Source organism: Nocardiopsis ganjiahuensis DSM 45031, from assembly GCF_000341085.1.
Classification (GTDB): Bacteria; Actinomycetota; Actinomycetes; order Streptosporangiales; family Streptosporangiaceae; genus Nocardiopsis; species Nocardiopsis ganjiahuensis.
This window is the reverse complement of the sequence record NZ_ANBA01000015.1, coordinates 1-114,265: the sequence shown is the minus strand read 5'-3', so window position 1 is coordinate 114,265 and position 114,265 is coordinate 1. Positions and strand designations below refer to the sequence as shown.

Annotated in this window: 101 protein-coding genes, 1 tRNA gene and 1 pseudogene; 57 read left to right on the top strand and 46 right to left on the bottom strand. The window is 71.6% G+C overall.

All coding sequences use genetic code 11. The annotated features are described in order from the left end of the window. The first annotated feature begins 442 nt into the window (after positions 1-442). A tRNA-Val gene (locus D458_RS0122015) sits at positions 443-516 on the top strand. 138 nt (positions 517-654) lie between these two features. Here D458_RS0122015 and D458_RS33985 read toward each other — a convergent pair. Beyond that, positions 655-990, bottom strand: a complete 336-nt coding sequence (locus D458_RS33985; RefSeq protein ID WP_017588904.1) for a PGPGW domain-containing protein — start codon at positions 988-990, stop codon at positions 655-657. A 350-nt stretch (positions 991-1,340) separates the two neighbouring features. Here D458_RS33985 and thrS point away from each other — a divergent pair, with 350 nt between their 5' ends. Next, the gene (thrS, locus tag D458_RS0122005; protein WP_017588903.1) at positions 1,341-3,317 is read left to right on the top strand and encodes a threonine--tRNA ligase; all 1,977 of its coding nucleotides are present in this window, start codon (positions 1,341-1,343) and stop codon (positions 3,315-3,317) included. Positions 3,318-3,410: 93 nt separating this feature from the next. On the opposite strand, the gene D458_RS37055 is transcribed toward thrS, so the two are convergent. From D458_RS37055 to D458_RS0121990, 3 genes are all read right to left on the bottom strand, one after another. Further along, positions 3,411-3,569, bottom strand: coding sequence for a hypothetical protein (locus tag D458_RS37055; protein ID WP_017588902.1), 159 nt, complete (start codon positions 3,567-3,569; stop codon positions 3,411-3,413). Between the two features lie 83 nt (positions 3,570-3,652). Continuing rightward, complete coding sequence (locus tag D458_RS0121995; protein ID WP_017588901.1) at positions 3,653-4,342, bottom strand: hypothetical protein; 690 nt, start codon at positions 4,340-4,342, stop codon at positions 3,653-3,655. Positions 4,343-4,885: 543 nt separating this feature from the next. Further along, positions 4,886-5,710: an AfsR/SARP family transcriptional regulator gene (locus D458_RS0121990; RefSeq protein WP_083936392.1), complete on the bottom strand. Its 825-nt coding sequence runs from the start codon at positions 5,708-5,710 to the stop codon at positions 4,886-4,888. 620 nt (positions 5,711-6,330) lie between these two features. Here D458_RS0121990 and D458_RS0121980 point away from each other — a divergent pair. The 4 genes from D458_RS0121980 to D458_RS0121965 are packed head-to-tail and all read left to right on the top strand — an operon-like array spanning position 6,331 to position 9,718. Then, the gene (locus D458_RS0121980; RefSeq protein WP_017588898.1) at positions 6,331-6,876 is read left to right on the top strand and encodes a TlpA family protein disulfide reductase; all 546 of its coding nucleotides are present in this window, start codon (positions 6,331-6,333) and stop codon (positions 6,874-6,876) included. A gap of 3 nt (positions 6,877-6,879) precedes the next feature. After that, positions 6,880-8,718: an ABC transporter ATP-binding protein gene (locus D458_RS37995; RefSeq protein ID WP_017588897.1), complete on the top strand. Its 1,839-nt coding sequence runs from the start codon at positions 6,880-6,882 to the stop codon at positions 8,716-8,718. Then, complete coding sequence (locus D458_RS0121970; protein ID WP_017588896.1) at positions 8,712-9,179, top strand: S26 family signal peptidase; 468 nt, start codon at positions 8,712-8,714, stop codon at positions 9,177-9,179. Before D458_RS37995 ends, D458_RS0121970 begins: the two co-directional genes overlap by 7 nt. Then, positions 9,176-9,718 carry a MauE/DoxX family redox-associated membrane protein gene (locus tag D458_RS0121965; protein WP_152521208.1) on the top strand — a complete coding sequence of 181 codons (543 nt, stop codon included), beginning with the start codon at positions 9,176-9,178 and terminating at the stop codon, positions 9,716-9,718. The genes D458_RS0121970 and D458_RS0121965 overlap by 4 nt, the downstream gene beginning before the upstream one ends. Before the next feature lie 62 nt (positions 9,719-9,780). Here D458_RS0121965 and D458_RS33980 read toward each other — a convergent pair whose 3' ends face one another. Together D458_RS33980 and D458_RS37675 are read right to left on the bottom strand one after the other, a co-directional pair. After that, positions 9,781-10,740: a serine/threonine-protein kinase gene (locus D458_RS33980; RefSeq protein WP_394296595.1), complete on the bottom strand. Its 960-nt coding sequence runs from the start codon at positions 10,738-10,740 to the stop codon at positions 9,781-9,783. 43 nt (positions 10,741-10,783) lie between these two features. Continuing rightward, positions 10,784-10,975, bottom strand: a complete 192-nt coding sequence (locus D458_RS37675; RefSeq protein WP_017588893.1) for a hypothetical protein — start codon at positions 10,973-10,975, stop codon at positions 10,784-10,786. Between the two features lie 243 nt (positions 10,976-11,218). Between D458_RS37675 and D458_RS0121950 the strand changes: the two genes are divergently transcribed. Then, a complete protein-coding gene (locus D458_RS0121950) occupies positions 11,219-14,080 on the top strand; it encodes a tetratricopeptide repeat protein (RefSeq protein WP_026119566.1) in 2,862 nt (953 codons plus the stop codon). A 77-nt stretch (positions 14,081-14,157) separates the two neighbouring features. Here D458_RS0121950 and D458_RS0121945 read toward each other — a convergent pair whose 3' ends face one another. Genes D458_RS0121945 through D458_RS0121935 form a run of 3 tightly spaced genes read right to left on the bottom strand, consistent with a single transcriptional unit; the run spans position 14,158 to position 19,099 of the window. After that, on the bottom strand, positions 14,158-15,315 hold the full coding sequence (locus D458_RS0121945) for an acyl-CoA dehydrogenase family protein (protein ID WP_017588892.1): 1,158 nt from the start codon (positions 15,313-15,315) through the stop codon (positions 14,158-14,160). After that, positions 15,312-17,480: an acetyl/propionyl/methylcrotonyl-CoA carboxylase subunit alpha gene (locus D458_RS0121940; RefSeq protein WP_026119565.1), complete on the bottom strand. Its 2,169-nt coding sequence runs from the start codon at positions 17,478-17,480 to the stop codon at positions 15,312-15,314. The genes D458_RS0121945 and D458_RS0121940 overlap by 4 nt, the downstream gene beginning before the upstream one ends. A gap of 8 nt (positions 17,481-17,488) precedes the next feature. Then, entirely contained in the window at positions 17,489-19,099 is a 1,611-nt protein-coding gene (locus D458_RS0121935) for a carboxyl transferase domain-containing protein (RefSeq protein ID WP_017588890.1), read from the bottom strand. 148 nt (positions 19,100-19,247) lie between these two features. Between D458_RS0121935 and D458_RS33975 the strand changes: the two genes are divergently transcribed. After that, positions 19,248-19,874, top strand: coding sequence for an SACE_7040 family transcriptional regulator (locus D458_RS33975; protein ID WP_017588889.1), 627 nt, complete (start codon positions 19,248-19,250; stop codon positions 19,872-19,874). 130 nt (positions 19,875-20,004) lie between these two features. Here D458_RS33975 and D458_RS0121925 read toward each other — a convergent pair whose 3' ends face one another. After that, on the bottom strand, positions 20,005-20,439 hold the full coding sequence (locus tag D458_RS0121925; protein ID WP_017588888.1) for a hypothetical protein: 435 nt from the start codon (positions 20,437-20,439) through the stop codon (positions 20,005-20,007). Positions 20,440-20,743: 304 nt separating this feature from the next. On the opposite strand from D458_RS0121925, the gene D458_RS0121920 reads away from it, so the two are divergent. Then, positions 20,744-22,120, top strand: coding sequence for an NAD(P)/FAD-dependent oxidoreductase (locus D458_RS0121920; RefSeq protein WP_040702668.1), 1,377 nt, complete (start codon positions 20,744-20,746; stop codon positions 22,118-22,120). Here the strand turns inward: D458_RS0121920 and D458_RS0121915 are convergent. After that, positions 22,105-22,773, bottom strand: coding sequence for a hypothetical protein (locus D458_RS0121915; protein WP_017588886.1), 669 nt, complete (start codon positions 22,771-22,773; stop codon positions 22,105-22,107). The genes D458_RS0121920 and D458_RS0121915 overlap by 16 nt on opposite strands. 110 nt (positions 22,774-22,883) lie before the next feature. Beyond that, complete coding sequence (locus D458_RS0121910; protein ID WP_017581550.1) at positions 22,884-23,174, bottom strand: metal-sensitive transcriptional regulator; 291 nt, start codon at positions 23,172-23,174, stop codon at positions 22,884-22,886. A gap of 314 nt (positions 23,175-23,488) precedes the next feature. Here D458_RS0121910 and D458_RS36505 point away from each other — a divergent pair, with 314 nt between their 5' ends. The 5 genes from D458_RS36505 (at position 23,489) to D458_RS0121885 (ending at position 29,135) form a co-directional block, all read left to right on the top strand. Further along, complete coding sequence (locus D458_RS36505) at positions 23,489-24,880, top strand: hypothetical protein (RefSeq protein WP_152521207.1); 1,392 nt, start codon at positions 23,489-23,491, stop codon at positions 24,878-24,880. A 61-nt stretch (positions 24,881-24,941) separates the two neighbouring features. Beyond that, a complete protein-coding gene (locus D458_RS0121900) occupies positions 24,942-25,187 on the top strand; it encodes a DUF2630 family protein (RefSeq protein WP_017588885.1) in 246 nt (81 codons plus the stop codon). Between the two features lie 114 nt (positions 25,188-25,301). Next, a complete protein-coding gene (locus D458_RS0121895; RefSeq protein ID WP_017588884.1) occupies positions 25,302-26,024 on the top strand; it encodes a DUF4126 domain-containing protein in 723 nt (240 codons plus the stop codon). 122 nt (positions 26,025-26,146) lie between these two features. Then, the gene (locus D458_RS0121890) at positions 26,147-26,824 is read left to right on the top strand and encodes an HAD family hydrolase (RefSeq protein ID WP_017588883.1); all 678 of its coding nucleotides are present in this window, start codon (positions 26,147-26,149) and stop codon (positions 26,822-26,824) included. A gap of 208 nt (positions 26,825-27,032) precedes the next feature. Further along, positions 27,033-29,135 carry an acetoacetate--CoA ligase gene (locus tag D458_RS0121885; RefSeq protein ID WP_017588882.1) on the top strand — a complete coding sequence of 701 codons (2,103 nt, stop codon included), beginning with the start codon at positions 27,033-27,035 and terminating at the stop codon, positions 29,133-29,135. A gap of 6 nt (positions 29,136-29,141) precedes the next feature. Here the strand turns inward: D458_RS0121885 and D458_RS33970 are convergent, their stop codons facing one another. The 3 genes from D458_RS33970 to D458_RS0121870 form a co-directional block, all read right to left on the bottom strand. Then, positions 29,142-29,501 (bottom strand): YybH family protein, encoded by a 360-nt coding sequence (locus D458_RS33970; protein ID WP_017588881.1) that lies wholly within the window; start codon positions 29,499-29,501, stop codon positions 29,142-29,144. An 11-nt stretch (positions 29,502-29,512) separates the two neighbouring features. After that, on the bottom strand, positions 29,513-31,174 hold the full coding sequence (locus D458_RS0121875) for an FAD-dependent oxidoreductase (RefSeq protein WP_017588880.1): 1,662 nt from the start codon (positions 31,172-31,174) through the stop codon (positions 29,513-29,515). Between the two features lie 148 nt (positions 31,175-31,322). After that, positions 31,323-32,837 (bottom strand): ATP-binding protein, encoded by a 1,515-nt coding sequence (locus tag D458_RS0121870; protein ID WP_017588879.1) that lies wholly within the window; start codon positions 32,835-32,837, stop codon positions 31,323-31,325. A gap of 175 nt (positions 32,838-33,012) precedes the next feature. Between D458_RS0121870 and D458_RS0121865 the strand changes: the two genes are divergently transcribed. Next, entirely contained in the window at positions 33,013-34,284 is a 1,272-nt protein-coding gene (locus D458_RS0121865; RefSeq protein ID WP_017588878.1) for a heparan-alpha-glucosaminide N-acetyltransferase domain-containing protein, read from the top strand. A gap of 27 nt (positions 34,285-34,311) precedes the next feature. On the opposite strand, the gene D458_RS0121860 is transcribed toward D458_RS0121865, so the two are convergent. After that, complete coding sequence (locus D458_RS0121860; RefSeq protein WP_017588877.1) at positions 34,312-35,034, bottom strand: hypothetical protein; 723 nt, start codon at positions 35,032-35,034, stop codon at positions 34,312-34,314. 349 nt (positions 35,035-35,383) lie between these two features. Between D458_RS0121860 and deoC the strand changes: the two genes are divergently transcribed. The 7 genes from deoC (at position 35,384) to D458_RS0121825 (ending at position 42,842) form a co-directional block, all read left to right on the top strand. After that, a complete protein-coding gene (gene deoC, locus D458_RS0121855; protein WP_017588876.1) occupies positions 35,384-36,331 on the top strand; it encodes a deoxyribose-phosphate aldolase in 948 nt (315 codons plus the stop codon). 3 nt (positions 36,332-36,334) lie between these two features. Then, positions 36,335-37,765, top strand: a complete 1,431-nt coding sequence (locus D458_RS0121850; protein WP_017588875.1) for an aldehyde dehydrogenase family protein — start codon at positions 36,335-36,337, stop codon at positions 37,763-37,765. Further along, complete coding sequence (locus tag D458_RS0121845) at positions 37,758-38,726, top strand: aldehyde dehydrogenase family protein (protein ID WP_017588874.1); 969 nt, start codon at positions 37,758-37,760, stop codon at positions 38,724-38,726. Before D458_RS0121850 ends, D458_RS0121845 begins: the two co-directional genes overlap by 8 nt. Positions 38,727-38,791: 65 nt before the next feature. Beyond that, entirely contained in the window at positions 38,792-39,445 is a 654-nt protein-coding gene (locus D458_RS0121840) for a GNAT family N-acetyltransferase (RefSeq protein WP_017588873.1), read from the top strand. Next, positions 39,442-40,038, top strand: coding sequence for a GNAT family N-acetyltransferase (locus D458_RS0121835; protein WP_017588872.1), 597 nt, complete (start codon positions 39,442-39,444; stop codon positions 40,036-40,038). The genes D458_RS0121840 and D458_RS0121835 overlap by 4 nt, the downstream gene beginning before the upstream one ends. 85 nt (positions 40,039-40,123) lie before the next feature. Further along, the gene (locus D458_RS0121830) at positions 40,124-40,921 is read left to right on the top strand and encodes a purine-nucleoside phosphorylase (protein WP_017588871.1); all 798 of its coding nucleotides are present in this window, start codon (positions 40,124-40,126) and stop codon (positions 40,919-40,921) included. A gap of 247 nt (positions 40,922-41,168) precedes the next feature. Further along, a complete protein-coding gene (locus D458_RS0121825) occupies positions 41,169-42,842 on the top strand; it encodes a phospho-sugar mutase (protein WP_017588870.1) in 1,674 nt (557 codons plus the stop codon). An 18-nt stretch (positions 42,843-42,860) separates the two neighbouring features. On the opposite strand, the gene D458_RS0121820 is transcribed toward D458_RS0121825, so the two are convergent. Next, complete coding sequence (locus D458_RS0121820) at positions 42,861-43,355, bottom strand: Lrp/AsnC family transcriptional regulator (RefSeq protein WP_017588869.1); 495 nt, start codon at positions 43,353-43,355, stop codon at positions 42,861-42,863. A 703-nt stretch (positions 43,356-44,058) separates the two neighbouring features. On the opposite strand from D458_RS0121820, the gene D458_RS0121815 reads away from it, so the two are divergent. The 10 genes from D458_RS0121815 (at position 44,059) to D458_RS0121770 (ending at position 55,439) form a co-directional block, all read left to right on the top strand. Beyond that, positions 44,059-45,096 carry a thiamine pyrophosphate-dependent dehydrogenase E1 component subunit alpha gene (locus D458_RS0121815; RefSeq protein WP_026119562.1) on the top strand — a complete coding sequence of 346 codons (1,038 nt, stop codon included), beginning with the start codon at positions 44,059-44,061 and terminating at the stop codon, positions 45,094-45,096. Beyond that, positions 45,093-46,112, top strand: coding sequence for an alpha-ketoacid dehydrogenase subunit beta (locus tag D458_RS0121810; protein WP_017588867.1), 1,020 nt, complete (start codon positions 45,093-45,095; stop codon positions 46,110-46,112). Before D458_RS0121815 ends, D458_RS0121810 begins: the two co-directional genes overlap by 4 nt. 5 nt (positions 46,113-46,117) lie before the next feature. Beyond that, complete coding sequence (locus D458_RS0121805) at positions 46,118-46,462, top strand: biotin/lipoyl-containing protein (RefSeq protein WP_017588866.1); 345 nt, start codon at positions 46,118-46,120, stop codon at positions 46,460-46,462. 201 nt (positions 46,463-46,663) lie between these two features. Next, entirely contained in the window at positions 46,664-47,365 is a 702-nt protein-coding gene (locus tag D458_RS0121800; RefSeq protein WP_394296594.1) for an alpha/beta fold hydrolase, read from the top strand. Positions 47,366-47,729: 364 nt separating this feature from the next. Further along, positions 47,730-48,791 (top strand): BMP family lipoprotein, encoded by a 1,062-nt coding sequence (locus D458_RS0121795; RefSeq protein WP_017588864.1) that lies wholly within the window; start codon positions 47,730-47,732, stop codon positions 48,789-48,791. Positions 48,792-48,979: 188 nt separating this feature from the next. Further along, positions 48,980-50,590: an ABC transporter ATP-binding protein gene (locus tag D458_RS0121790; RefSeq protein ID WP_017588863.1), complete on the top strand. Its 1,611-nt coding sequence runs from the start codon at positions 48,980-48,982 to the stop codon at positions 50,588-50,590. Next, entirely contained in the window at positions 50,587-52,065 is a 1,479-nt protein-coding gene (locus tag D458_RS0121785) for an ABC transporter permease (protein ID WP_017588862.1), read from the top strand. Before D458_RS0121790 ends, D458_RS0121785 begins: the two co-directional genes overlap by 4 nt. Then, on the top strand, positions 52,062-53,654 hold the full coding sequence (locus tag D458_RS0121780; RefSeq protein WP_017588861.1) for an ABC transporter permease: 1,593 nt from the start codon (positions 52,062-52,064) through the stop codon (positions 53,652-53,654). Before D458_RS0121785 ends, D458_RS0121780 begins: the two co-directional genes overlap by 4 nt. Next, positions 53,633-54,064, top strand: coding sequence for a cytidine deaminase (locus D458_RS0121775; RefSeq protein WP_017588860.1), 432 nt, complete (start codon positions 53,633-53,635; stop codon positions 54,062-54,064). The genes D458_RS0121780 and D458_RS0121775 overlap by 22 nt, the downstream gene beginning before the upstream one ends. 85 nt (positions 54,065-54,149) lie before the next feature. Beyond that, on the top strand, positions 54,150-55,439 hold the full coding sequence (locus D458_RS0121770; RefSeq protein ID WP_017588859.1) for a thymidine phosphorylase: 1,290 nt from the start codon (positions 54,150-54,152) through the stop codon (positions 55,437-55,439). Positions 55,440-55,570: 131 nt separating this feature from the next. On the opposite strand, the gene D458_RS0121765 is transcribed toward D458_RS0121770, so the two are convergent. The 7 genes from D458_RS0121765 to D458_RS0121735 form a co-directional block, all read right to left on the bottom strand. Continuing rightward, positions 55,571-56,146: a hypothetical protein gene (locus D458_RS0121765; RefSeq protein WP_017588858.1), complete on the bottom strand. Its 576-nt coding sequence runs from the start codon at positions 56,144-56,146 to the stop codon at positions 55,571-55,573. A 79-nt stretch (positions 56,147-56,225) separates the two neighbouring features. Then, positions 56,226-57,332 (bottom strand): hypothetical protein, encoded by a 1,107-nt coding sequence (locus D458_RS0121760; protein ID WP_026119560.1) that lies wholly within the window; start codon positions 57,330-57,332, stop codon positions 56,226-56,228. 130 nt (positions 57,333-57,462) lie between these two features. Next, positions 57,463-58,998 (bottom strand): tripartite tricarboxylate transporter permease, encoded by a 1,536-nt coding sequence (locus D458_RS0121755; RefSeq protein ID WP_017588856.1) that lies wholly within the window; start codon positions 58,996-58,998, stop codon positions 57,463-57,465. Beyond that, positions 58,998-59,534, bottom strand: a complete 537-nt coding sequence (locus D458_RS0121750; protein ID WP_017588855.1) for a tripartite tricarboxylate transporter TctB family protein — start codon at positions 59,532-59,534, stop codon at positions 58,998-59,000. The genes D458_RS0121755 and D458_RS0121750 overlap by 1 nt, the downstream gene beginning before the upstream one ends. After that, complete coding sequence (locus tag D458_RS0121745; RefSeq protein WP_017588854.1) at positions 59,531-60,508, bottom strand: tripartite tricarboxylate transporter substrate binding protein; 978 nt, start codon at positions 60,506-60,508, stop codon at positions 59,531-59,533. The genes D458_RS0121750 and D458_RS0121745 overlap by 4 nt, the downstream gene beginning before the upstream one ends. Positions 60,509-60,587: 79 nt before the next feature. Beyond that, positions 60,588-62,117, bottom strand: coding sequence for a long-chain-fatty-acid--CoA ligase (locus tag D458_RS0121740; protein WP_017588853.1), 1,530 nt, complete (start codon positions 62,115-62,117; stop codon positions 60,588-60,590). 323 nt (positions 62,118-62,440) lie between these two features. After that, on the bottom strand, positions 62,441-62,914 hold the full coding sequence (locus D458_RS0121735) for a hypothetical protein (RefSeq protein ID WP_017588852.1): 474 nt from the start codon (positions 62,912-62,914) through the stop codon (positions 62,441-62,443). A gap of 152 nt (positions 62,915-63,066) precedes the next feature. Between D458_RS0121735 and D458_RS0121730 the strand changes: the two genes are divergently transcribed. The 6 genes from D458_RS0121730 to D458_RS0121705 all read left to right on the top strand — a co-directional run bounded on the left by D458_RS0121730 (position 63,067) and on the right by D458_RS0121705 (position 71,105). After that, positions 63,067-64,830 (top strand): acyclic terpene utilization AtuA family protein, encoded by a 1,764-nt coding sequence (locus D458_RS0121730; protein ID WP_017588851.1) that lies wholly within the window; start codon positions 63,067-63,069, stop codon positions 64,828-64,830. Then, positions 64,827-66,425 (top strand): acyl-CoA carboxylase subunit beta, encoded by a 1,599-nt coding sequence (locus D458_RS0121725; RefSeq protein WP_017588850.1) that lies wholly within the window; start codon positions 64,827-64,829, stop codon positions 66,423-66,425. The genes D458_RS0121730 and D458_RS0121725 overlap by 4 nt, the downstream gene beginning before the upstream one ends. Before the next feature lie 13 nt (positions 66,426-66,438). Then, positions 66,439-68,532 carry an acetyl/propionyl/methylcrotonyl-CoA carboxylase subunit alpha gene (locus tag D458_RS0121720; RefSeq protein ID WP_017588849.1) on the top strand — a complete coding sequence of 698 codons (2,094 nt, stop codon included), beginning with the start codon at positions 66,439-66,441 and terminating at the stop codon, positions 68,530-68,532. Positions 68,533-68,540: 8 nt separating this feature from the next. Then, positions 68,541-69,701: an acyl-CoA dehydrogenase family protein gene (locus tag D458_RS0121715; protein WP_017588848.1), complete on the top strand. Its 1,161-nt coding sequence runs from the start codon at positions 68,541-68,543 to the stop codon at positions 69,699-69,701. A 34-nt stretch (positions 69,702-69,735) separates the two neighbouring features. Beyond that, positions 69,736-70,344, top strand: coding sequence for a TetR/AcrR family transcriptional regulator (locus D458_RS0121710; RefSeq protein ID WP_017588847.1), 609 nt, complete (start codon positions 69,736-69,738; stop codon positions 70,342-70,344). Between the two features lie 185 nt (positions 70,345-70,529). Further along, on the top strand, positions 70,530-71,105 hold the full coding sequence (locus D458_RS0121705; protein WP_026119557.1) for a hypothetical protein: 576 nt from the start codon (positions 70,530-70,532) through the stop codon (positions 71,103-71,105). A 34-nt stretch (positions 71,106-71,139) separates the two neighbouring features. Here the strand turns inward: D458_RS0121705 and D458_RS0121700 are convergent, their stop codons facing one another. Further along, the gene (locus D458_RS0121700) at positions 71,140-71,544 is read right to left on the bottom strand and encodes a hypothetical protein (protein WP_017588845.1); all 405 of its coding nucleotides are present in this window, start codon (positions 71,542-71,544) and stop codon (positions 71,140-71,142) included. Between the two features lie 66 nt (positions 71,545-71,610). Next, positions 71,611-72,237 (bottom strand): NADPH-dependent F420 reductase, encoded by a 627-nt coding sequence (locus tag D458_RS37990; protein ID WP_017588844.1) that lies wholly within the window; start codon positions 72,235-72,237, stop codon positions 71,611-71,613. Between the two features lie 93 nt (positions 72,238-72,330). Between D458_RS37990 and D458_RS0121690 the strand changes: the two genes are divergently transcribed. Then, positions 72,331-72,696, top strand: coding sequence for a winged helix-turn-helix transcriptional regulator (locus tag D458_RS0121690; protein ID WP_239648034.1), 366 nt, complete (start codon positions 72,331-72,333; stop codon positions 72,694-72,696). Here D458_RS0121690 and D458_RS0121685 read toward each other — a convergent pair. Then, positions 72,680-73,960: an MFS transporter gene (locus D458_RS0121685; RefSeq protein ID WP_017588842.1), complete on the bottom strand. Its 1,281-nt coding sequence runs from the start codon at positions 73,958-73,960 to the stop codon at positions 72,680-72,682. The two genes, D458_RS0121690 and D458_RS0121685, sit on opposite strands and share 17 nt — an antisense overlap. A gap of 124 nt (positions 73,961-74,084) precedes the next feature. Here D458_RS0121685 and D458_RS0121680 point away from each other — a divergent pair, with 124 nt between their 5' ends. The 3 genes from D458_RS0121680 to D458_RS0121670 all read left to right on the top strand — a co-directional run bounded on the left by D458_RS0121680 (position 74,085) and on the right by D458_RS0121670 (position 76,762). Next, entirely contained in the window at positions 74,085-74,828 is a 744-nt protein-coding gene (locus tag D458_RS0121680) for a VOC family protein (RefSeq protein WP_017588841.1), read from the top strand. A gap of 81 nt (positions 74,829-74,909) precedes the next feature. Beyond that, entirely contained in the window at positions 74,910-75,878 is a 969-nt protein-coding gene (locus tag D458_RS0121675) for a daunorubicin resistance protein DrrA family ABC transporter ATP-binding protein (RefSeq protein WP_017588840.1), read from the top strand. Further along, a complete protein-coding gene (locus D458_RS0121670) occupies positions 75,875-76,762 on the top strand; it encodes an ABC transporter permease (protein ID WP_017588839.1) in 888 nt (295 codons plus the stop codon). The genes D458_RS0121675 and D458_RS0121670 overlap by 4 nt, the downstream gene beginning before the upstream one ends. A 26-nt stretch (positions 76,763-76,788) precedes the next feature. On the opposite strand, the gene D458_RS0121665 is transcribed toward D458_RS0121670, so the two are convergent. From D458_RS0121665 to D458_RS0121655, 3 genes are all read right to left on the bottom strand, one after another. Then, the gene (locus D458_RS0121665; protein ID WP_017588838.1) at positions 76,789-77,406 is read right to left on the bottom strand and encodes a PadR family transcriptional regulator; all 618 of its coding nucleotides are present in this window, start codon (positions 77,404-77,406) and stop codon (positions 76,789-76,791) included. A 70-nt stretch (positions 77,407-77,476) separates the two neighbouring features. Then, positions 77,477-79,471: an acyl-CoA dehydrogenase family protein gene (locus D458_RS0121660; RefSeq protein WP_017588837.1), complete on the bottom strand. Its 1,995-nt coding sequence runs from the start codon at positions 79,469-79,471 to the stop codon at positions 77,477-77,479. Between the two features lie 199 nt (positions 79,472-79,670). Beyond that, on the bottom strand, positions 79,671-79,982 hold the full coding sequence (locus D458_RS0121655; RefSeq protein ID WP_017588836.1) for a helix-turn-helix domain-containing protein: 312 nt from the start codon (positions 79,980-79,982) through the stop codon (positions 79,671-79,673). A gap of 159 nt (positions 79,983-80,141) precedes the next feature. On the opposite strand from D458_RS0121655, the gene map (D458_RS0121650) reads away from it, so the two are divergent. Beyond that, the gene (gene map / locus D458_RS0121650; protein WP_017588835.1) at positions 80,142-80,909 is read left to right on the top strand and encodes a type I methionyl aminopeptidase; all 768 of its coding nucleotides are present in this window, start codon (positions 80,142-80,144) and stop codon (positions 80,907-80,909) included. A 284-nt stretch (positions 80,910-81,193) separates the two neighbouring features. Further along, positions 81,194-82,255 (top strand): potassium channel family protein, encoded by a 1,062-nt coding sequence (locus D458_RS0121645; RefSeq protein ID WP_017588834.1) that lies wholly within the window; start codon positions 81,194-81,196, stop codon positions 82,253-82,255. A 37-nt stretch (positions 82,256-82,292) separates the two neighbouring features. On the opposite strand, the gene D458_RS0121640 is transcribed toward D458_RS0121645, so the two are convergent. The 4 genes from D458_RS0121640 to D458_RS33965 form a co-directional block, all read right to left on the bottom strand. Next, entirely contained in the window at positions 82,293-83,336 is a 1,044-nt protein-coding gene (locus tag D458_RS0121640) for a S66 peptidase family protein (RefSeq protein ID WP_017588833.1), read from the bottom strand. 51 nt (positions 83,337-83,387) lie between these two features. Continuing rightward, positions 83,388-84,779, bottom strand: a complete 1,392-nt coding sequence (locus tag D458_RS0121635) for a M20/M25/M40 family metallo-hydrolase (RefSeq protein ID WP_017588832.1) — start codon at positions 84,777-84,779, stop codon at positions 83,388-83,390. A 331-nt stretch (positions 84,780-85,110) separates the two neighbouring features. Next, positions 85,111-85,944 carry a M55 family metallopeptidase gene (locus tag D458_RS0121630; RefSeq protein ID WP_017588831.1) on the bottom strand — a complete coding sequence of 278 codons (834 nt, stop codon included), beginning with the start codon at positions 85,942-85,944 and terminating at the stop codon, positions 85,111-85,113. A gap of 154 nt (positions 85,945-86,098) precedes the next feature. Further along, positions 86,099-86,542 carry a MarR family winged helix-turn-helix transcriptional regulator gene (locus D458_RS33965; protein WP_017588830.1) on the bottom strand — a complete coding sequence of 148 codons (444 nt, stop codon included), beginning with the start codon at positions 86,540-86,542 and terminating at the stop codon, positions 86,099-86,101. 94 nt (positions 86,543-86,636) lie between these two features. On the opposite strand from D458_RS33965, the gene D458_RS0121620 reads away from it, so the two are divergent. Continuing rightward, positions 86,637-87,005, top strand: coding sequence for a hypothetical protein (locus D458_RS0121620; protein WP_017588829.1), 369 nt, complete (start codon positions 86,637-86,639; stop codon positions 87,003-87,005). Positions 87,006-87,125: 120 nt separating this feature from the next. Here the strand turns inward: D458_RS0121620 and D458_RS33960 are convergent, their stop codons facing one another. Then, a complete protein-coding gene (locus D458_RS33960) occupies positions 87,126-87,941 on the bottom strand; it encodes a HEAT repeat domain-containing protein (RefSeq protein WP_017588828.1) in 816 nt (271 codons plus the stop codon). Positions 87,942-88,305: 364 nt separating this feature from the next. Continuing rightward, on the bottom strand, positions 88,306-89,157 hold the full coding sequence (gene map / locus D458_RS0121610) for a type I methionyl aminopeptidase (protein ID WP_239648033.1): 852 nt from the start codon (positions 89,155-89,157) through the stop codon (positions 88,306-88,308). Between the two features lie 128 nt (positions 89,158-89,285). Here map (D458_RS0121610) and D458_RS0121605 point away from each other — a divergent pair, with 128 nt between their 5' ends. After that, positions 89,286-89,477: a hypothetical protein gene (locus tag D458_RS0121605; RefSeq protein WP_017588826.1), complete on the top strand. Its 192-nt coding sequence runs from the start codon at positions 89,286-89,288 to the stop codon at positions 89,475-89,477. Between the two features lie 94 nt (positions 89,478-89,571). Further along, a complete protein-coding gene (npdG, locus tag D458_RS0121600) occupies positions 89,572-90,267 on the top strand; it encodes an NADPH-dependent F420 reductase (protein ID WP_017588825.1) in 696 nt (231 codons plus the stop codon). A 135-nt stretch (positions 90,268-90,402) separates the two neighbouring features. Here the strand turns inward: npdG and D458_RS0121595 are convergent, their stop codons facing one another. From D458_RS0121595 to D458_RS0121580, 4 genes are all read right to left on the bottom strand, one after another. Further along, entirely contained in the window at positions 90,403-91,044 is a 642-nt protein-coding gene (locus D458_RS0121595) for a hypothetical protein (protein ID WP_051049736.1), read from the bottom strand. Continuing rightward, positions 91,035-91,652 (bottom strand): hypothetical protein, encoded by a 618-nt coding sequence (locus D458_RS0121590; protein WP_017588823.1) that lies wholly within the window; start codon positions 91,650-91,652, stop codon positions 91,035-91,037. Before D458_RS0121590 ends, D458_RS0121595 begins: the two co-directional genes overlap by 10 nt. Positions 91,653-91,691: 39 nt before the next feature. Next, entirely contained in the window at positions 91,692-92,261 is a 570-nt protein-coding gene (locus D458_RS0121585) for a hypothetical protein (protein ID WP_026119554.1), read from the bottom strand. 192 nt (positions 92,262-92,453) lie between these two features. Beyond that, a complete protein-coding gene (locus tag D458_RS0121580) occupies positions 92,454-93,494 on the bottom strand; it encodes an LLM class F420-dependent oxidoreductase (RefSeq protein ID WP_017588821.1) in 1,041 nt (346 codons plus the stop codon). Positions 93,495-93,676: 182 nt separating this feature from the next. Here D458_RS0121580 and D458_RS0121575 point away from each other — a divergent pair, with 182 nt between their 5' ends. Continuing rightward, entirely contained in the window at positions 93,677-94,309 is a 633-nt protein-coding gene (locus tag D458_RS0121575) for a winged helix-turn-helix domain-containing protein (protein ID WP_017588820.1), read from the top strand. After that, positions 94,306-95,580, top strand: a complete 1,275-nt coding sequence (locus tag D458_RS0121570; protein ID WP_017588819.1) for an MFS transporter — start codon at positions 94,306-94,308, stop codon at positions 95,578-95,580. Before D458_RS0121575 ends, D458_RS0121570 begins: the two co-directional genes overlap by 4 nt. 53 nt (positions 95,581-95,633) lie before the next feature. Here D458_RS0121570 and D458_RS0121565 read toward each other — a convergent pair whose 3' ends face one another. Both D458_RS0121565 and panB read right to left on the bottom strand, forming a co-directional pair. Continuing rightward, entirely contained in the window at positions 95,634-96,515 is an 882-nt protein-coding gene (locus D458_RS0121565) for a sulfurtransferase (RefSeq protein WP_017588818.1), read from the bottom strand. Positions 96,516-96,659: 144 nt separating this feature from the next. Further along, on the bottom strand, positions 96,660-97,514 hold the full coding sequence (panB, locus tag D458_RS0121560) for a 3-methyl-2-oxobutanoate hydroxymethyltransferase (protein WP_017588817.1): 855 nt from the start codon (positions 97,512-97,514) through the stop codon (positions 96,660-96,662). A 568-nt stretch (positions 97,515-98,082) separates the two neighbouring features. Between panB and D458_RS0121555 the strand changes: the two genes are divergently transcribed. The 5 genes from D458_RS0121555 to D458_RS0121535 all read left to right on the top strand — a co-directional run bounded on the left by D458_RS0121555 (position 98,083) and on the right by D458_RS0121535 (position 107,380). After that, positions 98,083-99,678, top strand: coding sequence for an MFS transporter (locus D458_RS0121555; RefSeq protein WP_051049735.1), 1,596 nt, complete (start codon positions 98,083-98,085; stop codon positions 99,676-99,678). 9 nt (positions 99,679-99,687) lie between these two features. Next, positions 99,688-100,134 (top strand): RrF2 family transcriptional regulator, encoded by a 447-nt coding sequence (locus D458_RS0121550; protein ID WP_017588815.1) that lies wholly within the window; start codon positions 99,688-99,690, stop codon positions 100,132-100,134. A gap of 165 nt (positions 100,135-100,299) precedes the next feature. After that, a complete protein-coding gene (locus D458_RS0121545; protein ID WP_017588814.1) occupies positions 100,300-101,496 on the top strand; it encodes a globin domain-containing protein in 1,197 nt (398 codons plus the stop codon). A 73-nt stretch (positions 101,497-101,569) separates the two neighbouring features. Further along, complete coding sequence (locus D458_RS0121540; RefSeq protein WP_017588813.1) at positions 101,570-104,491, top strand: helix-turn-helix transcriptional regulator; 2,922 nt, start codon at positions 101,570-101,572, stop codon at positions 104,489-104,491. Between the two features lie 18 nt (positions 104,492-104,509). Then, positions 104,510-107,380 carry a helix-turn-helix transcriptional regulator gene (locus D458_RS0121535; protein WP_017588812.1) on the top strand — a complete coding sequence of 957 codons (2,871 nt, stop codon included), beginning with the start codon at positions 104,510-104,512 and terminating at the stop codon, positions 107,378-107,380. Between the two features lie 24 nt (positions 107,381-107,404). Here the strand turns inward: D458_RS0121535 and D458_RS0121530 are convergent, their stop codons facing one another. From D458_RS0121530 to glnA, 3 genes are all read right to left on the bottom strand, one after another. Beyond that, positions 107,405-107,983 (bottom strand): rhodanese-like domain-containing protein, encoded by a 579-nt coding sequence (locus D458_RS0121530; protein WP_017588811.1) that lies wholly within the window; start codon positions 107,981-107,983, stop codon positions 107,405-107,407. A gap of 269 nt (positions 107,984-108,252) precedes the next feature. After that, positions 108,253-108,894, bottom strand: coding sequence for a gamma carbonic anhydrase family protein (locus tag D458_RS0121525; RefSeq protein ID WP_017588810.1), 642 nt, complete (start codon positions 108,892-108,894; stop codon positions 108,253-108,255). A 110-nt stretch (positions 108,895-109,004) separates the two neighbouring features. Further along, positions 109,005-110,366 (bottom strand): type I glutamate--ammonia ligase, encoded by a 1,362-nt coding sequence (glnA, locus tag D458_RS0121520; RefSeq protein ID WP_026119552.1) that lies wholly within the window; start codon positions 110,364-110,366, stop codon positions 109,005-109,007. A gap of 279 nt (positions 110,367-110,645) precedes the next feature. Between glnA and D458_RS0121515 the strand changes: the two genes are divergently transcribed. Beyond that, entirely contained in the window at positions 110,646-112,424 is a 1,779-nt protein-coding gene (locus tag D458_RS0121515; RefSeq protein ID WP_017588808.1) for an NAD+ synthase, read from the top strand. A gap of 22 nt (positions 112,425-112,446) precedes the next feature. Here the strand turns inward: D458_RS0121515 and D458_RS0121510 are convergent, their stop codons facing one another. Continuing rightward, complete coding sequence (locus D458_RS0121510; protein ID WP_017588807.1) at positions 112,447-113,055, bottom strand: dihydrofolate reductase family protein; 609 nt, start codon at positions 113,053-113,055, stop codon at positions 112,447-112,449. Positions 113,056-113,183: 128 nt separating this feature from the next. Between D458_RS0121510 and D458_RS0121505 the strand changes: the two genes are divergently transcribed. Together D458_RS0121505 and D458_RS36500 are read left to right on the top strand one after the other, a co-directional pair. Beyond that, entirely contained in the window at positions 113,184-113,762 is a 579-nt protein-coding gene (locus D458_RS0121505) for a TetR/AcrR family transcriptional regulator (protein WP_017588806.1), read from the top strand. Positions 113,763-113,938: 176 nt separating this feature from the next. Continuing rightward, positions 113,939-114,265 (top strand): annotated as a pseudogene (locus D458_RS36500) (hypothetical protein); the annotation flags it as partial.

The window sequence follows — 114,265 nt, the reverse complement described above, 5'->3', positions numbered from 1 at the left end:
GGGTCGCGGGCCGGTTGCCGTCTCACTCGCTCCAACGCGGCTGTCCGCGGACTATGACGTGAGTACGGAGACTTTCTTGGTCGGTGGGACCGGAGGTCTCGCTGCCCGCCCAGCGGGTCCAGCGCGCCGCAGGGCGGCACCACGATCCTTCGTCACTGTAATGACCAGGGGAAACCAAAGATTTCCCCATGATGAGTGGCCCGTGTCACGCGGAGGTCAATCCGCGGTCGCGTCGGGAGGGTCCACAGAAGCGGGAACTCCTACTCATTGCGGGGATCGCGGTCGGTAAAGGAATCCTGTGGGAACCCGCCGATCGCCATGTGTGACCTCGATCACATGCCCGCGGCCCCGCTGGGCGGGTTCGGGTGCGTCGATCACTCCCGAACATGCGCTAGAGTTTTTCTTGTCAGGCCGACGAGGCCGGACAGGGCAGCAGCCCAGGGGGCGATTAGCTCAGTTGGCTAGAGCGCATCGTTCACACCGATGAGGTCACTGGTTCGAGTCCAGTATCGCCCACCGACAAGAGGGACCCACTCCGTATCGCACGGACTGGGTCCCTCTTTTTTTGTTTTGGTCCGGCCAAGCCCGGGCAACGTGCGCGTATGCGACCGGAGGCGGGTTTCGGAAGCGTCCGGGGCCGGGAAAGGTCCCCGCCTATTCGCCAGGTGCGTCCGGGGGAGAGGGAGGCGAGGGGGGAGCGGTGCCGTCACGGCGCGCGGCCTTGGCGGACCTGCGCCCGCGGTACCGCTCCAACAGGTCGTTCTTGGTGCGGATCGCCCATTTCTCACCCCTGCGCGCCCACACGCGCGCGGGACGCAGCAGACGGTGGGCCCAGCGGAACTCGGTGCTCAGCACGAGCAGCCCGAGGAGAATCGAGGTGATCCCGGGGCCGGGCACGATGAGCATGGCGATTCCGGCCAGGATGACGACGGTGCCCACCGTGCCGACCAGAACGCGCCAGGGAAGGTGCAGGGCGGGGTGCGTGTGCATGCGTCTGCGGAACAGGCGGAGCCGTGCGCGCAGGCGCCTCCACCGTCGTAGACGGGCATGACGACTGGGGGATGTCTCCGGGGCCGGAGGCCCGCTCGGTGGACTCGGTGACATGCGCTCACAGTATTCGGTCAATGCGACGAGTGCTTTCGGACCAGGCTCCAAGGGAGTGATCGGATGTCTGCTGATTCTCACCGATCTCGCGGGTGTGATCAATGGTTCCTCCCGGACCTGTGGAGAATCCCCGGACACCACGAAGCCGATAGCATCGTGGGAGCGAAACGCCTGGCCTCCGCACCGCCGTCGGCCGGCTCGCATCCACGACATCGACGTAATCCCTAGGAGTCACCGTGTCCGCCGCGTCTGAGCTGCACATCACCCTCGCCGGAACCCCGCGTGCGGTGGCGGCCACGACTACCGCGGGGCAGGCTCTGGAGGCGGACGGCAGGACCGTGATCGCCGCCCTGGTCAACGGCGAGCCCCGCGACCTGGCCTGGGAGCTCTCCGACGGCGACGCCGTCGAACCGATCGCGATCGACTCCGACGAGGGGCGGGCGATCCTGCGCCACTCCACCGCGCACGTCCTCGCCCAGGCCGTCCAGGAGCTCTTCCCCGAGGCCAAGCTGGGTATCGGCCCGCCCGTCGAGAACGGTTTCTACTACGACTTCGACGTCGCCGAGCCCTTCACCCCCGCCGATCTCAAGAGCATCGAGAAGAAGATGCAGCAGATCATCAAGCAGGGGCAGCGCTTCGACCGCCGGGTCGTCTCCGACGACGACGCCCGCGCCGAGCTCGCCACCGAGCCCTACAAGCTGGAGCTGATCGGCCTCAAGGGCGGTGCCGCGGAGGCCGCCGAGGGCGCCTCCGCCGAGGTCGGCGCCGGTGAGCTCACCATCTACGACAACATCCACTCCCGCACCGGCGAGCTGTGCTGGAAGGACCTGTGCCGCGGTCCGCACATCCCCACCACCAAGGCGATCCCGGCCTTCAAGCTGATGCGCACCGCCGCCGCCTACTGGCGCGGCAAGGAGACCAACCCGCAGCTCCAGCGCGTCTACGGCACCGCCTGGGAGAACAAGGACGCGCTCAAGGAGTACCTGGCCTTCCTGGAGGAGGCCGAGAAGCGGGACCACCGCAAGCTCGGCTCCGAGCTCGACCTGTTCTCCATCCCGGACGAGATCGGCTCCGGCCTGGCCGTCTTCCACCCCAGGGGCGGTGTCATCCGCCGGGTGATGGAGGACTACTCGCGCAAGCGCCACGAGGAGAGCGGCTACGAGTTCGTCTACTCGCCGCACGCCACCAAGAGCGCCCTGTTCGAGAAGTCGGGGCACCTGGACTGGTACGCGGACGGCATGTACCCCCCCATGCAGCTCGACGGCGGTCAGGACTACTACCTGAAGCCGATGAACTGCCCGATGCACAACCTGATCTTCGACGCGCGCGGGCGCTCCTACCGTGAGCTGCCGCTGCGCATGTTCGAGTTCGGCACCGTGTACCGGTACGAGAAGTCCGGTGTGGTGCACGGCCTGACCCGCGCCCGCGGCTTCACCCAGGACGACGCGCACATCTACTGCACCCGCGAGCAGATGGCCGACGAGCTGGACTCGCTGCTCACCTTCGTGCTGGAGCTGCTGCGCGACTACGGCCTGGAGGACTTCTACCTGGAGCTGTCCACCAAGGACCCGGAGAAGTACGTCGGTGACGACGCCAGCTGGGACGAGGCCACCGACACCCTGCGCCGGGCCGCCGAGAAGCAGGGCCTGGAGCTGGTCCTGGACCCGGGCGGCGCCGCCTTCTACGGCCCGAAGATCTCCGTGCAGGCCAAGGACGCCATCGGCCGTACCTGGCAGATGTCCACCATCCAGCTGGACTTCAACCTGCCCGAGCGCTTCGACCTGGAGTACACCGCCGCCGACGGCACCCGTCAGCGCCCGGTGATGATCCACCGCGCCCTGTTCGGCTCCATCGAGCGGTTCTTCGCCGTGCTGCTGGAGCACTACGCCGGCGCCTTCCCGGCCTGGCTGGCCCCGGTCCAGGCGGTGGGCATCCCCATCGCCGACGAGCACGTCCCGTACCTGCAGGAGGTCGCCGCCAAGCTGCGCGCGGAGGGGATCCGCGTCGAGGTCGACGCCAGCGACGACCGGATGCAGAAGAAGATCCGCAACGCCCAGAAGCAGAAGGTGCCCTTCATGCTGCTGGCCGGTGACGAGGACATCAGCAAGAACGCGGTGTCCTTCCGCTACCGCGACGGTTCGCAGAACAACGGTGTTCCCGTGGACGAGGCGGTGGCCGAGATCGTCGCCGCCGTCCGCGAGCGCCGCCCGTAGGGACCTGCTGTCCGGGCCCGCGGCCCGTGAGAGACAGCGGAGCGCCCGTCCCCTGCCGGGGGCGGGCGCTCCGCTGTATCGGGACGGGGCGGGTCAGCCGCGCTCACTCGGGCTCTTGCCGTCCTTCTCGTCCTTGAAGAGGTCCTCGCGGGAGATCTTCGCGGTGGCGTTGGGGTCCGGCGCGGTCTCCTCCTCGTCGTCGCGGAACAGGTCCGCGCGCGAGATGCGGTGTGTGGCGTTGGGGTCGCTCATGAGGTACTCCTTGTGCGTTGGGGCAAGCCGGATTTTATCGGCCTCTCCCGCAAGGGCCGCACGTTCGGGGGCGGTGATGCTGTTCAGGAGCCCGTGGTGTTGCGTTCCCAGGCCTGGTCGGGGACCCGGATCACCAGTTCGATCAGGTAGTCCGCCGCGGTCAGGGCGCGGTCGGGGTCCAGTCGCATGGCCGCCCAGGTCATGACGTGGCCGCCGGTGAAGCGCACCGGGAGGGAACGCGACCGGCAGTCCGACAGCAGCCAGGAGACCGTGTCGTGGTCCAGGACGGTGCGGGTGAAGCGGTCGTCGGAGCCGACGGTGTGGAAGGCCTCGGCGAAGGACCGGTCGACCTCCTCCGGGCCGCCTCTGCCGTCAAGGGACACGGTACGCGCCAGGTCGCGCCGGCGGATCTCCAGGTCCGCCCCGACGCCCGGTGTGTGCACCGCCACGACGCGGTGGGTGTGCCTGGCCCGACCCGTGCCGCGCCGTGCGGCCGTGGAGGAGCTGTGTGTGAGCTCGAACATGGTGACCAGGTGTGCCCCGCGCCGCCCGGTGAGCACGTGCTGCACACGCGGGTCCTTGCCGCGCAGGGCCAGAGGCAGGACCGCCTCCTCCAGCGGGCGCGGATGGTGCTCGGTGTAGTGCCAGCCGTGTTCGCCGGCCCACCCCTTCAGCTCGCTGACCCGTTCCTTGCGAAAGTGCGCGGCGACCGTGATCGCTCCGGCCGACACCACCACGGCGACCAGGGCGATCAGGGACAGGGCGCCTTCCATCCGGTGTCTCCTCCGGTGGGGAAATGTGAGAGGCCAGGGACCCGCTGTGCCTCCACCGAGGCGGATCGGATCTCCGCGAGCCCGGTCATCAGGGGGCCCGCACCGGCCGTACAGGTCCATTCTGTGCCGATCGGTGGTGCTTGTCACCCCTTGTTGCCCTCCTCCGATGACGCTGGGGAGGCGTACGCCCCACACCCGTGCCCGGTTCCCGCTCCGGCCGCGGGTCCCTCGGGTGGTGGCGGAGCTGGTGTGCGGGGCCGCTGCCTGCGGGGATGCCGGCGTCCACGCTCACGCTCGGTGATCGCTCCGACACCTCGCTGGTTGCCGCCGGGCCGGTTCCGTGCGAACGGTACCCACGGGTGAGCGGAGGGCGGGGGTGTCCGGAAGTGGCCATCCTCGGACACCCGGGAACTTCGGATGCGGGATCGCTCGCGGTTCGGGGCGGGGTTCGTACCGCCGTGCCCCGGTCTCAGGGGGAGTCCCTGCGTTGCCCGGGGCCGGTGGCTCCAGGGTCGGTGGCTCCGGGGGTGTGTCCGCCGCGGCCTAGGTGTACTGACCTGACAGATGGGTCAGCGGTATCCGTGACGGGAGGCCCGGGCTCTCCTGCGGCACGGGGAGCCGGACAGAGGGACCGGACAGCTTCGGGTCGTGGGCCAGGATCCGCAGGTGCAGTTGCTGCAGTTCCGGGCTGGGATCCACACCCAGCTCCCCGGCCAGGCGTGCGCGCATGTCCTCGTAGGAGACGAGTGCCTCGGCGCAGCGACCGTCGCGGTACAGGGCCATCATCTGCAGTCCGCACAGCTGTTCGTGCAGCAGGTGGGAGCCCATCACCGGGCGCAGGCGGGCGAGGACCTCCGAGTGCCGGCCCTGGGCCAGCCGTACGTCCATCAGGTGTTTGAAACAGGTGAAGCGCTGCTCGTCCAGGTGCGTGTGGGCGAGCGCCAGGTCGTTGTACAGGGACGTGCCCTGGAGGACGTCACCGCGCCACAGGTCGAGTGCCTCCTCGAGGATCTGTGCCGCCTCGGTCAGGTGCCCCTCCGTGAACTGTCGCAGGCCCCGTCGCAGCAAGGCGTCGAAGACACAGGAGTCCAGTTCGTGCTCCCCGACCCGGATGCGGTAGCCGTCGCCTCCGGTCTCGATCCGGTCGATCCGCTGACGCAGCTGGGAGACGTACGTCTTGACGTTCCCGCGTGCCGAGCGCGGGGGGACGTCGCCCCAGATGTTGTCAACCATCCGGCCGAAGGGCACCACGCTGTTCGCCCGTACCAGGAGGGTGGCCAGGAGTTGGCGGTGTTTTTTGCGGTTGACGGGAACAGGCTCCCCTGAGTCGTCCGTGACTTCGAGTGGTCCGAGCATTCTGAAGTCCATGAATATCTCTGTCCGCCCTTATTTCAGATGACTGCTGATCATGAGGACTTTCGATGGGTGTTTCTATTCTTCTCGTACATCCGATGGAAAGGCGATGATCAAATTCATCGTCCGGTGAGCGTATCCTAACCTGCGCGCGAGATATGGAACCGTGATTGGCCGGTCCCGGCCGCCTTGGTATCGAGTTTCGATGGCGTGTTGGCTGTTCGGGAGGCTGGTGGAAGTTTTTCGGTCTGATGAATCAGCTGTGAACCCTCCGTGTACCGGACGGTGGTTGTCTGCTGATCGCCGAACACGGCACACGTCGAGAAGGGACCCGTCATGATCAGTCTGATCACGTCGCTGAGCGACCGAATGATCCAGTCCGTTGTCCCGCAGGTGCGGGTCGAAGCCGCTTCCTGCACCGGGTGGAAAAACTCGCACTGCAACAGGTGCGGACTCTTCTGGACCAACAAGGTCCAGTACCAGTCGCGGAACTGCAGCAGCGGAACTCAGATCCGCGAACTGTCCTGCGGCACCTGCTAGTCAGAGCACCTGATCCGAGGTGAGGACGTGGGGGCGGAGCACGTGCTCCGCCCCCACCGAATTCGTTGTGGAACGAGAGGTACGTCGTGTTTTTCATGGTCGTCGCGATAGTCCTGACAGGAGCACTCGGCCTGCTGAACCTCCTGTTGGCGGTGGGGGTGGTCCGCAGGCTGCGGCAGCACACCGAGCTCCTGGCGAACAGGCCGAAGGCGGTCGGCGACGACGTCTCCGCCCCCGCGGTGTCCGTCGGCACCAGGGTCGGGGCGTTCCGGGCCCGGTCCACCCGGGGCGTGGAACTGTCGTTCGAGGAGACCGCGGAGCCCCTCCTGATGGCGGTCCTCTCCCCGGACTGCTCACCGTGCCGGGAACGCCTCCCCCTCCTGCTCGACCACACGGCACGGCATCCGGACGCGCGTGTGCTCGCCGTGGTGATCGAGGAGGGCGGGGCGGAGGCGGAGATGGTCGAACTCCTGGAGCCGGCGGTGCCGGTGGTGGTCGAGCCCTGGGGCGGTGAGATCCCCCGGCTCCTCGACATCCAGGGGACCCCGGCCTTCGTCACGCTCGTGAACGGCGTCGCGACGGCGACCAGCGTCTTCGTGCCCGAGACCGGTGGAGCCGAGCTCGGTACGGCGGTCCGCTGAGCCATGGACACGACGGAAAACACCCCCCGACTCGGCGGTCGCCACGTCGTCGCCGGCCTGCTTCCCGCGGTCCGGCTCGTGTGGCAGGCGGGCCGCTGGTGGGCGCTCGGGCTGGCCCTCCTGGCCGTCACCGCGGGTGCGGTACCGGTCGCCACCGCCTGGCTCATGCGCACGGTCCTCAACGACCTGGCCGTCGACGCCGTGATGGCGACAGTGCTGGTGGTAGCCGTCCTGCTGGCCACCCTCGGACTCCTGACCGCCGTGACCACCGCGGTGCAGACGTACGCGGAGGACGAGTTGGCCCGCAGGGTCGGCCTGCACGCGGACGACCACCTGTTCACGTCGGTCAACCGGCTCTCCGGGCTCGGCCGGTTCGAGAACCCGGCCTTCCTCGACCGCCTGCGGTTGGCGGCCGACAGCGGCGGCCAGACCCCGGCCCAGGTCCTCCAGGCCGTTCTCGGTCTGCTGGGCGGACTCGTGACGGTCCTCGGCTTCGTGACCTCCCTCGTGGTGATCCACCCGCTGCTGGCCGTGGTCGTCCTGCTCGGAACCCTGCCACCGCTGTGGGGACAGCTGGAGCTGTCGCGCCGACGGGCGGCCATGGTCTGGCAGCTCGGCCCGGTCGAGCGCAGGGAGCTCTTCTACCGCGACCTGATGTCGAGCGCGGAGGCGGCGAAGGAGATCCGCCTCTTCGGCCTCGGCGACATGCTCCGCCGACGCATGCTGGCCGAGCGCCGCACGGCCAACACGGAGACCCGACTCATGGACCGGCGCGACATGCTCGTCCAGGTCGCCGCCGGGCTGCTGGCCGCACTGATCTCCGGCGGGGGGCTCGTGTGGGTGATCTTCCAGGCGGGCCAGGGCCGGGGGGCCGTCGGCGACGTCGCCCTGTACATCGCCGCGGTCGGCGCGGTGCAGCAGGGGATGGCCGGGATGATCTCACTCCTGGCCCAGGCCCACCAGCGACTGCTGCTGTTCACGCACTACCGCTCCATCGTCGCGATCGAACCGGACCTGCCCACCGGAACGGCACGGGTCGCCCCGCTGACCGGCCGTATCGAGCTGCGCGACGTGTGGTTCCGCTACACCCCCGACCACCCCTGGGTCCTGAAGGGGGTCGACCTGGACATCCCCGCGGGGACGGCGCTGGGCCTGGTCGGGCTCAACGGGTCGGGCAAGAGCACCCTGGCCAAGCTGCTGTGCCGGTTCTACGACCCCGATCACGGCACCATCACCTGGGACGGGACCGATATCCGCCAGGTGGCCCCCGAAGCCCTGCGCGAGCGGATCGGCGCGGTGTTCCAGGACTTCATGACCTATGACATGACCGCCGCCGAGAACATCGGGCTGGGCGACCTGAGCCGTTTCGAGGACCGCGCGGCCATCGAGACCGCCGCTCACCGCGCGGGTGTCCACGATGCGATCGCCGCGCTCCCAAGCGGCTACGACACGCTCATCACCCGGATCTTCTTCCAGGGGGAGGAGAACGCACAGGGCGTCGACCTCTCCGGCGGCCAGCAGCAGCGGGTCGCGATCGCCCGCGCCCTGCTCCGGGAGGAACGTGACCTGCTCATCCTCGACGAGCCCAGCGCCGGGCTGGACGCGGAGGCGGAGCACGAGTTGCACACACGGCTCAGGGAACGGCGCCGGGGCCGCACCAGCCTGCTGGTCTCCCACCGGCTCGGTGCTCTGCGCGACGCGGACCGGATCGTGGTGCTCGACGAGGGGACGGTCACCGAGTCGGGAACGCACGGGGAGCTGATGGCCGCGGACGGGGTGTACGCCCGGCTGTTCTCCATCCAGGCGCAGGGGTACCGCCAGGACGAGGGGGCACCGTGCTGACCGCGCTCGTCGTACTGGGATCGTCGGCCGCCGTGGCGGTGACCGCGGTCCTGGCCGTGCTCCTGTGGGTCCGGCGCAGGGTCTTCGTCACGGAGGTCTCCGGTGTGAGCATGCTGCCCGCGCTGCGCCAGGGGGACCGGATGCTCGCCGAACGGGCCAACCGGCGCACGGTGATCGTCCCCCGCCAACTCGTGGTCCTGCGCGATCCGGAGACCCCCGTGCTCCGTGACGAACGCGACCGGCGCCGCCCCAACTACCTCGTCAAGCGAGTGGCCGCGGTGGCCGGTGACCCGGTGCCCGAGGGCGTCCCCGGTGGCCGGGGGAGCGGGCCCAGGACCGTACCGGATGGGTTCGTGGCGGTCCTGGGCGACAACTCCGACCACAGCACCGACTCGCGCAGGTTCGGTCTGGTACCGGTCGGCCGGGTCGTCGGAACCGTGCTGCGCCGCCTGGAGGGATGACAACGATGCTGTGGGACTACCTGGTGCCGGGGGCTGCGGCCCTGCTCGCGACGGTCTTCGCCGTCTCCGCGTTCGGCAAGGTCCGTGACCACCGCGGCTTCGCAGCCTCCCTGGAACCCCTGGGGCTGGTGCCGACCCGGCTGCTGAGCGCAGCGGCGTGGGCGGCCGCCGCGGGGGAGGCCGCCGTGGTCGCGGCCTTCGCGGGTTATGCCCTGGGGATCGGACCGGCGGGGTGGATCGCCTTCGGCGGATCGTTCGCCCTGCTGGCCGTGTTCACGGCGGTGATCCTCGCTTCCCTGCGGCGCGGGTCGTCGGCGCGCTGCCACTGTTTCGGACGTTCCGGGGCGGTGTACTCCTCGCGCCACGTGGTACGCAACGCCGCACTGGGTGTGGTCGCCGTGGCCGGTGGACTGGCCGCGCTGCCTGCGGGGGCTCCGGGGCCCGCCGAACTGGCGGGTGTGCTTCTCACCGTGGTGACGGGGCTGGTCGCAGGTGTCCTCGTCGTCGTCATGGACGACCTCGTGGAGCTGTTCGCCTGAGTCCTCGGGCACACCCCTCGCGAGGGCCTGCACGGGCCGGGCCGGGGCGGTGCGGCGTGCTCCTACCACTCGTCGTGCACGATCCGGCTGGCCACCCCGCGGGTGTCCGACATCCTCCGGCCCCTCCCCAGCACACGGAGGATCTGAGCCGGGCCGGGCCGGTGCTCGGGCGGTTCGGTCAGCGCGGCGCGGACCGGGGTGAGCAGCTCCTCGGGGAGCCCTGCCAGGTTGGCCTCACCGCGCAGCACCCGCTGGTTGACCGCCTCGGAGTTCCCGCGGCCGAAGGGGTTGCGGCCGGTGGCGGCGTAGGCGGTCAGCTGTCCCCAGCTGAAGACGTCCGAGGCGGTGGTCGCCGGGGCGCCGTGGAGGCGTTCGGGGGCGATCCAGCCGGGGGTGCCCATCACCTCGCCCGCCCCGGTGCGGGAGGCGCTGCCCGACGTGCGGACGCCGCCGTTCGGGGTCCGTGCGGTGGCGTCGGCCGTGCGGGCGATGCCGAAGTCCAGGATCCGGGGGCCTTCCGGCGAGAGGATGACGTTGCTCGGCTTGAGGTCGCGGTGCACGACCCCGGCGTCGTGGATGTCGGCCAGAGCCGAGGCCACCCCCGCGGCCAACCCGGTCAGGGTGCCGCCGAGCAGCGGACCGGCGCTCTCGACCCGCTCCCGCAGGGTCGGACCGGGCACGAAACCGGTGGCCAGCCAAGGGGACCGTGCCCGGGGATCGGCTCCGACGAAGCGCGGCACGAAGGGGCTGCGGACCCGCCGCAGCGCCCCCACCTCACGTGCGAAGCGGGCCCGGAACTCCGGTTCGTCGGCCAGTTCCGGGTGCACGGCCTTGACCGCGACCAGCCGCCCGAACCTGGAGCGGCCCAGGTAGACGGTGCCCATCCCCCCGGATCCCAGCCGCCCGAGTAACCGGTGCGGCCCCAGCCGGACAGGGTCGTGCGCCCCCAGGGGCGTGACGGTCGCGCCCCCGGTCCGGTCGCCGCCGGGTGTGGAACGGGGAGAGGGGGTGGTGGGAGGCACTGCGATGGGACCTCGTGTGGCTAGAGGGGGTGCTGGGGTGAGGTCATCCTTGCAGTGAAGGAGTCGTCGCGCACCCCCGCCGTCGGCTCTCCTCGACCGGCCGGGAACGCAGCAGATCCCGGGCCTCCTCGGCCTTCCGGGAGTCCCGGGCGTCCCGGGGCGTGATCCGGAGTCCGCGCAGGAGGAGCGGGGCCGAGGGTCCGTGTTCGGTGACGATCTGGGCGAGCGTGTCCATGGGGTGGGACCTCCGGGGATCTCCGCCGATTCGGCGGAACCGCACCGTCTGTGCGGTGATCCCATGGATACGGAGGGCGCCGGTTGTCCGGAAGCGGCCACGAACAAGGCGCGAACAACCCGCCGTGAGCCGGTTGTTCGCTGAACAATGCGAGTAGTTCGGCAGCGCGGTGCGCCCCGGCCGCCCCGGTCGCCGCAGCCCTCGAACCCCCGCAGGCCCCCGCGGCAGGAAGGCAGGACCGGTATGGCACGCCCCCAGGACCCCGTCGACCCGGACGCTCCCGAGGAGGTCCGCCGCCTGGCCGAGCGCCTCCGCGAAGCGGTGGACGGGGCGGACCACACGGGTGTGCGCGAACAGGCGGAACGGGCCTGGAGGCGAAAGGACGCGGACGCGGGTGAGGGTACGGGCTCGGACGCGGCCCCCGCCGGCCCCGGCCTGCACTCGATCCGCCCGCCGCTCGGCGAGCTCCCCGCCCGGGTACGCGGCCGCGACGGGCTCCTGGCACTGCTGGGTGAGGCCCTGGCCGCGCCTGGGGGCCAGGTGGAGGTTCTGCACGGACTCGGCGGCTGCGGCAAGACCACACTCGCGCTGAGGCTGGCCCGGGACGCCCGTGCGCTCGGCTACACGGTGTTCTGGGTGTCGGCCGACGAGCCCGACCGCATGGTGACCGCCCTGCGGGAGGTCGCGCTGGAGCTCGGCGCCGACGAGGAGCAGGTCGCCGAGGCCTGGGCGGGCGGTGCCAGCGCCACCGATCTGCTGTGGGGGCGCCTGGAGGCCGCGGAACGGCCCTGGCTGCTGGTGTTCGACAACGCGGACAGTCCCGACCGGCTTGCCGAGGCCGGGCACACGGCGTGCGACGGGACGGGATGGGTCCGGGCCGGCGAGACCGGACTGACCGTGGTCACCACCCGTGTGGGCACCGCCGAGGCGTGGGGCGAAGGGCCCCGCCTGCACCCGGTCCGCGAACTGTCCGCCGAGGACGGTGCGGACGTCCTCATCGACCTCGCGGGCAACGCCGGAACCGAGGAGGAGGCCCGAGCCCTGTCCGAACGCCTCGGCGGTCTGCCCCTGGCCCTGCGCCTGGCCGGTTCCTACCTGGCACGGACCGCGCGCGGCGCCGGACTCCTGCGTCAGCGGGGCGGCGGGCCCCACCGGACACGCACCTTCGACGCGTATCTGGAGGCGGTGGGCGATCTCGGCCCGGAACTGCTGGACCAGGGCCTGCCGCCGGGCACGGGGGCCGCCGAACGCCTGCACCGCCGTCTGATCAGCCGTACCTGGGAACTGAGCCTCGACCTCCTCGACGAACAGGGGACCGTGGAGGCGCGGCCGCTGATGCGCCTGCTCTCGTGCTTCTCCGCCGAACCCTTCCCGGTGGACCTGCTGGACGTGGCAGCGGCGTCCCGGCACGGGCTCCTGCCGGAACCCCCGGACCTGGACCGGGTGGACCGGGCCCTGGAGGCGCTGGTCGACCTGGGACTGGTGGAGGTGGTGGAGCTTCCCGAGGTCTTCGCCGGCGCCGGTCCGGTGCCCTGCCTGCGGGCCCACCGTCTGGTCCTGGACGCGAACGCCCACCGGGTGCGCGAGTCGGATGGGAAGGAGCGCGAGGCGGTGTGGGGCGCCGCCGTGGAGATGCTCGCCAAGGGGGCGGAACACCCGCCCGAGTCCACCGCGAACTGGGGCTGGTGGCGCCTGCTGGCACCGCACGTGATCGGTGCGATGCGCCGAGTGGATGATCGCCCGGCCGGAACGCTCTCCATGGTTCTGTACACGGGGGTCAGCACCTTCGCCTACCTCTGGTTCAGTTCCCAGCGAGGCCGAGCCGAGGACCTTGTGGCCCTGATGCGGAGGCGAAGCGAGAAGTTCCAGGAGGAAGACGCCGTACGGTTGGTCGTCCGACACAGGTACGCGATCGCCTCTTTGCCCAGGCCGGAACGGCTGGAGGAACTCTCCGTCGTTGTGGCCGCGCAGAGGCGGGTCCTCGGTGATGAGCATCCCGAGACTCTCACAGCGCGTCACGACTTGGCGCTCCTTCTTCCCAACGACTCGGCGGAGACCGAGGCCGAGTTCCGGGCGGTGCTTGAGGCGAGGCGGCGGGTGCTCGGGGTGGAGAGCTCGTACACCGAAGTCACGCTGCGGGCTCTGATCGGCGTGATGTCGAGGAGGGGAAAGGAGGAAGAGAGCCAAGGGCACTACGACGAGCTGATCCAGGAGTTCCCTGAGAGCAGGGATCTGCTCAGTATCGAGAGTCGGCACCACACTGCCCACCGCCTGGATGATCTGGAACGCTACGAGGAAGCGGAGCACGATTACCGGGCTGTGCTCTCGGAACTGGACGACCGCAGGGCACATCTGGCGTCCCTTCTCAATTCCGGGGAGGGGGCTGCCAGGTTCGAGATCGAACACGCCATCGCGGAGAACCGCAGGAAGTACGGGGACCTGCTCAGGTGTCTCGCTGACAACCTGGTGAAACAGCAAAAACAGGAGGGCCTCAAGCAGTACAGGCGCCTTCTGGAGTTGATGGAGGAGACAGGAGAGGCCAGCGGAGAGCGTTGGCTGGGACGCAGACACGACTACGGCGACTTTCTGGCCCGGTTCGGGCACCATTTGAGCGCCTCGAACACCTTCCAAGAAGTCCTGGCGGATCGTCTGGAAACGAATGACGAGTGCGACACCAAGGTGCTTCAGGACCGGCACTGTCTCGCCCACGCTCTGCAACACCAGGAACGCTTCGAGGAGGCCGCAGAACAGCTGATCCTGGTGCACGCGGCCTTCGACGACCTGCTGGGGCCCATTGATCCGAAGACCTTGGACGCCCTGGGGTGCCTCGCGTTCAGCACGCGGAAACAGGGTGACCTGGAGGAAGCGCTCCGCCTTCATCGTCAGCTCTACCGGAATGAGTGCGAGTTGTACGGTCCGGATCACGCCGAACCCCTGATGACCCGGCAGTGGATCGCTACGCTTGCTCACCAACTGGAAGAGCTGTCCCCTGGTGAGGCGCGAGCGGAGCTGGAGGAGGTACTGGCACTGCTCCCGGAGGCCGAGGGAGCCGAGGAGCGGTGGGTCACCGCCGTACGTGAGCGCTTGGCCGGGCTCGGGTCCTGAGGATCCACACAGAAGAACGCGGCCCCGGGGACGTCATCGGGTTTCGATGACGCCATCCGGGGCCGCTGGTCCGCGGGTCAGGCGGGCAGCCCGAGCTCCCTCGCGATGAGCATCTTCTGGACCTCGCTCGTCCCCTCGCCGATCTCGAGGATCTTGGCGTCGCGGTAGAAGCGGCCCACCGGGTAGTCGTTCATGAAGCCGTAGCCGCCGAAGACCTGCGTCGCGTCGCGGGCGTTGTCCATCGCCGCGTTGGAGGCGATGAGCTTGGCGATGGCCGCCTCCTTCTTGAAGGGCTCGCCGGCGAGCATGCGGGAGGCCGCGTCGTAGTAGGCCAGGCGCGCGCTGTAGGTGCGGGCCTCCATCTCGGCGATCTTGAACTGGATCGCCTGGTACTGGCCGATGCTGTGGCCGAAGGCCTGGCGCTCGTGGGCGTAGCGCACGCTCTCGTCCACGCAGCCCTGGGCCAGGCCCACGGAGAGCGCGGCGATGGCGATGCGGCCCTCGTCGAGGATGCGCAGGAACTGGGCGTAGCCGCGTCCGCGCTCGCCCACCAGGTTGGCTTCGGGGACACGGCAGTCCTCGAAGACCAGCTCGTTGGTGTCCGAGGCGTTCCAACCGACCTTGGAGTACTTCTGGCCCACGGAGAACCCGGGGGTGCCCTTGGGGACGAGGATGGAGGAGATCTCCGGCCGCCCGTCCTCGCGCTCGCCGGTCACGGCGGTGACGGTGACCAGGGCGGTGATGTCGGTGCCCGAGTTCGTGATGAACGACTTGGTCCCGTTGATCACCCACTCGCCGTCCTCCAGGCGCGCGGTGGTCCTGGTCGCCCCGGCGTCGGAGCCGCCGCCGGGTTCGGTCAGGCCGAACGCGCCGAGCGCCTCGCCGGAGGTGAGCCTGGGCAGGTAGGTCTTCTTCTGCTCCTCGGTGCCGAAGCGGTAGATCGGCATGGCTCCGAGCGACACCCCGGCTTCGAGGGTGATCGCCACGGAGGAGTCCACCCGGGCCAGCTCCTCGAGGGCCAGGCAGAGGGCGAAGTAGTCGCCGCCCATACCGCCGTGCTCCTCGGGGAACGGCAGCCCGAACAGGCCCATCCGGCCCATCTTGGCGATGATGTCGTACGGGAACGCGCCCCGCTCGTAGAAGTCGCCGATCACCGGCGCGACCTCGGTGCGGGCGAAGGCCTCCACGGCGGCCCGCAGGTCCGCGTGGTCGGTCGAGAGTTCGTGGCGGTTCATCGCTGGTGCTCCTCGGGGGTAGCCGTTGTGGAAGCAGGTGTGGAAGGGGCGTCGTCGGCCGGGTTCTCGGCCTCGACGGTGACCAGGACGGCGTCCATGGGCACGGAGGAACCGGGACGGACCGCCACGGTGGTGACGGTGCCGTCGACGGGCGAGGGAACGGAGTGCTCCATCTTCATCGCCTCGACCACGGCCAGGGTGGTTCCGGCGGTGACCCGTTGGCCCACCCGGACGGGGACGTCCAGGACGGTTCCGGGCATGGGGCTGCGCACCGTGCCGTCGGCGGCCGCGTCGTCCTCGCGCAGGGCGGCGGCGACGGGCTCCTCGTGCAGGGTCCAGGCGGAGCCGTCGATGCCCAGCCACCGGTGTGCGGTGGCCGGATCGTCCGCGCGCAGGTAGGTGCGGATCCGGTCGGGCGCGGTGACGGTGAGCCGGGTCCCGTCGGCGGAGCGCCGGGCACGCAGGGCGACGGGCTCCCCGTCGGCCACGCTCACCAGGTACCGGCCGGCGGCGCCGTCGCGTCGAACCCTGACGACGGTGGCCTCCTGCCCGGGTGCCCGCAGCCGCCACGGGGTCCAGGCCGGACCCCCCATCCGCCAGCCGTCGGGCACGGCGAACCGGTCGGCGCTCACCGCGCCCGCGGAACCGGCGCCTCCGGGACCGGGCGGCCCTTCGAGGTCCAGCTGGTGGTCCACGGCGGCGGCCGCGCAGACCTCCCCGGGGACGCCCTCGGGGGCGGCGGGCGGCGGGTCCTCGGCGATGAGGTCGGTGCTCAGGTCACCGGCCACCACACGCGGGTGCAGCAGCAGCCGCCGCAGGTAGGCGGTGTTGGTCACGCAGCCGAGCAGCGCGTAGGAGCCCAGCGCCGCGTCCATCCGGCGCAGCGCCTCGGCCCGGTCGGCCCCCCAGGTGATGACCTTGGCCAGCATGGGGTCGAAGTCGGAGGTCACCGCGCCCCCCTCGGCGATACCCGAGTCCACGCGCACGCCCGGGCCCGAGGGCTCGTGCAGTGCCAGGATCGGACCGCCCGAGGGCAGGAAACCCCGGTCGGCGTCCTCGGCGTAGATCCGGGTCTCCACCGCGTGCCCGACCCACGAGACCTCGTCCTGGGTGAACGGCAGCGGCTCCCCGGCGGCCACGCGGAGCTGGAGCTCCACCAGGTCCACGCCGCGCTCGCCGCGGACGGCCACGACCTCCTCGGTCACCGGGTGCTCCACCTGCAGGCGGGTGTTCATCTCCAGGAACGAGAACGACAGCTCGCCGTCGGACCCGGTCTCGGCGATGAACTCCACCGTGCCCGCGCCCACGTACCCGCAGGAGCGTGCGGCGGCCACGGCGGCCTCGCCCATGGTGGCCCGCTGCTCCTCGCCGAGCAGGGGCGAGGGCGCCTCCTCCACCACCTTCTGGTGGCGGCGCTGCAGGCTGCACTCGCGCTCGCCCAGGTGCAGGACGTTGCCGTGGGAGTCGGCCAGCACCTGCACCTCGATGTGGCGCGGCCGCTGGACCAGCTTCTCCACGAGCAGGGTGGCGTCGCCGAAGGAGGCCAGCGCCTCCCGGCGGGCGGCCGCGGCCTCGGCCACCAGCGAGTCGGGCGAGTGCACGGCCCGCATCCCCTTGCCGCCGCCGCCGGCGGACGGCTTGATGAGCAGCGGGTAGCCGGTCTCCTCGGCGGCGCGCAGGAGCTCGTCGTCGGACAGCGGCTGCCCGGGCTTCTCGGTGAACCCGCCCAGGACCGGCACGCCCGCGGCGGCCACGGTGTCCTTGGCGCGGATCTTGTCGCCCATGGCCTCGATCGCGGCGGCGGGCGGGCCCACGAAGACCAGCCCGGCGTCGGTGCAGGCCCGGGCGAAGTCGGCGTTCTCGGACAGGAATCCGTAGCCGGGGTGGACCATGGTGGCCCCGCCGGCCAGGGCCGCGGCGACGATGGCGTCGATGTCCAGGTAGCGCTCCACCCTGAACGCCTCGTCGGCGGCCAGGGTGTGCGGGGACCCGGCGTCGGCGTCCGTGTAGACGGCGACCGAGCGCAGGCCGGTGCGGCGCAGGGTGCGCATGACCCGGAGCGCGATCTCGCCCCGGTTGGCGACCAGCACGGTGGTCGGTCCGAAACCGCCGGACGCACCGGCTGTGCCGGTCGCGGCTGAGGTTCTGGTTGGCGTCGTGGTCAAGGGGTTCCTCACATCCGGAAGACGCCGTAGCCCACCGGGTCCAGGGGCGCGTGGCGGGCGGCGGACAGGGCCATGGCGAGCACGTCGCGGGTGTCGGCGGGGTCGATGACCCCGTCGTCCCACAGGCGGGCGGTGGAGTAGTACGGGCTGCCCTGGGCCTCGTACTGGTCGCGGATGGGTGCCTTGAAGGCCTCCTCGTCCTCGGCCGACCACTCCTCCCCGCGCAGTTCCTTCTGGTCGCGGCGGACGGTGGAGAGCACCGACGCCGCCTGTTCACCGCCCATGACGGAGATACGGGCGTTGGGCCACATCCACAGGAACCGGGGCGAGTAGGCGCGGCCGCACATCGAGTAGTTGCCGGCGCCGAAGGACCCGCCGACCACCACGGTGAACTTGGGGACCCGCGCGCAGGCCACGGCGGTGACCATCTTGGCGCCGTGTTTGGCGATGCCGCCCGCCTCGTAGGCGCGGCCGACCATGAACCCGGAGATGTTCTGCAGGAACACCAGCGGGATGGAGCGGCGGTCGCAGAGTTCGATGAAGTGCGCGCCCTTGAGCGCGGACTCGGCGAACAGGATGCCGTTGTTGGCGATGATCCCGACCGGGTGGCCGTTGATGTGGGCGAACCCGGTGACCAGGGTGGTGCCGTACTCGGACTTGAACTCCGTGAACTCGCTGCCGTCGACGATCCGGCCGATGACCTCGCGCACGTCGTAGGGGGTGCGGGTGTCGGCCGGGACCACCCCGTAGAGCTCCTCGGGGTCCAGCAGGGGCGGGCGCGGCTCACGCACCTCCCAGGCCGGGGGGTCCTGCGGGCCGATGGTGTCGGCGATCCGGCGCACCTTGGCGAGCGCGTCGGCGTCGTCGTCGGCGAGGTGGTCGGTGACCCCGGAGACCCGCGAGTGCAGGTCGCCGCCGCCCAGGTCCTCGGCGGTGACGACCTCGCCGGTGGCGGCCTTCACCAGGGGCGGGCCGCCGAGGAAGATCGTGCCCTGCTCGCGGACGATCACCGCCTCGTCGCTCATCGCCGGGACGTAGGCGCCGCCGGCGGTGCACGAACCCAGGACCGCGGCGATCTGCGGGATGCCCGCGCGCGACATGGTGGCCTGGTTGTAGAAGATGCGGCCGAAGTGCTCGCGGTCGGGGAAGACGTCGTCCTGCATGGGCAGGAAGGCGCCGCCGGAGTCGGCCAGGTAGACGCAGGGGAGGCGGTTGTGCAGAGCCACCTCCTGGGCGCGCAGGTGCTTCTTGACCGTCATCGGGTAGTAGCTGCCGCCCTTGACGGTGGCGTCGTTGGCGACCACCACCGTCGCCCGTCCGGCCACACGGCCGATCCCGGCGATCATCCCGGCGCCGGGGGCGTCCTGGCCGTCCTCGCCGTAGAGGCCGTAGGCGGCCAGCGGGGCGATCTCCAGGAACGGTGAACCGGGGTCGAGGAGGAGGTCGACGCGGTCGCGGGGGAGGAGCTTGCCGCGCTCGACGTGGCGCGCTCGGGTCTTCTCGGGGCCGCCGAGGGCCGCGGTAGCGATCCGTTCCCGCAGCTCCAGCGCGAGCGCGCGGTTCGCGGCGTCGTTGGCGGCGAACGCGGGCCCGGCGGTGTCGACCGCCGAACCGAGCACAGGTGCCCTGCTCATGGTGTCCTCTCGTGGAGGGATGTTAATGCTCACTAACAACGGTGATGTTAGTAACTACTAACATGGGTGTCCAGGGCCGGGGCGGCGCGGGCCACGGAAGGCGGCCCCGGGCGAGGCGGCGGAAGGCGGACGAATGGGGACGAGACCGAACGGCAGGCCCGCGGGTGAACGGCGGACGGCGATCCTGGGCGCGGCGGCCCGGCTCTTCGCGGCGCACGGCTACCGGGGGGTGACCATCGACGACCTCGGGCGCGCCGTGGGCACCACCGGACCGGCGCTCTACCGGCACTTTCCCGGCAAGGAGGCACTGCTCGGCGCGGTTCTCGTGGACGTCAGCGACCGCCTCTCCCGGCGGGGGCGTGAGCTGGTCGCCCGCTCGGACGGGCCGGAGGCGGCCCTCGAAGCCCTGCTGCGCGGGCACATCGAGTTCTCCCTGGACGAACCCGACCTGATCACCGTGCACGACCGCGAGCTGGGCAACCTCACTGACGAGGACCGCGGCCGGGTCCGCCGCCTCCAGCGCGGCTACGTGGAGGAGTGGGTCAACGTCCTGGCCGAGCTCCGTCCCGGTGTCCCGCGCGCCGCCCTGCGTGCGTCGGTGCACGCCGCGTTCGGTCTGCTCAACTCCACCCCGCACAGCCGGGGCGCGCTCCCCCGGGGCGACATGGCCGCCCTGCTGCTGCGGATGGGCTCCGCCGCCCTGCTCGCCGAGGACCCGGCCGGGGACCCGTCGGGGGAACCCGCGCCGACGCCGACCTGATCTTCCGTGGAACGCGGTTCGGCCCGGCCGGGCGCCGGCCCGACCGGGACACGGGAAAGGGCGGGTGCAGTACCCGCCCCTTCCGTTCGGCTCCTCCGGTCCCCGCAGGGGGACCGGGGCGGCCCGACCCCTACGGGAGGCCGCCCCCGAGACCGCCGACGACGTCGTCCACCGGCTGGGTGACGTCCCCGGCGTCGACGTCGTCGACCGGCAGCTCACCGGTCACGTCGCCGGTGTCCGCGGGAAGGTCGCCAGTGGCGACCGGGAGGTCGAGTTCCTCGAGGGCTCCCAGCGGATCCTCGAGCTCCAGCAGCGCCTGGAGCGCCTCCAGGGCTTCGGGATCGCTGAGCAGCTCGACGGCGTCCTCGTTGGCCAGGATCTCCTGGACCTGAGGGTTCTCGAGCAGGGCCTCCGCCTCGGGAGAGAGGTTCCCGGTGGTGCCGGCGACCTCTTCCACGGGCTTGGTGACCTCGTCCGACGGGTCGGCGAGAGCCGACCCCGCACAGAACATGGTCAGTCCTCCGGCCAGCACCGTGGTGGCGGCGATCCTGGTGAACGCACGCATACGCGTTCCTTGCCCCTCTCTGCGACACGGGTCAGCACGTTCCGTTTATGCATGACCACACACAGTTACCCAGTCTCGGTCCGAAGAGACCAAAGGCGGGTGTTGTCACCGTGAAGACCCCGTATGGCTTTTCGGCTCGTCGGCCAATGGCTGACAAAGACCCCGGAACGACTCGCGTGGGAGCGTCTCGAATTAGTTCCGCCGCCCGTACATTCGGCAGCGGTGAAGTGGGTACGCCCGCGTCCGACGGCCCCCAGACGCGAAGGACGTCCCGCCCCCGACACGGAGAAGGAGCGGTGTACATATGTCTCGGCCTCGGATCGTGGTGGTCGGCGCGGGTTTCGGTGGACTCCACACCCTGCGTCACCTCGAACGGCGAATCCCCAACGGTGCGGCGGACATCGCGCTGATCGCACCGAACGACTACATGCTCTACAGTCCCCTGCTGCCCCAGGTGGCCTCGGGACTTCTGACCCCGCAGTCGGTCGCCATGTCGGTGCACCGGCTCACCCGCAAGACCCGCCTGGTGCCCGGGCACGCGGTCGGGGTGGACACCAGGGACCGCACGGTTGTCGTGCGCAGGCCCACCGGTGAACTCGCGCCCTGCCGGTACGACCGGCTCGTGCTCGCACCGGGTGCGCTCACCAGGGAGTTCGACATCCCCGGGCTCACCCAGCACGCCTACGGCGCCAAGACCCTGGCCGAAGCGGTCCTGCTGCGCGACCACGTGCTGGCGCAGCTGGAGCTGGCCAACGACTCACGTGACCCGGTCGAGCGCGAGGAGCGCTGCCGGTTCATCGTCGTCGGCGGCGGCTACACCGGAGTGGAGACCGCGGCCTCGCTGATGCGCCTGTGCGAGGAGGCCGCCAAGCGCTACCCCGAGCTGCGCTCGGTCATCCGCTGGCACCTGGTGGACATCGCGCCCAAGGTGCTGCCCGAACTCGGCGACCGGCTCGGCCGCAAGGCCCTCGACCTGCTCCGCGGCCTGGGCATCGAGGTCAAGTTGAAGGTGAGCGTCCGGGAGGTGACCGCGGACAAGGTGGTCCTCACCGACGGGCGCGCGCTGCCCTGCCGCACCCTCATCTGGACCGCCGGGGTCTCACCCAGCCCGCTGATGGAGACCCTCGGGAAACCGACCCAGCGCGGCCGCCTGGAGGTCGGCGCGGACCTGGCGGTCCCCGGGCAGCCCGACGTGTTCGCGATCGGCGACGCCGCGGCCGTGCCCAACCTCTCCCACGCCGACAGCGCCTACTGCCCGCCCACGGCCCAGTACGCGACCAGGCAGGCCGCCACCGTCGCGCAGAACGTGGTCAACTCGGTGCTCGGCAGGCCGCTGAAGGAGTTCAGGCACAAGGACATGGGCCTGGTGGTGGACCTGAGCGGCAAGGACGCGCTGGCCAGGATCATGCAGTTCGACCTGAGCGGCCTGCCCGCGCTGGCCGCCACCCGCGGCTACCACATGCTGTCGGTGCCGTCCCCGACGGCGCGGGCGCGCATCGCCGCCAACTGGGGCATCCGCGCCTTCACCGGGGGAGAGGTCTCCCGGATGGGGTTCGCCGACGAGGGCCGGCCGTCGTCGTTCGTGGCCAACGAGACCGTCGACTACCTGGACCAGAAAGCCTCCCGCACGGAGGGTGCCCGGCTGCTCGACAACGAACGGGAGCGCTACGGCGAGGACTGATCCCGCCCGGTCCGGCCCGCGCCCCTGCGCCTCAGGTACAGGATGAGCGCGGTCGCCGCTCCGACCAGTCCCAGCGCCAGCGCGACCTGCCAGAGCTCGAAGCTCTTCGGCAGGCCGGCGAGGAAGCGCCGACTGGGGGAGTCCGGGTTGAGCAGGACCGCCGTGACGAACACGGCCGACAGAACGGTGGTGGCCACGGCCACCACCGTTCCGCGTGTCCCGGTCAGCCCCATGCGGCGCCGCAGGACCCCGCCGGCCTCGATGATCCGGGTGACACGCAGCAGGCGCAGGGTTCCGGCTGCCCGGACCAGGCGCAGGACCTGGGCCGGGCCGAGCGCGAAGACGACGGCGGGCAGGGTCACCGCGGCGACGAAGGTGCTCCACTTGTGGGTGCGCAGCCACCCGAGCTTGTCCTCGGCCAGCGCGATGAGCAGGATCCACTCCGCCCACAGGACCAGGCCGGCCAGCCAGTTGGTCCGGTTCCCGATCTCGGCCCACAGCCCCTCGCCCCACATGTCGAGGAAGACGGCGGGGACGGAGACCAGCGCGCAGACCAGTACCGGCAGGGCCAGGCGGCGCTCCAGCGCGCGGGCGTGGCTGTTCTCCTCGGTGGCCTGGGCCTTTCCGGGGCCGGGGGGATGTTCAGGGGGCATGTCGGTACGTTAGCCCCGGTGTGGTGCCCGCTGCGTGGGCCGGCCGGGTTCGGCCGCGCGCCGTGGAGCCAGGGGCGGCGGCCGGTGGCGGGGAACAGGAGCAGGGGCGGTCAGGAACGGACCAGTCGCGCGATCGCGTCCGAGGCCTCGCGGACCTTCTCGTCGGCCTCGTCGCCGCCGTTGGCCACGGCGTGCGCCACGCAGTGCTTGAGGTGCTCGTCGAGCATGGACAGCGCGAAGGAGCGCAGCGCCTTGTTGACCGCGGAGGTCTGGGTGAGGATGTCGATGCAGTACTGGTCGTCCTCGACCATGCGCTGGAGGCCGCGGATCTGTCCCTCGATGCGACGGAGCCGGTTGATGTGGCTCTGTTTGTCATTGCTGTAACCGTGGTTCGCCGCCATGCCACCGTCTCCGTGTCGTTCCTGCTCAGCTGCCATAACAATACCCCCTCAAGGTATTCAAGTGAGGAGCTTCGCGGTCTATTCCGCCCCTACGGCCGCCGCCCGGCGAACGATTTGTCACCAACCTGGCCGTACGAGAAGTTTCCCAGACGGCAGGGGACGGTCGCTCCGTTCGCCGTGCAGCCGGAGGCCGGTTGTGGCCGCGTTGGCAGGAACTTGCCCGAGGCGATCCTCGCGCCTCGTGATTCCGCCGGACCGAAAACCGTAACGTTGCCCTGAGTAGTCATGTTTATTCACTGGGTGGGGAGTTCGTGGTGGCGACACGGGAAGCGGTGACACGGGCCGCGTCGGTCCGGCAGGCAGGGGTGGCCGTGGTGGCGTCGGTCCTGCTCGCCTCGGGAGCCGTCACGGCAGGCGCGGCCTTCAGCGCCCGGGACGCCATCGCCCAGCAGGCCACACCCTACGCGTCCAGCACCTGGGGACAGCTCACCCTGGACGCCTCGGCCTACGGCGCGGGCGCGGTCTCCGGAACGCTCACCGAGCTGGAGGTGAGTGGAAACGGCAACGAGCAGTGGGACATCGGCACCGGGCCCGGCTCGGACATCTCCGGCAACCTGACCTCCGCCACCGGTACCGCCGAGGTGAACGCCGTCACCGACCCGGAATCGGCGATGACCAACGCCAACGGTGCCTTCACCGCCTTGAACGTGCCTCCGCCCACCGTCGGCGGGGCGGCCTCCCTCATCACACGAGGGCCGAGGCAGCCGGACGGCCGGTACCAGATCTTCACCGTCTCCACGTGGAACAACCGGGTGCAGTGCGCCCCGCCCGCCGATGTCATCGTGCAGGACTCGACCACCGCTCCCATGTTCCTGGGACAGCTGGTCGAGGCGCCCGCGCCCAACGCCCCCGGGACCGCCGTCACGGAACTCGACTTCCCGGGCGACTACGGGGACGGCGTCACCAACGCGCACGTCACCGTCACCATCTCGCACGTCTACGAGGTCGACGACCCCTACACCGGCCACGCGCGTACCGACTACACCGCGGTCGTCCAGGGGGAGGACGCCGACGGGAACCCGGTGGGAGCTCCGGTGACCCTGTTCGACATGACCCTCGGCGACGTCCACGTCGACTGCCGTCCTCCTGAGCCCTCGCCGTCCCCGACCCCGACGGAGTCGCCGACCCCGAGCCCGACGCCTTCCCCGACGGAGTCACCGTCCCCGTCACCCACACCGAGTCCGACCCCGTCCCCGTCACCCTCGCCGTCCCCGACGGAGTCGCCCAGCCCGAGCCCGTCGCCCACACCCAGCCCGAGCCCGTCGCCCACACCCAGCCCGAGCCCGTCGCCCACACCCACACCGAGTCCGTCGCCCACGCCCACGTCGTCCCCGACCCCGACCCCGTCACCCGCGCCGTCCCCGACCCCGTCCCCGACGGAGTCGCCCAGCCCGAGCCCGTCGCCCACAGCGACTCCGAGCCCGACCGCCTCACCCAGCCCCGGCCCGTCACCGTCGGTTTCCCCGAGCCCGTCCTCTCCACCCACCGATCCCATCGATCCCGTGCCGCCCAGGCCCGCGCCTCCGGCCGACGGGCCGAAGCTCCCGGTGACCGGTGCCGGCGTCGCGGCCCTGGTGATCGGCGGACTCACGGCCATCGGCGCCTCGGCCGTCGCCTTCGCGGTCTCGCGTAAACGTTCGGCGTGAACTCGGCAATCCCGGGTCCGGAGCCCTTGCTCCGGCCCCGGGCCGCCCTGACCATGGCGGTATGAGCGACAGCGCCGAGCAGGACATCATGACGACCATCCGCGGTCTGATGGACGAGGAGCACGCGCTCCGCTCCGCCCCCGGAGGGTTGGAACCACAGGAGCGCGGCCGCATGAAGGAGGTCGAGGAGGCCCTCGACCAGTGCTGGGACCTGCTCCGCCAGCGCCGGGCCCGCCGTGAGTTCGGTCAGGACCCGGACGAGGCGGAGGTCCGCCCGGTCGCCGAGGTCGAGAACTACCGGCAGTAGGGCCTCGCAGGCGAAAACTTCCGGCCCTTCCCGAGCGTCAACACACATGAGCGGTGACGGACCGTGTTCCCGGTCCGGTACCGCCCCCTGTCCTGTACGCGCGAAGGAGCCCCCATGCTCGCCTCCCTCACGGGCCTCGGTCTGGCCTCGGCCGCCGGGCTCAACGCCTACATCCCTCTCCTCGTGGTCGGGTTACTGGCCCGCTACACCGACTTCATCCCGTTGTCGCCGACCTGGACATGGCTCGAGCACCCCGCCACCCTCGTCACCATCGGCGTGCTGCTCGTCGTGGAGCTCGTGGCTGACAAGGTGCCCGCGGTCGACAGCATCAACGACGTCGTCCAGACCGTCATCCGTCCCACTTCGGGCGGGATCACCTTCGGTGCCGGGGCCTCCACGATCGCCCTCAGCGAGATCACCGGTGAGGCCTCCGGAGCCGCGGTCACCTCGAACGGGATCGCCTGGGGAGCGGTGATCGCAGGCGTGGTCATCGCCTTCTTCTTCCATGTGGCCAAGGCGCTGGCCCGGCCGGTGATCAACACCCTCACCCTGGGCGTCGGCGCACCCGTGGCCTCCGTCCTGGAGGACCTGGCCAGCGTCGTCACCGCGCTGCTGGCCGTCCTGCTGCCCCTGCTCATCATCATCGTGTTCCCGCTGTTGATCGTGTTCGGGGTGTGGGCGGTGCGCAAGGCACGGAGGACGCGGGCGGAGCGGCGTGCCCGGCGCGAGGCCGAGACGAACGGCAGGGTCCTCGGGCAGCAGTTCCGGCAGGGGCGCGACTCCGGTACCCGGCGGGACCCCGGCCCGGGCGGTACGTGGAACGGCCCGACCCCCTAGCGGGCCGGCCCCGGACCCGCGCCGGACACCGGCGGCCGGACAGCGTCTGGCCAGCGCAAACCATGACAGGGTGGCAGAAAACGCATATCGGAAACGGTGCGGCTGGTCGTAAAGTTCTCACAATGGCTGAGATGACTTCTGCGAAACCGAACACCCACCACATCGTCTGGGACTGGAACGGCACCCTCCTCGACGACAACCACGCCAACCTCGCCGCGGTCAACGCGGTGTGCGCCCAGTTCGGCCGTGAGCCGGTCGAGATGGACTACTGGCGCTCCGTCTTCCGCCGCCCTCTCATCCCCTGTTACGAGGAGCTCCTCGGACGGAGCTTCGCCGAGGGCGAGTGGGAGCGCGCCGAGAAGATCTACGACAGCAGCTACCTGGAGTACCTGCACACCTGTGAGCTGGCCTCGGGCGTCCCCGACGTCCTCCACCAGTGGGCCGGCTCGGGCGGCACCCAGTCCCTGCTGTCCATGGCCTCGCACGAGCACCTGGTGCCCCTCATCGCCGAGCGCGGCCTCGACCCGCACTTCACACGTGTGGACGGGCGCAAGTTCGAGACCGAACACGACTCCAAGGCCGAACACCTGGTCCACCACCTGGAGCACCAGGACCTGGACCCGTCCCGGGTCGTGCTCATCGGCGACATCGACGACGACGCCCGTGCGGCCCGTGAGGCCGGAGCCCGGCCCATCCTGGTCGCCAGCGGCCTGATGGCCCGCGAACGGCTGGAGGCCACCGGCGCCCTGGTCGTGGACACACCGCAGGACGCGGTCGCGGCCCTGCGCGAGTTCGTCTGACGCTCCGTCACCGTCAACGTGGCCCGCCCACCCTTCGAGCACTCCTCGGGGGTGGGCGTTCCACGTCCCCGCGACCCCGCGATGACCTGCGTACTCGGAGGTTCGCGGCGTGCGCCGTTAGGCCGGACCGGCCCGTGCTCCCGATCGTGCGGTGTTGTTAGATGGGTCTCGCAGCAACACACAGCCACGCGATTGGGAAGGCGGGCCAATGACGGAGAGCAACGTGCCCCGTGTGCTCTGGGAGCCCGACGAGGAACGGATCGAGTCCTCCAACATCGTCGCGTTCGCCCGATGGGCCGCACGGGAGCGGGGAGTCGAGGCCTTCGGCGGAAGCGGGTCCACCGCCGCCGCGGACTTCGACTACGACGCCCTGTGGCGCTGGTCGGTCACCGACGTCGACGGTTTCTGGGCGTCGGTCTGGGAGTTCTACGGGGTCCGGTCCAGGACCCCCTACGAACAGGTCCTGGCCGACCGGAGCATGCCCGGCGCCCAGTGGTTCCCCGGTGCCTCCCTCAACTACGCCGAGCACGTCTTCGAGGGCCGCGACGCCGACGAGGTGGCCATCCGCCACGCCACCGAACTCCGCGCGCTCGACTCCTGGACCTGGGGCGACCTGCGCGAGCGCACCGCGGCGATCGCCGCCGGACTGCGCGAGCTCGGGGTGGGCGAGGGCGACCGGGTCGCCGCGTACCTGCCCAACCTGCCCGAGACCGCGGCCGCGTTCTACGCCGTCGCCTCCCTCGGCGCGATCTGGTCCTCCTGTTCGCCCGACTTCGGTGTGCGCAGCGTGATCGACCGCTTCGCGCAGATCGAACCCAAGGTCCTCCTCGCCGTCGACGGCTACCGCTACGGCGGCAAGGACTTCGACCGCCGTCCGGTGGTGGAGGAGCTGCGCGCCGCGCTGCCGAGCGCCGAGCACACGGTCCTGCTCGACTACCTCACCCCCGGCGCGACCCTCGAGGGCACCCTGCCCTGGAGCGAGCTGACCGGGCGCGGCGCGGGCGCCGAACTCACCTTCACCCCCGTCCCCTTCGACCACCCCCTGTGGGTGCTCTACTCCTCGGGCACCACGGGCCTGCCCAAGGCGATCGTCCAGGGCCACGGAGGCATCCTCCTCGAACAGCTCAAGAACCTGAACCTGCACCTGGACGCGCAGGAGCACGACCGGGTCTTCTGGTTCACCACGACCGGCTGGATGATGTGGAACTTCCTGGTCAGCGTGCTGCTGACCAGGGCCTCCATCGTGCTGTACGACGGCAGCCCCGCCCACCCGTCACCCTCCACCACCCTCAACGGTCGGCCTCCGGCCGCGGCTCCTCCCTCTTCGTCACCCTCCACCACCCTCAACGGTCGGCCTCCGGCCGCGGCCTCTTCCCCGGACCTGGGTGCCCTCTGGGACCTGGCCGCCGAGGCCGGGGTCACGGTCTTCGGCACCAGTGCCGGGTACCTGTCCTCCTGCATGAAGGAGGGCGTTCACCCGCGCCGGGGCCGCGACCTGTCCGCGCTCAAGGCGATCGGCTCCACCGGGTCCCCGCTCAGCCCCGAGGCGTTCTCCTGGGTGTACGAGGAGTTCGGCGACGACCTGTGGCTGTTCTCCACCAGCGGCGGCACCGACATCTGCAGCTGCCTGGTCGGCGGCACCCCCACCCTGCCCGTGTACGAGGGGGAGATCCAGTCGCGCGGCCTGGGCATGGCCGTGGCCTCCTGGGACCCCGACGGCAACGAGCTGATCGGCGAGGTCGGTGAGCTCGTGGTCACCGAACCCGCCCCGTCCATGCCGGTGTTCCTGTGGGGCGACACCGACGGGGAACGGCTCAGGGACAGCTACTTCGCCGTCTACCCCGGCATCTGGCGGCACGGCGACTGGATCGAGATCACCGAGCGCGGCACCGCGATCATCTACGGCCGCTCGGACTCCACCATCAACCGCGGCGGCGTGCGCATGGGCACCAGCGAGATCTACCGTGCCGTCCTGGCCCTGGACGACGTGGTGGACGCCCTGGTCGTGGACGTCCCCCAGGAGGACGGCTCCTCGAGGATCGAACTCTTCACGGTGCTGCGCGAGGGCGCGGACCTGGAGGGCGACCTCCCCAAGGAGATCGCCCGCCGGATCCGCACCGACTGCTCGCCCCGGCACGTGCCCGACCGGGTGCGCGCCATCAGGTCGGTGCCGCGCACCCTGTCCGGCAAGGTGCTGGAGGTTCCGGTCAAGCGCATCCTCATGGGTGAGAGCCCGGAGAAGGTGGCCAGCCGCGACTCCCTGGCCAACCCGGAGGCGCTGGACTACTTCAGCGGTCTCGCCCACCGCTGAGCCTGCTCAGAGGGGGACGAAGGCGGTGGTCTGCCGCCAGATCAACCCGCCGCGCAGTACGAACGTGCCGTGGCTGTCGTGCTCCACGCCGTCCAGCTCGATCCGGGAGCGGTAGGTGATCACGTCCTCCGTGACGCGGAGCCCCAGGGGTTCGAGCACCCTGGGGCTCCGGGCGAGGTAGTCGGCGAGGAGGACGCGCACCTCCGCCCGTCCGTGCGCCACCCGGTCGAAGCGGACCAGCACCGCGTCCTCGGTGTAGTTGGCGATCAGCGCGTCCAGGTCGCGCGAGCCGAGAGCGGCCACCTGCCGCCGGAAGAGCTCCGCGGCCTCCGCCGCGCCTTCCGCGATGTCAGGGTTCACGTCCATGCTTCCTCTCCTCAGGCCCGGTACCGGTGGATGAGTGACACGGCCAGGGCGCCTTCGCCGACCCCCGAGGCCACCCGTTTGACCGACGACGACCGCACGTCCCCGGCAGCGAACACCCCGGGCAGGCTGGTCTCCAACAGCATGGGGCGGCGCGGCGCGTCCCACCCGGGCGGGCCGTCCTCCCCGCCCGGCAGATCGGGGCCGGTCAGGACGAACCCCGCCTCGTCGCGCTCGACCACCCCCTCCAGCCACTCCGTGCGCGGCCGGGCGCCGATGAAGGTGAACACGAAACCGGTCGGTACTGTCTCGGTCGCCCCCGTCACCGAGTCCAGCAGGGTGATCCGCTCCAGGGACTCCGCGCCCTCGAAGCCGACCGCTCCGGTGTTGAGCCGCACCTCGATGTTGTCCGTGCGGCGGATCTCCTCCACCAGGTACTGCGACATGCCCTTCTCCAGGCTGGAGCCGCGCACCAGCACCACCACGCGCCGGGCGTGGTGCGCGAAGTGCATCGCCGCCTGCCCGGCCGAGTTGGCCCCGCCGATCACGTACACGTCCCGGTCCACGCAGGCGGAGGTCTCGGTCATCGCCGCACCGTAGAACAGGCCCGCTCCCTCGAACCGCTCCGCGCCGGCCACGTCCACCCGGTTGTAGGACACCCCGGTGGCCAGGACGGCTGTCTCCGCGCTGATCTCGCGGCCGTCCTCCAGGGTGACGATGTGCGCGGGGCCGGCCCGGCGCAGTCCGACCGCCCGCATGGGTGCCAGGATCTCCGTCCCGAACCGGCGTGCCTGGGTGACCGCGCGCCGCGCCAGGTCCGCCCCGGACAGGCCGTTGGGGAAACCCAGGTAGTTCTCGATCCGGCTCGACGTCCCCGCCTGCCCGCCGGGGACGTCGGCGTCCAGCAACAGCGTGGACAGGCCCTCGGAGGCGCTGTAGACGGCGCCGCCCAGCCCGGCGGGGCCGCCGCCGATGATCACCGAGTCGTAGTGCGGGCGGCTGGCGGTGCCCGCGATCCCCGCCCGCCGGGCGAGTTCCGCGTTGGTCGGCGCTGACAGGGCGTCGCCCTCGGGGAAGAGGACGAGGGGGAGCGCGGCCCCGGGCCGGCGGGCGAGCTCGGCCGCCTCGGCGTCGCGCTCCACGTCGAGGAAGCGGAACGGCTGTTGGTGGCGGGTGAGGAAGTCGCGGACGCGGTGCGCGGCGGAGGACACGGCCGGACCGACCACCCGGATGCCGTCGTAGGGCGGGTCGTACGCGGCCCACCAGTCGGTGAGCAGGTCGTCCAGCACCGGGTAGAGGCGTTCCGCCGGGGGGTCCCAGGGCTTCATCAGGTAGTGGTCGAGCCGGACCTGGTTGATGGCGGTGATCGCCGCCTCGGTGTCGGCATAGGCCGTCAGCAGGACCTTGCGGGCGTTGGGGAAGCGGGGCACGGCCTCCAACAGGAACTCGACCCCGGACATGGCGGGCATGCGCTGGTCCACGAGGAGCAGGGCGGGCTCCTCTTCACGTGCCTCCAGGGCCTCCAGCAGGTCCAGCGCCTCCCGGCCGGAGGAGGCGGACAGCACCCGGTACCGGTCCGCGTACTTTCGGCGCAGGTCACGCCGGATGGCCCGGAGGACCTGGGGGTCGTCGTCGACGGTGAGAAGGACGGGGCGCGTGCGGTTGTCCTCTGCCAAGAGGGCTCCTCGGGGGGTGAGGGGTCGGCCAGGGGGTGATGCCGGTGCTTCGCGGGGCTCCCGTGCAGGGCGCCCCCATTATCGGCGGGCGGGCCCTCCGGGACCAGTCAATAGAACGACTGGGGCGCGGGGTCCCGGGGCCGACGGTTCAGCGCCCCGTGGGCAGGCGGACGGCGAACACGCTGCCCTCGGGGGAGGTCTCCACCGTGAGCGTTCCGTTGTGCCGCCGGGTCACGATCCGGTGGCTCAGGTGGAGTCCGAGACCGGTGCCCCGGCCCACGTCCTTGGTGGTGAAGAACGGGTCGAACAGGCGGGGCAGGGCCTCCTCCGGCACGCCGCCGCCGTTGTCGGCGATCCGCACGATCACGCAGGTGCCCTCGGCCGCCGTGCTGACGCGCAGACGGGGTGCGCGGCCGCCGGTCCGGGCGGCATCGGCCATGGCGTCCACGGCGTTGTCGACCAGATTGGTCCACACCTGGTTGAGCTCGGTGGGGTAGCCGCGCACGCGAGGCAGGTCCGGAGCGTAGTCACGCTCGACCGACACCCCGGACAGGCGTCCGCGCATGATCCCCAGCGTGGACTCCAGCCCCCTTTCCAGGTCCACCTCCTGTTCCGGGGCGCGGTCCAGGTTGGTGTAGTCGCGGACGGTGGCGATGATCCCCGAGACCCGCGCACCGGCCTCGCCCGCCTCCGCCACCATCCCGGCGGCGCCGAGAGAGGACTCGAGGTAGGACAGGGCGGCGGTCCGGACGTCGGCGGACATCCCGGAGGTCAGACGCGCAGGCCACCCGGGGTCCAGGCCGCGTTCGGCCAGGATCTCCGCCAGCCCCACGGCGTCGGGGAGGCCGTGCTCGGCCAGCCAGTCGGCCAGGTCGTCCTCGGCCTCGGCGACGGCCAGGGGGTCGCGGTGGGCGCGGCTCCGGTCCAGCGACAGGACCTCGGCCCGGGCGGCTGCCAGCCGCTCGGCCTCGGACCCGGTGGCGACGGCCCCCCAGAGCCTGGCGCGGGACTCCAGGTCGGGCAGGGCGGCCCCGAGTTCGGTGGTGGCCCTGCTGACGGCGGCGGCCGGGTTGTTGAGCTCGTGGGCCAGGCCGGCCGCCAGGGTGCCCAGGGCGTCCAGGCGGCTGCGCTGGGCGGCCTGCGTCTCGGAGGCGTGGATGCGCCAGGCCAGCACGGGGACCAGGACCCTGGCCACTTCCGGACAGCGCACGAGCATCTCCATGAAGGCCTCCCGGTCGTACCGCAGGAGGAGGGTGGGCCCGTCGGCGGTCGCGGTCGCGACGTACGCGCCCTCCACGAGGAGCGGCATCTCCCCGGTGAAGCCGTGCGCCGCGGAGGGTTTGCCCCGGTCCGGATCGGCCGGGTCGCGGGGCGCGCTGTGCCGGGTGAGGACCTCCTCGCGGCCGTCGACGACCTTGGAGATCACCAGTCGGCCCGAGACCAGCACACAGAACCAGCGAGCGGGTTCGGCGTCGTGGAAGAGGATCTCACCGTCGGCCAGGGCCAGGGCGGTGCCCGCGTCCAGCAGCCACGCGTACTGCTCCGAGGACAGGCCGGTGAAGAGCTCCACCCCGCGCAGCTGCTCCTCGGTCACACAGGGGGACCGGGGCGCCGGACGCCGGCGGGCGGTGGGACCGGAACGCGCGGGGGGTTCGGGCGGCATGGGCGTCGTCCTGTCCGTCGGAGAGGGAGGAGCCGGGGAAGGACGAAGAGAATAACCGGCGGAGGGGGGCTCCGGACGGGAAACGGGCCACGGATCCGCACCGTGGCCAGGAGTGGCCGTCAGGAGAGCGTCAGGGCGTTGGAGGCCCGTGCGAATGCGGCATAGCCTGACGGATGTGGCACAGAACCAGTCAGACGACACAGGTACGGCTCCCCAGGCCCTGCCCCCAGCCAAGCGCCGTATCGACGGCATCGACGCCGCGCGGGCACTCGCGGTGTTCGGGATGTTCGCCGTCCACCTCGGGGTGGCCTCCTTCGGTCTGCTCCCGGAGGAGCAGGGCTGGGAGCTGCACAGCCTCGTACGCGGCAATTCCTCGGCCCTCTTCGCCTTCCTCGCCGGGGTGTCCCTGGCCCTGATGACCGGACGCACCCAGCCGGCCGGGGGCGACTCCCTGCGCCGGGCCGTCATCCGTATCCTGGCCCGCGCGTTCCTGATCGGGCTGCTCGGCTTCGTCCTGGACGCCTTCGCCGTGCCGGTGGCGATCATCCTCACCTACTACGCCGGCTTCTTCGTGCTGGCGCTGCCGCTGCTGCGGGCGCGCGCCGCCCTGCTGTGGGCGGTCGCCGGAACCCTGGCCGTGGTGGGGCCGGCCGTGTCCTTCCTGCTGCGCCAGGACCTGTTCCCGGCGGGCGTCCGCACCGGCGCGCTCACCTCGTTCACCGAGTTCTTCCTGACGGGCTACTACCCGGCGATCACCTTCATGGCGTTCGTGTTCGCGGGTATGGCGGTGGGCCGGACCGATCTGACCGCCACCGCGGTGCGGGTCCGGATGGCGGTCGGCGGCGCGGTCACGGCCGCCATCGGCTACCTGGGCTCGTGGGTGCTGCTCAACCCGATGGGCGGGCTGGACCGGCTGACCGAGGCGCACAGCACCTACCTCGACGGCCGCCCGCTGAGCTCGGTCGACCCAGAGATCGCCGAGGAACTGCGGTGGGACACGATCGACGCGGCCCACAGCGTCAGCGGCCAGGTGCCCACGGATTCCTGGTGGTGGCTCGCGGTGAACACCCCGCACACCGGCACCACCTTCGAGATCTTCGAGGCGGTGGGCCAGGCGCTCGTCGTGCTGGTGCTGTGCATGCTGCTCGCCGAGCGGCTGCCCCGCCTGACGTACCCTCTGACCTCCGTGGGCCGGATGCCCCTGACCGTCTACTCCGGACACATCCTGGTCCTGGCGGTGGTCGTGGCCCTGAACCCGGAAGGCTCCGTGAGCGGCCCCTACCACCTGGAGCTGTTCATCCTGGGGTCGTTCGTCTTCGCGAGCCTGTGGCGCTGGGGCGTGGGCCGGGGGCCGTTCGAGCTGGCCCTGGGCGCCTTCGCCGACGGGACGGTGAACCTCGTCGAGAGCGCCCGTGCCGACCGCGCCCCCGACCGCGGGGCGGGCTGATCCAACGACGGCCGGACGCCGTGCCTGCTACCGGTCCCCGGACCGCTCTCCGGGCTGGTCCCCGTGCTGGTCGCCAGGGCGCGTGATGTGTGCCGAGGTGCGGTCCTGGAGCGCCAGCGTGTCCGTGGTGGTGCGCGTGTTCTGCCGGATGAGGCGGCGGGCGTCGTCGGCGGCCGAACGCGCCACCGCAGGGCTGGCCACCGGGCGCGCGGACAGCTCGGTGTCCTCGGGCAGTCCGATGTCCATGGGCAGCCCGGCCCGGCTGATCACCCGCAGCTGCGCCGACTCCTGGGACTGCGAGGGCCGGATGTCGCCGTCGGGCGTCTTCCACGCCGACAACCGGTGGACGAACCAGCGGGTGCCCCGGTACTCGGGTCCCCGCTCCCACTCCACCCCGTCGGGCCGGTGGCCCAGGGCGTGCTGGAGGTCGGCCAGGGTCCATCCGGCGGAGAAGAACCGGGCGCTCTCGGCCTTGAGATAGGGGAAGTCCACCCCGCGCAGCGAGGCGTCCTCCCGGCGCAGCATCTCGCAGGCGTCGTGCACCGCGTGCGGTGTGTGCCGGGGCCGGTGCAGCGGGTCGGCGTCGGGCTTGCGCAGCAGGGAGTCGTCGATCGTCACGATCACCTCTCCCTGGCGGTTGTCCCAGATGCTCACGTCCTCGCGCGCCCACCCCTGCGACTCGGCCAGCGCCGTGGCCATTCTGCGCAGGTCGACCTGCTTGTCATCGCTGCTGATCCGAAACTCCGCCATGCCCCCAGGTTACGCCCCACTCCGACACCGGACACGGAAGCGTTCGGGCGGTCCAGGGGAGTGGTCCGGTCTAGACCGCGGCTGGCTCACGTGCGCCGACCCTTCGGTCCGAAACCGTGTTTTTCAGGCTTTCCCGCCGCATGGTTGGATGAAAGGACGACTTCAGATGCGGTCTGGCTTTAGAGTCTCCTCCAACCTTGGCGGGCGCGTACCCGAGGGGGACTGACGGCGGCCCGGCCCGGGGTTATGGTGACTGCCTGACGGCGGGGGACACCACCCCGCGTCAAGCGAGGACACGCCGTTTGCGCTGGCAGCAGCGGACGGCCCCAGTTGAACCGACGAGCTGTAGGTGCCCGTGCCCCACACCGCATTCGCGCCCGAGGCGACGACCAACCACGCGCTCCGGGCCTACCTGCACGGCCTCCCGGGGGTCGACGAGGTCGGCGCCCGGGCCCGTGCCCAGGACCTGTCCACCCGGTCGATCAAGACCACCGCCAAGGCGAAGGCCATCGACCTGGCCATCTCCATGGTGGACCTCACCACGCTCGAGGGCGCGGACACACCCGGCAAGGTCCGGTCCCTGTGCGCCAAGGCCGCCCTGCCCGACCCGGCCGACCGCACCGTGCCGCACGTGGGCGCCGTGTGCGTCTACCCCGACATGGTCGCCACCGCCGTCGAGGCGCTGCGCGGCACCGGGATCGGCGTGGCCTCGGTGGCCACCGCGTTCCCGTCCGGGCGCGCGCCCCTGGAGGTCAAGCTGGCCGACACCCGGCAGGCGGTCGCCGACGGCGCGAGCGAGATCGACATGGTCATCGACCGCGGCGCCTTCCTGTCCGGCGACTACCTGAAGGTGCACGAGGAGATCGTCGCGGTCAAGGAGGCCTGCGGTGAAGCGCACCTGAAGGTCATCCTGGAGACCGGCGAGCTGGTCACCTACGACAACGTGCGCCGCGCCTCCCACCTGGCCATGCGGGCCGGAGGGGACTTCATCAAGACCTCCACCGGCAAGGTCGCCCCGGCCGCGACGCCGCCGGTCACCCTGATCATGCTGGAGGCCGTGCGCGACCACTTCGCCGCCACCGGCCGCCGCATCGGCGTCAAGCCCGCCGGGGGGATCCGCACCACCAAGGACGCCGTCCGCAACCTGGTCCTGGTCAACGAGACCGCCGGCCCCGACTGGCTGACCCCGGACCTGTTCCGCATCGGCGCCTCCAGCCTGCTCAACGACCTGCTCATGCAGCGCACCAGGCTGTCCACCGGCACCTACCCGGGCCCCGACTACTACACGCAGGACTGAGCCGTGATCTTCGAGTACGCGCCCGCACCGGAGTCCCGCTCCGTCGTCAGCCTGCGCGAGACCTACGACCTGTTCATCGACGGCGAGTTCACCCCGGCGCGGAGCGGTGAGTACCTCACCACGCTCAACCCGGCCGACGAGGAGAAGCTCGCCCAGGTGGCCGTCGCCGCGCCGGAGGACGTCGACCGCGCCGTCGCCGCCGCCCGACGCGCGTACGACACCGTGTGGAGCCGCATGAGCGGAGCCGAGCGCGGCAAGTACCTCTTCCGCATCGCCCGGATCATCCAGGAGCGCTCCCGCGAGCTGGCCGTCCTGGAGTCGATGGACAACGGCAAGCCCATCAAGGAGACCCGCGACGTCGACCTCCCGCTGGTCGCCGCGCACTTCTTCTACTACGCCGGTTGGGCCGACAAGCTCTCCCACGCGGGGCTGGGCCCCGACCCCAGGCCGCTCGGCGTGGCCGCCCAGGTCATCCCGTGGAACTTCCCGCTGCTCATGCTCGCGTGGAAGATCGCCCCGGCCCTGGCCACCGGCAACACCGTCGTGCTCAAACCCGCCGAGACCACCCCGCTGACCGCGCTGGTCTTCGCCCAGATCTGCCAGGAGGCCGACCTGCCCCCGGGCGTGGTCAACATCCTCACCGGCGCCGGCGAGACCGGCCGGGCCCTGGTCCAGCACCCGGGCACCGACAAGGTCGCCTTCACCGGCTCCACGGAGGTGGGCCGCCAGATCGCCCGCGCCGTGGCCGGCACCGACAAGCGCGTCACCCTGGAGCTCGGCGGCAAGGGCGCCAACATCGTCTACGACGACGCCGCCCTCGACCAGGCCGTGGAGGGCGTGGTCTCCGGCATCTTCTTCAACCAGGGCCACGTGTGCTGCGCGGGTTCGCGCCTGCTCGTCCAGGAGTCGATCGCCGAGGAGTTCCTGCCCCGTCTCAAGGAGCGCATCTCCAAGCTGCGCCTGGGCGACCCGCTGGACAAGAACACCGACATCGGCGCGATCAACTCCGCCGCCCAGTTGGAGCGGGTCCGTGAGCTCACCGCCACCGCCGACGAGGAGAACGTCGAGCGCTGGTCGCCCGCGTGCGAGCTGCCCGAGCGCGGCTACTGGTTCGCGCCCACCGTGCTCACCGGCGTCAGCCAGGCGCACCGGGTGGCCCGCGAGGAGATCTTCGGCCCCGTGCTGTCGGTCCTGACCTTCCGCACCCCGGAGGAGGCCGTCACCAAGGCCAACAACACCCCCTACGGGCTGTCCGCGGGCGTGTGGACCGAGAAGGGCTCCCGCATGCTGTGGACCGCCGAGCGCCTGCGTGCCGGTGTGATCTGGTCCAACACGTTCAACAAGTTCGACCCGACCAGCCCCTTCGGCGGCTACAAGGAGTCGGGATACGGCCGCGAGGGCGGCCGCCACGGTTTGGAGGCCTACCTTGGCTGAGCGGCGCGAGAACAAGAAGAAGGGCGCGGCCAAGGCCGGCGCCAAGGCCGAGGCGGCCGGGACGGCGGCCGGGGCCGGCGCCGTACCGGCCCGCCTCGCGGTCCGCAAGACCTACAAGCTCTACCTCGGCGGGGCCTTCCCGCGCTCGGAGTCCGGCAGGAGTTACCCCGTGGCCTCAGCGGACGGAACCCACCTGGCCAACGCCTCGCTCGCCTCCCGCAAGGACGCCCGCGACGCGGTCGGCGCCGCCCGCAAGGCCTTCGGCGGCTGGTCCGGGCGCACCGCCTACAACCGCGGCCAGATCCTGTACCGGGTCGCCGAGGTCATGGAGGGGCGCCGCGAGCAGTTCGCCGCCCGGCTCGTCGACGCCCGGGGCCTGTCCCGGGCCGAGGCGGACCGCACGGTGTCCACGGCCGTGGACCGCTGGGTGTACTACGCGGGCTGGACCGACAAGTTCGCCCAGGTCCTGGGCGGGGCCAACCCCGTCTCCGGGCCCTTCTACAACCACTCCGCACCCGAACCCACCGGCGTGGTCGCGGTGTTCGCGCCCCAGGACGCCCCGCTGCTCGGGCTCACCTCGGTGATCGCCCCGGTCATCGCCACCGGCAACACCGCCGTGGTGGTCACCTCCGAGAAGGCGCCGCTGGCCGCGATCGACCTCGCCGAGGTGCTCGCCACCTCCGACCTGCCCGGCGGCGTGGTCAACCTGCTCACCGGCAAGGCGGCCGAGATCGGCCCGCACCTGGCCTCGCACGCCGACGTCAACGCCCTGGACCTGACCGGGGCCGGGACGTCGGCGGTGGAGTTCGAGAAGGCCGCGGCGGACACCCTCACCCGGGTGCTGCGCCCCGGCCCCGAGGCCGAGGGAGGGGAGGACGCCTGGTTCGACGCCGACCCCGGCACCTCCCGGATGACTCCCTTCCTGGAGACCAAGACGGTCTGGCACCCGGTCGGGGTGTAAGACTGACGGCCCGGCCCGCCCCCGCTTCGGGGGGCGGACCGGACCGACAGCCCAATGGAGGAACGGTGTCCGCGAACACTCCAGAACAGGCCGAGACCCAGCTCACCGGGGCCCCGGTGCCCGAACCGCGTCGCGTGCCGGGTCTGCGCCTGGTCCGCCTGGACCGCACCACTCCCGAGGTGGCCCTGCTGCGCGAGGTGGTGCCCCGCCACCGGGTGGCCCCGGAGCAGCGCCGGTTCGTCGCCGAGGCGGTACACACCCTGCCGCGTGCCGACGAGGACCCGGACCGCTACCCCTACGCCGTCGTGCGCAACGACGTCCCGCTGACCGACCGCTCCGCCGCACTCGAGGCCTGCGCGGGGTTCGGCATCATCGACCGGCGCCCGGCCGTGCTGCGCGCGCTCGTCGACGACCCCGACCGCGCGGTGCTGCTGCGCGCCTTCTACGTCACCCCCGAACACCAGGGCCGGGGCATCGGCCGGGCCGCCTGCGCCGCCCCGCTCCTCGACCTGCTGGTGGCGGCGATCGCGCCCCGTGCCGACCGGATCGTGCTGTGCGTCACCGACGGCAACGAAGCCGGGGACCGCACCTACCGGGCCGCCGGGTTCACGCCCACCGGCCGCCGCCACGACGCGGGCGAGCACGGCATGCAGAGCGTCCTCGCGCGGCCGGTGCGGACCGGCTACCACCCCGTCCCCCAGCTGCCGGAGCCACGATGACGCGTTGGAAGGGCTCCCGGAAGAGGGCGGCGGGCCGCTGGGACACCGCCCAGGTGCGCCTGGTCCGGCTGGACGAGGAGTCCGCCGAGACGGCCCTGCTCCGCGAGGCCCTGCTCGGACACGACCTGCCGCCCGAGCAGCTGCGCTTCACCGGCCTGCCCGTCCGGACCCTCCCCGACGCCGACCGCGACCCCGAGCGCTTCCCGTACGCGGTCGTGGCCCTGGAAGGGGCGCTGACCGACCTCGACTCGGCCCGGGCCGCCTGCGCCGGGTTCGGGGTCCTGGACCGGGCCATCCGATCGGAGCTGGTCGACTCGCCGGAGCGCGCCGTACTGCTGCGCGCCTACTACGTCACGCCACAATGGCAGGGCCGGGGGGTCGGCCGGGCCTCGTGCTCCGCACCCCTGCTGGACGGCCTGGCCGAGGAGGTGGCACCGCACGCCGACACCATCGTGCTGTGCGTCAACCAGGCCAACCAGCCGGCGCAGCGCGTCTACAAGGCCTCGGGCTTCGACTTCACCGGGACGGTCGTGCCCGGAAGCGCGGGACCCCAGGAAGTGATGGCGCGCCCCCTGCACCCCGGAAGCCCGTAGACCCGGGGCCGGCACACACCCGGTTCCGGGACACCGGCACCCACCCCGAACCGCGCACGCGGTACCGACGAACGGAGAACTCGCAGTGACTCGCACACCCCAGGCCGCCGCCGAGGAGGCCGCAACCGAGCTGCGTTCGCGCACCGGTGTGGACAGCTATGACGTGGCCCTGGTGATGGGGTCCGGTTGGGCGACCGCCGCCGACCTGCTCGGCGACTCCGAGCACGAACTCCCCTCTTCCGAACTCCCCGGGTTCCTGCCCCCGGCCGTGGACGGCCACAGCGGCACCCTCCGGAGCATCGCCGACGGCGACCGCCACGTCCTCGCCTTCCTGGGCCGCACCCACCTGTACGAGGGCCACGGCACCGACGCGGTCGTGCACAACGTGCGCACCGCCGCCGCGGCGGGCGCGAAGACCATCGTGCTCACCAACGCCGCCGGCGGTATCAACACCGACTACGCCGTGGGCTCGCCGGTGCTCATCGCCGACCACATCAACATGACCGCGAAGTCGCCGCTGAGCGGAGCGACCTTCGTCGACCTCACCGAGACCTACACCCCCGAACTGCGCGCGATCGCCCGCGAGGTCGACCCCGACCTGCCCGAGGGCGTCTACGCGGCCATGCCCGGCCCGCACTTCGAGACCCCCGCCGAGATCCGCATGCTCCGCGCCATGGGCGCCGACCTGGTCGGCATGTCCACCGTCCTGGAGGCCATCGCCGCCCGTGAGGCCGGGATGCGGGTGCTGGGGATGTCCCTGGTCACCAACATCGCCGCCGGTCTGCAGGGCGCCAACCTCGACCACGAGGACGTCCTGGCCACCGGACGCGACTCCGCCGCCACCGTGGGCCGCCTGCTCGCGGACGTCGTCGAACGGCTCTGATTTCGGGCCTCCGCCCGCCCGTCGCTTCCGCGGAGGGGTTCGGGTCGAGGCGGCACGGCATCGTCGTCCACGTCCGCCCGTCGCCCGCCACCACCCTCGACAGACGCCTCGGGCGCAGTTCTCACTCTGGCTCGTTCCTCGCTGACGGCTCGACTCCTCTCGCACTGTGTTGAAGGGGATCGGCCTCCCCGGCGATCGAACGGGAAAGAACACCCCCTGTGGCCCGCCATCCGGAAAGGACCTCCCCATGCTCGACTCCGCCCTCCTCGTCCAGGCCAGGGACTGGCTCGACCAGGACCCGGACCCCGCGACCCGGGGAGAACTGGGTGCGCTGCTGGCCCGGGTCGAGGCCGGTGACGGGGCGGCCCTGGCCGACCTCACCGACCGCTTCGCCGCCCGGCTGGAGTTCGGTACGGCGGGTCTGCGCGGTGCCCTGGGCGCCGGGCCCAACCGGATGAACCGGGTCGTGGTCATGCGCGCCGCGGCGGGGATCGGAGCCTGGCTCGGCGAGGGCGGCAAGCACGTGGTCATCGGCTACGACGCCCGGCACCGGTCCGCCGACTTCGCCCGGGACAGCGCGGCCGTGCTCACCGGGGCCGGGCACAGGGTGTCCCTGCTGCCCGGCCCGCTGCCCACCCCCGTCCTGGCGTACACCCTGCGAGAGCTCGGCGCGGACGCCGGGATCGTGGTCACCGCCAGCCACAACCCGCCCCAGGACAACGGCTACAAGGTGTACGTGGGCGGCTCCGGCGACGACGCGGGCAGTCAGATCGTCTCCCCGGTGGACACCGAGATCTCCGCCGCCATCGACGAGGTGGGGCCGGTCGGCGCGCTCCCGCTGGGCGAGGACTGGGCGGTGCTGGGGCCCGAGGCGGTCAGCGGGTACCTGGACGCGGTGACCGCGATGGTGCCCGAGGGCCCCCGTGACCTGTCGGTGGTCTACACACCCCTGCACGGGGTGGGCGGCCGGGTGCTGCTGGCCGCGGTGGAGAAGGCCGGTTTCGCGTCGCCCGAGGTCGTGGCGGAGCAGTTCGAGCCCGACCCCGACTTCCCCACGGTCGCCTTCCCGAACCCGGAGGAGCCGGGGGCGATGGACCTGGCCCTGGCGGCGGGGGAGGCGCACGGGGCCGACCTGGTGGTGGCCAACGACCCCGACGCCGACCGGTTGGCGCTCGCCGTTCCCGGGCACGGCCTGCTCACCGGGAACGAGGTCGGCGGCCTGCTCGCCGCGTACGTGCTCGACCACACGAGCGGTGACGAGCGGGTGGTGGCCACCTCGATCGTCTCCTCCAGCCTGCTCGGCAAGATCGCCCGGGACCGGGGCGTGCACTACGAGGAGACCCTGACCGGGTTCAAGTGGCTGGCCCGCGCGGGCGCCCCCGGGCAGCGCAGGGTGTTCTCCTACGAGGAGGCGCTGGGGTACTGCGTGGGCGGTGACCGGGACCGACCGGTGGCCGACAAGGACGGGATCAGTGCCGCGCTGACGGCGCTGTCCCTGGCCGCGGAGGCCAAGGCGCGGGGCCGCACCCTGGTCGACCTCCTCGACGACCAGGCGCGCAGGTACGGTCTGCACCTGAGCGACCAGCTGTCGGTCCGAGTGGAGGACCTGTCGGAGATCTCCGCGGCGATGCGGCGGTTGCGCGCCGAACCGCCCGCCGCGTTCGGCCCCCTGAAGGTGTCGGGGGTCGTCGACTTCGCCGGCGGCCATGAGGGGCTGCCGCCGACCGACGCTCTGCGCTTCGAGCTGGGGGGCGGGGTGTGGGGGCGGGTGACGCTGCGCCCTTCGGGGACCGAACCCAAGCTCAAGGCCTACGCCGAGGTGGTGTTGGGGGTGGACGACGACGTCGCGGCCATCCGCGCGCGCGGATCGGAACTGCTGTCCGAACTGATGGCCTCGGTCGCCGAGGTGGTCAGGGGCTGAGCCGGGGGAGGGGCGAGGTCACTCGCTCCCCTCGGAGGGCTCCACGACCGGTCGGTGTACGACCTCGTCGATGACGGTGAGCGTCTGGGTGGACGTCACGCCGGGGAGCGACTGGAGACGGCTCAGAATCAGGTCACGCAGCTGGTTGGTGTTGGCGACGCGGACCAGCAGGACGATGTCCGCCGACCCCACCACGTACCAGCAGTACTCGATCTCGGGGTAGGACGAGAGGATCTCCCGGTTGGCCCGCCAGTCGGGCTGGCTGCCGGAGATGAGGACGAGCGCGGTGACGCCGAGCCCCATCTTGGAGTGGTCGGTCACCACGGAGTAGCCGCGGATGACCCCCTCGTCAGTGAGCCGCTTGATCCGGTTGTAGGCCGTGGCCCGGGAGACGTTGGCCAGTGCGGCGATCTCCGTGATGCCGGTCCGAGCGTCCTTGGCGAGCGCGCTCAGAATGGTCTGGTCGGTCGTGTCCGGCCGCCGGCCGCTCCTGCGCTGGTCGCCCATGGCCATGTGCGTGCTCCTCGTGTGCTCTTGTCGCAGTGCTCAGCTCCTCGCTGTCATCTTTGACAGGGAGCTAAGCAAATACCAGGTAAACGTTGTTTTCGTCCATCGAAATCTCAGTCGGCGAGATGCTGGGCGCACGTTCGGCGGATGCTGGTGGGTCGAGTGGGGGATCGGGGGATTGGTGCGCTCGGACCTCTTGTGCGAACCGCCAGACGGGGGTGTGGCGGAGGAGTTCCGACTGTACTCAGGTTGACGCGCGGGGTGGGCCCAGGGTTTCCCTGACTGGCCGGTAACTACACCCTCCTGTCCGGAATCAGCCAGAAATTCTTGCCCATGGGTCCATTCCGTGCGTATTTGTCGTATCTGTAAGGACATACAACGACTCCTGTGACGGGGCAGGTGAAGGTGCTCCCCGCGCCCCGTGTGTGCACTCTCCGTGTCCGGGCTCCAACCCTCGGGTGGCCTTCGGGAGTGAGGGTGTTGATGGCGTTTCGTGATGTTTGGCGCTGTGTGTCGTTTTCCCTCGCGTGGAGTGTCTGAACCTGGACACATGGGAACGAAACCAGGGTCTTCGTTCGCTGATGTATCGACTGTTCGGACATATCTAGCGCAAATGTACAGTTAGCCGGAGAATCAAGGCATACCGTGACCACCCCCGAGCCCCGGTCGCGCCACCACGCGCGCAGGGCCACGTTGGGAGCCGCTCGACATGCCACCCCAAGAGTCGACGGGTCAGGGCGCCATCACCGTGGAGCACCTGACACCCGAACTGACCCGCGGCCTCTACCGCGACATGCGCACCGCGCGTGATCTGGACACCGAGGCCATCGCCCTCCAGCGCCAGGGCGTCTTCCCCGCCTACGTCTCCGTCCGGGGACAGGAGGCCGCGCAGGTCGGCAGCGCCAGCGCTCTCGACCCCACCCGCGACTTCGTCTTCCCCACCTACCGTGAGATGGCCGCCGCCCTCGCCTACGGCGTCGAGATGGTCGGCTACATGGCCACCCACCGGGCCCTGTGGCACGGCGGCCTCTACGACGTCATGGAGTCCCGCTTCGGCGCCATCAACGCGGTGGTCGGCGGCCCCGTCCCCCACGCCGTGGGCTGGGCGCTCGGCGAACGCCTCCGCGGTGACGACGGCGTCGCCATGGCCTACTTCGGCGACGGCGCCAGCTCCGAGGGCGACGTACACGAGGCCATGAACTTCGCCGGGGTCTTCACGGCACCCGTCATCTTCTTCTGCCAGAACAACCAGTGGGCCCTGTCGGTGCCCAACGAGCGCCAGGTCGCGGGCGGTTCCATCGCCGCGCGCGCCGAGGGCTACGGCATGACCGGCGTCCTCGTCGACGGCAACGACGCCGGAGCCGTCCACACGGTCACCGCCGAGGCGGTCGAACGCGCCCGCAACGGCGGCGGCCCCACCGTCATCGAGGCCCTCACCTACCGCGTCGAGCCCCACTCCACCTCCGACGACCCCGGCCGCTACCGCGACGAGTCCGACGCCGACCGCTGGCGCCGGCGCGACCCCATCGACCTGCTGCGCGCCGCCATGCTCGAGGCCGGGCACGCCGACGAGGAGTTCTTCGCCGACGTCGATGCCGAGGCCGCCAGAAGGGCCGAGGAGATCCGCGACGGGGTCGCCGCCGCCCCCGAGCCCGACGGCTCGGAGCTGTTCACCCACGTCTTCCGGGAGACCACCGACGAGCTGACCCGGCAGCACCGCACCTGGCAGGAAGAGGTCGAGCTGTGACAGAGCTGATCGAACGCGCCGACACCGCGGTCGAGCCCCGCACCGTCGAGCTGTCCATGCAGCAGGCCATCAACCGCGCCCTGCGCGTCCTGCTCTCGGAGGACCCGAACGTCCTCGTCTTCGGTGAGGACGTCGGAGCCCTCGGAGGGGTCTTCCGGGTCACCGACGGCCTCCAGAAGGAGTTCGGCGACCAGCGCGTCTTCGACACCCCGCTGGCCGAGTCCGCCATCATGGGCATGGCGGTCGGCCTGGCCATGAACGGCTGGCGGCCCGTCCCCGAGCTCCAGTTCGACGGCTTCGCCTACCCGGCCGTCGACCAGATCGTCAACCAGGTGGCGCGCATGAACTACCGCACCCGCGGCGCCGCACCCATGCCGATCACCCTGCGCCTGCCCTCCTTCGGCGGCATCCAGGCGCCCGAACACCACGGCGAGAGCCTCGAGGCCCTCTTCGCCCACACCCCCGGGCTGAAGGTCGTCGCCCCCTCGGACCCCGGTGAGGCCTACAGCCTGCTGCTGCAGTCGGTGCGCTCCGACGACCCGGTCGTCTTCATGGAGCCCAAGGCCCGCTACTGGGACCGCCGCCCGGTCCAACTGAGCGAGCCCACCGACCCCATCGGCACCAGCCGCATCGTCCGCCCCGGACGCCACGCCACCCTCGTCGCCTGGGGCGCGATGGTGCACAAGTGCGTCCAGGTCGCCGAACTCGCCGCCGAGGACGGGGTCGACCTGGAGGTCCTGGACCTGCGCTGGCTCAAGCCCATCGACACCGCCGGACTGGCCGCCTCGGTCTCGCGGACCAAGCGCGCCGTGGTCGTCCACGAGGCCCCGCTCACCGCCGGGCTCGGTGCCGAGGTGGCCACCCTCGTCACCGAGAACTGCTTCCGTGAGCTGGCCGCCCCGGTCCAGCGCGTCACCGGATTCGACGTCCCCTACCCGGCTGGACCGCTGGAGCCCCAGTACCTGCCGACGATCGACCGCGTCCTGCTCGCGGTCCAGCGAACCCTGGAGTACTAGCCGACATGGCAGAAGAGAACATCACCTTCACCCTTCCCGACCTGGGCGAAGGACTGGTCGAGGCCACCGTCCTCGAATGGCAGGTCTCGGTCGGTGACACCATCGGCCGCAACGACCCGCTGGTCGAGGTGGAGACCACCAAGTCGGCCGTGGTCATCCCCTCGCCCAAGGCCGGGCGCGTGGTCGAGCTGCACGCCGAGGAGGAGCAGGTCGTCCCGGTCGGCGACCCGCTGGTGACCTTCGCCGTCGAGGTCGAGGAGAGCGCCCCGCAGGCCGGCATCGTCGGTCGCGTCCCGACCGAGGACGCCAAGCCCAAGCGCCGGGTGCGGCTCAAGCCCCCGACGGACTGACGCCCGGCACCCCTGGACCACTACGCCGAAGGTCCCACCTTCAACGGGGACCCGTTCGGATGTCGACACAAACGGCAGCGCCCCGTACGGGTCCCCGTTTATAGGAACATCTGAATGGGTCCTCGTGTTTTTCCACCAAATCCCACCCCCGGCATAAGAACGGAAGGATTCATGACTGCGAATCTCGCTGGAGACGTGACAATGCGCTATGCGGATTTGCCTTCCCAGAACCCGGCCGACTCCGTACCGGTGCTTCTGCTGCACGGTTTCGGGACCAGCTTCGACATGAATTGGCGCGCCGCCGGATGGCCGCGTGTCCTCGACACCGCCGGACGCCGTGTCATCGGCCCGGACCTGCGCGGCCACGGGGCCAGCGACAAACCCACCGACAGCGGTCTCTACCTGCCCGAACACTTCGTCGCCGACCTCCTGGCGATGCTCGACGAGCTGGGCCTGGAGAGCGTCGACGCCGTCGGCTACTCCATGGGGTCCCGGCTGGCCTGGGAGCTCGCGCTCACCGCGCCCGAGCGGGTGCGCCGCCTGGTCCTGGGCGGGTTCGGCCCGGCCGACGCCCTGGCCGGCCTGGACACGACCGGACCCGGCGAGGGGGACAGCCCCTTCGACCACGTCTACCGCACCGTCGCCGGGCTTCCGGGCAACGACGCCGCGGCCCTCGCCGCCTGTGCCCGGGGGCAGGCCTCCCGCCCCTTCCAGGAGGAACCGCGTCCCGAGGGGATCCCGGTGCTCCTGGTCTCCGGAGCCAGGGACACCGTCGCGGAGGGTGCGCGGGAGCTCGCCGAACGCTGCGGCGGATCGCACGTGGAGATCCCCGGCCGCGACCACGCCAACGCCGTCTCCTCCAGGGTCTTCAAGGAAGCCGTCGTGGCCTTCCTCGACGAATGAGCTCGGCCCGACGAGGCGCCGTGGCCCGAGGGCACCGGCCGCGAATGGGTCAGTCCGGTCTAGACCGGTTGGGTCCGACGTGGGCGTGTGACCTTGGGTGAAGGTCACGACACGCGCCGTCGCACGGGCCGGTTTTTCAGGGGAAGGGGAGGTCAAAAACAGCCAATAGGCCGTTGGTTGCCCCGATCCGGTGTGCTGTTGGTAACTTCCAGGTAAGGCACCGTGTCACTCTGCTCTCGCCTTCATAACAACTCCGTCCGTTGGTTAGGTGTACTTTCGGCCAGCGGATATTGTCCGGCAGCAGAACTCAGGTCGGTTCCGCTCGGAATGCGGGCCGCTGAGAGGGCGAAGGGGAGAGTTTCAAGTGAAGCGCAGCAACGCAGCCAAGTTCGCCGCGGTCGCCGCGGCGGGCGTGCTGGCACTGACCGCGTGTGACAACGCGGCCGAAGACGGCGGAGCCGACGGAGGCAGCGACGAGGAGGCCTCTTCCGAGGTCCGCGTCGGTCTCGCCTACGACGTCGGTGGCCGCGGCGACCGCTCCTTCAACGACTCCGCCTTCCGGGGCCTGGAGCGCGCGGCCGAGGAACTCGGCGTCGAGACGGCCGACTTCGAGCCGGCCGACGGTGAGGCCGACTCCGACAAGCAGGACCGCCTCGCCAACATGGCCGAGGAGGGCTTCGACGTCGTCATCGGCGTCGGCTTCGCCTACCAGGAGCCCATGGAGGCCGTGGCCGGGGACTACCCCGACACCAACTTCGCGATCGTCGACTCCGAGGTCGACGAGGAGGAGTTCCCGAACGTCACCAGCCTGGTCTTCGCCGAGGAGCAGGCCTCCTTCCTGGCCGGTGCGGCCGCGGCGCTGACCACCGAGGAGGACCACGTCGGCTTCGTCGGCGGGGTCGAGACCCCGCTGATCCACAAGTTCGAGGCCGGCTTCGCCGCGGGCGTCGAGCACGTGAACGAGGACATCGAGGTCGAGGTCAACTACCTGAGCCAGCCGCCGGACTTCAGCGGCTTCAGCGACCCGGCCCAGGGCCGTGAGGCCGCCCAGGCCCAGTACGACCGCGGCGCCGACGTGATCTACCACGCCGCCGGCGCCTCGGGCAACGGTGTCCTCCAGGCCGCCGTCGACAACGACTTCACCTTCATCGGCGTCGACAGCGACCAGTACGAGAACGCCGAGGACGAGCAGAAGCCGTACGTGCTGACCTCCGCCATCAAGCAGGTCGACGTCTCCGTCTTCGAGATGATCAAGGCCGTCGTCGACGGTGAGCCGCAGACCGGCATCCAGCGCTTCGACCTCGCCGACGGCGGTGTGGACTACACACAGTCGAACGAGGAGGCCATCGCGCCGATCCAGGAAGAGCTCGACGCCATCAAGCAGGAGATCATCGACGGCGAGATCGAGGTCCCGACCCAGCCGTAAGCGCTGGTCGAGGCATGATGTTGTCCCACCGCGGGCAGAGCCCGCGGTGACAGTGCCCCAGGACGGCACCGGTGCAGGGGAGCAGTCCCCTCCCGGTGCCGTCCCGGTTGCCGTTTTCCGCGACGAGGGCGTCCGGACACGACCACACCGGTCCCGTGCGCCACGTTGCTGTTTCCACGAGGAGAAAGATGAGCAGCACGCCATCGGGCGACGAGGCCTTGGAGCCCTTCGCTGTTGAGCTGCACGGGATCACGAAACGTTTTCCCGGCGTCGTGGCCAACCACGACATCGACATCACCGTGGCTCCCGGTACCGTGCACGCCATCGTCGGCGAGAACGGCGCAGGCAAGTCCACGCTGATGAAGACCCTGTACGGCATGCACAAGCCGGACGAGGGCCAGATCCTGGTCCGGGGCCAGGAAGTACGCTTCAACTCGCCCTCGGACGCCATCAGGCACGGCATCGGCATGGTGCACCAGCACTTCATGCTCGCCGACAACCTCACCGTGCTGGAGAACGTGGTCCTGGGCGCCGAGCGCAAGCACGGCATCGGCCGCAACGCCAGGAGCCGCATCCAGGAGCTGTCCGCCCAGTACGGGCTCGGGGTCGACCCCGACCGCCTCATGGAGGAACTGGGCGTCGGCGACCGCCAGCGCGTGGAGATCCTCAAGGTCCTCTACCGCGGCGCCGAGACGATCATCCTGGACGAGCCCACCGCCGTCCTGGTCCCGCAGGAGGTCGACGAGCTCTTCGACAACCTGCGCGAGCTCAAGCGCGAGGGCCTCACGGTCATCTTCATCTCGCACAAGCTCGACGAGGTCCTGTCGGTCGCCGACGAGATCACCGTGATCCGCCGCGGCACCACGGTGGCCACCGCCGACCCGCGCGCCACCACCGCCCGCGAGCTGGCCACACTCATGGTGGGCGGCGAGCTGCCCGTGCCCGAGCTGCGCGAGTCCACCGTCACCGACCACGTCGTCCTGTCGATGACCGGGGTCACCGTGCGCTCGCCGGAGGACCGGCCCGTCGTCGACGACGTCTCCCTGGACATCCGCCAGGGCGAGATCGTCGGTATCGCCGGCGTCGAGGGCAACGGCCAGTCCGAACTGATCGAGGCCATCATGGGCATGCGCCGGATCGCCTCCGGCACCATCACCCTCGAGGGCCGGGACATCACCGACTGGGCCACGCTGCGCATCCGCGAGGCCGGGGTCGGCTACATCCCCGAGGACCGCCACCGGCACGGCGTGCTGCTGGAGTCCCCGCTGTGGGAGAACCGGATCCTGGGCCACCAGACCCGCCGGCCCAGCGTCAGGGGCTCCTGGATCAACCGGGCCGGGGCCCGCGCCGACTCCGAGCGCATCGTCTCCGAGTACGACGTGCGCACCCCCAACATCGACGTCATCGCCGACGCGCTGTCCGGGGGCAACCAGCAGAAGTTCATCATCGGCCGTGAGATGAGCGGGGACCCGCGCTTTCTGGTCGCCGCGCACCCCACCCGGGGCGTGGACGTGGGCGCGCAGTCGGCCATCTGGGAGCAGCTGCGCGAGGCGCGCGCCGCCGGGCTGGCCGTCCTGCTGATCTCCGCCGACCTCGACGAGCTCATCGGCATGTCCGACACACTCCACGTCATCCTGCGCGGCCGCCTGGTCGCGGAGGCCGACCCGACCAGCGTCACCCCCGAACAGCTCGGCTCCGCCATGACCGGCGCCGGGCTGGACGGCGCGGACGCGCACACGACAGAAGGTGGCAGCGGTGCTGAGGGCACCAACCGGAACGAGAGCGAGGGCGGCGCATGAGTAACTCCGGACGCCGCACCGTCGCGGCACCCGTCGTCCTTCTCCTGGCCGTGGTCCTGGGGGTCGCGGCCACCTTCGCCCTGGACCTGTTCCTCCTGTGGTGGGCGGCGCTCCTCATCGGCGTCACGCTGGCCTTCGGCCTCGTGGCGGCGCTGGCGCCGATCACCCCGGACGAGCGCCGGATCGGGGCCGACGGGACCAAGGAGGAGGGCACGCCCCTCCACAACGTCCTCGTCCTCCCGATGTCGTTCATCCTGGCGGTGGCGGGCGGCCTGGTCTCCGCCTGGGTACTGGACCTCCAGCTGATCGAACCCGTCGCGGCGGCTCTCGGCGCGCTGGTCGGCTCGGCCCTGGCGTTCGTGCTGTTCCACCGCCTGGCCGCGATGATGGCGCTGTCCTTCGCCGCGGTCCTGTCCGCCGGCGTGATCGCGATCGCCGTCACCGCCGCCGTGCTGTACTTCAGCGGTATCGCACCGTTCCAGACCTTCGGGCGGATGGCCGAGTTCGGCACCCGGCCGGACAGCATGGTCCAGATCATCAACAGCAGCATCACGTACTACCTGGCCGCCGTGGCCGTGGCGATCGGCTTCAAGATGAAGCTGTTCAACATCGGCGTGGACGGCCAGTACCGGCTCGCGGCGCTGCTGGCCGCGGCCGTGGGCGGTTACCTCGTGCTGCCGCCGGTGATCAGCCAGATCGTCATCATCGCCACTGCCATCGTGGTCGGCGGTGTGTGGGCCGGCATCGCCGGTTACCTCAAGGTGGCGCGCGGGGTGTCCGAGGTGATCTCCACGATCATGCTCAACGCGATCGCCACCGGCATCACCGCCTACCTGCTGAGCACCGACCGCCTCGCGGTGGAGATCAGCACCAACAACATCGGCACGCCGCCCATGCCCGAGTCGGCGTGGGTGCCGGGCATCCCCGCGGGCTTCCTCGGCTCGCAGCGGGAGATCTACGGCCTCGTCTTCCTGGCCGCCGCGGTCGGTGTCCTCTACTGGATGATGCTCAACCGCACCCGCTTCGGTTTCGAGCTGCGGGCCACCGGCCAGTCGCAGACCGCGGCCGAGGCCAGCGGCGTGAACGTCAAGAAGATGGTCTTCCTGTCCATGCTCTTCTCGGGCATGATCGCCGGGCTGGTGGGCCTGCCCCAGCTGCTCGGCCACTCGCACTACTACGCGCTGGACTTCCCGGCGGGTATCGGCTTCATCGGTATCGCCATCGCCCTGCTGGGCCGCAACCACCCGGTGGGCATCGTCTTCGCCGCGCTGCTGTGGGCCTTCCTGGACCAGGCGGCGGGCATCCTGCCCTTCGACGGCATCCCGCAGGAGATCGCGGTCATCGCGCAGGCCACCATCGTCCTCACGGTCGTCGTGGTCTACGAGGTCGTGCACCGTTGGGGCCGTCGCTACCAGCAGCAGCAGATCGGCAAGCAGCTCGGCAGGACCGTCGAGTCCAGCGGGGAGGCACAGTGAGCCAGGAACTGAACATCAAGGAAGCGGTGAAGCCGCGGTCACGGCCCAGGGGATGGTCGCGCTGGCGCTTCCTCACCCTGTTCGCCGCGGTGCTCGTCTCCCTGGCCGGCCTCCGCGTCATCACCGGCCAGGACATGCTCACCGACTCGGGCACCGTCCGCACCACGCTCACCTTCGCCGTACCCATCGGCCTGGCCGCCCTCGGCGGTCTGTGGGCCGAGCGGGCGGGCATCATCAACATCGGCCTCGAGGGCATGATGATCCTGGGCACCTGGTTCGGTGCCTACTTCGCCTGGAGCACCGGCGACCCGTGGATCGGCCTGATCGCCGGCGTCCTCGCCGGTATGGCCGGCGGTCTGCTGCACGCGGTCGCCACGGTGACCTTCGCGGTGGACCACATCGTGTCCGGTGTGGCGATCAACATCCTCATGCTCGGCGCGATGCGCTACCTGTCGATCCTGGTGTACGCGGACATCCCCGGCGCCGGAGCCGCGCAGTCACCGACCACACCGGGCTTCCCGACACTCAACCTGCCGGTCGTCCCGGACCTGCTGCGACCCGTGGCGGCCAGCGGCCTGTTCCTGGTCAGCGACCTGGCGAACATGGTGATCGGCCTGACCACCCGGATGTCGGCGTTCACCCTCGTCGCGCTCCTGATGGTCCCGCTCACCTACCTGGTGCTGTGGAAGACCACCTTCGGCCTGCGGCTGCGGTCGGTCGGTGAGAACCCCGACGCCTCCGAGTCGCTCGGTGTGGCCGTCTACCGCCTCAAGTACATCGCGGTCGTCGTCTCCGGCGGTCTGGCCGGTATGGGCGGCGCGTTCCTGGCCATGGTGGCCTCGAACATCTACCAGGAGGGGCAGACCGGCGGCCGCGGCTACATCGGTCTGGCCGCGATGATCTTCGGCAACTGGCGCCCCGGCGGTCTGGCCATGGGCGCCGGGCTGTTCGGTTACACCGACGCCCTCCAGCTGCGCGGCGGCGGCGAGGCCATCCACGCGATGCTCCTGCTGTTCGTGGCGGCCCTGCTGGCCTGGACGCTGTGGAGCACGCGCGCGGCCCTGCTCGGCCGGATCGGCTCGGTGGCCGCCGTCCTCGGCGCGCTGCTGTACGCGTTCACCGCGGCCGGTCCGCTGGCCTCCCTGTCCGGGGCGCTCTACCCGGTCTCGGCGCTCCTGCTGCTGGTCGGCCTGGTCCTGGCCCTCTGGAGCACCCGCGAGAAGGGCACGCCCCCGCTCGCACTGGTCTCCGTCGGGCTGCTGACGGCCGGCGCCCTGGCCTACTGGGTGAGCTCCTTCGCCGGCGGCGGCGCGTCCATGACCACCGCCTTCGTCGTGCTGACCCTGCTCGGTGCCGCGGCTGCTCTCGCCGCGATGTGGAAGACCAAGAAACGGGCCACGGCCCTGGCGGCCCTGGCCGTCGGCGCGGCATCGCTGCTGCTGTTCTGGTACTTCGGCACCGACTCGCTGCCACGCGAGCTGGCCACGTACAGCCCGCACATCGCCACCCTGCTGGTGCTCTCGCTGGCCTCGCAGAGCCTGCGGCCGCCGGCCGCGATCGGTAAGCAGTGGAGGGCGAGCAGATCATGACCGGACACGCTGGGAACGACACCGCCGCGGTGGACTGGCAGGCCCTGCGGGCGGCGGCCCGGGAGGCCATGGCCAACGCCTACGCGCCCTACTCGAACTACCCGGTGGGTGCGGCGGCGCTGGTCGACGACGGCCGGACCGTGAGCGGCTGCAACGTGGAGAACGCCTCCTACGGCGTGGGCCTGTGCGCCGAGTGCGGCCTGGTCAGCGCGTTGCACGCCACCGGAGGCGGGCGCCTGGTCGCCTTCGCCTGCGTGGACGGCCGGGGTGAGACCCTGATGCCGTGCGGGCGCTGCCGCCAGCTGCTGTACGAACACGGCGGACCGGAGCTGCTGGTGGACACACCCGAGGGCGTCTGGCCCATGGAGCGTGTGCTGCCGCAGGCCTTCGGGCCGCACAACCTGGCCTGACCCGCCGGGCGTCTCCCCGGTCGCCGAGCCACGGCGGCCGGGGAGACGCCTTTTCCACCGCTTCTCACCACGGAAGGAACATGACATGGACGTCATCGAGATCATCCGAGCCAAGCGCGACGGGGGAACGCTCTCCCCGGAGCAGATCGACTGGGTGATCGGGGCCTACACCCGTGGTGAGGTGGCCGAGGAGCAGATGGCGGCGCTGGCGATGGCGATCTTCCTGCGCGGCATGGACCGCGCCGAGGTGAGCCGCTGGACCGAGGCGATGCTCTCCTCCGGCGACCGTCTGGACTTCTCCGACCTGGCCCGTCCCACCACCGACAAGCACTCCACGGGCGGGGTCGGCGACAAGATCACCCTGCCGCTCACGCCCACCGTCGCCGCCTGCGGCGCGGCCGTCCCGCAGCTGTCCGGGCGCGGGCTCGGCCACACCGGCGGCACCCTCGACAAGCTGGAGTCGATCCCCGGCTGGCGCGCGTCGCTGTCCACCGAGGAGATGCGGAAGGTCATCACCGAGACCGGCGGCGTGATCTGCGCGGCCGGGACCGGGCTGGCCCCGGCCGACCGCAAGCTCTACGCGCTCCGCGACGTCACCGGCACCGTGGAGTCCATCCCGCTCATCGCCGCCTCCATCATGAGCAAGAAGCTCGCGGAGGGCACCGCCGCCCTGGTCCTCGACGTCAAGGTGGGCTCGGGCGCGTTCATGAAGGACGCCGACTCCGCCCGCGAACTGGCCCGCACCATGGTGGACATCGGCAACGACCACGGCGTGCGCACGGTCGCCCTGCTCACCGACATGGCCACGCCCCTGGGTCGCCAGGTCGGCAACGCGCTGGAGGTCGCCGAGGCCGTGGAGGTGCTCTCCGGCGGCGGCCCCGCCGACGTCGTGGAGCTCACCGTGGCCCTGGCCCGCGAGATGCTGCTGGCGACCGGGCTGACCCCCGGCGAGAACGGCGTGAAGGACCCCGCGGAGGCCCTGCGCGACGGCAGCGCCCTGGAGGCCTGGAAGGACCTCGTCCGCGCCCAGGGCGGCGACCCGGACGCGCCCCTGCCCGAGGCGGCCGAGCACCGCGTGGTGCTCGCGCCCGCCGACGGTGTGCTGACCAGGCTGGACGCCTACCAGGTGGGCCTGGCCGCCTGGCGCCTGGGCGCGGGCCGTGCCCGCAAGGAGGACGCGGTGTCCTTCGGCGCCGGGGTCACCCTGCACGCCAAGCCGGGCGAGGAGGTCAGGACGGGTGAGCCGCTGTTCACCCTGCACGCCGACGAGCCCGAGCGCTTCGACCGCGCCGCCGAGGCCCTGGAAGGGTCCTTCGACATCGAGGACGCGGCGGTCCGGAAAGCCGACCCGCTGCTCATCGACCGCATCTCCTGAGACCGATCTTCTGAGCTCGGTCTCCTGAACCCCGGGACGCGGGTTCCCGTGGGGTCCTCCTGCGCCGGGCACACACGAGCGGAGGGGCCGGCACCGGTGCCGGCCCCTCCCGCGCATCCTCGAAAGCCGTACTACTCCATGACGGGCGGCATCATCTGCTGCGGAGCGGCGTCCGGGATCAGCAGGAACGCGGTGGCGGCCGCCAGGACGAACAGGAAGCCCACGACCGCCGTCGCGGTGGCGGTCCACCGCGCCCAGTTGCGGGTGCCCCTGTTGAGCAGGGCGAGCGCCAGGGTCGCGGCGAGCACGGTGAGCAGGGCCACCGCGCCGCCCGTCCAGATCTGCATCTCGATCTGGCGGATCTGGTTCGGGTCGATGGCCTGCCCGCCGACCAGGATCATGCTGGTCAGGATCTCCAGCAGCTGGCCGGAGAGGACGGTCACGGCGAGGAACGCCACACTGATGATGCTCAGCGTCTCCGAGGAGAACGCGCCGCCCGGCCGGGGTTCGACCGGGGCGGCCTCGAACTCGTGGTCGTACCCGTGGTCGAGTTCCTCACCGCCGGGGCCGCCCGCCGCGGCACCCGGGTCCTCCGGCGTGACGGGAGGCTCCGTGGCGACCCCCGGCTCGAACTTGGGCTGCGGGGAGCCCTCGGTGGGTCTGTTGATGTTCTCGGGCCTGGTGTTGTCTTCCGGTGCGGTACTCACGCGGCCAACGTACCTGCGGGTCCGGGTAAGCGGGACCTAAGAATCGCCTGCTCACCCCCGGGAAACCACCAAGATCCGATTACCGTCCCGCTGCCGGGAGGAATTCGAAGGCACGGGACTCGGCTTCGCCGGGTGTGCCGTCGGCGCCGAGCCGGAGCACGTTCAGGGTCGCGTCGACCAGCATCCCCTCCTCGTTCCACGTGAAGGGCCCCCGGGGCCCGACGTAGGAGATCGTCCCGCCCTCGCGCAGCAGGGAGACACAGGGCGCGTAGCCGGTGCAGGCGGTCTCCCCGCTGGTGACGCCGGGCATGTGCGCGGCGATCTCGGCCGGGTCCACGGTGCCCGCGGCCTCGGCGGCCAGGGCGGTGGTCAGCACGCAGTCGTACAGTGCGCCGCCGTTCCCGCCGTGGCTGGGCACCGGCTTCCAGGTATCCACGTCCTCGGGGGCGAACCCGGGGCCGCCCGTGGGGTGGCCGACCACCGTGACACCCTCGGCGGGCAGGCCCGTCTCCTCGAAGGCGCCCGGTTCCATGAGCTCGTGGAGCAGGGTCTCCAGGTACACCCCGCCGGGGTCCATCCCGGCGGAGAGAAGCTCCGCCGTGATGTCGAACCCGAACAGCGAGTCCGTGACGATGACGGCCTCCACCTCCTGCCCCATGAGGTCGGCGGCGACCGCCTCGGGGTCGAATTCCTCATCGCCCGGGGGCTGGAACAGCGGGATCCTCTCGATCTCGGGCAGGACGGTGACCCCCGACGCCTCCAGGGCCAGGACGGCGGACTCCCGGGTGATGTCGGGGGTGGAACTGATGGGGCTGTCGAGGACGGCCACCACCTCGTGTCCGTCGTCCGCCACGACCTCGGCCAGGGCACCGGCGACCAGGTCCCAGGAGGGTGCGCTGATCAGGGGCGGGGCCGGGGCCAGCTCGGGGGTCCGGTGCAGGAAGTCGCCGCTGGCGCAGTGCGTAGGGCTGGATGCGCTCCCCGCCTCCGAGATGGTGTGGGTGTGGTCGACGCTGGAGCTGAGGAGGACGTGGGCCCCCTCGCCGGTGAGCCGCTCGGCGACCGCGCCGACGACCAGCCCGCTTCGGGTTCGGGGGCCGTCGGGCGCGGAGGCCGGGCCGGGGGTGGTGCCGGGGGAGGTCTCCGGCCCCGGGGGCACGGGGGCGGAGGGTTCGGGGGATTTCACGGTTCTCCTCGGGAGATGGGGGATGAACCCGTGACAGTATTCCGGTTCTGTGAGGATGGTCGGCTTCCGGTGGCCGAACCGTGGCCGATCGGGTGCCGCCCGGCGACACTCGTGTCGGCAGGGTGAGCGGTCAGGAGCGCTCCGCGTCCTCCGGGGCCCTCTCCTCCTGGGCCGGGGCGATCCCGCGGCGGGACAGGGCCCAGCGGCGGCCGAAGGCCACGAGCACGACCACGGCGACCACCGCGAGGATGCCCAGGGAGACCGGGCGGGTGACGAAGATCGAGAAGTCACCCCCGGAGATCAGCAGCGACTGGCGCAACGAGACCTCGAGGATGCCGCCGAGGATGAACGCCAGCACCAGCGGTCCCACCTCGTAGCCGAACTTGCGCAGGGCGTACCCGAGCAGCCCGAACACCAGCATCACGACGATGTCGGACACCCGGTTCTGCACGGTGTACACGCCGATCAGCATCACGACCAGGGCGACCGTCGACAGGATGGTGATGGGCACGCGCAGGACCTGCACCCAGGCGCCGATGAGCGCGGTGTTGAACACCAGCAGCAGAACGTTCCCGACGAACATCGAGGCGATCACACCCCAGAACACGTCGGGCTGGTTGACCATCAGGGACGGTCCGGGGGTGATGCCCTGGATGAGCAGGGCCCCGTAGAGCAGGGCCAGCACCACGTTGGGCGGGATGCCCAGGGTGAGCAGGGGAACGAAGGCGGTGGTGGACCCGGCGTTGCTGGCCGCCTCGGGCCCCGCCACGCCCTCGATGGCGCCCTTGCCGAACCGGGAGGGGTCCTTGGCCCGGCGCTTCTCCACCACGTACGCGGTCATCGACGAGACCACGCTGCCGCCACCGGGCAGCAGCCCCAGGACGCTGCCGAGGAGGGTGCCGCGCGCCAGGGCCCCGCCGGACTGGCGGAAGTCGGCGCGCGAGGGCCAGATCCGGCCGATCTTGTGCTTGATCTTCGTGCCGGTGGGGCTCTTGTCGATGCTGTACAGCACCTCACCGAGCCCGAACAGGCCCATCGCGATGGGGATGAAGCTCAGCCCTGCGAGGAGGTCGGTGCTGCCGAGGGTGAACCGCGGTTCCCCCGAGACGGAGTCGAGGCCGACGGTGGCCAGGAAGAGCCCCAGCCCGGCGGCGACCAGCGCCCGGCCGACGGACACGTTGCCCATCCACGCCACGAGCAGGACCCCGGTCAGGGCGACGAGTGTGTACTCGGGCGGCCCGAAGTTCAGGGCGACCCCGGCGAGCAGGGGAGCCAGCACCACCAGGAAGACGGTCGCGGTGATCCCGCCGACGAAGGAGCCCACGGCGGCGATCCCCAGGGCCGGTCCGGCCCGGCCCTTCTGCGCCATCGGGTACCCGTCGAAGGTGGTCACCACCGAGGAGGCCTCCCCGGGGATGCGCAACAGCACCGAGGTGATGGTTCCGCCGTAGACGGACCCGTAGTAGATCCCGGCGAGCAGGATGATCGCGGGGGCCGGGTCCAGCACGTAGGTCAGGGGCAGGAGCAGGGCGATGGTGGCGGTCGGGCCCAGGCCGGGCAGGACGCCGATGAAGGTGCCGATGAGGACGCCCAGGGCCACGAACACGAGGTTTCCGGGTTGGAGGGCCACCTGGAAGCCGTGGAGGACGCTGTCGAGGTGGTTCATCAGCTCGTTCCCTTCAGGAGCGCGATGATCGGGTCGGGAGGCAGGGGGATGTTGAGCCCGTACACCAGGCCCGCCGTCAGGAACGCGGTCACCGCCGCCGAGAGCAGGAGCGCGGTCCACCAGCGCATCCCGGCGAGGACGCGCAGCCACAGCAGCTGGAGGGCGAACACCGGCAGCACCAGGCCGGCCACGGCGAACAGGGCGGTGAACACCGCCATGCTGACCAGGGCCGTCACCAGGCGGCGGGGGTTGTGGCTGAAGACCTCCTCGGAGGGCTCGTCGCCGACGGGCGGCCTGATGGCGAAGGCGGCGACCAGGATGAGCGCCCCCGCGGCGAGGGGCCAGAAGCCCGGGCCGGGCTCCCGGGGCGAGCCCGGCCCCAGCAGGACCGAGCCCAGCACGACGAGGCCGCCGAAGCCGCCCCACACCAGCCGCTGGGGCCACACGGGCCGGGTCGTCCTGTCGGCCTCGAAGTCCGCCGGGCCGCCGGGGCCGTCGGCCGTGTCGAGGGTTTCGGGGGTACCGGGGCTGCTCACGACTCCTCCTCCCGGATCAGCGCGACGAAGCTCTCGTGCATCGCGTCCATGACCTGCCTGCTCAGATCCGAGGAGGTGGGACGGTCGTTGGCGACGTAGTCCTCACCCACGGCCTCGGCGAGCTCCGGGGACTCGGCGCAGGAGCGCGTGTGCCCCTCCAACAGCTCCACGAGCTCGTCGGGGGTGTCCCCGTGCAGGACGGGGAACCAGAAGGAGTCGGACATCGGCAGCCCGTCGTAGCCCAGCTCCTCGAAGGTGGGCACGTCCGGGATGTGCGGCATCCGCTCCTGTCCGCCGGAGACCGAGACGTGCAGTCCCGTGTCCTCCAGCTGGTCCATGACCTCCTTGGAGCTCTCGGTGAACACGGCGTCCACGTCCCCGGCCAGCAGTGCGGTGATGGCGGGCCGGGACCCCTCGTAGGGGACGGCGCGCAGGGGCGCGCCCCTGACGTCGGCCAGCAGGTTCAGGGTCTGGTGGGGCGCGCTGAGGGCGCCGGGGGTGGAGACCACCAGGTCCTCCTCCCGGTCGAGGAACCCGGGGCCGACCTCCTCGTGCAGGTCCGCCGGGGTGATCAGGACGGAGGGTGCGTGGGTGACCTCGTTGAGCTGGGTGAAGTCGTCCTTGTCGTAGCCCACGGTGGGGACGCGGAGCGGGACGACCACGGGTCCGCTGGTGGTCACCATGGCCATGGTGTGGCCGTCGGCGGGCGCGCCGAGCAGGTCGTTGAGGGCGATGGCCTGGCTGCCGCCGGGCTTGTTCTCGACCACGACCTCGCGGTCGAGCCGTTCGTTCAGGCAGCGGGCGACGTTGCGGGCGATGGTGTCGGTGCCCCCGCCGGGGGCGAAGCCCACCAGCATCGTGACGGGGCGTTCGGGGTAGCGGTCGGGATCGGCCGTGGCTGCTTCGCCTCCGCATGCCGTGGCCGCCAGGGCCAGGGCGGACGCGAGTGCGGGCAGGGCGAGTCGTCGGGTCATCGGTGCGCCTTACGTTGACGACGGTCGTGCCTGGAGGGTGTCGGTCGGGTGTGGGTCGGCGTGTGGTCCGGAGCGGTGGTCACCGCGGCCGGAGCCGGGCGCGCAGTTCGCGTTTGAGGACCTTGTGGCTGGGGCCCATGGGCATCTCGGAGACCACCTCGACCCTGCGCGGGTACTTGTGCGCGGCCATCCGGGTACGCGACCAGGTGACGACCTCCTCGGGGTCGACTCCGACCCCGGCGGCCGGCACCACGACCGCGCACACCTCCTCGCCCAGTTCGGGGTGGTCCAGCCCGATCACGGCGACCTGGGCCAGGTCGGAGCGCTGGGCGAGGACCTCCTCCACCTCGCGCGGGTAGACGTTGTAGCCGCCGCGGATGATGAGGTCCTTCTTGCGGTCGACGATGCTGACGAACCCGTCGGGGGAGCGGACGCCGATGTCCCCGGTGCGGAACCAGCCGTCCTGGAGCGCGGCGGCCGTGGCCTCGGGGTCGTCCAGGTAGCCGGCGAACACGTTGTGTCCGCGGACCACGATCTCCCCGCGCTCGTCCGGCGGCAGGAGCACGACGGAGTCCTCGTTCCCGGCGTCGGCGATCTCCACCTCCACACCCCAGACGGCGTGCCCGACGGTGCCCTCGCGGGTTCCGAAGGCGGGCTGGTTCGTGCTGGCCGTGGGGGAGGTCTCCGAGAGGCCGTAGCCCTCGTGGACGACCGTGTCGAACTCCTTCTCGAAGCGCCGCAGCAGGGCCACGGGCAGGGCGGCGCCTCCCGAGACGCAGAAGCGCAGGGCGGGGAGCGCGCCGACGTCCTCCGTTCGGACGGCCTCGGACAGGCGGCTGTACATGGTGGGGACGCCGAGGAACACGGTGACGCCCTCGGTCCGCATGAGCTCGATCGCCGCGGCGGGGGAGAAGCGCTCGTGCAGGACGAGGGTGCCGCCCAGCCGGAACGTGGTGTTGAGCGCGACGGTCTGCCCGAAGGTGTGGAACAGGGGCAGACAGCCGAGGACGGTCTCGTGGCGGTCGAACGGGTGGTTGTCGAAGGCGTTCACGGTCGCGTTCATGACCAGGTTCAGGTGGGTGAGCACGGCGCCCTTGGGCCGTCCCGTGGTGCCGCTGGTGTAGAGCACCACGGCGGGGTCCTCGGGGCGCCGGGCCACGGCCCGGTCCAGGGCGGGGGTGCGCTCGGCCAGGGACGCGAGGGTGCCCTCCTCGGAGGAGGGGCCGATGCGGTGCACGGCCGCCCCGGCCTCCCGGCCGGCCTCGCGGGCCGTGTCCAGGTGCTCCTCCCGGCTCAGGAGGAGCCGGGATCCGCCGGCGGTGAGCAGGTGGGTGATCTCCCGCGAGGTGAGCATGGGGGCCAGCGGCAGGACCGTGCCTCCGACGGCGAGCACCGCGTAGTAGCAGCGGACGAAGTCGGTGTGGTTCCCGGCCAGGAGCGCGACGCGGTCCCCCTCGGCGACTCCGAGGGAGCGGAGTGCCCCCGCGTGCTCGAGGACCTCCTTCCAGAGCCGCCCGTAGGTGAGCCTCTCCGTGCCGGAGACGAGGGCCGTCCGTTCGGGGAAGCGTCGGGCGGGGTCGGACAGCAGGGTCGTGAGTGAGAGTCTCATCGTCCTCCCGGTGGACTCGGGCGCCCGGCGACCTTCGCGGACGGCCGGGCCGGGGTTGCGGGCGGGAGCCCCGCGGGGGCGGGGCCTGCACGGGGAGGCGTGTTCCCACAGGTGGGGCCTGGAGAATCGGTTAACCTACCAGTGTTAGGTTTCCTGTGATTCTAAGCACATCCCCAAGGCGGGGGCAATAGCGGACATTCGTCACTCGAGGTGCAGGCGGAGGCAGGTGTAACAGGAGGTGGCGCCGGTCTTCCCGGCGCACGGGAAAGGGGCCGTGGACGGTGTCCTCGGCCCCTGGGGGTGTGGTCGCGGTGTGGGCGGGTTCAGGCCAGCAGCAGGTACGACAGCACCGTCATGAGTGCGAGGAGGACTCCCACCAGCACGGTCGCCGCGGCCAGCTGGCGGGCCCACTGCCGGGTGCTCGACCCGGACCTGACCAGGGCGACGGCCGCGAACACGACGGCCAGGGCGGAGAGCAGCCCGGCGCCGATCAGCTCGCCCCGGACCTCCAGGGTGAGGGCGCCGTACGAGCCGGTGAGGGTCTGCTGGTTGAAGATCCTGATCAGCTGGGTGGACAGCAGGGTCGTGACCAGCATGAGGAGCCCGGCGATGCTGAAGGTCTCGGGGCCGAACAGGGTGCTCCGGTTCGGGGCGGGCCGTCCGGCGAGGAAGGCCTCGTCGGCGGCGGGCGAGGCCCCGGTGGAAGCGGAGGCCTCGGGAGCCTCCTCGGTGGCCGAAGGGCTCTCGGTGGAGGAGGGCGTCTTGGTGGGGGCGGTGTCTTCTGGGGAGGTACTCACCCGCGCCAAAATACCGCTCGCCTTTCCCGTCGCCCGTGTCCGTAACGAGTCAACTGCGGCCGGTTCCGGCCATATCGCCCCGGAGGGCCGTTACGGGGAGAAACAATCACGAGTGCTTGTTTTTTTCTGTGTCCGGTGTCACTCTCTTTGCCATGACCGCTACACCAGCCCCCTCTCTGCGGGTCGGGAACGCCTCCGGCTTCTACGGTGACCGCCTCTCGGCCGCCCACGAGATGCTCACCGAAGGCCCCGTGGACGTCCTCACCGGCGACTACCTGGCCGAACTCACCATGGCCATCCTCGGCCGCGACCAGCTGGCCGATCCGAGCCGGGGCTACGCCAGAACCTTCCTGAAACAGATGCGCGAGTGCCTGGCGATCATCATGGAACGCCGCGTGCGCGTGGTCACCAACGCGGGCGGCCTCAACCCCCGGGGACTGGCCGACAAGCTCACCGAGCTCGCCGACAGCCTCGGCTTCGAACCGCGCATCGCCTGCGTCACCGGTGACGACCTGCTGGACCGCGCCGAGGAGTTCAACCTCGGCACCCCCCTGACCGCCAACGCCTACCTCGGCGCCTTCGGCATCGCCCGCTGCCTGGACGCGGGCGCCGACATCGTCGTCACCGGCCGCGTCACCGACGCCTCCCTCGCCGTCGGACCGGCCGTCTCCCACTTCGGCTGGACCCGCGACGACCTCGACGCCCTCGCCGGGGCCACCGCCGCCGGACACGTCATCGAGTGCGGCACCCAGGCCACCGGCGGCAACTACGCCCTGACCGGTGAGCTCGCCGGCCGCAGCCTGGACCACCCCGGCTTCCCGATCGCCGAGATCAGCGCCGACGGCTCCTCGGTCATCACCAAGCACACCGGTTCCGGCGGGGCGGTCACCGTCGGAACCGTCACCGCCCAACTCGTCTACGAGATCGCGGGCGCCCGCTACCCCGGCCCCGACGTCACCACCCGGTTGGACACGGTCCGGCTGACCCAGGAGGGAGACGACCGCGTACGGATCAGCGGGGTGACCGGGGAGGACCCCCCACCGGACCTCAAGGTCGGCCTGACCGGGATCTCCGGTTTCCGCAACGAGGTCGAGTTCCTCCTCACCGGCCTGGACGCCCGGGCCAAGGCGGACCTCGCCGAACGCCAACTGCGAGCCGCCCTGGCCCGCAACCGGCCGGGTGATCTGAGCTTCGAGTTCACCCCGGCCCCCGACCCCCACGGTGACACCCAGGACGCGGCCACCGCCCGGCTGCGCGTGGTCGCCCGCGACCACGACCCCTCCGTCATCGGCCGCCGCTTCGGCGCCGCCGCCGTGGAACTGGCCCTGGGCAGCTACGCCGGATTCCACATCACCGCGCCGCCGCGCGACGCCCGCCCCGACGGGGTGACCGTCACCCACGCGCTGGTCCCGTCCACCGAGGTCGAGCACACCGTCATCACCCCCGACGGCGACCTCGAGAGCGTCCCGCCGCCCGAGCGCACCAGGGAACTGACGGAGGTCCCCGAACCGCCGCTGCCGGAACCCCTGCCCGAAGGCCCCACCCGGTCGGCCCCGATCGGCCTGGTCCTGGGGGCTCGCAGCGGAGACAAGGGCGCCGACGCCAACGTGGGCGTGTGGGCCGCATCCGACGAGGGCTGGCGGTGGCTGGCGCACACCCTCACCGTTGACGCGCTGCGCGAGATCCTCCCGGAGACCGCGGACCTGAGGATCACCCGCCACCTGCTGCCCTCCCTGCGCGCCGCCAACTTCTGGATCGAAGGGCTCCTCGCCCCCGGCACGGCCCGCAGGGAAGGCCTGGACCCCCAGGCCAAGGGACTGGGGGAGTGGCTGCGCGCCCGCCGCGTCCGGATCCCCGAGTCCCTGCTGCCCCAGACCGCCCCGTCCGAGACCCCGTTGCCCGAGGAGGGCCCGTGAGCGTCCTGACCTCCAGACTCGACACCCGGGGCCCGGCCTACGCCGAGGCCCGGGACACCATGCTCGCCAAGCTGGCCGAACTGGACACCGAACACGCCAAGGCCCTGGCCGGGGGAGGTGAGCGCTACGTCGAACGGCACCGCTCCCGGGGCGGTCTGCTGGCCCGCGAACGCATCGAACTCCTCCTGGACGAGGGCAGCCCCTTCCTCGAACTCTCCCCGCTGGCCGCGTGGGGCAGCGACTTCCACGTGGGCGCGAGCACCGTCACCGGTGTCGGCGTGGTCTCGGGCGTGGAGTGCGTGATCGTCGCCAACGACCCCACGGTGCGCGGCGGCTCCAGCAACCCCTGGACCCTCAAGAAGTCCCAGCGCGCCGGGGAGATCGCCGAGCGCAACCGGATGCCGATGATCAGCCTGGTGGAGTCGGGCGGCGCCGACCTGCCCACCCAGAAGGAGATCTTCATCCCGGGCGGAGGTACCTTCCGCCACCTCACCCAGCTCTCGGCCGCGGGCATCCCCACCATCGCCCTGGTCTTCGGCAACTCCACCGCGGGCGGCGCCTACGTGCCCGGCATGAGCGACCACGTGGTCATGGTCAGGGACCGCTCCAAGGTCTTCCTCGGCGGCCCGCCGCTGGTCAAGGCGGCCACCGGCGAGGAGAGCGACGACGAGTCCCTGGGCGGCGCGCGCATGCACGCGGAGGTCTCCGGGCTCGCCGACCACCTGGCCGAGGACGAACACGACGCCATCCGCATCGGCCGCCGCATCGTGGCCCGCCTCAACCACACCAAGGCCGGTCCCGCGCCGGCCGCCGAGGTCCGCGAACCCCTCCTGCCCGCGGAGGAGCTCCTCGGGATCATGCCGCCCGACCTCAAGGTCCCGGTCGACCCCCGTGAGGTCGTCGCGCGTGTGGTGGACGGCTCGGAGTTCGACGAGTTCAAACCGTCCTACGGCCCCGGGCTGGTCACCGGCTGGGCCACCCTGCACGGCTACCCCGTGGGCATCCTGGCCAACGCCAACGGTGTGCTCTTCAGCGCCGAGTCCCAGAAGGCCACCCAGTTCATCCAGCTGGCCAACCGGTCGGACACGCCCCTGGTCTTCCTGCACAACACCACCGGCTACATGGTCGGCGCCGAGTACGAGCAGGGCGGGATCATCAAGCACGGCTCGATGATGATCAACGCCGTCTCCAACAGCACCGTCCCGCACTTCTCCGTGCTCATCGGCGCCTCCTACGGCGCCGGGCACTACGGCATGTGCGGTCGCGCCTACGACCCGCGCTTCCTCTTCTCCTGGCCCAGCGCCCGCTCCGCCGTCATGGGGCCCAAGCAGCTCGCCGAGGTCATCTCGATCGTCTCGCGGGCCTCGGCCGCCAAGAAGGGCCGGCCCTACGACGACGACCAGGACGCGGCCATGCGCGAACTGGTCGAGAACCAGATCGAGGCCGAGTCCCTGCCGATGTTCCTGTCCGGCCGGGTCTACGACGACGGTGTCATCGACCCCCGCGACACCCGCACCGTCCTCGGGCTGTGCCTGTCCTTCGCCAGCAACGCACCGGTACGCGGCACCGACCGCTTCGGTGTCTTCCGAATGTGAGAAGGGGAGGACCATGACCCACACACCCCACACCGTCCCCACCAGTCCCGAAACCACCCGCCCCATCGGCACGCTGCTGGTGGCCAACCGCGGCGAGATCGCCCGCCGTGTCATCCGCACCTGCCGGACCCTGGGCGTGGCCACCGCCGCCGTGCACGCCCCCGGTGAGGAGAACGCCGCGCACGTGCGTGAGGCCGACACCGCCGTGTGCCTGACCGTCCCCGAAGGGCGCGGCCCCGTCGACGCCTACCTCGACCCGGACGCGCTGGTCGCCGCCGCCCGAACGGCCGGTGCCGACGCCGTCCACCCCGGCTACGGCTTCCTGTCCGAGAACGCCGCCTTCGCCCGCGCCGTCACCGGCGCCGGGCTGACCTGGGTGGGCCCGCCCGCCGACGCGGTCGAGCGGATGGGCTCCAAGACCCTCGCCAAGAAGGTCGCCCGCGACGCCGGGGTGCCGGTCGCCGACGCCCTCGATCCCGACGACGTACGCGCCGACGACCTCCCCGTCCTGGTCAAGGCGGTGTCCGGGGGCGGCGGACGCGGCATGCGCGTGGTCCGCGGCCTCGCCGACCTCGCCGCCGAGGCCCAGGCCGCGCGCACCGAGGCCGCCTCGGCCTTCGGCGACCCCTCGGTGTTCTGCGAGCCCTACGTGGAACGCGGCCGCCACGTGGAGGTCCAGGTCCTCGCCGACCACCACGGCACCGTCTGGGCGCTGGGCGAACGCGACTGCTCGGCGCAGCGCCGCCACCAGAAGGTCCTGGAGGAGGCGCCGGCCCCCGGACTGCCCGAGGAGACGCGCCGGCGCCTGCACCGGGCAGCACGCGACCTCGCCTCCGCCATCGGCTACACCGGCGCCGGAACCGCCGAGTTCCTCGTGCCCGTCACCGAGGCGGGACTCGGGGAGCCCGTCTTCCTGGAGATGAACACCCGCCTCCAGGTCGAACACCCCGTCACCGAGTGCGTCACCGGCCTGGACCTGGTGGAGTGGCAGCTGCGCATCGCCGAGGGCGAACCCCTGCCCGGCGCCGAACCGCCCGCGCCGCACGGCCACGCCGTCGAGGCCCGCCTGTACGCCGAAGACCCCCGCAACGACTGGCGGCCGCGGACCGGCGTCCTGCACGCCTTCGACGTCCCCGCCGCCACCGTCAGCTTCACCCCGCTCACCCGGCCCGGGGTCCGCCTGGACCACGGAGTGGAAGCGGGCGACACCGTCGGCACCGACTTCGACCCCATGCTGGCCAAGGTCATCGCCTACGGCCGCGACCGGCGCGACGCCCTGCGCCGCCTCTCCTCGGCCCTGGCCGACGCCCGCCTGCACGGGGTGGGCACCAACCGCGACCTGCTCGTCCGCGCGCTGCGCCACCCCGACTTCGCCCAGGCCCACGAGCGGCCCGAACGCCTGCACACCGGGTTCCTGACCGGTGAGCGCCTCGCCGGACTCGCCCGGCCCCTCGCCGGACCCGAGACCGAGGAACTGGCCGCGCTGGCCGCCTCCCTGGCCTCGGTCGAGGCCGCGCGCGGAAGCGGCACCCTCCCGGCCGGGATCCCCGCGGGCTGGCGCAACCTGCCCTCGGCCCCGCACCGGCGGCGCCACACCACCCCCGACGGGCGCGAGATCACCTCGGCCTTCCTGTCGGTGCGCGGCACGCACCTGCCCGAGCGGGAGGGGGTGCGGGTGCTCTCGGCCGCCCCCGGCCAGGTGGTCCTGGAGGCGGACGGTCTGCGGCGCGCCTTCACCGTCACCGTGCACCCGGGCGGCGCCGACGTGTACGTCGAGTCCGCTCTCGGCCCGGTCACCCTCACCCCCGTCGACCCGCTCCCCGAACCCGAGGCCACCGTCGACCCCGGCGCCCTGCCCGCGCCCATGCCCGGCACGGTCACCGCCGTGGACGTCACCGTGGGGGAACAGGTCCGCGAGGGCCAGACCCTCCTGCGGATGGAGGCCATGAAGATGGAGCACCGCGTCACCGCCCCCGCCGCCGGCACGGTCCGGGAGCTCCCGATCGCAGCGGGGGAACGCGTACCGGCCGGCGCGCCGCTCGTCGTCCTCGACTACACCGACCCCCACAGCGACACCACTCCCCACAGTGAAGGGCCCGACCAGTGACCGCTGCCATGACCTTCAACGAACCCTCCGAGCGCGTCGAACTCCGGGCCGCGGTGGCCGACTTCGCGGGCAAGTACGGCTCCGAGTACTACAGGGCCAGGGCCAAGGAGGGGACCTACCTCACCGAGCTCTGGCGCGAGGCCGGCGGGCTCGGCTACCTGGGCGTCAACATCCCCGAGGAGTACGGCGGCGGTGGCGGCGGCATCGGCGACCTGGCCGCCGTCCTGGAGGAGCTCAGCGCCGCGGGCTGCCCCACCCTGATGATGGTGGTCTCCCCGGCCATCTGCGGCACCGTCCTGTCCCGCTTCGGCACCCCCGAACAGCGCCGCCGCTGGCTGCCCGGCCTGGCCACCGGCGAGGCCGTCATGGCCTTCGCCATCACCGAACCCGACGCCGGTTCCAACTCCCACCGCATCACCACCACCGCCCGTCGCGACGGCGACGGCTGGGTGCTCAACGGCCGCAAGACCTTCATCTCCGGTGTCGACGTCGCCGACGCCGTCCTCGTGGTCGGACGCATCCAGGACGAGGACACCGGGCGCCTGTCCGCCGCGCTGTTCGCCGTCCCCACGGACACCCCCGGGTTCGAGGCCCGGCGGATCGAGATGGACATCGTCAGTCCGGACCACCAGTTCCAGCTGTTCATGGACGACGTCCGCCTGCCCGCGGACGCCCTCGTCGGCGACCCCGAGGCCGGGCTCCTGCAGCTCTTCGCCGGACTCAACCCCGAACGCATCATGGCCGCCTCCCTGGCCACGGGCAGCGCCCGCCACGCCCTCGACAAGGCGGTCGCCTACGCCAAGGAGCGCGTCGTGTGGCGGGACACACCGATCGGCGCCCACCAGGGGCTGGCCCACCCGCTGGCCCAGGTCAAGATCGAGGTCGAGCAGGCCCGCCTGATGACCCAGCACGCGGCGCTCCGCTACGATTCCGGCGACGACGCGGGCGCCGGAGAGGCGGCCAACATGGCCAAGTACGCCGCCGCGGAGGCGTGCGTGCACTCGGTCGACCAGGCCGTGCAGACCCTCGGCGGCAACGGCCTGGCCAGCGAGTACGGACTGGGGTCGGCGATCGCCGCCTCCCGTCTGGCCCGGATCGCCCCGGTGAGCCGGGAGATGGTCCTCAACTACGTGGCCCAGCAGTCCCTCGGCCTGCCCAAGTCGTACTGACCACGGGGGCACCACAGCGGAGAAGAGGCGTGCGGTGGAGACGGCATCCGACCGGGAGCCGAGACAGGAGCGCAGCCGGGCCACCCGGGCCCGGCTGCTGGACGCGGCGGTGGGGTGCCTGTCCGACCGCGGCGTGGCGGGGGCCACGGTAGGCGCGGTCGCCGAGCGCGCCGGGGTGTCCCGGGGCGCCGCGCAGCACCACTTCCCCACCCGGGAGGACCTGCTGCTCGCGGCGCTGCGGCACATCGTGGACGTCCGCGGCGCCGAGCTGCGCCGCCGCGCCGAAGCGGTCCCCGAAGGGCCCGGCCGCACCGAGGCGGTGGTGCAGATGGTGGTCGACGCCTTCAACGGGACCGGTTTCAACGCCGCCCTCCAACTGTGGGCCGGAGCCGCCAGCGACCCCGCCCTGCGCGAACGCGTCATCCCCCTGGAGGAACAGGTGGGACGGGAGGTGCACCGCGCGGCCGTGGAGCTGCTGGGCGCCGACGAGTCCGTCCCCGGCACGAGGGAGGCCGTCCAGGCCACCCTCGACCTCGCCCGGGGGCTGGGCCTGGCCAATCTGCTCACCGACGACGGCGCCCGCCGCCGCCACATCGTCCGCCAGTGGGCCCGCATGCTCGACCAGGCCCTGACCGGCTCCTGACCTGGATCGCCGGGCGGCCCGCCCGCCGCTCTCCCGCACACCCTTCGGTTCCCCTGCTGTTCACTGTCGGGTAACCGCCTACCACCCCGGCGCGGTGGGCGATTATGATCGAAAAGGCCGGGCAAAATCTCGGCACAGACACGATCAAGACAGTTCTTCACAACAGGTTCTTCGGACAAGGCGGTGTGCCGGTGGGTGCGGATACGGGCAGGGACCTTCCCGGCCTGGCCAGGCGGGCAGTGGACGCGTTCGCGGAGAGCTCCGCGCGGGGCAGGGATCGCGACGTCCTCATGGACACCGCCTTCGCGCGGCTCTTCGATCTCTACCAGGCGACGTCCAGGGCGGAACGCCAGTCCCCGGCGGGGCAGAACTTCAACGCGACCCTCGCCGACCTCCTGGTGAGCGGCAACAACCCGGACCGGCTCAGCCTGTACGTGGTGCGGAGCCAGACCGCCGCCGAGAACGGCCGGCACGAGGGCTACCGCCCCGCCTGCTGGCGACGCTCCATGCTCCAGCTCCTCGGCGACGAGTTCGTGCCGCTGCAGACCGTCCTGCGCCCGGTCGACCTGGACGCCTTCCCGCGCATCGACGACGCTCTGGAGGCCGTGGCGGCCGACGCCAGCCCGGCCACCGTCGAGGCGGTCCCCGCCTGGGTGCCCGACACGCACTGGTGGTGGTGGGAACCGGCCCGTCAGCGCGGGGAGGAAGCGCCCTCGCACACCCGCGCCGACAGCGGAACCCTGGACGCCGTCACGGATTGACCCGGGCCCCGGAACCGGAGCCCCGCCCCGGGCCTCAGGCCGGGGGTTCGCGCAGGGAGTCGAAGCCGCCCCGGGCGGGAACCAGGTGGATCTCGCCGGGCCGGGCGGTCTCGACGGTCTCCTCCAGATGGACCATGAGCAGCGAGCAGGCTTCTTCCAGGCCCTCGTCGTGCCGGGTGCCGAACGCCCCCACCGCGTCCTCGGCCAGATCCCGCAGCCGCGCGGCCAGGGAGGGCGGGTCCAGGTGCAGGACCAGCGGCTCCTCCAGCTCCCGGCCCTGGAAACAGCTGATCCGGATGCCGCGGTCCCCCGGCAGGACCTCGGCCCGGCTGGTGGCCCGGTAGGTCACCGGCGCTCCGGCCCCGCCGGGGTGGACGGTCACCTCCGTCCCGCCTGTCAGCTCCCTGACCAGCCAGTCCCACGCTTCCTGTTCGTCCATGCCCCCATGCTGGCCCCGGCCGACACGGGACGCCGGGGACGACACGGACAGGACCCGGATCCGGGCTCAGCCAAGGCTTGGAACAGCCGCGTGCGGGTCCACACCGGAGAGGGCCAGGCCCATCAGGAACCCGGCCGCCTCCTCCAGCTGGCGGGCCCGGGCCAGCGGGCCCAGCACGGCCTGGGTCGCGCCCAGGTCCGCGACGAGCCGCCCGCTGGTCCTCAGCGCATCGAGGTCGTCGCCGCACACCGCCACGGTCACCTCCGAGTTCTGCTCGGCCGGCCGCTCCCAGAACGCCGCCGGGAACAGGTGGAAGGCCTTCACCACACGGGCGCCGGGCGCGAGCTCGGCGACGCGCCCGGCGGCCGACCCCCCGGGAAGCAGGACGCCGGTCCCGTGCTCCACCGCGTTGGTCGGATCCAGCACCGGGACCCCGGCCAGGGAGCCCTCGTGTGCCCCGGCGGAGCGGAGCGCCGGCTCCATCCCCTCCCAGCCCACCGCGAGCAGGACCGCGTCCCTCCCGGCCACCGCCTCGGCGGGGGAGGCCGCACCCGCCCGCTCGCCGAGCGCCCGCGCCACCTCCTCCGCCCTGTCCCGGGAGCGTCCGCCCACGGTGACCTCGTGCCCGGCGCGCAACCAGCCGGTTCCCAGGGCCTTCGCCATCGTTCCGGTTCCCAGAACACCGATTCTCATACCGCGGTCTCCTCCGCTCGTGGATGGGAGCACCACGGTAGGCAGGCCGTCGCGCACCGATCGGTACGTGACGGATCGGCGATGATGGCGGGTATGGACGACGCCCACGGCTGCTACGAGTTCATCGCGGACTGCCGGCTGCGCGAGGCCGCGAGCCTGTTCGCGCACACCTGGGACCCGACGCTGCTCGCGGCGCTGAGCGAGGGGCCGCTGCGCCGCCGCGCCCTGCGCTCGGTGATCGGGGGCATCAGCGACAAGGCGCTCACCGAGTCCCTGCACCGGCTGCTCGACAGCGGGATGGTCGAACGGCGCTCCTACCGGCAGGCCCCGCCCCGGGTGGACTACGCCCTCACCGCGCTCGGGAGGTCGTTCGTGGACGGGCCGGTCCGCGCCCTGGCCGACTGGACGCGGGAGCACGCCGACACCCTCGCCGAGGCCCGGCTCAGCGGACGCCCCTGATCTTCCAGACGGCCGCCGCGCCGAGCAGCGAGACGAGCCCGCAGACCGTGTAGAGCACCGGGTAACCGCCCAGGTGGACCACGATCGGACCGGCCAGGGCCGGGGCGATCACCTGCGGGCCCGAACTGGCGATGTTGACGATGCCCAGGTCCTTGGCACGCCCCTCGGCGGTCGGCAGTACCTCGGTGACCAGCGCGTTGTCCACGGACAGGAAGACGCCGAACCCGACGCCGAGCACCACGGCGCAGACCACCACCGCCGTCCAGGTGGGGGTGAGGGCCACCGCGAACGCGGGCAGGCCCATCACCACCCCGGCGAAGGCCACCATGCCGCGCCGTTTCCCGATCCGGTCCGAGACCACGCCCGCGACCACGGTGGTCGCCACGACCGCCGCCGTGTACACGAGGATCAGCGTGAGCAGCCCGTCGGTGGCCGAGGAACCCGGGAAGAGGTCCTCGTAGCCCACCTCGTCGCGGAGGAAGTACAGCAGGTAGAGGACGAACATCGCGTTGCCGGTCCCGATGAGGAACCGGGTGAGGAAGGCCCAGGCGAAGTCCGGGTGGCGGCGGGGCGACACCCACAGGCTCCGGCCGAAGTCGCGCCACGGCGGCCGGGACTCGCGGGGCAGCGGCGGGTCCGGGGAGAGCAGCGCGAAGGGCAGGGCACACACGAGGGTGAGGACGCCGATGAGGGTGTAGCCGGGGGAGATCTCGGTGACGACCACGGTGACCAGTACGACCGCCGCCACGACCCCGGCCGACTGCGGGATACCGATCCAGCCCGAGACCGCGCCGCGCTGGCTCCGGGGCACGTGGTCCGGGACGGCGGCGAGCAGGGTGGCGTTCAGGCAGGACAGCGCGGTCTGCACGAACGACCAGCCCACCAGGATCCCCGGGACGCTCTCCTGGGTACCGAGCAGGACCAGCCCGGCGCCGCCGAGTGCGGCGCCGGCCAGTACCCAGGGCCTGCGGCGCCCGAGCCGACCGGTGGTGCGGTCCGACAGGGCCCCGGCCAGCGGGGTGGCGATCATCGCCATGGCCGCCCCGATCCCGGTGACCCAGGCCAGGACCGTCTCCTTGTCGGCGGGGGCGACCCGGCCGACCTGCTCGGGCAACAGGACCTGGAGGGGGCCGAAGAAGGCCATCCACATGCCGAGGTTGGCGAGGCTGATCCCGGCCACCCACAGGGCGCGGACGTTGCGGGTGGGTTCGGCGAGGGCGGGAGGGAGGGGAGTGCGGGGCTCTTGCGCGGGGGGTGTGCGCACAGTGTGACCTACCTGACATGAGAAGTGTTCATGTTAGGTCAGGAGGGCTGGTTCGGGGAAGGCCCCGGCAGGCCCGAGGAGGCTCCATGTGCGTCTAGTCAATTTTGACTAGTAGGGTGGCGGGATGAACGAGACCGAGACGATCCGAGCCAACGAGACCGCGGTCCCGCTCCTGCACACCCACGATGCCCAGGTCACGCTCGACTTCTACGGGGAACTCGGTTTCGAGGTCACCTGGAAGCAGCTCAAGCCCTACGTCTACCTGGCGTTCCGGTGGAGCGGGTTCGAACTGCACTACGGGTCGGGGCCCAAGGGGCTCGACCCCGTCCACGAGCACACCGGCGGAGCGCTGATCATGGTCGACGCGGTGGCGCCCTACCACGCGGCCTTCACCGCGGCCATGCGCGCCGCCCACGGGAAGGTCCTGGCCCGGGGCCTGCCGCGCATCACCCGCTACCGGCCCGGCGCCAGCCGCTTCACCCTGATGGACCCGTCCGGGAACTCCCTCATCTTCATCCGGCGCGACGAGCCCGAAGGACTCGACTACGGGGGCTCCCTGGACCTGGAGGGCATCGCCAAGGCCCTGGACCAGGCGCGCAACTTCCGCGAGTTCAAGAACGACGACCTCGCCGCCTACCGCCACCTGAAGTCCGCCCTGCGCAGGCACGCGGACACCTCTTCGGCGGTCGACCGCGCCCTCGCCCACGCCACCCTGGTCGAGCTCTCCCTGGCCCTGGACGACCCGGAGCGGGCGAAGGCCTGGCGGACCGAGCTGGAGGCGGTGCGGCTCACCGAGGAGGAGCGCCAACGGGTCGACCGGGAACTGGACCGCGCCGTCGAACTGCGGGAGTGGCGCGGCGACGCCTAGGGCGAGCGGGAGGCGAGGCCGATCCGGTTCGCGTCGGCTTTCGCCGACCAAGTAGTCAAATTTGTTTAGTAGAGGAGAGATATGAACGGGAACGGACCGGCGATCCGTGCGCAGGGACTGCGCAGGACCTACGGATCCACCAGGGCGCTCGACGGACTCGACATGACCGTGGCGCGCGGCAGCGTGCACGCCGTGCTGGGCCCCAACGGCTCCGGCAAGACCACCCTGGTGCGGACCCTGGCCACCCTGCTGAGGGTGCGGGAGGGGCGCGCCGAGGTGGCGGGGTTCGACGTCACGGACCGCCCCCGGGACGTCCGGCGGCGGATCGGGCTGCTCGGCCAGCACGCGGCGGTGGACGAGGAGCTCTCCGGGCGCCAGAACCTGGAGCTGTTCGGCCGCCTGTACCACCTGGGCGGCCGCCGGGCCGCGGCCCGCGCGGACGAGCTGCTGGAGCGGTTCGGCATCGCGGACACCGGCCGCAGAGCCGTCGGAACCTACAGCGGCGGGATGCGGCGCCGCCTGGACCTGGCCGCCTCGCTCATCGTGGAGCCGGAGGTCCTCTTCCTGGACGAGCCCACCACCGGACTGGACCCGCGAGGGCGCACCGAGGTGTGGGAGTCGGTCCGATCGCTGGTCGGCGGCGGCACCACCGTGCTGCTCACCACCCAGTACCTGGAGGAGGCGGACCAGCTCGCCGACCGCATCTCGGTCCTCGACCACGGCCGGGTGATCGCCGAGGGCACGTCCGACCAGCTCAAGGCGGAGCTGGGCGGGGACCGGATCGACGTGGTCGTCCGCGACGCCGGGCAGCTGGCGGGCGTCGCCGAGCTCCTGGCCGGGATCACCGGGGACGCGGCGGGCGTGGAGACCGACACGGACACCCGCAGGATCAGCGCCCCGGTCGCGGACCGCATGAGCGCGCTCAACCGCCTGGTGCGCTCCCTGCACGATCACGGCGTCGAGGCGGAGGACGTCTCGGTCCGCCGCCCCACCCTGGACGAGGTGTTCATGCACCTCACCGGCGACATGAAGGAAGAGGTACCGCAGTGACCGCCACGAACCCGAAAGCCGTGGACACGGCCGCGACGGACCCGGGCCCCACGGGCGCGCCCGCCGTACGCACACCGCCCCCGCCCGCCGCCGGCTCGGCGTTCGGCTGGTGGCTGGCCGACTCCTGGACCATGACCCGGCGCGAACTCTCGCGCTGGGCCCGGCACCCCGGCCAGGTCCTCGTCAACCTGGCCTTCCCTGTCATGATGCTGCTCATGTTCGCCCTGTTCATCGGCGGCAGCATGACCGTGGCGGGCGGCGGCGACTACGCCGAGTTCCTCGTCCCGGGCATGTTCGTGGTCACCATGGCCTTCGGCCTGGAGGGCACGATGACCGCGATCTCCAGGGACCTGGAGCGGGGCGTGGTCGACCGGTTCCGTTCCATGCCCATGGCGCCCTCGGCGCTCCTGGTCGGCCGCGGTGTCGCGGACATGCTCGACTCCGCGGCCGGCCTGCTGGTCATGGTCGGTGCGGGGCTCCTCATCGGCTGGCAGTGGAACGGGTCCTTCCCGGCCGCTCTGGCCGCGGTGGGGCTGCTGCTCCTGCTGCGCTTCGCGATGCTGTGGTGCGGGATCTGGCTGGGTCTGGTCGTGGGCCGTCCGGAGCTGGTGACGGCGGTGCAGATCCTGGTGTGGCCGGTGGCCTTCACCTCCAGCGCCTTCGCCTCGACCGAGGCCATGCCGGGCTGGCTGCGCGTGATCGCCGAGTGGAACCCGCTCTCGGCCACCGCCACGGCGGTGCGCGAGCTGTTCGGCAACCCCGGGGCCGCGGGGACCTCCTGGCCGACCGAGAACGCGGTGCTCCTGGCGGTGCTGTGGCCGCTGCTCCTGCTCTCGGTGGCCTGCCCTGCGGCAGCGGCCCGCTTCCGGAGGCTGAACCGCTGAACCACCGGTCCCCGGGCGGGGGACGGTCAGTCCTGGGCCTCGGGGTCCTCGGGCACCAGCACGCCCTCGAAGGGGGAGGCGCCCTCCTCGCCCGCGAAGGTGTACGCGCCGCCCTCGATCCGGCCGATCAGGCCGCGGGTCCACACCGCCTCGGACTCGGAGTTGTGCACCCACAGGCCCATGACCTCGCCGATGTGCCCGATCTTCTCGGGTCCCTGCTCGGGGTCGTAGTACCGGACCACCTCGGTCCGCCAGCTCTCCAGGCCCGCCAGGCGCTGCCGCAGCAGGGCGAGGGCCTCCTGGCGGGGCAGGTCCACGGCGAACCCGATCCCGGCGGCGAGCACGTCCTGATCGGCCTCGTGCGCGGACAGCGCGCTGCGCAGCAGGGAGAAGTACTTCTCGTTGCCGTGCTCGGTGACCTCGTACTCGGTCCGGGGCGGGCCCCCTGCGGTGGACGGCGCCACCTCGTGCGCGATCAGCAGGCCCTGTTTGGCCATCTGCTTGAGCGCGTGGTAGATCGAACCCGGCTTGGCGTTGGACCACTCGTGCGCGCCCCAGGACTCCAGGTCGTTGCGGATCTGGTAGCCGTGTGCCCGCCCGTGGAGCCGGACCGCTCCCAGGACCAGCAAACGGATGGCCGACATCCCCGCACCCCTCACCCCGTGTATCCGGTCAACTCTGACGAGCATACGGGGCGAGGGGCCGCGGACGGGATCAGGCGTCCTGCTCCGCTCCCTGCTGCTGGGCCTGGCGCCGCTCCTCCGCGCCCAGGGCGATCGGAGCGCCCAGCCACTCGTCGCGCAGGCCGAAGGCGTCCACCAGCTGGACGGCGTACGGGCGCAGCCCTCGGCAGAGGTCGTTCACGGCCTGGGTGACCGCCTTGGCGCGGGAGGTGGACAGGCGCTCGTGCTCCAGGAACCAGGCCCGGTCCTCCTCGACCACCGACATCACGTACAGGTCGCACAGCCGGTTGAGCAGCTTGGCCGTGGACTTGTCGCCGCAGCGGTCGATACCCGCCACGAACGCCTCCAGCACCACCCGGTCCATGTGCGCCCGGCCCGCCGCGAGCACGTGGTCCTGGGCCCGGTTGAACACGTCGAAGGCGTCACTGCCGTCCTTGCCGGAGCGGCGCAGACGCCCCGCGAGACCCTCGATGACGTGCTTCTCGCGGTCCTCCAGCAGCTCCAACTGCCAGCCCCGGTTGTACAGGCTGGCCTCCTCGCCGCGACCGGGCGCCGCGGCGATCAGCCGGTCGATCAGCGGGATGGCCGCGGTGCGCTCGATGACGGTCTCGAACACCTTGCCCGCCATGAACCTGGCCAGGCCCAGTTGGTCCAGGTCCCCGAAGGAGTCCTTGAAGTTGGTGAGCAGACCCTTGGTGAGCTGCTGCAACAGGACGGTGTTGTCGCCCTCGAAGGTGGTGAAGATGTCCGAGTCGGCCTTGAGCTGCGGGATCCGGTTCTCCGAGAGGTACCCGGAGCCGCCGCAGGCCTCGCGGCAGGTCTGGATGGTCTCGGTGGCGTGCCAGGTGGCGATCGCCTTGAGCCCGGCCGCGCGCGACTCCAGTTCGCGCTGGGCGTGTTCGTCGCGCTCATCGGACTTGGACAGCTCGTGCAGGCGGGTGACCAGTTCCTCCTGGGCGAAGTGCAGCCCGTAGGTGCGGGCCAGCGCGGGCAGGAGCTTGCGCTGGTGGGCGAGGTAGTCCAGGATCCGCACCTCCTGCTCCGGCTGGGTGTCCGTGGCCGGGCGGGTGAACTGGCGGCGGGTGTCGGCGTAGCGGATCGCGATGGCCAGCGAGGCCTTGGTCGCGGTGCCCGCGCCCCCGGCCACGCTGATGCGGCCGCGGATGAGGGTGCCCAGCATGGTGAAGAAGCGCCGGTTGGGGTTCTCGATGGGGCTGGAGTAGGTGCCGTCGGCGGCCACGTCGCCGTACCGGTTGAGCAGGTCGGTGCGGGGCACCCGCACGCCGTCGAACCACAGGCGGCCGTTGTCGACCCCGTTCAGCCCCGCCTTGGGGCCGCAGTCCTCGATGGTCACCCCGGGCATCGGCCTGCCCTTCTTGTCCCGGATGGGCACCATCAGCGCGTGCACGCCGTGTTCGACGAGCCCGCCGTCGCGGCCGGGGGTGCGCAGCTGGGCGAAGACCACCGCCGTACGGCCGTCGCGGGCGGCGTTGCCGATGTAGTCCTTGCGCGCGTGCTCGTCAGGGGTGCGGACCACGAACTCCTCGGTGTCCGGGTCGTAGGTGGCGGTGGTGCCCAGACTCTGCACGTCCGAGCCGTGGCCGGTCTCGGTCATCGCGAAGCAGCCGGGCAGTGCCACGCTCATCACGTCGGGCAGGTACCTCTGGTGGTGGTCCTCGGTGCCCAGGGCGCGGATGGCCCCGCCGAACAGACCGAACTGCACACCCATCTTCACCATGAGCGACATGTCCGCGACGAGCATCTCGAAGGCCACCACCGAGCCGCCGATGTCGTCGCTGCCGCCCACGGACTCGGGAAAGCCGTAGGCGGCCACGCCGGTCTCGGCCAGCGCCATGAGCTGTTCGAGGGTGCGGGCGCGGTGCTCCTCCACGGACAGGCCGTACACCGGGGCGAACCGCTCGCCCTGGATGAGGTCGCGGGCGCGTTCGCGCACGTGGGCCCACCGTCCGTCGAGCAGGCCGCGTAGTTCGGCCTCGTCCAGCTTCAGCAGTGCCTGATCGCTCATGTGCTCCCCCTGTGGTCGTCGTTGACGCGACCTTCACGTGGTTACCACTCCGCGCGGGCGGGCGGCCGTGAACACGCCCGGGCCGCGGGTGTGACTCCCACGGTAGGGGGTGGCCGCCAGGGGGCGCGGCCGGCCACCGGAGCAGTGGGTTCGGGGCGGGGCTGTCCGGGCGGGTGCGGACGTGAGCGGCGGCTCCGGGTCAGACGGCGATGCCGCGCGGGCGCAGGAGGGCCGGGCCGAGGGTGGCGGCGACCGGGGCGGGCGCGTCCGCGGAGTCGATCCGGGCGAGGAGGGCGTCCAGGGACAGGTCCAGGGTGGCGGCGACGGCCGCGACGGTGAAGAAGGCGGGGGTGGGGATACGGCCGCCCTCGATCTTGCGGAGGGTCTCCACGGAGATCCCCGAGGCGCGGGCGACGTCCACCATCGTGCGGTCGGCACGGGCCTGGCGCAGGAGGGCGCCGAGGGCACGGCCGCGTTCGATCTGCTCTTCGGTCAGCGGTTCTCGAACCATGCGGTGAGTGTATCCCGCCACCACCGGAGTCGTATAGTAATACCGGTATAGTTATCCTCGCCCTGGCGGCGAACGCAGCCTCGCTGAACACAGCCTCGAGTAACACGGCGTCGGGAAACCCCGCGCTCAGGAACACACCACCCCGGAAAGAGTTGCCCCATGGTCGAGATCAAGACCCCCGCCGAGATCGCCCTCATGCGTGAGGCCGGCCGTGTCGTCGCCCACGCCCTGGCCGCCGCACGCGACCTCGCCGAGCCCGGCCGCACCACCGCCGAGCTCGACCGCGCCGCCGCCGAGGTCATCTCCGAGGCGGGTGCCGAACCGCTCTTCCTGGGCTACCACCCGGCCTGGGCGCCCATGCCCTTCCCCGGTGTGACCTGCATCAGCGTCAACGACGAGATCGTCCACGGGCTCCCCGGCGAACGGGTCCTGGCCGACGGCGACCTGGTCAGCGTGGACTGCGGGGCCCGGCTGCGCGGCTGGTCCGGAGACTCGGCGATCAGCTTCGTGGTGGGTGGGGCCGACCCCGCCGACCTCGCCCTCATCGCCGACACCGAGGCCGCGCTGGCCCGGGGCATCGCGGCCGCCCGCCCGGAGAACCGTGTGGGCGACATCGGGCACGCCATCGCCGTCGAGGCACGCGCCGCCGGTTACGGGCTCACCGCCGACCACTGCGGGCACGGCATCGGCCGCACCATGCACGAAGCCCCCGACGTGCCCAACGACGGACGTCCCGGCCGGGGGTTCAAGCTCCGTCCGGGACTGGTCATCGCCATCGAACCCCAGCTCGTGCGCGGCGGTTCCGACGGCTACGCCCACGGCGACGACGGTTGGACGGTCCTCAGCGACGACGGCACCAGGGCCGCGCACTGCGAGCACACGGTCGCCGTCACCGAGGACGGGCCGGTGGTCCTCACCCTCCCGTGACGGAAGGCGGACGAGAGCTCACCCCTGATTAAGGATGAACAAAATTGGGCCGGTGAATGTCCGCAACTCCCGTACACGGAGGTGGGGGTTGCTGAACAATGGGAACCGAAACGGCGCTGCGGACGCGGCTCCGGAACGCTGTCCCGCCCGTGGAGCGTGCGGGCGGGCCAGGTTCGCCGCTGTCCCGGCACCGCCCTGGCCGTGCCATGGCGAGGCCGGGACACGGTGGCCGTCACTCGGCGGCCGCGCGCATCCCGTGCCACGAGGCGGGTAGCAGAGCCGGTATGGCCATCATCTCGATTGTCGGAATCGTCCTGGCGGTGCTGATCGTCTGCGACGCCGCGGTGACGGTGCTCCATCCGGACGCCGAAGGGGCGATCGCGATGGTCGTCCGCCGGTCCGTCTGGCGTCCCGCCGCGTGGCTCAGCACGCGCTTCCCCTTCCCGGGCCAGTCACTCCTCGGCCTCGCCGGCCCGTTGATCCTGATGACGACCTTCCTGGCGTGGCTGACCCTGCTGACACTCGCCCTCTCCCTGGCCGTGTGGCCGATGCTGCCGGGGGAGTTCCAGATCGAGGCCGACCTCCACCCGCTCACCTTCCTCGACGCCCTCTACTTCACGGCGGGCACGGTCACGGTGCTCGGCTACGGCGAACTCACCCCGCTCTCCGCCGAAGGACAGCTGGTCTCGGTGGCGGGGGCAGCCGTCGGCTTCACCCTGTTCACCAGCATCGCCACCTACGCCATCGAGGTCGTCGGCGGGGTCGCCGTCCGCAACCGTTTCTCCCTGGCCGTCCACGACGAGATCCAGGACCGGGACGGGATCACCGCCGTCATCGACTCCCTGGCCGACACCGGTGCGTCCGAAACCCGCGCGCAGTGGCGTCGCTGGGCGGAACACCTGCGCGAGGTCGACGAGATGGTGCACCGCTACCCGTTGGTCGCCTTCACCTACCGGTCGAAGAGGAAGGAGTACGACCCCGAGACGGCCCTGCGCCACATGGGGGAGAGCACGGTGGCCGCGCTGCTCGCGAGCCGGCACGACCCCTCCCTGCGGGCCTCGGCCCAGACACTGGCCTGGGCGCTGAGCCGGCTGCAGGGCACGGTCGCCGAGACCTACCTGGGGCACGGGACGCGGCGCGCACTGTCCCACCCGCGGCCCACGGAGGAGGACCGCCGGGCCGTCGAACGGGTGGAACGCCTGCTGTCCGAACACCTGGGAGAACCGGACCGGCAGGGGAGGCGCTCCGAGGCCGAGCAGACGGTGTACCGCTGCCGTGTCTTCCTCGAAGGCCTCCACCGCTGGTCGCACACCCGGCCGCCCGCCCACCGCTGGGACAGCGGGTGAGGCCGTGCGAGGGCCGCGGCGCTTGAACCCCGCTCGGTCACTCCAGCCCGGGGACGGCCAGCTCCAGGCTCCCGCCCTCGGCGTCCAGCACGGCCGGAACACCCAACGGCACGGTGAGCTGCGCGGCGCAGTGGCCGAACTCCAGCCCCCACAGCACGGGCACCCCCAAGGAGCCGAGGCGGTCTCGCATCAGGTCGGAGACGGCTCCGAGGTCAGGGGGACAGTCCGTCCACGTCCCCAGAGCGATCCCGGCCACGCCGTCCAACCAGCCGGTCCGCACCAGATGGGTCAGCATCCGGTCGATCCGGGCCGCGTCCTCGTTGATGTCCTCCAGGATCAGGATGCCGCCCAGCGCCGACAGCCGGCTGTGCGGAGTGGCGAGCCCGTCGTTGAGCAGACTCAGGTTCCCGCCGAAGGTCACTCCCTCCGCGCGCCCCGGCACCAGGGCGTGCGCGCCCGGTGAGGTGAGTACGGTGCGCTGTTCAGGGGTGAACAGGGTGGTGTGCAACTCCCGCTGGGCCACCTCGTCACCCACGAAGTAACGGGTCCCGACCACCGGTCCGTGCACGGTCGCCATGCCCAGCTCCACCGCGAACGCCTCGTGCAGCGCGGTGATGTCGCTGAACCCGATCAGTGCCTTGGGAGCGGCCCGGCGCATCGCGTCGAAGTCCAGCAGGTCCAGCATCCGGTGCGCTCCGTCACCGCCCCGCGCGCAGAACACCGCGCGCACGTCCGGGTCGCACCAGGCCTCCTGCAGGTCGGCGGCGCGGTCCCGGTCGGACCCGGCGAGGTAGGGCAGGAGCGGATGGCGGTCGCGCACGTGCGGGGCCAGTTCGACCTCCAGGCCCCACCTCTCGAGGACCTCCACGGCCGCGTCCAGCTGCGCGTCCGGGACCGGGCTGCAAGGGGCGACCAGACGCACCCGGTCGCCCTCCCGCAGCCTCGGCGGCCGGGTCAGCGCCCGGGCCGCCCGCAGGTCCGGGTGCCGTTCCGGAACCGGGGGAGTGCCCTCCAGGGATCCGAGGACCCCGTCCCGATCGTTGCGCACCTCGGTCACCGACTCACCCACGTTGGTCCCCAATCCCTGTCGTCGTTCCCTCACACCGGCCGCGCGGCCCGCCCCGGCCAGGGTTCAGCTGCGCAGGAAGCTGTCCAGCACCCTGACCCCGAACCGCAGCCCTTCCAACGGCACCCGCTCGTCCACCCCGTGCAGCAGGCTCGGGTAGTCGATACCCGCCGGCATACGCATGGGGGAGAAGCCGTAACAGTCGATCCCCAGCCGTGAGAACACCTTCGCGTCCGTCCCCCCGCCCAGGCAGACCGGGACCACCAGGCCGTCGGGGTCGTGGGCGAGGATCGCGGCGCGCAGCGCGTCGAAGGCGGGGGAGTCCACCGGAGCGGCCACCGGCGGCGAACTGTGCGCGTACTCCCACTCCACACGATCACCGGTCAGCGTGTTCATGGTTTCCACGAACTGGTCCTGTCCGCCGGGCAGGACACGGCCGTCCACCCCCGCGGTGGCGTCGCCCGGCACCACGTTCACCTTGTACCCGGCCGAGAGCATCGTGGGCGCGGCGCTGTTGCGCACGGTGGGGCCGACCAGCGGCGCGGCGGTGCCGAACCGGGCGACCAGGGCGTCCACGGCCTCGTTGGTGCCGGTGTCGCCGGCGCCGCGCTCGATCTCCAGCGCCTGGGCGATGGAGTCGATGGCGGCCCGGGTGACCGGGGTCAGGTGCAGCGGCCACCTGTGCTGGTCGATCCGCGCCACGGCGGCGGCCAGCTCGCCCACCGCGTTGTCCCGGGGCGGGCGGGAACCGTGCCCGGCCGTTCCGTGGGAACGCAGGGTCAGCCACGCGCTGCCGCGTTCGGCGGAACCGATGGGGTACAGGCGGGCGGCGGCGCCGGAGGAGGTGGTGGCGTGGACGGTGTGGCCGCCGCCCTCGCCGATCGCCACCGTGCAGCCCTCGAACAGGTCGGCGTGGCCGCGCACGAGGTAGTCGGCACCGTAGGCGGCGCTGTCCTCCTCGTCGGCGACGAACGCCAGCACGATGTCACGGCGGGGGCGCAGGCCCAGCTCGGACCAGTGGCGGACCACGGCGGTGACCATGCCGATGGTGTTCTTCATGTCCACGGCGCCGCGCCCCCACAGGGAGGGCACTCCGGTGACCGGGCAGTCGGCGATCTCGCCGGCGAAGGGCGGGAAGGTCCAGTCGTGGGGGTCGGCGGGGACCACGTCCAGGTGGCCGTGGACCAGGAGCGCGTCCGCGTCCGGGTCGGTGCCGGGGATGCGCACGACCACGTTGGCGCGGCGGTCGGCGGACTCCAGGACCACGGGGGAGAGCCCGGTGGTCCCGAGCGCCTCGGCGATGAACTCGGCGGCGGCGCGCTCGTCGCCCTCGCCCTTGCCGTGGTTGGTGGAGTCCCGTCGGATCAGCTCGCGGGTGAGGCGGACGGCGTCCTCGCCGGCCTCGACCAGGGCGTCCTCACGGGCGCTGTCGGGAAGGGAGGTGTTGGTGTGGCCCACGGGCTCGGCCTCGCTCTCAGCAGGGGTGTGCGCCTGGGGTGGTGCAGCACGGTCGGGGTTCTTGCTCACGTCGGACACACGGTCGGCCCATGTGGTTCGGCGCTGGTCACCGCCACAGTTCTACCGGTAGTTCCACCGGTTCCCCCGGGGGTGTCCCGGCGTTGCGCCGGAAGGGGAGAGAACACCTCGCGCGCGAGGCGGTCCACTTCCCGCAGGCGCGGCGAAGGGGCCGGTTCGGAAAGCGGGGGAACCGGGCCGTGGCCGGACCGGGGAGGTCCGGGGAGGGCCCGGTGCCGTGGGGGTGACTGCCGGGGGAATCAGGGGACGGCGCTCAGCCGTAGTCCTTCTCCATGGCGTTGGAGATCAGGGTACAGACTGCTTTGAACGCACGGATCATCTCGTAGGCGTCCGGTGACGTGTACCGGACCCGCCGCGCACCCGTACGCGTCACGCCCGGAACGACCGCGGCGGCCTGCGCGAGCTGGGCGGAGTCGACCTCGATCTCCATGCCCTTGGCCGTCGGTTCGGCCGGGTCCAGGCGCCCGGCGAGCGTCATGGCCTTCTCCGCGGCCTCGCGGATGTCCGCCGCCGTCCGCGCGGGCGGCCGACAGCGCGCCGCGTACCGGCTCACGTGGTCCTTGACCGCCACCGTCCGCGCGAACGGGGCGTAGGATTCGGCGTCCTCACAGGCCCGGTCGTCGCCGGTCACCAGGATCACGGGGGTGCCGTACTCGGCGACCACCGCCGCGTTGAGGTAGCCCTCGCTCGCGGGCCGGCCGTCCAGCCAGACCCCGGTGATGGCGTTGGGCAGGTAGGTGTGCGCGAGCACGCCGTCCTCCCCGGCGCCGCAGTGGTAGCCCAGGAAGACGATCCCGTCCACGTCACCGGTCTGGACGCCCTCCACCATGGAGAGCTCCTTGTGGCGGCCGGTGATCATCGTGGCCCGCTCGTCCAGCTCCTCCAACAGGAGGTTGCGCATGGTGGAGTGGGCCTCGTTGACCAGTACCTCGGTGGCACCGCCCTCGAAGAGCCCGCCGATGGCGGCGTTGACGTCGCTCGTGAACATGGTGCGGCAGCGCTGCCACTGCTCGGTGCCGGGCTCGCAGTCAGCGGGCCAGGTGACACCGGTGGCGCCCTCCATGTCCGCGGAGATGAGGATCTTCATTCCGCCGACCCTAGCCCCGCCGGCCCCCGGTTATCCACAGACTTAGGGCCCGGGGTGGCGCCTGAGGAGGATTCGCGGTCCCCTTGAACTCGGGGGCGCCGAGCCCCCGCCCGCCCCGCCCTGCCCGAAACCCTCCGGGGCCCTCCATGGTCCGCTAACAGTCCAGGGTGCGCGATCGGTAGAGCCTGCGCAGCAGCAGGCGCAGGGTCTCCCGCTCGCCCTCGTCCAGCGGGGCGAGGTAGTCGTCCTCGGCGCTCAGCAGCAGGTCGGCGGCCTTCCTGAAGGTCCGCTCGCCCCCGGCCGTCCGTGTGACCGCCTGGCGCCGACGGTCCGCCGGGTCCCGTCGGCGCTCGGCCAGCCCCCGCTCCTCCAACCGGTCGACCACCGCCACCATCGTCGTGCGGTCCAGCCCGCTGATCTCGCACAGAGCACTCTGCGAGAGGGGTTCCCCGGACAGAAAGCCCAGGACGCGGACCTCCCGGGCCCGCAGCCCCGTGGGCTCCAGGGCGCGCTCGATCACCCGCGTCGTGTCGTTGCCCAACCGGTGGAGCAGGTATCCGGTGAAGTCCGCGATCTCGATCCGCGCGCTGCTGGTCATGAGGAGAGTGTAGATGCCTCTTGGAGTAGTGCTGATCTTCCCCTAGCCTGATCATCAGTAGTACTGACAATCAGCTCTCAGAAGGATGTCCTCCATGAACCTGCTCCTCCTGGCGCGCGTGGTCGCCGCCGTCATCGGCGTCGCGACCTTCGTGTACCTCTTCCTCCACGACTCCTGGCATGCCGAGAACCTTTTTCTGGTCCCTGACCTGGTGCTCTGTGCGGCGCTGGTCGCGGCCGCCCTCATGCCGGTCCGGTACGCCAGAGCGGCGCTGCTCTTCGCCTTCGGCCTGAGCGCGGGGGTCCTGATGACCTCGGTCTCGTCCTACGCGGTGAGAGGAGAGCTGGGCGCGGTCAGCCTGCTGGGAGCGATCACCTGCGCGGCCTTCGCCCTTGTCCTGGCCGTGAGCCGCCCACAGACGGGCGGGAGTTCCCGCGCGGACGCCCCAGCCGCCGGTTCCTAGGGCCTCAGCGGGGCGCCTCCGCCGGTGCCGCTCTGCTCCCCGCACCCGCGGGGAGGGCCCCACGGCGGGCACCGGATCGAAGGCGGCCACGGTCTGCTTCCCGCAGGTGCGGGGACGGGTTCAGGTGGTCCCGGGGTGGGTGGAGCGGGTTTCGATGGCCAGGGTCGCGGCCTCGCGGACCTTCGGGTCGGTGTCCTCGGCCAGGCGGGCCAGGAGAGTGTCCACCCCGGGAGTGCTCCAAGGGGTGATCGCTTCGGCCAGGGTGGTGCGTACGAGGGGTTCGGGGTGGCCGGACAGGGCCGTGACCCGATCGAGGGGGCCGCGGCGGCGGTGGCCGAGCCAGGACAGGGCCTCGCGCAGCGCCATCGTGTCGCCCCGGTCGGAGGCTTCGGCGATGCGCTCCAGCAGGACCCGGGGCGGGGGCGGCGGACCGTCGAGGGGGTGCGGGTTCCGTTCCAGCAAGCGCCGGGATCCGTAGCCGCCGGGTTCGACGCAGCCCTGGCAGGTGCACGGGGTGGTGCCGTGGGCGTCGGGGAAGTAGCGCCAGCCGGTGATCTGGCGGACCTCGCGGATGCGGTGCACCTCGCTTCTGGGCACCTTGCGGGGTACGAAGACCTCCCAGCCGCGCGGGTCGTCCAGACCGGCGACCACACGCACGGCCTCGGCGGCGCTCACCCGCCGCGGGCCGTCGCTGTCGTTGTAGTGGCCGACGGTGACCGGCTCGTCGTCGGGCAGCCTCAGGTAGACGCCGACAAGCCCTCGCGGTCCGTGGTGGCGGGCCAGTTCGCGCAGCCACTGGTGAGTCACGGTGTAGGAGGGCAGTACGGGGAAGCAGAACACCCCGCGGATGCCCTCGCTTCCCATGGTGGTGCGTACACCGGACCTGCGGACGCGGGAGATGTTGGCGCGGGGGGTCAGGTGGACGAACATCGCCATGGCTTGGTTCCTGTGTGTCGATCGGTCGTTACAGTCGGTTGTTGGTGCCAGGGATCAGTCAATCCGGAAGTGCGGACTCTGTGCAGGGGTTTTCCCAACCTGGTTCGAACCTGCTTCATAGCGACCGCACGCGTGAGGGCCCCGGCGCCTGTCGGCGGCCGAGGCCCTGGTTCGCTGATGTTTCAAGCGCTCAACCGGTCACCCGGGCACGATGGCGGCCCACCCGGGGTCGCCGAAGGAGGGATACCCCGGTTCCCAGTTGGTCGAATCCCGTCCGGCGAGGTTCCTTCGGCGCGGTCGGACCCCGGACAGGCGAAGGACCCCGGGTCTGGCGACATCCGGGGTCCTTTCGAGGCTTCGTGTGCTAGGGCAGCGTGAGGATCTCCGCGCCGGAGTCGGTGATGACCAGGGTGTGCTCGAACTGCGCCGTCCACTTGCGGTCGGCGGTGACAGCGGTCCAGCCGTCGTCCCACATGTCGTACTCCACGTCGCCCAGGGTGATCATGGGCTCGATCGTGAAGGTCATGCCCGGTTCCATGACGGTGGTGGCGCGCGGGTCGTCGTAGTGCGGGACGACCAGCCCGGAGTGGAACTCGGGGCCCACGCCGTGGCCGGTGAAGTCACGGACCACGCCGTAGCCGAAGCGCTTGGCGTAGGACTCGATGACCCGGCCGATCACGTTGATCTGACGCCCGGGGCGGCAGGCCTTGATGGCGCGCATGGTGGCCTCGTGGGTGCGCTCGACGAGGAGGCGGTTCTCCTCGGAGACGTCACCCGACAGGAACGTGGCGTTGGTGTCGCCGTGCACGCCGTCCTTGTACGCGGTGATGTCGATGTTGACGATGTCGCCGTCGCGGACCACCGTGTCGTCGGGGATGCCGTGGCAGATGACCTCGTTGAGCGAGGAGCACAGCGACTTCGGGTAGCCCTTGTACCCCAGGGTGCTCGGGTAGGCGCCGTGGTCCAGCAGGAACTCGTGGCCGATCCGGTCCAGCTCGTCCGTGGTCACCCCGGGCTGGACGTTCTTGCCGACCTCTTCGAGGGCCTGAGCGGCGATGCGGCCCGCCACACGGATCTTCTCGATGGTCTCCGGCGTCTGGACGTCCCCGAGCACACCCTCCACCGGGCGCTTCTGCCCCACGTACTCCGGCCGGACGATGTGCGAGGGGACCGAACGTTGTGGCGAGATGCGCCCAGGAACCAGCGGAGTAGTCATGGACACTGATTGTAGTTCGTGGGCACACCCTCCCGGCCGGGCCACAGCCCTTCCGGCGCGGGTGTGAGGAGCGCCCCAGGTTCGGGTAGGTGCCCCACGTACCTGGAACGACGAGAGGTGGTTCGGTAGTGAGCGACGTACAGGACGACGGCTGGTGGTACTGCCTCAGACACAACAGGGTCGAGCACGGCGCGGGCTGCCCCAACAGCCAGCGGCTGGGCCCCTACGAGGACGAGGCCACGGCGGCGCGGGCCCTGAGCATCGCCGCCGAGCGCAACGAGGCCTGGGAGGAACAGGAAGAGGACGAGGGCAAGGGCTGACGGCCCGGGAGCACGCGCGGGGCCGGGCGGCGCGGGTTCCGCGAGGACCGGCCCTGTGCGTTCCACGTCCCATCCCTTCTGACAGGATCGCTCCATGAGTGAAGAGAACGCGTCGCAGGGCGCGGACATCGCCGGGCTGTCCATCTCCGTTCTGGGCGGAACGGGCGACCAGGGGCGCGGGCTGGCCCGCCGGTTCGCCCTGGCCGGACACACCGTCCACATCGGCTCCCGTAACGCCGAGCGCGCCGCCAAGGTCGCGGCCGACCTCGTCGAGGCCGAGTCCGCCGACATCCGGGTGAGCGGGCTGACCAACACCGAGGCCGCCGCGCAGGGGGACATCGTCATCGTCGCCGTTCCGTGGGACGGCCACCGTGAGCTGCTGGTGTCGCTGGCCGACCGGCTCGCGGGCAAGATCGTGGTGGACTGCGTCAACCCGCTCGGCTTCGACAAGAAGGGGCCCTTCGCCCTGGACGTCGCCGAGGGCAGTGCCGCGCAGCAGGCCGCCGAGGTCCTGCCCGGCAGCCGGGTCACCGCGGCCTTCCACCACGTCTCCGCCGTGATCCTGCTGGACCCCGAGGTCGACCAGGTCGATCTGGACGTGCTGGTGCTGGGCGAGGACCGCGAGGCCACCGACGTCGTGCGCGCCCTGGCCGAGCGGATCCCCGGCGTGCGGGGCGTCTTCGGCGGCCGGCTGCGCAACGCCCACCAGGTCGAGGCGTTCACCGCCAACCTCATCGCGGTCAACCGCCGCTACAAGACCCACGCGGGGATTCGCATCACGGGCCTGTGAGCCCGGCCCTCGACTCCGCCCGCGACCCGGGCCCGTGCGTGCCGTCGGGACGGTGGGCCGGGCCCGGATCCGGGGTCCCGGGCCGTGCCGCGCCGGTCGGGGAACCGGGGGCGCGGCACGGCCGGGAGTCTCGGATCAGTCGCAGAAGGCGGCGCGCTCCTCGTCCGTCATCTGCCTCGTGGACTGGGTGACGGTGCTGCCCTGGTCGTCCGCGGGCCCTTCGGCGGTGAAGGGCGCGTACCAGATGTAGTGGCCCCACTGGCGGCTGCCGAAGTGCAGCTCGTAGGTGCCGTCGACGCGCTGCATCCTGGGCCCGTAGTACACGGTGGCGACCTCGCCCGGCTGGGCGGTGACCTGTGTCCGCTGGGTCTGTGTGTGCTCCGAGCTCCACTCGTGGCCGTAGGAGACGGTGAAGCTCTGCTTGAAGATCGCGCCGAACGTGGCCGTCATCGACAGGTTCACACTGTTGGACTCGCCCGTGGTCTTGGACCAGGACACCTGGGACAGCTGCTCGTGGTCGGTGCAGTTGTAGACCGGCGCGCCGACCTGCTCGGCGGTGTTCTGGAAGTACTCCGGGGAGCCCGAGGGGTGGAACTCGCACAGGTCGGTGCTCTCGCCGCACCGCTCCAGCAGTTCCCGGACGGTCGGGGTGTCCTCGTGGTCGGCCGCGGCCGGTGCGGGGGACAGCACCAGGGCCGCCGCCACCGCGCTCGCGGCGGCGCTCGCAGTGAGGGTCCTCAGCGCTGTGCCCCTCCTGGGGCGGGGGGTCACGGGCACGCCGCCTCCTCAGCGTCGGTCATCGGCCGGACGTTCTGCGTGACGACCTCGTCCGGTGAGTCGGAAACGGGCCCTTCGGCGGTGAAGGGCGCGTACCAGATGTAGTGGCCCCACTGGCGGCTGCCGAAGTGCAGCTCGTAGGTGCCGTGGACGCGCTGCATCTGCGGACGGCGCTCGACCCAGCCCACCTCGCCGGGGCCGGTGTTGACGAAGGTGGTCTGCGCCTCGGTGTGCGAGGTCTTCCAGGTGTGCTGGAAGGACTGCTCGTAGGCCACCGAGAAGACCTTGCCGAATCCGGCCTCGGTGGTCAGGCTCAGGCCGACGCTGTTGCTCTGGGACGTGGTGTCGGACCACTCCACGGCCATGTTCTGACGGCCCGAGGTGCAGTTGAACACCTCCGATCCCACGGTGCGGCCGTGGGCGGAGAACAGCTCGGGCTCTCCGCCGGGGTGGAACTCGCACAGGTCCGTGGTCACGTCGCACAGCTCCAGCAGCTCGCGCACCGTGGGCGTGTCCTCGTGGTCGGCGTGGGCAGGGGCCGGTGTCGTGGTGACCGCGGTCGCCAGGGCGATCGCGGCGGCGGTGAGCACGGTGTACGTGCGTCTCATGTCGGTTCTCCCATCGAGCGGGGGTGGGGGAGCCGGGCGTCAGCCCAGGGTGGTGGAGACGGTGCGGTCGTTCATGTAACCGCCGATGTCGGGGGTGTTCTCGCGGTAGGGGCCGTCGCGGTCTCCGGTGCCGTCCGGTCCCGAGTGCAGCCACAGCGAGCACCGTGCCCAGGGCTGGGCCGAGGAGATGATGTTCTGCCACTCCGGGGGGAAGGTGAACCAGAACTCGATGTCGTCACCGCCCTGACAGGTGTTGTCCCCGTGGAGGGTGAACGTGGCGCCGCCGTAGTTCTCGTGTTCGAAGTAGGTGCCGATGATCACGTCGGAGCTGCTCTGGGCGGCGAGGGTGCCGGTCCGGGGCCCGGACAGGGTGTGCTCCTGTTCGGCGAGGGCGCGTTCCTGTTCGGCCAGGGTGCGTCCGACACGGTCCTCCGCCGCGTCGATCGCCTGGGCGTAGGTGCTGAAGCACTCCTGGCCGCTGCCGTCGATGTCGCCGACGCAGTGTTGTGCGGGGGCGGCGGAGGCAGGCAGCGGGGAGACCAGGGCCGAGCCGAGGGCGGTCACCGCGAGGAGGGCGCTCACGCCGGGGCGACGGTGTAGAGGGGGCATGCGTTCTCCGGTTTCGTCCGGGGGCGGGACGTTACTTAACGCATGTTAACAGGACAATGTGTGGGAATTGGGATACTCAGAGTGACGGAACCGGGGTGCGCTGCGCCTTCGCTCGAAAAGTAGTTCCCCGGCTCTTGGGGGACCGCGTGCCCCGCGGGGGAGCGGGGCGCGCGGCCTGGTCCTACGCGCCGGTCAGGAGGCCCACTCCTTGACCTTCTCGATCAGCTTGGCGGGGTTCTCGCCCACCGGGGTCACGTTGAGTTGGGTGACGCCCGCGGCGCGGAAGGCCTCCACCCGCTCGCGTACGTAGGACTCGGGGCCGACGAGGTTGGTGAGCTCGACGAACTCGTCCGGGACCGCGGCGGCGGCCTCGTCCTTCTTCCCGGCCAGGTACAGGTCCTGGATCTTCTCGGCGGCCTCCTCGTAGCCGTACCGCTGGGCCACCGTGTTGTAGAAGTTCTTGCCCTTGGCGCCCATGCCGCCCACGTACAGGGCGATCATCGGCCGGGTGAAGTCGGCGAGCTTCTTGGTGTCCTCGCCCTCGCCGATGGCGAGCAGGCCGCCCGCGGAGATCTCCAGCTCGCCGAGGCCCGGGTCGCGCTTGGCCCTGCCCTTGGCGAGGAAAGTGCCCCACACGCTCTCGGCCTTCTCCGGGATGAACAGGTGGGGCAGCCAGCCGTCGGCGATCTCGGCGGTCATCTCGACGTTCTTCTCGCCGAGGGAGGCCACGAAGACCGGGATCGCCGGGCGCACCGGGTGGTTGATGATCTTGAGCGGCTTGCCCAGGCCGGTGCCGTTCTCCGGGGGAAGCGGTAGCTGGAACACCTTGCCGTCGTGGGTCAGGCGCTCCTCGCGGGCCCAGACCTTGCGGCAGATCTCGATGGTCTCGCGGGTGCGGCCGAGCGGTTTGGTGTAGGGGATGCCGTGGAAGCCCTCGACGACCTGGGGGCCGCTGGCGCCCAGGCCGAGGATGGCGCGCCCGTCGGACAGGTAGTCCAGCCCGGCCGCGGTCATCGCGATCAGGGTGGGGGTGCGGGTGTACATCGGCAGGATGGCCGAGCCGATCGCGACCCGCTCGGTGCGGGCGGCGAGATAGCCCATCAGGGTGGGGCTGTCGTAGCCGTAGGCCTCCGCGACCCACACGGTGTCCAGCCCGGCCTTCTCCAGTTCGACGATCTGCTCGACGGCGGCCTTGGGCTCGCCCGCGTACTGGAGTGGCGTCGAGATGCGCATGTGCTGTCCTCCCGGCAGGCCGGACCCCCGGCCCGCGTAGGTGCTCGGTGTGCCGTCACTGTACTACCGAGTTCTGTTCGGTTTGTTGTCTGGCTCACCGTTTGCGCCACTTCGCTGCTTTGCCCAAGGTTTCTTGGCCAAGGACTCTTGGCCAAGGAGTCTTGGGCATCTATGGTGCTCTCATGAGCACCGAACCCGACCACCACGGCCGACCCGTCCCGGACCCCTTCGAGAACGCCGCCGTCCTGGACGCGCTCTCCCTGCGCGGCCTGGCCCACCCCCTGCGCATGCGCGTCTACCAGCTGCTCCAGAAGGCGCCCGCCACCGGCAAGGTCGTCGCCGAGAGGTTGGGCGTCTCCTCGGCCTCGGCCAGTTACCACTTGCGCCAGCTGGAGACCTACGGCTTCATCCGGGAGGACCCGGAGCTGGGCACCAGCCGCGAGCGTTGGTGGCGGGCGGCCTCCGAGGGCTTCCGCCTGCCCGAAAGCCTGGACACCGAGGCTCCCGAACTCACCACCGCCCTGCGGCACACGATCGCCGCGGGCTGGTCCGAGCGGCTGGGTGCCGCGGTCGATCAGTGGTCGGCCCAGCCCGAGGGCTGGCGCGAGGCCCAGTTCATGTCCGACCGCACCCTCACCCTGACCCTGGAGCAGGCGGAGAGCCTGCGCTCGGAACTCGTCGAGGTGCTCGACCGGCACACCGCACGGGGCGGCACCGGCGGACCGGGGGAGCGCACGGTGCACGTCCAGCTGGCCGCCTTCCCCAGCCCCGACCCCGGTCCCGAGCCCGCCTCCCGGCCCGAGGAGTCACCATGAGAGCGGTCGTCGGCCTGGTCACCTCCGAGGTGTTCGCCCTCACGGGCACCAGACTGGCCATGATCGCCATCCCCTGGTTCGTCCTGGAGACCACCGGCAGCCCCGCGCACATGGGCCTGGTCACGCTCTTCGAACTCGGCGCCTACACCCTGGCCAGGCTGTTCGTCGGTCCGGTCCTGGACCGGGTGGGCCAGCGCGCCGTGAGTATCCGGGTGGATCTGCTGGCCGCCGTCGCGCTCCTCGCCGTCCCCCTGCTGTTCTCGGCCGGACTGCTCCCGTTCCCGGTACTGCTCGTCCTGGTCACCGTGATCGGCCTGGCCACCGGCCCCTCCGAGGCGGCCAAGGTGTCACTGTCCCCGTTCGTCGCCGCCGCGGCGAACGTGCGGGTGGAACGTGTGACCGGCCTGACCGGGACGGTCGACCGGCTGTCCATGACGGTGGGCCCGGTCGCCGCCGGCGCGGTGGTCGCCGCCCTGGGTGCGCTCGCCGCGCTCTACGTCAACGCCGTGCTCATGGTCCTGGCCGCGCTGGTGACGGCGCTCCTGCTGCGCCGTGACACCGAAACGGCGGGCCGCGCCGAAACCGACCCGGAGGCGGACGACGGCTACCCGGCCCGCCTGCACGCGGGCTGGCGGGCGGTCTGGGGCGACCTGCCGCTGCGGATGCTCGTCACGATGATCCTGGTGACCAACGTCGTGGACGTCGCCGTGATGAGCCTGGCCCTGCCGGTCTGGGCACACGAGGGCGGTTGGGGACCGCAGGCCGTGGGGCTGGTCGCGGGCGCGCTCGGCGGCGCCTCGGTCGCGGGTTCACTGCTCGCCGTGTGGATCGGCCACCGGCTGCCCCGCCGGGTCACCTTCTTCGCCGCCATGGTCATCGCCGGTCCGCCGCGCATCCTGGTGCTGGCCCTGGACGTCCCGCTGTGGGCGGTCCTGGTGGTGTGGGCGCTCTCCGGGCTCGGCGGCGGGCTGATCAACCCGATCCTGTCCGCGGTGGTCTTCGAGCGGCTGCCCCGGCACATGGTCGGCCGGGGGATGTCCATGGTGGGAGCGCTGGCCCGGCTGGGCGCGCCCATCGCCGCCCCGGGCATCGGGGTGGCGATCGGCCTGCTCGGGGTCGCCCCGGTCCTGGCGGCCGGCGCCGCGGTCTACCTGGCGGCGGTGGCCCTGCCCGCCTTCGGCCGTGCCGCGAAGGGGTTGGAGCGGCCCCCGGAGGAACCGGAGGCCGCTCGGCGGAGAGCGGAGGGCCGGGAGGCGACCCGGTGGCCGTGAGCGCGGGGCGATCGGCCGAACACGACTCGGGCAGGGGTGGGGGAAGCCGGTCGCTACTCGGGTTCGTCGCCGGTGACCAGCGGAAGCGACTCGTCCGAGGCCCACTCGGTGATCGAGCCGTCGTAGACCGCCGCGTCCTCGCGCCCGGCCAGGGCGAGGGCGTGTGCCACGCCGGTGGCCGCGATCCCACCGCCGCAGTAGGTCACCGGAGTGATCCCGGGGTCGAGCAGGCCCTTCGCCGCGAACAGCGTGCGCAGTTCCTCGGGCGACTTCAGGGTCCCGGTCGCCGGGTCGGTGATCTCGCTGACCGGCAGGTTGACGCTGCCCGGGATGTGCCCCGGGCGGCCGTAGGTGTCCTTGTCCCCCCGATAGGCCGCCGGGTCCAGGACGTTGACCAGGAGGGTCCGCCCGTCCCCCAGGGAGGCCGCGACGTCCTCGGTGGAACGCAACAGCTCCGGGCGGCGCCTGGCCTCGAAGACCTTCGGCTCGGGTGCGGGGGAGGGCGTGTCGGTGACGGGCAGCCCGGACGCCTTCCACGCGCGAAGGCCGCCGTCGAGGATCTCGACGTCGTCGAAGCCCTCCAACCGCAACTGCCACCACAGGCGGGTGGCCCAGATGCCGTTGGCCCGGTCGTAGACCACGACCCTGCTACCGGGGCCGATGCCCAGGGCGCCCGCGCCGGCCGCGAAACGCTCGGAGGAGGGGACGGTCCACGGCGCGGTGGCGTCGGGGTCGGCGAAGTCGGCGAGCAGGTCCGCGAACAGCGCGCCGGGGATGTGCTCGGCGTCGAAGGCGGCCCGCCCCGACTCCACGGTGTAGGGGCCTTCGACGGACGGACTCAGGTGAGTGGTCGAGTCGAGGAGGACGAGACCGTCGTCGTCGAGGTGCTCGGCCAACCAGGCCGCGCTGACGGTCGGTGCTGTGCTCGGTGCCATGTCTGGTTCCCTGGGGTGTGAGGGGCCGGTCGGCAGACCCCAACCGGGGACGGGACGGCGTTGTTCCGGCTCACACGTGAAGGACCGCCGACCGGGGCCCGGGAGAGCCCCGACCGGCGGTCCGGTCACCGCCTGGTCGGCGGATCAGCTGGAGTAGGTGTGCTCCTCGGCCGGGAAACTGCCGTTGACGACCTCGTCCGCGTAGTCGGAGGCGGCGTCGCGCAGGGTCTCGGCCAGGTTGGCGTAGGTCTTGACGAACTTCGCCACCCGCGGGCTCAGCCCGGCCATGTCCTGCCACACCAGCACCTGGGCGTCGGTGGAGGGGCCTGCGCCGATACCGATGGTCGGGACGGCCAGCTGCCCGGTGACCTCGGCGGCCAGGTCGGCCGGGACGGCCTCCAGCACGACCGAGAACGCGCCCGCGCGCTCCAGTTCCTTGGCGTCCTTGAGCAGGCCGGCGGCGGCCTCGCCCCGGCCCTGCACGCGGTAGCCGCCCAGGGTGTTCACCGACTGCGGGGTCAGACCCACGTGGCCCATGACCGGGATGCCCGCCGAGGTCAGCAGTTCCACCTGGGGGGCGACCGCGTGGCCGCCCTCCAGCTTCACGGCCTGGGCGTTGCCCTCCTTCATGAACCGGGAGGCGGTCTCCAGTGCCTGCTGGGGGGAGCCCTGGTAGGAGCCGAAGGGCAGGTCGGCCACGACCAGTGCCCGCTTGGTGGAGCGGGTGACGGCCGCGGTCAGCGGAATCAGTTCGTCCACCGTCACCGGGACGGTGGAGTCGTAGCCGTAGACGACGTTGGCGGCGGAGTCGCCGACGAGGAGGACGGGGATGCCCGCCTCGTCGAAGATCCGCGAGGTGAGGGCGTCGTAGGCGGTCAGCATCGGCCAGCGCTCGCCGCGCTGCTTGGCCAGGGCCAGGTCGCGGATGGTGACGCGCCGACTGGTGACCCCGCCGTACAGGGCGTTCCCGGTGGAGGGGGTCTTGGTTGAGGTACTCATGATGGGTTCTTCCTCCGTTGTCTCGAAGCACCCGCGTGGGGTGTCCCCGGACCTGTGGACGAAAACGGTTGTCGCGTGCTCGCGCACGCGGGTTCCCCGGAGGGAACGGTCCCCGAAGGGAACGGTGCGGTCGTGCGCCTTGTTCCCCTTGGCCGGTTCCGGACCACCCGGCGGCGCCGGTGCGGGAGGAACAGGTGTGCGGGGGACGCACACCAGCATCATCGCACGGCGCGGTTCCGGTGTCCGCCCCGGGGAGGGGCCGGATCTCACATTTGTGCACACCGGTCGAACCACCCGCGGAGAAAGGGGTCCGGTCGATGGCCGACCCCGCGGAAAGGCTGTTCTGGGACGGTTCGTGAAGAACTGTGACGCGCTTCCCGCGGGTCGGGCCGTGAACGCTCCCGAAAGCACGGATGTTCCCGAGTCCCGCACGGTGACGCGTTCCCCAACGGTCCGGTGAACGGATGGCTAGCATGACATCGGCGCCGGTCCCAACGTCAGAACCCGGGCGGCCGCGGGGGCGCGTGGCCCGCGCGAGGGGCGGGCGCCGTGGACCGGAAGGGTGCCCGTGGACCAGCAGACAGCGTATCGGCGCAGGTGGGGCGGGTTGGCGGTGCTCGTCATCTGCCTGTTGGTGATCGTGGCCGACAACACGATCCTCAACGTCGCGCTGCGTACTCTCTCCGACCCGGTCAGCGGGGTGGGCGCCAGCCAGTCGCAGCTGGCCTGGGCGATCAACTCCTACACGCTGGTCTTCGCCGGACTGCTGTTCACCTTCGGTGTGCTCGGTGACCGGTGGGGCCGCCGTCGGATGCTCGTGGCCGGGCTGGTGGTGTTCGGCGCGGCCTCGGCGCTCTCGGCCTACTCGCAGAGCCCCGAACAGCTCGTCATGGCCCGCGCGGTGATGGGCTTCGGCGCCTCCATGGTGATGCCGCAGACCCTGTCGGTGATCACCAACGTCTTCCCTCCGGAGGAGCGCGGCAGGGCGATCGGCCTGTGGGCCGGTGCGGTCGGCCTGGCGATGGCGATCGGCCCGTCGGCGGGCGGGCTGCTCCTGGAGAACTTCTGGTGGGGTTCGATCTTCCTGGTCAACGTGCCCTTCGTGATCGTCGGGCTGGCGCTGATGTACGTGCTCATCCCCGAGTCCAAGGACGAGAACGCGGGGCGCCCGGACGTGGTCGGCGTGCTGCTGTCCATCCCCGGCCTGGTGCTGCTCATCTACGGGATCATCACGGCGGGGGAGCGGGCCTCGCTGGCCGACTGGGACGTGTTCGGCTCGCTGCTGGTGGGCGTGGCGGTGATCGTGCTGTTCCTGTTCCACGAGTCGCGCACCCCCGACCCCTCGCTGGACGTGCGCTTCTTCCGCAACCCCCGGTTCAGCGTGTCCATCGCCACGATCATGGTGCTGTTCTTCAGCATGGCCGGGATCATCTTCTTCCTGAGTTTCTACTGGCAGAGCATCCGCGAGTTCTCGCCGTTCGTCGCGGGTCTGCTGGTGCTGCCCGCCGCGCTGGGCCAGATGATCTTCGCCCCGCTGAGCCCCACCCTCGTGCGCTGGGTCGGGCCGCGCACGCTCGCGGCGGTGGGTGTGGCGGCCGTCTGCTGCAGCTTCGCCTTCTACACGCAGATCGAGGCCGACACCCCGCTCGCGCTGATCATCGGTTTCTTCTTCCTCCAGGCCTCGGCGATGGCGGTCGTGCTCACTCCGGCCACCGACGCGATCATGTCGTCGGTCCCGCCGGGCAAGGCCGGGGCCGCCTCGGCCGTGCAGAACACGGTCCGCCAGGTCGCCACCGCCATGGGTGTCGCGGTCCTGGGCGCGGTGATCTCCTTCCACTACCGGGCCGGGATCGCGTCCGCCCTGCACACCGTGGCCGAGGAGTCCGACGACGTGGGCCCGGGGGAACTGCGTGCGGCCGGTGAGTCCGTGGAGGCCACCCTGGCGCTGGCCCGCAGCCTGGGACCGCAGGGCGACGCGCTGATCGAGCCGGCCAAGGAGGCGTTCGTGTCGGGGCTGCACCTCGCGGCACTGGTCGCGCTGTGCTTCGGGCTGATCGGGCTGGTCGTGGTGCTGGTCTGGATGCCCAGGGACGCCGCAGACCACCAGTCGAGCGACCCGGAGCGCGAGCCGGAGGGGGCCGGGACCGAGCATCCCGAGAACTAGCATGGGCGCATGCGCCTCACCGCCTTCACCGACGTCTCCCTGCGCCTGGTCATGCGGCTCGCGGTAGCGGAGGAGGGCGAACTCCTCACCACCCGCACCGCCGCCGGGATGCTCGCCGTGCCCTACACCCACATGGCCAAGGCCGTGGCGCGCCTGGCGGAGATGGGGCTGGTGGAGGCGCGGCGCGGGCGCGGCGGCGGCCTGCTGCTCACCGAGGCCGGCCGGCGCTCCTCCGTCGGGGCGATCGTCCGCGAGCTGGAGGGGGCGGGCGACCTGGCCGGGTGCGAGGACGACCCGCCCTGCCCGTTGCGCGCGGCCTGTCGTCTGCGCGGCGCCCTGGCCCGGGCCCGCGAGGCCTTCTACGCCTCCCTCGACGAGGTGACCGTGGAGTCCCTGGTGGCCGCGCCCGCGCGGCAGACCCTCATGGTGCTCCGTGAGGACGGCTCCCCGGCCTGACCGGTTCCTCTCGAGCGGGTCCCTCCCGGCCGGCCCCGGCCCCCTCCCGAACAGGCTTTCCGTGCTTCGAACCACCCCGGTGCGCGGGCTCCGGACACCGGATTTAATATGCATTTGAGATACCAATTATCTGGTCCGGGACCCGGTCCCGACAAAGGAGGACGCGTGCTCTCCACCGAGTCCGCAGCCACGGTCCGCGCCACCATCCCCGCGGTCGCCGGGGCACTGGAGACCATCACCGCCCGGTTCTACGACACCATGCTCAGCGAGCGCCCCGAGCTCCTCGACGGCCTGTTCAACCGCGGAAACCAGGCCGACGGCCGACAGCGCAAGGCCCTGGCCGGGGCCGTCGCCGCCTTCGCCGTCTCCCTCCTGGACCACCCCGACGAGCGCCCCGACGCCCTGCTGTCCCGTATCGCGCACAAGCACGTCTCCCTCGGCGTCACCGAGGACCAGTACGTGATCGTGCACAAGTACCTGTTCGCCGCGATCGCCGAGACCCTCGGCGAGGCCGCCACCCCGGACGTCGTCGCGGCCTGGGACGAGGTGTACTGGCTGATGGCCGGGAGCCTCATCGCCCTGGAGGCCCGCCTCTACCAGGAGGCCGGAACCACCGGCCGCGACGTGTGGCGCCCCTGGCGGGTGGCCGACCGCGCCGAGCAGACCCCCGACGCCGTCACCCTCACCCTGGAACCCCGGGACGGCGAACCGGCCCCCGGCTTCCGGCCCGGCCAGTACGTCAGCGTGCGCGTCCAGCTCCCCGACGGCCTCCACCAGGCCCGCCAGTACTCGGTCTCCGGCTGGGACGGAAACCGCCGTCGCATCACCGTCAAGCGCCTGCGCGCGGGCGAGCACCCCGCCGGTGAGGTCTCCACGCACCTGTACGACCGCGCCGCCCCCGGCGACGTCCTCATGGTGTCCGCCCCCGCCGGGGACGTCACGCCGGCCGATGGCGAGCACCCCCTCGTCCTGGCCTCGGCCGGGATCGGCTGCACCCCGATGACCGCCATGCTCCAGCACCTGGCCGAGCAGGGCAGCACCCGCCCCGTGCTGGTCCTGCACGCGGACCGCGGGCCCGAGCACCACGCCCACCGCGAGGAGGCCGCCGACCTGGTCGACCGGCTCCCCGGAGCCGCCGCCCACACCTGGTACGAGCGCGGCGCGCAGGAGGCTCCGGGCTCCCGTGCGGGGACGATGGACCTGGACCGGATCGAGGTGCCCGAGAACGCGGAGGTGTACCTGTGCGGCCCGCTCCCGTTCATGCGCGACGTCCGGGCCCGGTTCCTGCGCGCCGGGATTCCCGCCCGCTCGGTCCACTACGAGGTCTTCGGCCCCGACCTGTGGCTCGGCACGGACGACTGACGCTCCGCGCCCGGTAACACGGCCTCCTCCGAGTCCTGGAACGGCTCGGGTGCGGACCGGCATACTGTCTCGTATGTCCCCCAGCGAACCCGTCTCCCTCTTCGTCGGCCGCCGTCCGCAGCTGGAGCACCTGCTGAGTGAGGCCGCGGCGGTGGGGTCCGGGAGCGCGCGCACGAGTCTGGTGGTGGGTGAGGCCGGGATCGGCAAGACCCGGCTGATCAGCGAGTACCTGTCCCGGACCCCCTTGGCGCGGACGGTGGTCGGGGGTTGTCTGGAGATGGGGACCGAGGGCATCGCCTTCGCCCCCTTCGCTGCGGTGCTGCGCCAGCTGGTCCGTGACACCGAGGCGCCGGTCGCCGGGGGCGAGCTGGCCCGCCTGGTCCCCGGGTTGGGGCCCGTGCCGGAGACCACCGAGGAGAGCCGCGCGCGGTTGTTCGAGGCGGTACTGACCTTCCTGGAGGAGCGAGCCCGCCCCGGAGGGCTGGCCCTGGTGATCGAGGACCTGCACTGGTCGGACGCCTCCACCCGGGACCTGCTGGTCTTCCTGCTGCGCAACCTGGGCACAACCCCGGTCCACCTGGTGGTCTCGGTGCGCTCGGACGACCTGCACCGCGCCCACCCGCTGCGCCGCCTGCTCCCCGAACTCGAACGCCTGCCCGGGGCCGGTCGCGTCGACCTGGCGCCGCTCACCCCGGAGGAGGTCGCCGAACAGGCCACCGTCCTCGGCCACCCCGTCGACCCCGACCTGCTGCACGCACGCAGCGGCGGAAACCCCCTGTTCGTCGAGTCCCTGCTCGCCGACCCCGCACCTCTGGGCACCGCCCTGCCCGACACCCCCCGCGAACTCCTGCTGCGGGCCGTGGAGCCGCTGCCCGAGGACACCCGAACGGTTCTGGGCCTGGCCTCGGCCTCCGGTGACCGGGTCGACCACACCCTCCTCGCAGAGGTCGCCGCGGGATTCGGGATCGGTGACGTGGACCTCGACCGGGCGCTGCGCCCGGCCGTCGACGCCCGGGTCCTGCGGGCCACCGGCACCGGTTACGTGTTCCGGCACGCCCTGCTCGCCGAGGCCGTCTACTCCGAGCTGCTGCCCGGAGAGCGGGTGCGCACCCACCGCCGCTACGTCGAGGCCCTCGACCGGAACGGGCCCGGTCGGATTCCCGGTGAGACCGCCGCCCAGCTGGCCCGGCACGCCCACATCGTCCACGACCACCCCCGAGCCCTGAACGCGGCCTGGGTCGCGGTCGAGCACGCCGAGGCCAGCGCCGCCCACCCCGAACTGCTGGAACTCCTCGAACGCGTGCTGGAGCTGTGGGAGGTGGTGCCCGACGCCGAGGAGATCCTCGGGCTGCCGCACGGAGAACTCCTGCGCCGCGCCTGCCATGCCGCCCACGTCTACGGGGGCGTCCGCCGCGCCGCCGCGCATGCCGCCGCCGGACTCCGTGTCACCGACCCCGCCACCCACCCGGACCTCACCGGGGAGCTGTTCATGGCGCGGGGGCGAGCCCGCAGCGACGAGGGTCGGGCCGACGCGCTGGAGGATCTCAGGGCCGCAGCCGAGTACCTCGGCCACGACCACCCCCGGCGTCCTGCTCTGGACGCCGTCAGCGCCATCGTGCTCATGCGTCTGGGGCGGGACGACGAAGCCGAATGGGCGGCCCGGGTGGCGGTCGCCTCGGCTCAGCGGATCGGTGACGAGGCCAGCGAGGTGGAGGCCCTGATGACCCTGGCCAACCTGCTGGGGGAGCCCCAGGCGATCGAGGACGACCCGACCGGGCAGCGGCAGTCCACGGGCCGGCGCAGGAGCGGGGATTCGGAGGGGGAGGCCGTCATCGCCATGCTGCACCGGGCGATCGACCTCGCCCGGCGCACCGGGCAGGTCCGGATGGAGATCCGAGCCTGGCGCAACCTGGCCGCACACCTGGATCACCAGTTGCGGATGGAAGAGGCCTACCGGGCGGCGGAGCGGGGGTGGGAGCGCTGCGCCGAGTTGGGTATCTCCCGAAGCCAAGGGCTCGGCTGCGGGCTGGCGATGGTGGGACTTCTCGCCAACATGGGTCGCTTCGACGAGGCTGAGGCGCTGCTGGCCGGACTCCCGCGCGGAGAATCGCGCCAGGCAGCCCACCGACTGGATACGGAGGCCCTGCACCACACGTTCCAGGGCCGCTGGGAACAGGCGGAGGAGGCGCTGTCGGACTTCGTCCGCATCATGCCCCGGGAGGTCTCCTCTCCGTTGGAGTACCTCAACCACTACTACGCACGGCTCTACCTGCTGATGTACCGGGGAGAGCTGGTCGAGGCCGCTCTCGCGGTGGAACACGCCCACCGCGACATCGGCATGCTGGAACCCGGCCGTTTCCCCTACAGCGGGCTGTCCGTGGTCGGCGAGCTGGTGTTCCGGCTCCGTGTCCGGGGCGGTGGCGAGGAACTCCGCCGGGCGGAGGCGCTCACCGCGCTTCTGCGGGCCAACCTGGACCACTACCGGGGACGTGTCTCGCCACTGGACCGACTGGGCCGCAGGGTGATCCGGGGCTTTCTGGCAGAGGACCCGCTGGAGGCGCTGGAGCTCTTCTCCGAGGTGGCACTGGTTGCCGAGGCCAGTCTCAACCACGGGATCCTCCTTCAGGCGCTGACCGGCTCCTTCCATTCCGCGCTCCGGTGGGGTGACCCGGCCCGGGCCCGGGCCCTCCTGGAGCGCTTCGAGTCCCTGGAGCGGGAGAGCCGTGAGTGGGTCCTGCGGCGACAAGCAGGGGAGATGCGCGCGGCACTGCGGGCCGCAGCCCCTGACCCGGCCGCGCTCCCCGCCGGTCTCACCCCGCGTGAGCTGGAGGTGCTGCACGAGGTGGCCAAGGGCTCGTCCAACCGGGAGGTCGGCCGGGCGCTGTTCATCTCCGCCAAGACGGTGAGCGTGCACCTGAGCAACCTGATGGCCAAACTGGGCGCCGACAACCGTACGGCGGCGGTGGCCAGGGCACGGGAGCTGGGCCTGGTCTGATGGGGCATACTCGCCCCTATGTCCCCCTCTGTGTCCTCCGCCTTCGTCGGGCGCCGGCAGCAACTCGACAGCCTCCTCTCCGACGCCGCCAGGGCACGGGAGGGTGAGTCGAGGGCGGTCCTGCTCTGCGGCGACGCCGGGATGGGCAAGTCCCGGCTGCTGGAGGAGTACCTGGAGCGCACGCCCATGGGCCACGCGGCGCTGGGCAGCTGCCTGGAACTGGGGGCCGAGGGCATCGCCTTCGCGCCCTTCACCGCGCTGCTGCGCCAGTTGGTCCGCGCGGTCGGCGACGGCGGCGGGACCACGGGTGGAGAACTGGCCCGCCTGGTCCCCGGGCCGGGGTCGCCCGCGGAGGGCGCGGACGACAACGGCCGCGCCCGGTTGTTCGAGGCGGTGCTGGTCTTCCTGGAGGGGTGCGCCCGGTCCGGCGGGCTCAGCCTGGTGATCGAGGACCTGCACTGGTCGGACGCCTCCACCCGGGACCTGCTGGTCTTCCTGCTGCGCAACCTCGACGCCGTGCCGGTCCACCTGGTGGTCTCGGTGCGCTCGGACGACCTGCACCGCACCCACCCGCTGCGCCGGGCGCTCCCGGAGCTGGAACGGCTGCCCCGGGTGAACCGGATCGACCTCGAACCGTTCTCCCGGCAGGCCGTCGCCGAACAGGCCGCCGCGCTGCGGGGGAGCGCCCTCGACCCGGTCGCGCTGGAGCTGTTGCTGGAGCGCAGCGGCGGCAACCCGCTGTTCGTGGAGTCTTTCCTGGCCGCCCCGGACGGGGGGAGCGTTCCGGACGGGCCCCGTGAGCTCCTCATGCGTCGCGTCGAACCCCTCGCGGCGGGCACCCGCAAGGTCCTGGGCCTGGCCTCGGTGGCCGGTGACCGGGTCGACCACGGCCTGCTCGCCGAGGTGGCCGAGGCCTCGGGGGTCGGCGAGGACGACCTGGACGGGGCGCTGCGCGAGGCCGTCGACGCCCAGGTGCTGCGCGCCACCGAGACCGGGTACGTGTTCCGGCACGCGCTGCTGGCCGAGGCGGTCAAGGAGGACCTGCTCCCGGGACAGCGGGTACGCGCCCACAGGCGCTACGCCCAGGTACTGGAGAGCGGGGTGCCGGGGCTGCCCCGCGCCGAAGCCGTCGCCCAGCTGGCCCACCACGCCTACGCCGCGCACGACCACCCGCGGGCCCTGGCCGCCGCCTGGGAGGCCGCGGACCAGGCCAGAGCCGCCAGCGCCTACCCCGAGCACCTGGAACTGCTCGAACGCGTGCTGGAACTGTGGGAACTGGTCCCCGACGCCGACGAGCGGCTGGGACTGCCCTACGGGGAACTGCTGCTGGCGGTGTGCCGGGCCGCGCAGATCGCGGGCAGTATGCGCCGGGCGGTCGAGCACGCCACCGAGGCCCTGGCCGACCTCGACCCGAGGGCCGAGCCCGAACTGGCGGCGCGGCTGCTGGTGGCGCGCGGTCTGGCCTTCAAGGAGCTGGGGAGGCTCGACGCCCTGGACGACCTGCGCGCGGCCGCCGAGCTGCTGCCCGAAGGGCATCCCGAACGGGCCGCGGTGGGCGCCACCACCGGGACGGTGCTCATGATGCAGGGCAGGAGCGACGAGGCGGAGCAGGTCACCCGGTCCGCCATCGAGGAGGCGCGTGCGTGCGGCGACCGGGCCAGCGAGGCCGACGCGCTGATCACCCTGGGCAGCCTGCTGGACGTCACCGGGTCCGAAGAGGCGTTGAACCTGCTGCGCGAGGGCATCGGTATCGCGCGGGAACTGGGCGAGGACCAGGTGGAGATGCGGGGGCTGAACAACCTGGGCGGCAGCCACAACGGCCGGTTCGAGTACGAGGAGTGGCTGGCCTGCGCCGAGGAGGCCCTGGCGCGCTGCGTCGAACTGGGGGTGTTCCGGTCCCAGGGGGTCATGTACGTCAACGGGGTGGCCAGCGCCCTCACCGCTCTGGGCAGGTTCGCGGAGGCCAAGGCCAAGCTGAACACGAACCCGACCTCGGACGACCTGGCCGGAGGGCGTCGGCAGGCCCTCATCGCCCAGCTCGCCGCTGTGGAAGGGGACTGGGAGACCAGCCACCGGGCTCTGGCGGAGTTCGCCCGCCTGCTGCCCCGGGACACCACCACGACCGTGGAGTACATGTCGGATCACTACACCCGGCTCCTCCTGCTGCTGCACGGGCCGGACGGGCGGCCGGCGGAGGCGGCCCGGAAGATCCTCGAGTGGGAGGGGGAGACCGGAATCATCTCCCAGACCCGCTACAGCGCGAGCGGGTTGTCCACCATGGCGCTGGCCGTCTGGCGGCTGCGGCGCCGAGGCGGGGCCGGGGACCGCGAACTCGCCGATGAACTGGCCGCGGAGCTCGCTGCGGTGCTGGCGCGCGAGGACTGGCCGGTCTCGCCGATGGGGGAACTGACCCGGCATGCCAGCAGGGCGTTCCTGGAGGAGGACCCGGAACGGTCACTGGAGCACTGGGACCGGGCGCTTCCCCTGGCCGAGCGGGCCCAGGGCCTCTTCCGCGGCGAATGCCTGTACGGGGCCTTCTGGGCCGCGCACGGGGCGGGGGAGACCGGACGCGCCCGTGACCTGCTGGGTCGGGCCGAGGCGTTGCTGGCCGAGCTGGACCTGCACATCGTCCGACAGCTCGTGGACGAGATGCGCGCGGCCCTGGCGGAGGCGGCCCCGGTTCCGGCCGCGCTGCCCGCCGGTCTCACCCCGCGCGAGGCCGAGGTACTGGTGGAGGTGGCCAAGGGCCTGTCCAACCGGGAGGTGGGCGAGGCGCTGTTCATCTCCGCCAAGACGGTGAGCGTGCACGTCACCAACCTCATGGCCAAGCTGGGCGTGAACAACCGCACCGCCGCCGTCGCCCGGGCCCGCGAGCTGGGACTGGGGTAGGCCCCGGACCGCCGGGATCCCGGGTCAGGCCCGGGAACCGGCCCGGCTGATCCGGGCCAGCGAGGCCTCAACGTCCACCCTGTCGACCGGCTGGTTGTAGGGCAGCTTGGCGAGCACGAGTGCCATGCCGCAGGTGTTGGTCAGGCCGGCGAAGGTCAGCCCGGCGCCGATGAAGGCGGCGACGAACACGGCGGGGGTCCACCACAGGCTCAGCAGTGCCGTGACCAGCACGATCGAACCGGCGATCAGGCGCACCTGGCGCTCCAGGCCCCACCGCTCCCGACCGTGCACGGTCGGGCCGTCGGCGGCGGTCCAGGCGTTCATGCCGCCCGCCATCACCACGGTGTCGGTCAGGCCGGCGGCGGCCAGCCTGTCCTGGGCCTGTTCGGCGCGCGGGCCGGACTGGCAGACCAGGACGACCTGTTCGGAGGCGTCCCTGGCCACGCGCCCGGCGTGCTGGTCGAGTCGGCCCAGGGGGAGGTTGATGGCGCCGGGGATGTGCGAACTCTCGAACTCCGCGGGGGTGCGCACGTCCACCAGAAGCGGGGCGGAGTTGCTCTCGACCCGGGCGTGGACGGTCGCTACGTCGACGGACTTGCTCATGTGTGTCTGGCTCCTGGCAGTGCTGTCCGGTCAGAGGAATCGGGCAGAAGGGACGAAGGCAGCGGGCGGGCAGCCGGAACGGGGATAGTCGACCACCCTGATAGGAATACTACCCCCGGGGGTATGTGACGTGCTTGTCAACGGGATCGGGAATACCGCTCCGACACCAGCACGGCTGACGCCCGGATCCGGCTCGCCGGACACGCGTGCCGGAGCGGAACCCGGACGGCGCCTCGCCCCACCACAGCACAACGGCCGCCGGTGAGGCCCTAGCCGATGTCCGGAAGCTCGTCGTCCGCGTGTGCGCCGAACTCGGCGACGCGCACCTCCGCGACGCGCTCGTACCGGTTGATCCGGTCGGTCCAGTCCTCGTCGACGCCGAACGCCACCTGCGCGAAGCCCACCCGTTCGACGGCCTCGGCCAGTTCCGGATCACCCGGGGCCAGCAGCCGCACCGGCGCGTCGAGCGCCACGGTGTGCGGCGGTACGAAGAACTCCTCCGGCACCACGGTGCGCGCGTGGACGAGCGCGCCGACGGCGACGACCGATCCGGCCCCCAGCCGCGCGCCCTGCAGGACCGTCGCCGCGGTCGCCGCGTAGACGCACCTGCCGACCTCGCAGCCCAGCAGCGTGGCATGCGGCCCCACGAAGACGTGGTCACCGACGAGCACCGGCTGGTCGCCGGCGACCGCGGACCCGCGCAACACCGCGTTCTCGCAGATCACCGAGGCCTCCCCGACCTCGATCCGGGCTCCCTCGGCGTCGAGCACCGCACCGTACATCACCCGCGCCCTCGGCCCCACGCGGACGTCACCGACGAGCGTGGCCGTCGGTGCGACGTAGGCGGTGGGGTGGACCTGCGGCTCGTGCCCGCGGTGCCGGATGCGGATGCCCCGCGCTTCGGTGGTCATGACCGAATTCTCGCGCGGCCGGCCGCGCGCGTGCTGGCGGTTTTCGGACGTCGCGTTCGGCGGTGCCCGTCCCCGGGAAGGAGGACGGGCCCGCCGCTTCGCACCCGGCCCTAGAGCGTGGGCAGGTACCGCTGGAGCTCGTACGGGGTGACCTGGCGGCGGTAGGAGTTCCACTCCGCCTTCTTGTTGCGCAGGAAGAAGTCGAACACGTGCTCGCCGAGGGTCTCGGCGACCAGTTCGCTGTTCTCCATGAGGCGCAGCGCCTCGTCCAGGCTCTGGGGCAGGGGCTTGATGCCCAGGGCGCGGCGCTCGGCGTCGGTGAGGGCCCAGACGTCGTCCTCGGCGCCCGGGGGCAGTTCGTAGCCCTCCTCGATGCCCTTGAGGCCCGCGGCCAGGATCACCGCGTAGGCCAGGTACGGGTTGGCCGAGCTGTCCAGCGAGCGGATCTCGATGCGGCTGGAGTTCGACTTTCCGGGCTTGTACATCGGCACGCGCACGAGCGCGGAGCGGTTGTTGTGGCCCCAGCAGATGTAGGCGGGGGCTTCGCCGCCCATGCCGGCGGAGGCGGCCGGGTCGTCCCAGATCCGCTTGTAGGAGTTGACCCACTGGTTGGTGACGGCCGCGATCTCGTCCGCGTGGCGGAGGAGGCCGGCGATGAAGCCGCGCCCGACCTTGGAGAGCTGGAAGTCGGCACCGGGCTCGTAGAAGGCGTTGCGGTCGCCCTCGAAGAGGGAGAGGTGGGTGTGCATGCCCGACCCCGGGTACTCGGTGAAGGGCTTGGGCATGAAGGTGGCGTACACGTCCTGCTCCATCGCCACCTCCTTCATCACGAGCCGGAAGGTCATGATGTTGTCGGCGGTGGTGAGCGCGTCCGCGTAGCGCAGGTCGATCTCCTGCTGGCCGGGGCCGCCCTCGTGGTGGCTGAACTCCACCGAGATGCCCATGGCCTCGAGCATGTTGATCGCGTTGCGCCGGAAGTCGTGGGCGCTGTTGTGCGGGGTGTGGTCGAAGTAGCCGCCGGAGTCGTTCGGCTCGGGGAACTCGCCGTGCTCGGGGAACTTCTTCAGGAGGTAGAACTCGATCTCGGGGTGCGTGTAGAACGTGAACCCGAGGTCGGAGGCCTTGCTGAGCTGCCGCTTGAGCACGTGCCGCGGGTCCGCCGGGGACGGCGAGCCGTCGGGCATGAGGATGTCGCAGTACATGCGGGCGGTGCCGTGCGGCTCGTTGCGCCAGGGCAGTACCTGGAAGGTGGAGGGGTCGGGCTGGGCGAGCATGTCGGCCTCGTAGACCCGGGCGAAACCCTCGATGGCGGAACCGTCGAACCCGATGCCCTCGGAGAAGGCCGCCTCCAGTTCGGCGGGTGCGACCGCGACGGACTTGAGGTACCCGAGCACGTCGGTGAACCACAGCCGCACGAACCGGATGTCGCGCTCCTCCAACGTGCGGAGCACGAATTCCTGCTGTCGATTCACGTTCAACCTTCCTCGATGCCGGTCGGTCCCGGACCCGGTCCGCGTGGTGCGGAGCCGAGCCGGACGCGTTGTCCCAGGACCAGTCTGCCGTGCGGATATTTCCAGGGTATTTCCGCACACGCCAACCAGCCTGCCCGGTCCGTTCCCCGCACACGCATTATGACCTCTGGCAGCGGGGTTCCGGGCCACCCCGGGCCGAGGAAACCGGCCCGGAATCCGTCGGGCGGCCGGCCGGGGAGCGTCCACCCGCCGAAACACGGGGTGACTAGGCTCGGGGGCGTGGCACAGCTGAGAATCGCACTGGCCCAGGTCAACCCCACCGTGGGTGACCTGGAAGGAAACGTCCGGCTCGTGGTGGAGTCCGCCCGTGGAGCCGCCGAGGAGGGCGCCCACCTGGTGGTGCTCCCGGAGATGATCGTCACCGGATACCCGGTGGAGGACCTCGCCCTGCGCGACTCCTTCGTGTCGGCGTCCGTTCGGGCCACCCGTGCCCTGGCAGCCGACCTGGACGCCGAGGGCCTGGGTGGACTCCCGGTCGTGGTGGGCTTCCTCTCCCGCAGGGAGGGGCCGGGGGAGCGGTACGGCCAGCCCTCCGGGGCGCCGCAGAACGCGGTCGCCGTCCTGTACCGGGGAAGGGTCGAGCTCACCTCCGCCAAACACCACCTCCCCAACTACGGGGTCTTCGACGAGTACCGCAACTTCGTCCCCGGCGACACCCTGCCGGTGGTCCGGGTGCGCGGCGTCGACGTGGCCCTGGCGGTCTGCGAGGACCTGTGGCAGGACGGCGGTCCGGTCACCGCGGCCCGCGCCGCCCGGGTCGGGCTGCTGGTCGCCCTGAACGGTTCGCCGTACGAGCGGCACAAGGACGACGTGCGCCTCGAACTCTGTTCGCGCCGCGCCCGCGAGACCGGCGCGGCCCTGGCGTACGTGAACATGGTGGGCGGGCAGGACGAGCTGGTCTTCGAGGGCGACTCACTGGTGGTGGACGCCGAGGGCGAGCTGGTGGCCCGGGCGCCGCAGTTCGAGGAGAACCTGCTCGTCGCCGACCTGGAGCTGGCCGAGGCGGCCCACACCAGGGAGGGGGCCGGCGACGGCGAGGTGGTGGACGGGCTCAGGATCGTCCGGCGCACGCTGTCCTCCGAGCCCGTGCCCGCCTACGAACCCCGTACCAACACGGTGACCCCGCGCCCGGACCCCCTCTCCGACGTCGGGGAGGTCTACCGAGCCCTGGTCACGGGGCTGCGCGACTACGTGGCCAAGAACGGCTTCGCGTCGGTGGTCCTGGGGATCTCGGGGGGCATCGACTCGGCTCTGGCCGCGACCATCGCGGTGGACGCCGTGGGCGCGGAGCGGGTGCACGGGATCCTGATGCCCAGCAACTACTCCAGCGGGCACTCGGTGGCCGACGCCGAGGACCTGGCCGAGCGCCAGGGGTTCGCTGCCCGCACGGTGCCGATCGCCCCGGTGGTCGAGGCCTTCGAGCAGGCGACGGCGGGAGCCGACGCGGCGCTGAGCGGGCTGGCGTCGGAGAACCTCCAGGCCCGCGTGCGCGGCACGCTGCTCATGGCGCTGTCCAACCAGGAGGGCCACCTGGTGCTGGCCACCGGGAACAAGAGCGAGGCGGCCACCGGGTACTCCACGCTCTACGGTGACTCGGTGGGCGGGTTCGCCCCGATCAAGGACTGCTGGAAGACCCTGGTGTGGGAGCTGTCGGTCTGGCGCAACGCCGAGGCGGCCCGCGAGGGCCTGACCCCGCCCATCCCGGAGAACTCGATCTCCAAGCCGCCCAGTGCCGAGCTGAGCCCGGACCAGCTCGACGCGGACTCCCTGCCCGACTACGTGCTCCTGGACTCGGTCCTGGACGCCTATGTGGGTACGGACAGGGGCGAGGCGGAGCTGGTCTTCGCCGGGTACGACCCGGAGCTGGTGCGCCGGGTGATCCGGCTGGTGGACCGGGCCGAGTACAAGCGCCGCCAGTCCGCGCCCGGTACCAAGATCAGCTCCCGCAACCTCAGCCGGGACCGCCGCCTGCCCATCACCAACCGCTGGACGGTGTGAGGGCGGGCGGGCGCGGGCGCGCTCACGTCGTACCGGAGGTGGTGCGGCGGAAGAGCGTGTAGTCGCACCCGTTCTCGAAGGGGTGGCTCTTCACCCGCTCGAAGCGGGCCGGGTCGAAGGCCGCCCCCTCGAAGAAGGTCTTCCCCGCCCCGGCGACGACCGGGTAGCGCTTGATCATGAGCTCGTCGATCTCCGGCAGCAGGAGCCCGGCGATGGTGGGTCCGCCGACCAGGCAGATCCCGAGTCCGCTGTCCTCCTTCTTGAGTTCGCGGACGGTCCCGACCGGGTCGGTGGGCACGACCGTCACGTTCGGGTCGATGTCGGCCGGCAGGGTGCGTGAGAAGACGTACTCGCGCAGGTGCTGGTAGGAGCTGGTCATCCCCTGGCTGTAGCCGACGTCGTAGGAGCCCCGGCCCTGCAGCATGGTGTCGAAGTGCCTGTTGGGCACGTCCAGGCCGAGGAGGTTCCGCGCCACCGTGGGGAGCAGCTCCGGGTACTCGTTCACGTGGAACTCGCCGTTCTCCCCGAGGTCCCCGGTGCCGTCGCTGTTCGGGAAGAAGTCGAAGGAGCCGTCGGGTGCGCAGACGTAGCCGTCGAGCGAGACCGCGGCGAAGTAGGTGAGGGTTCGCATGTTTCTCCTTGGAGGGGTACTCCTGCGGCCGGTTGACCACTATGGTTGAAGTACTTCAAGTAAAGTACTTCAGACATAGTGGTTTGCCAAGAGGTTTTTCGAGATTTTCCGCGAAAGGGGAGAAGAACATGGTCAGGAACCCGGAGCGGCGCGCCGCCCTGCTGGACGCCGCGATCGAGACACTCGCCGAGGAGGGCGCGCGCGGGCTCACCTTCCGAGCCGTCGACACCCGGGCGGGTGTGCCGGTCGGCACCGCCTCCAACTACTTCGCCGGTCGCGAGGACCTGCTCGCCCAGACCAGCGTGCGCACCTACGAGCGCTTCATGCCCGGACAGGCCGAGTGGGACAACGTGCTCACCGGCCCCCGCGACCGGGCCAAACTCGCCGAGGTCATGCGCGCCACGGTCACCCGTCTGGCCGCCGACCCCAGCGTCTACCTCGCCTCCCTCGAGCTCCAGCTCGAGGCCACCCGCCGCCCCGAACTGCGCGCGGACATCACCGCCCGCGTCCGCGCCGACCTGGAGGCCAACTTCGCCTTCCACGAGCAGGCCGGGATGCCGGGCGGCCGCGACACCGTCATCGTGCTCTACCTGGCCATGAACTGGCTGGTCACCGAGTACCTCACCCTCCCCGGGGTGCTCGCCCCCGAGGGCTCCCTGGACGAGCTGGTCACCAGGGTGGTGGAGAGCGTCGACCTCGGTGCCTGACCCCGGCCGGGCCCCCTACGCTCCGGACCCGCTCCTACGCCCCGGACCCGCCCCTATGCCCCGGACCCGCCCCTATGCCCCGGAGCCGCTCCTATGCCCCGGAGCCGCTCCTAGATCGTTGATGGGAAATCCCTGAAACCCCTGCGGGCATGACGAAGGGCGTCAAGGATCAGAGTGTGACCAAAGACCTTGACGCCCTTCTGACAGCACTCTCCGTCCATCTGGACGATGACGTGATCCCTTCCGACAAGCCGCGCCCTGGGCCGGGACCCCCCCGCCTGCTCAACGACGCCGAACTCGTCAGCGTCGCCCTGGCCCAAGTGCTGTTGCGCCATGACTCCGAACGCCACTGGATGCGCGTGGCCCCGCACCGGATCGGGCACCTGTTCCCCCGCCTGCCGCGCCAGTCCGAGTACAACCGCCACCTGCGCTCGGCTGCCCCGGCCCTGTTCACGGTCGCGATGTGGCTGGCCCGAGCCACACCCACCTGGCACGAGAACCTG

Excerpts from the sequence above, each read along its gene's own strand:
- D458_RS33985 (WP_017588904.1), bottom strand. The coding sequence starts at position 990 with ATGCACACGCACCCCGCCCTGCACCTTCCCTGGCGCGTTCTGGTCGGC.
- D458_RS37055 (WP_017588902.1), bottom strand. The coding sequence starts at position 3,569 with ATGAGCGACCCCAACGCCACACACCGCATCTCGCGCGCGGACCTGTTC.
- D458_RS0121995 (WP_017588901.1), bottom strand. The coding sequence starts at position 4,342 with ATGGAAGGCGCCCTGTCCCTGATCGCCCTGGTCGCCGTGGTGGTGTCG.
- D458_RS0121990 (WP_083936392.1), bottom strand. The coding sequence starts at position 5,710 with ATGGACTTCAGAATGCTCGGACCACTCGAAGTCACGGACGACTCAGGG.
- D458_RS0121980 (WP_017588898.1), top strand. The coding sequence starts at position 6,331 with ATGGTCGTCGCGATAGTCCTGACAGGAGCACTCGGCCTGCTGAACCTC.
- D458_RS37995 (WP_017588897.1), top strand. The coding sequence starts at position 6,880 with ATGGACACGACGGAAAACACCCCCCGACTCGGCGGTCGCCACGTCGTC.
- D458_RS0121965 (WP_152521208.1), top strand. The coding sequence starts at position 9,176 with ATGACAACGATGCTGTGGGACTACCTGGTGCCGGGGGCTGCGGCCCTG.
- D458_RS37675 (WP_017588893.1), bottom strand. The coding sequence starts at position 10,975 with ATGGACACGCTCGCCCAGATCGTCACCGAACACGGACCCTCGGCCCCG.
- D458_RS0121950 (WP_026119566.1), top strand. The coding sequence starts at position 11,219 with ATGGCACGCCCCCAGGACCCCGTCGACCCGGACGCTCCCGAGGAGGTC.
- D458_RS0121945 (WP_017588892.1), bottom strand. The coding sequence starts at position 15,315 with ATGAACCGCCACGAACTCTCGACCGACCACGCGGACCTGCGGGCCGCC.
- D458_RS33975 (WP_017588889.1), top strand. The coding sequence starts at position 19,248 with ATGGGGACGAGACCGAACGGCAGGCCCGCGGGTGAACGGCGGACGGCG.
- D458_RS0121925 (WP_017588888.1), bottom strand. The coding sequence starts at position 20,439 with ATGCGTGCGTTCACCAGGATCGCCGCCACCACGGTGCTGGCCGGAGGA.
- D458_RS0121920 (WP_040702668.1), top strand. The coding sequence starts at position 20,744 with ATGTCTCGGCCTCGGATCGTGGTGGTCGGCGCGGGTTTCGGTGGACTC.
- D458_RS0121915 (WP_017588886.1), bottom strand. The coding sequence starts at position 22,773 with ATGCCCCCTGAACATCCCCCCGGCCCCGGAAAGGCCCAGGCCACCGAG.
- D458_RS0121910 (WP_017581550.1), bottom strand. The coding sequence starts at position 23,174 with ATGGCGGCGAACCACGGTTACAGCAATGACAAACAGAGCCACATCAAC.
- D458_RS0121900 (WP_017588885.1), top strand. The coding sequence starts at position 24,942 with ATGAGCGACAGCGCCGAGCAGGACATCATGACGACCATCCGCGGTCTG.
- D458_RS0121895 (WP_017588884.1), top strand. The coding sequence starts at position 25,302 with ATGCTCGCCTCCCTCACGGGCCTCGGTCTGGCCTCGGCCGCCGGGCTC.
- D458_RS0121890 (WP_017588883.1), top strand. The coding sequence starts at position 26,147 with ATGGCTGAGATGACTTCTGCGAAACCGAACACCCACCACATCGTCTGG.
- D458_RS0121885 (WP_017588882.1), top strand. The coding sequence starts at position 27,033 with ATGACGGAGAGCAACGTGCCCCGTGTGCTCTGGGAGCCCGACGAGGAA.
- D458_RS33970 (WP_017588881.1), bottom strand. The coding sequence starts at position 29,501 with ATGGACGTGAACCCTGACATCGCGGAAGGCGCGGCGGAGGCCGCGGAG.
- D458_RS0121870 (WP_017588879.1), bottom strand. The coding sequence starts at position 32,837 with ATGCCGCCCGAACCCCCCGCGCGTTCCGGTCCCACCGCCCGCCGGCGT.
- D458_RS0121860 (WP_017588877.1), bottom strand. The coding sequence starts at position 35,034 with ATGGCGGAGTTTCGGATCAGCAGCGATGACAAGCAGGTCGACCTGCGC.
- D458_RS0121835 (WP_017588872.1), top strand. The coding sequence starts at position 39,442 with ATGACGCGTTGGAAGGGCTCCCGGAAGAGGGCGGCGGGCCGCTGGGAC.
- D458_RS0121825 (WP_017588870.1), top strand. The coding sequence starts at position 41,169 with ATGCTCGACTCCGCCCTCCTCGTCCAGGCCAGGGACTGGCTCGACCAG.
- D458_RS0121820 (WP_017588869.1), bottom strand. The coding sequence starts at position 43,355 with ATGGCCATGGGCGACCAGCGCAGGAGCGGCCGGCGGCCGGACACGACC.
- D458_RS0121815 (WP_026119562.1), top strand. The coding sequence starts at position 44,059 with ATGCCACCCCAAGAGTCGACGGGTCAGGGCGCCATCACCGTGGAGCAC.
- D458_RS0121805 (WP_017588866.1), top strand. The coding sequence starts at position 46,118 with ATGGCAGAAGAGAACATCACCTTCACCCTTCCCGACCTGGGCGAAGGA.
- D458_RS0121800 (WP_394296594.1), top strand. The coding sequence starts at position 46,664 with ATGCGCTATGCGGATTTGCCTTCCCAGAACCCGGCCGACTCCGTACCG.
- D458_RS0121790 (WP_017588863.1), top strand. The coding sequence starts at position 48,980 with ATGAGCAGCACGCCATCGGGCGACGAGGCCTTGGAGCCCTTCGCTGTT.
- D458_RS0121785 (WP_017588862.1), top strand. The coding sequence starts at position 50,587 with ATGAGTAACTCCGGACGCCGCACCGTCGCGGCACCCGTCGTCCTTCTC.
- D458_RS0121770 (WP_017588859.1), top strand. The coding sequence starts at position 54,150 with ATGGACGTCATCGAGATCATCCGAGCCAAGCGCGACGGGGGAACGCTC.
- D458_RS0121755 (WP_017588856.1), bottom strand. The coding sequence starts at position 58,998 with ATGAACCACCTCGACAGCGTCCTCCACGGCTTCCAGGTGGCCCTCCAA.
- D458_RS0121745 (WP_017588854.1), bottom strand. The coding sequence starts at position 60,508 with ATGACCCGACGACTCGCCCTGCCCGCACTCGCGTCCGCCCTGGCCCTG.
- D458_RS0121740 (WP_017588853.1), bottom strand. The coding sequence starts at position 62,117 with ATGAGACTCTCACTCACGACCCTGCTGTCCGACCCCGCCCGACGCTTC.
- D458_RS0121730 (WP_017588851.1), top strand. The coding sequence starts at position 63,067 with ATGACCGCTACACCAGCCCCCTCTCTGCGGGTCGGGAACGCCTCCGGC.
- D458_RS0121720 (WP_017588849.1), top strand. The coding sequence starts at position 66,439 with ATGACCCACACACCCCACACCGTCCCCACCAGTCCCGAAACCACCCGC.
- D458_RS0121715 (WP_017588848.1), top strand. The coding sequence starts at position 68,541 with ATGACCTTCAACGAACCCTCCGAGCGCGTCGAACTCCGGGCCGCGGTG.
- D458_RS0121700 (WP_017588845.1), bottom strand. The coding sequence starts at position 71,544 with ATGGACGAACAGGAAGCGTGGGACTGGCTGGTCAGGGAGCTGACAGGC.
- D458_RS37990 (WP_017588844.1), bottom strand. The coding sequence starts at position 72,237 with ATGAGAATCGGTGTTCTGGGAACCGGAACGATGGCGAAGGCCCTGGGA.
- D458_RS0121690 (WP_239648034.1), top strand. The coding sequence starts at position 72,331 with ATGGACGACGCCCACGGCTGCTACGAGTTCATCGCGGACTGCCGGCTG.
- D458_RS0121680 (WP_017588841.1), top strand. The coding sequence starts at position 74,085 with ATGAACGAGACCGAGACGATCCGAGCCAACGAGACCGCGGTCCCGCTC.
- D458_RS0121675 (WP_017588840.1), top strand. The coding sequence starts at position 74,910 with ATGAACGGGAACGGACCGGCGATCCGTGCGCAGGGACTGCGCAGGACC.
- D458_RS0121665 (WP_017588838.1), bottom strand. The coding sequence starts at position 77,406 with ATGTCGGCCATCCGTTTGCTGGTCCTGGGAGCGGTCCGGCTCCACGGG.
- D458_RS0121660 (WP_017588837.1), bottom strand. The coding sequence starts at position 79,471 with ATGAGCGATCAGGCACTGCTGAAGCTGGACGAGGCCGAACTACGCGGC.
- D458_RS0121655 (WP_017588836.1), bottom strand. The coding sequence starts at position 79,982 with ATGGTTCGAGAACCGCTGACCGAAGAGCAGATCGAACGCGGCCGTGCC.
- map (WP_017588835.1), top strand. The coding sequence starts at position 80,142 with ATGGTCGAGATCAAGACCCCCGCCGAGATCGCCCTCATGCGTGAGGCC.
- D458_RS0121645 (WP_017588834.1), top strand. The coding sequence starts at position 81,194 with ATGGCCATCATCTCGATTGTCGGAATCGTCCTGGCGGTGCTGATCGTC.
- D458_RS0121630 (WP_017588831.1), bottom strand. The coding sequence starts at position 85,944 with ATGAAGATCCTCATCTCCGCGGACATGGAGGGCGCCACCGGTGTCACC.
- D458_RS33965 (WP_017588830.1), bottom strand. The coding sequence starts at position 86,542 with ATGACCAGCAGCGCGCGGATCGAGATCGCGGACTTCACCGGATACCTG.
- D458_RS0121620 (WP_017588829.1), top strand. The coding sequence starts at position 86,637 with ATGAACCTGCTCCTCCTGGCGCGCGTGGTCGCCGCCGTCATCGGCGTC.
- D458_RS33960 (WP_017588828.1), bottom strand. The coding sequence starts at position 87,941 with ATGGCGATGTTCGTCCACCTGACCCCCCGCGCCAACATCTCCCGCGTC.
- map (WP_239648033.1), bottom strand. The coding sequence starts at position 89,157 with ATGACTACTCCGCTGGTTCCTGGGCGCATCTCGCCACAACGTTCGGTC.
- npdG (WP_017588825.1), top strand. The coding sequence starts at position 89,572 with ATGAGTGAAGAGAACGCGTCGCAGGGCGCGGACATCGCCGGGCTGTCC.
- D458_RS0121590 (WP_017588823.1), bottom strand. The coding sequence starts at position 91,652 with ATGAGACGCACGTACACCGTGCTCACCGCCGCCGCGATCGCCCTGGCG.
- D458_RS0121585 (WP_026119554.1), bottom strand. The coding sequence starts at position 92,261 with ATGCCCCCTCTACACCGTCGCCCCGGCGTGAGCGCCCTCCTCGCGGTG.
- D458_RS0121580 (WP_017588821.1), bottom strand. The coding sequence starts at position 93,494 with ATGCGCATCTCGACGCCACTCCAGTACGCGGGCGAGCCCAAGGCCGCC.
- D458_RS0121575 (WP_017588820.1), top strand. The coding sequence starts at position 93,677 with ATGAGCACCGAACCCGACCACCACGGCCGACCCGTCCCGGACCCCTTC.
- D458_RS0121570 (WP_017588819.1), top strand. The coding sequence starts at position 94,306 with ATGAGAGCGGTCGTCGGCCTGGTCACCTCCGAGGTGTTCGCCCTCACG.
- D458_RS0121565 (WP_017588818.1), bottom strand. The coding sequence starts at position 96,515 with ATGGCACCGAGCACAGCACCGACCGTCAGCGCGGCCTGGTTGGCCGAG.
- panB (WP_017588817.1), bottom strand. The coding sequence starts at position 97,514 with ATGAGTACCTCAACCAAGACCCCCTCCACCGGGAACGCCCTGTACGGC.
- D458_RS0121550 (WP_017588815.1), top strand. The coding sequence starts at position 99,688 with ATGCGCCTCACCGCCTTCACCGACGTCTCCCTGCGCCTGGTCATGCGG.
- D458_RS0121540 (WP_017588813.1), top strand. The coding sequence starts at position 101,570 with ATGTCCCCCAGCGAACCCGTCTCCCTCTTCGTCGGCCGCCGTCCGCAG.
- D458_RS0121535 (WP_017588812.1), top strand. The coding sequence starts at position 104,510 with ATGTCCCCCTCTGTGTCCTCCGCCTTCGTCGGGCGCCGGCAGCAACTC.
- D458_RS0121530 (WP_017588811.1), bottom strand. The coding sequence starts at position 107,983 with ATGAGCAAGTCCGTCGACGTAGCGACCGTCCACGCCCGGGTCGAGAGC.
- D458_RS0121525 (WP_017588810.1), bottom strand. The coding sequence starts at position 108,894 with ATGACCACCGAAGCGCGGGGCATCCGCATCCGGCACCGCGGGCACGAG.
- D458_RS0121510 (WP_017588807.1), bottom strand. The coding sequence starts at position 113,055 with ATGCGAACCCTCACCTACTTCGCCGCGGTCTCGCTCGACGGCTACGTC.
- D458_RS0121505 (WP_017588806.1), top strand. The coding sequence starts at position 113,184 with ATGGTCAGGAACCCGGAGCGGCGCGCCGCCCTGCTGGACGCCGCGATC.